General features: G+C 39.5%; 93 protein-coding genes, 4 tRNA genes and 3 pseudogenes (2 of these 100 running past the window's edge). 47 read left to right on the top strand and 53 right to left on the bottom strand.

The annotated features are described in order from the left end of the window. Together BQ5338_RS16090 and gltX are read right to left on the bottom strand one after the other, a co-directional pair. Positions 1-993, bottom strand: partial view of a 3-deoxy-D-manno-octulosonic acid transferase gene (locus tag BQ5338_RS16090; RefSeq protein WP_071147769.1) — the 5' portion only. It extends 228 nt beyond the left edge of the window; the window shows 993 of its 1,221 coding nt (coding positions 1-993); its start codon is at positions 991-993; its stop codon lies beyond the left edge, outside the window. A gap of 7 nt (positions 994-1,000) precedes the next feature. After that, a complete protein-coding gene (gene gltX / locus BQ5338_RS16085; RefSeq protein ID WP_071147768.1) occupies positions 1,001-2,518 on the bottom strand; it encodes a glutamate--tRNA ligase in 1,518 nt (505 codons plus the stop codon). 94 nt (positions 2,519-2,612) lie between these two features. Here gltX and BQ5338_RS16080 point away from each other — a divergent pair, with 94 nt between their 5' ends. Next, complete coding sequence (locus tag BQ5338_RS16080; RefSeq protein WP_071147767.1) at positions 2,613-4,673, top strand: HD family phosphohydrolase; 2,061 nt, start codon at positions 2,613-2,615, stop codon at positions 4,671-4,673. On the opposite strand, the gene BQ5338_RS16075 is transcribed toward BQ5338_RS16080, so the two are convergent. The 9 genes from BQ5338_RS16075 to BQ5338_RS16035 form a co-directional block, all read right to left on the bottom strand. Next, the gene (locus BQ5338_RS16075) at positions 4,648-5,121 is read right to left on the bottom strand and encodes a low molecular weight protein-tyrosine-phosphatase (protein WP_071147766.1); all 474 of its coding nucleotides are present in this window, start codon (positions 5,119-5,121) and stop codon (positions 4,648-4,650) included. The two genes, BQ5338_RS16080 and BQ5338_RS16075, sit on opposite strands and share 26 nt — an antisense overlap. Positions 5,122-5,125: 4 nt before the next feature. Further along, positions 5,126-7,585 carry a replication restart helicase PriA gene (priA, locus tag BQ5338_RS16070; protein WP_071147765.1) on the bottom strand — a complete coding sequence of 820 codons (2,460 nt, stop codon included), beginning with the start codon at positions 7,583-7,585 and terminating at the stop codon, positions 5,126-5,128. Between the two features lie 74 nt (positions 7,586-7,659). Then, positions 7,660-8,301, bottom strand: coding sequence for a porin family protein (locus tag BQ5338_RS16065; RefSeq protein WP_071147764.1), 642 nt, complete (start codon positions 8,299-8,301; stop codon positions 7,660-7,662). A 178-nt stretch (positions 8,302-8,479) separates the two neighbouring features. Continuing rightward, on the bottom strand, positions 8,480-8,872 hold the full coding sequence (locus tag BQ5338_RS16060; protein WP_071147763.1) for a helix-turn-helix domain-containing protein: 393 nt from the start codon (positions 8,870-8,872) through the stop codon (positions 8,480-8,482). A gap of 13 nt (positions 8,873-8,885) precedes the next feature. Beyond that, positions 8,886-9,713: a LytR/AlgR family response regulator transcription factor gene (locus BQ5338_RS16055; RefSeq protein WP_078063524.1), complete on the bottom strand. Its 828-nt coding sequence runs from the start codon at positions 9,711-9,713 to the stop codon at positions 8,886-8,888. A gap of 3 nt (positions 9,714-9,716) precedes the next feature. Continuing rightward, the gene (locus BQ5338_RS16050; protein WP_159431336.1) at positions 9,717-10,505 is read right to left on the bottom strand and encodes a LiaF domain-containing protein; all 789 of its coding nucleotides are present in this window, start codon (positions 10,503-10,505) and stop codon (positions 9,717-9,719) included. 349 nt (positions 10,506-10,854) lie between these two features. Continuing rightward, positions 10,855-11,076: a DUF2795 domain-containing protein gene (locus tag BQ5338_RS16045; protein WP_071147760.1), complete on the bottom strand. Its 222-nt coding sequence runs from the start codon at positions 11,074-11,076 to the stop codon at positions 10,855-10,857. 83 nt (positions 11,077-11,159) lie between these two features. Further along, positions 11,160-11,714, bottom strand: a complete 555-nt coding sequence (locus BQ5338_RS16040; RefSeq protein WP_071147759.1) for a cob(I)yrinic acid a,c-diamide adenosyltransferase — start codon at positions 11,712-11,714, stop codon at positions 11,160-11,162. A gap of 43 nt (positions 11,715-11,757) precedes the next feature. Beyond that, positions 11,758-12,387 (bottom strand): hypothetical protein, encoded by a 630-nt coding sequence (locus tag BQ5338_RS16035; RefSeq protein ID WP_071147758.1) that lies wholly within the window; start codon positions 12,385-12,387, stop codon positions 11,758-11,760. A 210-nt stretch (positions 12,388-12,597) separates the two neighbouring features. Here BQ5338_RS16035 and BQ5338_RS16030 point away from each other — a divergent pair, with 210 nt between their 5' ends. Further along, entirely contained in the window at positions 12,598-12,930 is a 333-nt protein-coding gene (locus BQ5338_RS16030) for an ArsR/SmtB family transcription factor (RefSeq protein WP_071147757.1), read from the top strand. Positions 12,931-13,070: 140 nt separating this feature from the next. Here BQ5338_RS16030 and BQ5338_RS16920 read toward each other — a convergent pair whose 3' ends face one another. Next, positions 13,071-13,235 carry a hypothetical protein gene (locus BQ5338_RS16920; protein ID WP_159431335.1) on the bottom strand — a complete coding sequence of 55 codons (165 nt, stop codon included), beginning with the start codon at positions 13,233-13,235 and terminating at the stop codon, positions 13,071-13,073. Positions 13,236-13,588: 353 nt separating this feature from the next. Then, positions 13,589-13,672: transfer RNA gene (locus tag BQ5338_RS16020), tRNA-Leu, on the bottom strand. A gap of 148 nt (positions 13,673-13,820) precedes the next feature. Between BQ5338_RS16020 and BQ5338_RS16015 the strand changes: the two genes are divergently transcribed. Then, positions 13,821-14,903 carry a mannose-1-phosphate guanylyltransferase gene (locus BQ5338_RS16015; RefSeq protein ID WP_071147755.1) on the top strand — a complete coding sequence of 361 codons (1,083 nt, stop codon included), beginning with the start codon at positions 13,821-13,823 and terminating at the stop codon, positions 14,901-14,903. 85 nt (positions 14,904-14,988) lie between these two features. Here BQ5338_RS16015 and BQ5338_RS16010 read toward each other — a convergent pair whose 3' ends face one another. The 3 genes from BQ5338_RS16010 to BQ5338_RS16000 all read right to left on the bottom strand — a co-directional run bounded on the left by BQ5338_RS16010 (position 14,989) and on the right by BQ5338_RS16000 (position 17,273). Further along, complete coding sequence (locus BQ5338_RS16010) at positions 14,989-15,393, bottom strand: HIT family protein (protein WP_071147950.1); 405 nt, start codon at positions 15,391-15,393, stop codon at positions 14,989-14,991. An 81-nt stretch (positions 15,394-15,474) separates the two neighbouring features. Further along, positions 15,475-15,939 carry a transcription elongation factor GreA gene (gene greA / locus BQ5338_RS16005; protein ID WP_071147754.1) on the bottom strand — a complete coding sequence of 155 codons (465 nt, stop codon included), beginning with the start codon at positions 15,937-15,939 and terminating at the stop codon, positions 15,475-15,477. Positions 15,940-16,121: 182 nt separating this feature from the next. After that, the gene (locus BQ5338_RS16000) at positions 16,122-17,273 is read right to left on the bottom strand and encodes a thioredoxin-like domain-containing protein (protein WP_071147753.1); all 1,152 of its coding nucleotides are present in this window, start codon (positions 17,271-17,273) and stop codon (positions 16,122-16,124) included. Between the two features lie 194 nt (positions 17,274-17,467). Between BQ5338_RS16000 and pnp the strand changes: the two genes are divergently transcribed. After that, positions 17,468-19,594, top strand: a complete 2,127-nt coding sequence (pnp, locus tag BQ5338_RS15995) for a polyribonucleotide nucleotidyltransferase (RefSeq protein ID WP_071147752.1) — start codon at positions 17,468-17,470, stop codon at positions 19,592-19,594. A gap of 299 nt (positions 19,595-19,893) precedes the next feature. On the opposite strand, the gene buk is transcribed toward pnp, so the two are convergent. Together buk and BQ5338_RS15985 are read right to left on the bottom strand one after the other, a co-directional pair. Beyond that, entirely contained in the window at positions 19,894-20,955 is a 1,062-nt protein-coding gene (buk, locus tag BQ5338_RS15990; protein ID WP_071147751.1) for a butyrate kinase, read from the bottom strand. A gap of 1 nt (position 20,956) precedes the next feature. After that, positions 20,957-21,871 (bottom strand): phosphate acyltransferase, encoded by a 915-nt coding sequence (locus BQ5338_RS15985; protein ID WP_071147750.1) that lies wholly within the window; start codon positions 21,869-21,871, stop codon positions 20,957-20,959. A 181-nt stretch (positions 21,872-22,052) separates the two neighbouring features. Here BQ5338_RS15985 and BQ5338_RS15980 point away from each other — a divergent pair, with 181 nt between their 5' ends. The 3 genes from BQ5338_RS15980 (at position 22,053) to BQ5338_RS15970 (ending at position 24,451) form a co-directional block, all read left to right on the top strand. Next, complete coding sequence (locus tag BQ5338_RS15980; RefSeq protein WP_071147749.1) at positions 22,053-22,958, top strand: S66 peptidase family protein; 906 nt, start codon at positions 22,053-22,055, stop codon at positions 22,956-22,958. A gap of 68 nt (positions 22,959-23,026) precedes the next feature. Further along, on the top strand, positions 23,027-24,019 hold the full coding sequence (locus BQ5338_RS15975) for a M20 family metallopeptidase (RefSeq protein WP_071147748.1): 993 nt from the start codon (positions 23,027-23,029) through the stop codon (positions 24,017-24,019). Positions 24,020-24,025: 6 nt separating this feature from the next. After that, positions 24,026-24,451 carry a SufE family protein gene (locus BQ5338_RS15970; RefSeq protein ID WP_071147747.1) on the top strand — a complete coding sequence of 142 codons (426 nt, stop codon included), beginning with the start codon at positions 24,026-24,028 and terminating at the stop codon, positions 24,449-24,451. A gap of 63 nt (positions 24,452-24,514) precedes the next feature. On the opposite strand, the gene BQ5338_RS15965 is transcribed toward BQ5338_RS15970, so the two are convergent. The 7 genes from BQ5338_RS15965 to BQ5338_RS15935 all read right to left on the bottom strand — a co-directional run bounded on the left by BQ5338_RS15965 (position 24,515) and on the right by BQ5338_RS15935 (position 31,505). Further along, positions 24,515-24,742, bottom strand: coding sequence for a helix-turn-helix domain-containing protein (locus tag BQ5338_RS15965; protein WP_071147746.1), 228 nt, complete (start codon positions 24,740-24,742; stop codon positions 24,515-24,517). Between the two features lie 15 nt (positions 24,743-24,757). Continuing rightward, positions 24,758-25,390 (bottom strand): DUF2975 domain-containing protein, encoded by a 633-nt coding sequence (locus tag BQ5338_RS15960; protein ID WP_078063522.1) that lies wholly within the window; start codon positions 25,388-25,390, stop codon positions 24,758-24,760. A 13-nt stretch (positions 25,391-25,403) separates the two neighbouring features. Next, entirely contained in the window at positions 25,404-26,051 is a 648-nt protein-coding gene (locus BQ5338_RS15955; RefSeq protein WP_071147744.1) for a DUF2975 domain-containing protein, read from the bottom strand. A 3-nt stretch (positions 26,052-26,054) separates the two neighbouring features. Beyond that, entirely contained in the window at positions 26,055-26,864 is an 810-nt protein-coding gene (locus BQ5338_RS15950; RefSeq protein WP_071147743.1) for a CPBP family intramembrane glutamic endopeptidase, read from the bottom strand. 400 nt (positions 26,865-27,264) lie between these two features. Next, complete coding sequence (locus BQ5338_RS15945; protein ID WP_071147742.1) at positions 27,265-28,188, bottom strand: bifunctional riboflavin kinase/FAD synthetase; 924 nt, start codon at positions 28,186-28,188, stop codon at positions 27,265-27,267. Between the two features lie 14 nt (positions 28,189-28,202). Beyond that, positions 28,203-28,817 (bottom strand): HAD family hydrolase, encoded by a 615-nt coding sequence (locus BQ5338_RS15940; RefSeq protein WP_071147741.1) that lies wholly within the window; start codon positions 28,815-28,817, stop codon positions 28,203-28,205. A 6-nt stretch (positions 28,818-28,823) separates the two neighbouring features. After that, positions 28,824-31,505 (bottom strand): calcium-translocating P-type ATPase, PMCA-type, encoded by a 2,682-nt coding sequence (locus BQ5338_RS15935; RefSeq protein WP_071147740.1) that lies wholly within the window; start codon positions 31,503-31,505, stop codon positions 28,824-28,826. Between the two features lie 163 nt (positions 31,506-31,668). On the opposite strand from BQ5338_RS15935, the gene rd reads away from it, so the two are divergent. From rd to BQ5338_RS15915, 4 genes are all read left to right on the top strand, one after another. Beyond that, positions 31,669-31,830, top strand: a complete 162-nt coding sequence (gene rd, locus BQ5338_RS15930) for a rubredoxin (RefSeq protein ID WP_071147739.1) — start codon at positions 31,669-31,671, stop codon at positions 31,828-31,830. A 146-nt stretch (positions 31,831-31,976) separates the two neighbouring features. Beyond that, a complete protein-coding gene (locus BQ5338_RS15925) occupies positions 31,977-33,641 on the top strand; it encodes a nucleoside kinase (RefSeq protein WP_071147738.1) in 1,665 nt (554 codons plus the stop codon). 69 nt (positions 33,642-33,710) lie between these two features. Beyond that, a complete protein-coding gene (locus BQ5338_RS15920) occupies positions 33,711-34,625 on the top strand; it encodes a serine O-acetyltransferase (RefSeq protein WP_071147737.1) in 915 nt (304 codons plus the stop codon). A gap of 323 nt (positions 34,626-34,948) precedes the next feature. Next, the gene (locus BQ5338_RS15915; RefSeq protein ID WP_071147736.1) at positions 34,949-35,302 is read left to right on the top strand and encodes a hypothetical protein; all 354 of its coding nucleotides are present in this window, start codon (positions 34,949-34,951) and stop codon (positions 35,300-35,302) included. A gap of 256 nt (positions 35,303-35,558) precedes the next feature. Here the strand turns inward: BQ5338_RS15915 and BQ5338_RS15910 are convergent, their stop codons facing one another. Both BQ5338_RS15910 and BQ5338_RS15905 read right to left on the bottom strand, forming a co-directional pair. Continuing rightward, positions 35,559-36,452, bottom strand: a complete 894-nt coding sequence (locus BQ5338_RS15910; protein WP_071147735.1) for a DMT family transporter — start codon at positions 36,450-36,452, stop codon at positions 35,559-35,561. Positions 36,453-36,464: 12 nt separating this feature from the next. Continuing rightward, positions 36,465-37,838 (bottom strand): aminopeptidase P family protein, encoded by a 1,374-nt coding sequence (locus BQ5338_RS15905; RefSeq protein ID WP_071147734.1) that lies wholly within the window; start codon positions 37,836-37,838, stop codon positions 36,465-36,467. Between the two features lie 129 nt (positions 37,839-37,967). Here BQ5338_RS15905 and rpoN point away from each other — a divergent pair, with 129 nt between their 5' ends. Genes rpoN through BQ5338_RS15880 form a run of 5 tightly spaced genes read left to right on the top strand, consistent with a single transcriptional unit; the run spans position 37,968 to position 42,941 of the window. Further along, the gene (rpoN, locus tag BQ5338_RS15900; RefSeq protein WP_071147733.1) at positions 37,968-39,431 is read left to right on the top strand and encodes an RNA polymerase factor sigma-54; all 1,464 of its coding nucleotides are present in this window, start codon (positions 37,968-37,970) and stop codon (positions 39,429-39,431) included. A gap of 44 nt (positions 39,432-39,475) precedes the next feature. After that, complete coding sequence (locus BQ5338_RS15895) at positions 39,476-40,141, top strand: phosphatase PAP2 family protein (protein ID WP_071147732.1); 666 nt, start codon at positions 39,476-39,478, stop codon at positions 40,139-40,141. Positions 40,142-40,166: 25 nt separating this feature from the next. Beyond that, a complete protein-coding gene (gcvH, locus tag BQ5338_RS15890) occupies positions 40,167-40,547 on the top strand; it encodes a glycine cleavage system protein GcvH (protein ID WP_071147731.1) in 381 nt (126 codons plus the stop codon). A gap of 9 nt (positions 40,548-40,556) precedes the next feature. Further along, positions 40,557-41,063, top strand: a complete 507-nt coding sequence (gene purE / locus BQ5338_RS15885; RefSeq protein ID WP_071147730.1) for a 5-(carboxyamino)imidazole ribonucleotide mutase — start codon at positions 40,557-40,559, stop codon at positions 41,061-41,063. Continuing rightward, positions 41,064-42,941, top strand: a complete 1,878-nt coding sequence (locus BQ5338_RS15880) for a 4-hydroxy-3-methylbut-2-en-1-yl diphosphate synthase (protein ID WP_071147729.1) — start codon at positions 41,064-41,066, stop codon at positions 42,939-42,941. A gap of 278 nt (positions 42,942-43,219) precedes the next feature. Here BQ5338_RS15880 and BQ5338_RS15875 read toward each other — a convergent pair whose 3' ends face one another. Genes BQ5338_RS15875 through BQ5338_RS15865 form a run of 3 tightly spaced genes read right to left on the bottom strand, consistent with a single transcriptional unit; the run spans position 43,220 to position 46,755 of the window. Further along, the gene (locus BQ5338_RS15875) at positions 43,220-43,990 is read right to left on the bottom strand and encodes a carboxylesterase family protein (RefSeq protein WP_071147728.1); all 771 of its coding nucleotides are present in this window, start codon (positions 43,988-43,990) and stop codon (positions 43,220-43,222) included. 50 nt (positions 43,991-44,040) lie between these two features. Further along, positions 44,041-45,717, bottom strand: coding sequence for a S41 family peptidase (locus BQ5338_RS15870; protein WP_071147727.1), 1,677 nt, complete (start codon positions 45,715-45,717; stop codon positions 44,041-44,043). Between the two features lie 57 nt (positions 45,718-45,774). Then, positions 45,775-46,755 carry an adenosine kinase gene (locus BQ5338_RS15865; RefSeq protein ID WP_071147949.1) on the bottom strand — a complete coding sequence of 327 codons (981 nt, stop codon included), beginning with the start codon at positions 46,753-46,755 and terminating at the stop codon, positions 45,775-45,777. Positions 46,756-46,830: 75 nt separating this feature from the next. Here BQ5338_RS15865 and BQ5338_RS15860 point away from each other — a divergent pair. Both BQ5338_RS15860 and BQ5338_RS15855 read left to right on the top strand, forming a co-directional pair. Next, a tRNA-Asn gene (locus tag BQ5338_RS15860) sits at positions 46,831-46,904 on the top strand. A gap of 23 nt (positions 46,905-46,927) precedes the next feature. After that, positions 46,928-47,001, top strand: a tRNA-Asn gene (locus BQ5338_RS15855). Positions 47,002-47,051: 50 nt separating this feature from the next. Here BQ5338_RS15855 and BQ5338_RS17090 read toward each other — a convergent pair. The 3 genes and pseudogenes from BQ5338_RS17090 to BQ5338_RS15845 form a co-directional block, all read right to left on the bottom strand. Continuing rightward, positions 47,052-47,168, bottom strand: a pseudogene (locus tag BQ5338_RS17090) (ComF family protein); the annotation flags it as partial. A 95-nt stretch (positions 47,169-47,263) separates the two neighbouring features. Further along, a complete protein-coding gene (locus BQ5338_RS15850) occupies positions 47,264-48,466 on the bottom strand; it encodes an IS4 family transposase (protein WP_071145038.1) in 1,203 nt (400 codons plus the stop codon). A gap of 71 nt (positions 48,467-48,537) precedes the next feature. After that, a complete protein-coding gene (locus BQ5338_RS15845) occupies positions 48,538-49,158 on the bottom strand; it encodes a ComF family protein (RefSeq protein ID WP_139265277.1) in 621 nt (206 codons plus the stop codon). A gap of 119 nt (positions 49,159-49,277) precedes the next feature. Here BQ5338_RS15845 and BQ5338_RS15840 point away from each other — a divergent pair, with 119 nt between their 5' ends. The 4 genes from BQ5338_RS15840 (at position 49,278) to topA (ending at position 57,296) form a co-directional block, all read left to right on the top strand. After that, positions 49,278-49,805 carry an NUDIX hydrolase gene (locus BQ5338_RS15840; RefSeq protein WP_071147948.1) on the top strand — a complete coding sequence of 176 codons (528 nt, stop codon included), beginning with the start codon at positions 49,278-49,280 and terminating at the stop codon, positions 49,803-49,805. Between the two features lie 133 nt (positions 49,806-49,938). After that, positions 49,939-52,944, top strand: a complete 3,006-nt coding sequence (locus BQ5338_RS15835) for a tetratricopeptide repeat protein (RefSeq protein WP_071147726.1) — start codon at positions 49,939-49,941, stop codon at positions 52,942-52,944. A 10-nt stretch (positions 52,945-52,954) separates the two neighbouring features. Continuing rightward, a complete protein-coding gene (locus BQ5338_RS15830) occupies positions 52,955-54,646 on the top strand; it encodes a TonB-dependent receptor (RefSeq protein WP_071147725.1) in 1,692 nt (563 codons plus the stop codon). A 133-nt stretch (positions 54,647-54,779) separates the two neighbouring features. Then, positions 54,780-57,296 carry a type I DNA topoisomerase gene (gene topA / locus BQ5338_RS15825; RefSeq protein WP_078063520.1) on the top strand — a complete coding sequence of 839 codons (2,517 nt, stop codon included), beginning with the start codon at positions 54,780-54,782 and terminating at the stop codon, positions 57,294-57,296. Between the two features lie 75 nt (positions 57,297-57,371). Here topA and argS read toward each other — a convergent pair whose 3' ends face one another. Together argS and BQ5338_RS15815 are read right to left on the bottom strand one after the other, a co-directional pair. After that, positions 57,372-59,165, bottom strand: a complete 1,794-nt coding sequence (gene argS / locus BQ5338_RS15820) for an arginine--tRNA ligase (protein ID WP_071147724.1) — start codon at positions 59,163-59,165, stop codon at positions 57,372-57,374. Between the two features lie 83 nt (positions 59,166-59,248). Further along, on the bottom strand, positions 59,249-59,521 hold the full coding sequence (locus BQ5338_RS15815; protein WP_071147723.1) for an HU family DNA-binding protein: 273 nt from the start codon (positions 59,519-59,521) through the stop codon (positions 59,249-59,251). A gap of 221 nt (positions 59,522-59,742) precedes the next feature. Between BQ5338_RS15815 and BQ5338_RS15810 the strand changes: the two genes are divergently transcribed. The 5 genes from BQ5338_RS15810 (at position 59,743) to secDF (ending at position 68,366) form a co-directional block, all read left to right on the top strand. Next, on the top strand, positions 59,743-60,411 hold the full coding sequence (locus tag BQ5338_RS15810) for a rhomboid family intramembrane serine protease (protein ID WP_139265298.1): 669 nt from the start codon (positions 59,743-59,745) through the stop codon (positions 60,409-60,411). Further along, a complete protein-coding gene (locus BQ5338_RS15805; RefSeq protein ID WP_071147721.1) occupies positions 60,392-61,288 on the top strand; it encodes a rhomboid family protein in 897 nt (298 codons plus the stop codon). Before BQ5338_RS15810 ends, BQ5338_RS15805 begins: the two co-directional genes overlap by 20 nt. Positions 61,289-61,291: 3 nt before the next feature. Beyond that, complete coding sequence (locus BQ5338_RS15800; RefSeq protein WP_071147720.1) at positions 61,292-62,383, top strand: endonuclease/exonuclease/phosphatase family protein; 1,092 nt, start codon at positions 61,292-61,294, stop codon at positions 62,381-62,383. Positions 62,384-62,403: 20 nt separating this feature from the next. Beyond that, on the top strand, positions 62,404-64,494 hold the full coding sequence (locus BQ5338_RS15795; protein ID WP_071147719.1) for a M3 family metallopeptidase: 2,091 nt from the start codon (positions 62,404-62,406) through the stop codon (positions 64,492-64,494). A gap of 854 nt (positions 64,495-65,348) precedes the next feature. Next, positions 65,349-68,366 carry a protein translocase subunit SecDF gene (gene secDF / locus BQ5338_RS15790; protein ID WP_071147718.1) on the top strand — a complete coding sequence of 1,006 codons (3,018 nt, stop codon included), beginning with the start codon at positions 65,349-65,351 and terminating at the stop codon, positions 68,364-68,366. Positions 68,367-68,527: 161 nt separating this feature from the next. On the opposite strand, the gene BQ5338_RS15785 is transcribed toward secDF, so the two are convergent. Further along, positions 68,528-68,599, bottom strand: a tRNA-Arg gene (locus tag BQ5338_RS15785). A gap of 333 nt (positions 68,600-68,932) precedes the next feature. Between BQ5338_RS15785 and BQ5338_RS15780 the strand changes: the two genes are divergently transcribed. After that, positions 68,933-70,786 (top strand): 2-oxoacid:acceptor oxidoreductase subunit alpha, encoded by a 1,854-nt coding sequence (locus BQ5338_RS15780; protein WP_071147947.1) that lies wholly within the window; start codon positions 68,933-68,935, stop codon positions 70,784-70,786. Position 70,787: 1 nt separating this feature from the next. Beyond that, positions 70,788-71,801, top strand: coding sequence for a 2-oxoacid:ferredoxin oxidoreductase subunit beta (locus BQ5338_RS15775; RefSeq protein WP_071147717.1), 1,014 nt, complete (start codon positions 70,788-70,790; stop codon positions 71,799-71,801). Positions 71,802-71,907: 106 nt separating this feature from the next. Here the strand turns inward: BQ5338_RS15775 and upp are convergent, their stop codons facing one another. Then, positions 71,908-72,561: a uracil phosphoribosyltransferase gene (upp, locus tag BQ5338_RS15770; protein ID WP_071147716.1), complete on the bottom strand. Its 654-nt coding sequence runs from the start codon at positions 72,559-72,561 to the stop codon at positions 71,908-71,910. A gap of 284 nt (positions 72,562-72,845) precedes the next feature. On the opposite strand from upp, the gene pckA reads away from it, so the two are divergent. Then, a complete protein-coding gene (gene pckA / locus BQ5338_RS15765; RefSeq protein WP_071147715.1) occupies positions 72,846-74,453 on the top strand; it encodes a phosphoenolpyruvate carboxykinase (ATP) in 1,608 nt (535 codons plus the stop codon). A gap of 192 nt (positions 74,454-74,645) precedes the next feature. On the opposite strand, the gene typA is transcribed toward pckA, so the two are convergent. Further along, positions 74,646-76,442, bottom strand: coding sequence for a translational GTPase TypA (gene typA, locus BQ5338_RS15760; protein WP_071147714.1), 1,797 nt, complete (start codon positions 76,440-76,442; stop codon positions 74,646-74,648). Between the two features lie 121 nt (positions 76,443-76,563). Here typA and rpsO point away from each other — a divergent pair, with 121 nt between their 5' ends. The 9 genes from rpsO to BQ5338_RS16915 all read left to right on the top strand — a co-directional run bounded on the left by rpsO (position 76,564) and on the right by BQ5338_RS16915 (position 85,256). Then, positions 76,564-76,833, top strand: a complete 270-nt coding sequence (gene rpsO / locus BQ5338_RS15755) for a 30S ribosomal protein S15 (protein WP_071147713.1) — start codon at positions 76,564-76,566, stop codon at positions 76,831-76,833. Between the two features lie 726 nt (positions 76,834-77,559). Next, on the top strand, positions 77,560-77,793 hold the full coding sequence (locus tag BQ5338_RS15750; protein WP_071147712.1) for a thioredoxin family protein: 234 nt from the start codon (positions 77,560-77,562) through the stop codon (positions 77,791-77,793). A gap of 11 nt (positions 77,794-77,804) precedes the next feature. Continuing rightward, positions 77,805-78,236, top strand: coding sequence for a nitrophenyl compound nitroreductase subunit ArsF family protein (locus BQ5338_RS15745; RefSeq protein WP_071147711.1), 432 nt, complete (start codon positions 77,805-77,807; stop codon positions 78,234-78,236). Positions 78,237-78,242: 6 nt separating this feature from the next. Beyond that, positions 78,243-78,953, top strand: a complete 711-nt coding sequence (locus BQ5338_RS15740; RefSeq protein ID WP_071147710.1) for an aromatic aminobenezylarsenical efflux permease ArsG family transporter — start codon at positions 78,243-78,245, stop codon at positions 78,951-78,953. Between the two features lie 3 nt (positions 78,954-78,956). Continuing rightward, positions 78,957-79,925, top strand: coding sequence for a permease (locus tag BQ5338_RS15735; RefSeq protein ID WP_071147709.1), 969 nt, complete (start codon positions 78,957-78,959; stop codon positions 79,923-79,925). A 141-nt stretch (positions 79,926-80,066) separates the two neighbouring features. Further along, positions 80,067-80,642 carry a helix-turn-helix domain-containing protein gene (locus BQ5338_RS15730; RefSeq protein WP_071147946.1) on the top strand — a complete coding sequence of 192 codons (576 nt, stop codon included), beginning with the start codon at positions 80,067-80,069 and terminating at the stop codon, positions 80,640-80,642. Between the two features lie 130 nt (positions 80,643-80,772). Beyond that, entirely contained in the window at positions 80,773-82,191 is a 1,419-nt protein-coding gene (gene ahcY, locus BQ5338_RS15725) for an adenosylhomocysteinase (RefSeq protein WP_071147708.1), read from the top strand. A 103-nt stretch (positions 82,192-82,294) separates the two neighbouring features. After that, complete coding sequence (locus BQ5338_RS15720; RefSeq protein WP_071147707.1) at positions 82,295-84,790, top strand: YfhO family protein; 2,496 nt, start codon at positions 82,295-82,297, stop codon at positions 84,788-84,790. Between the two features lie 289 nt (positions 84,791-85,079). Continuing rightward, a complete protein-coding gene (locus BQ5338_RS16915; RefSeq protein ID WP_159431334.1) occupies positions 85,080-85,256 on the top strand; it encodes a hypothetical protein in 177 nt (58 codons plus the stop codon). Positions 85,257-85,379: 123 nt separating this feature from the next. On the opposite strand, the pseudogene BQ5338_RS15715 reads toward BQ5338_RS16915, so the two are convergent. The 7 genes and pseudogenes from BQ5338_RS15715 to aroQ form a co-directional block, all read right to left on the bottom strand. Beyond that, positions 85,380-85,577: pseudogene (locus BQ5338_RS15715) on the bottom strand (DUF4372 domain-containing protein); the annotation flags it as partial. A 906-nt stretch (positions 85,578-86,483) separates the two neighbouring features. Further along, a complete protein-coding gene (locus tag BQ5338_RS15710; RefSeq protein WP_071147705.1) occupies positions 86,484-87,035 on the bottom strand; it encodes a DUF4890 domain-containing protein in 552 nt (183 codons plus the stop codon). Between the two features lie 151 nt (positions 87,036-87,186). Further along, positions 87,187-88,419 carry an FtsX-like permease family protein gene (locus BQ5338_RS15705; protein ID WP_071147704.1) on the bottom strand — a complete coding sequence of 411 codons (1,233 nt, stop codon included), beginning with the start codon at positions 88,417-88,419 and terminating at the stop codon, positions 87,187-87,189. Next, complete coding sequence (gene rbfA, locus BQ5338_RS15700) at positions 88,416-88,748, bottom strand: 30S ribosome-binding factor RbfA (RefSeq protein WP_071147703.1); 333 nt, start codon at positions 88,746-88,748, stop codon at positions 88,416-88,418. The genes BQ5338_RS15705 and rbfA overlap by 4 nt, the downstream gene beginning before the upstream one ends. Positions 88,749-88,783: 35 nt before the next feature. Then, positions 88,784-89,428: an O-methyltransferase gene (locus BQ5338_RS15695; protein WP_071147702.1), complete on the bottom strand. Its 645-nt coding sequence runs from the start codon at positions 89,426-89,428 to the stop codon at positions 88,784-88,786. Further along, positions 89,428-90,882 carry a pyruvate kinase gene (pyk, locus tag BQ5338_RS15690; protein ID WP_071147701.1) on the bottom strand — a complete coding sequence of 485 codons (1,455 nt, stop codon included), beginning with the start codon at positions 90,880-90,882 and terminating at the stop codon, positions 89,428-89,430. The genes BQ5338_RS15695 and pyk overlap by 1 nt, the downstream gene beginning before the upstream one ends. 31 nt (positions 90,883-90,913) lie before the next feature. Continuing rightward, positions 90,914-91,333, bottom strand: coding sequence for a type II 3-dehydroquinate dehydratase (gene aroQ / locus BQ5338_RS15685; RefSeq protein WP_071147700.1), 420 nt, complete (start codon positions 91,331-91,333; stop codon positions 90,914-90,916). Positions 91,334-91,410: 77 nt separating this feature from the next. Here aroQ and xerD point away from each other — a divergent pair, with 77 nt between their 5' ends. The 4 genes from xerD (at position 91,411) to BQ5338_RS15665 (ending at position 96,970) form a co-directional block, all read left to right on the top strand. Then, a complete protein-coding gene (gene xerD, locus BQ5338_RS15680) occupies positions 91,411-92,364 on the top strand; it encodes a site-specific tyrosine recombinase XerD (RefSeq protein ID WP_071147699.1) in 954 nt (317 codons plus the stop codon). A 201-nt stretch (positions 92,365-92,565) separates the two neighbouring features. Continuing rightward, complete coding sequence (locus BQ5338_RS15675) at positions 92,566-94,263, top strand: tetratricopeptide repeat protein (protein WP_071147698.1); 1,698 nt, start codon at positions 92,566-92,568, stop codon at positions 94,261-94,263. Positions 94,264-94,365: 102 nt separating this feature from the next. Next, positions 94,366-95,385, top strand: coding sequence for a TlpA disulfide reductase family protein (locus BQ5338_RS15670; RefSeq protein ID WP_071147697.1), 1,020 nt, complete (start codon positions 94,366-94,368; stop codon positions 95,383-95,385). 46 nt (positions 95,386-95,431) lie between these two features. Continuing rightward, positions 95,432-96,970: a YifB family Mg chelatase-like AAA ATPase gene (locus BQ5338_RS15665; protein WP_071147696.1), complete on the top strand. Its 1,539-nt coding sequence runs from the start codon at positions 95,432-95,434 to the stop codon at positions 96,968-96,970. Positions 96,971-97,307: 337 nt separating this feature from the next. Here the strand turns inward: BQ5338_RS15665 and BQ5338_RS15660 are convergent, their stop codons facing one another. Continuing rightward, complete coding sequence (locus BQ5338_RS15660) at positions 97,308-98,168, bottom strand: helix-turn-helix domain-containing protein (protein WP_071147695.1); 861 nt, start codon at positions 98,166-98,168, stop codon at positions 97,308-97,310. A 275-nt stretch (positions 98,169-98,443) separates the two neighbouring features. On the opposite strand from BQ5338_RS15660, the gene BQ5338_RS15655 reads away from it, so the two are divergent. The 4 genes from BQ5338_RS15655 (at position 98,444) to BQ5338_RS15640 (ending at position 101,150) form a co-directional block, all read left to right on the top strand. Further along, the gene (locus BQ5338_RS15655) at positions 98,444-100,081 is read left to right on the top strand and encodes an alpha-L-fucosidase (protein ID WP_071147694.1); all 1,638 of its coding nucleotides are present in this window, start codon (positions 98,444-98,446) and stop codon (positions 100,079-100,081) included. A 21-nt stretch (positions 100,082-100,102) separates the two neighbouring features. Continuing rightward, positions 100,103-100,489 (top strand): L-rhamnose mutarotase, encoded by a 387-nt coding sequence (locus BQ5338_RS15650; RefSeq protein ID WP_071147693.1) that lies wholly within the window; start codon positions 100,103-100,105, stop codon positions 100,487-100,489. 137 nt (positions 100,490-100,626) lie between these two features. Next, a complete protein-coding gene (locus BQ5338_RS15645; protein WP_071147692.1) occupies positions 100,627-100,887 on the top strand; it encodes a type II toxin-antitoxin system Phd/YefM family antitoxin in 261 nt (86 codons plus the stop codon). Further along, positions 100,878-101,150 (top strand): Txe/YoeB family addiction module toxin, encoded by a 273-nt coding sequence (locus tag BQ5338_RS15640; protein WP_071147691.1) that lies wholly within the window; start codon positions 100,878-100,880, stop codon positions 101,148-101,150. Before BQ5338_RS15645 ends, BQ5338_RS15640 begins: the two co-directional genes overlap by 10 nt. A 96-nt stretch (positions 101,151-101,246) precedes the next feature. Here the strand turns inward: BQ5338_RS15640 and BQ5338_RS15635 are convergent, their stop codons facing one another. The 7 genes and pseudogenes from BQ5338_RS15635 to BQ5338_RS15610 all read right to left on the bottom strand — a co-directional run. Then, the gene (locus tag BQ5338_RS15635; RefSeq protein WP_071147690.1) at positions 101,247-103,319 is read right to left on the bottom strand and encodes an acetate--CoA ligase family protein; all 2,073 of its coding nucleotides are present in this window, start codon (positions 103,317-103,319) and stop codon (positions 101,247-101,249) included. A gap of 20 nt (positions 103,320-103,339) precedes the next feature. After that, positions 103,340-107,599: a hybrid sensor histidine kinase/response regulator gene (locus tag BQ5338_RS15630; RefSeq protein WP_071147689.1), complete on the bottom strand. Its 4,260-nt coding sequence runs from the start codon at positions 107,597-107,599 to the stop codon at positions 103,340-103,342. Positions 107,600-107,701: 102 nt separating this feature from the next. Beyond that, the gene (gene rhaM, locus BQ5338_RS15625) at positions 107,702-108,016 is read right to left on the bottom strand and encodes an L-rhamnose mutarotase (RefSeq protein WP_071147688.1); all 315 of its coding nucleotides are present in this window, start codon (positions 108,014-108,016) and stop codon (positions 107,702-107,704) included. A gap of 24 nt (positions 108,017-108,040) precedes the next feature. Further along, positions 108,041-109,666 (bottom strand): GDSL-type esterase/lipase family protein, encoded by a 1,626-nt coding sequence (locus BQ5338_RS17085; protein ID WP_262483093.1) that lies wholly within the window; start codon positions 109,664-109,666, stop codon positions 108,041-108,043. Between the two features lie 66 nt (positions 109,667-109,732). Beyond that, positions 109,733-111,127: pseudogene (locus tag BQ5338_RS17080) on the bottom strand (glycoside hydrolase family 88/105 protein); the annotation flags it as partial. Positions 111,128-111,163: 36 nt separating this feature from the next. Continuing rightward, positions 111,164-113,020, bottom strand: coding sequence for a rhamnogalacturonan lyase (locus tag BQ5338_RS15615; RefSeq protein ID WP_235816457.1), 1,857 nt, complete (start codon positions 113,018-113,020; stop codon positions 111,164-111,166). Positions 113,021-113,031: 11 nt separating this feature from the next. Continuing rightward, positions 113,032-115,343 carry the 3' portion of a glycosyl hydrolase 115 family protein gene (locus BQ5338_RS15610; RefSeq protein ID WP_078063519.1) on the bottom strand. Its footprint extends 511 nt past the window's final position, so only the last 2,312 of its 2,823 coding nucleotides appear in the window; the start codon falls outside the window, past its right edge; it ends in the stop codon at positions 113,032-113,034.

The following is a 115,343-nucleotide window of genomic DNA, read 5'->3' as shown; positions in this document are numbered from 1 at the left end:
ATATACAGCAGCTTCCAACGTATTATGAATTCCAACGCCAAATCCCCCTCCAATATAAGCGACTTCTCCATATCGATAAATGGAAGATAAAAGTCCAAAACAGTCAATGATTAAACAATCCGCTTTTTCCACATTCTTTTCATCTGCACGCGTATAGCGCACATACGGCCGTCTAAGTTTACTTATGATTTCCACTAAATGGTTCTCATCAATCACATGCGGTGCAATAATCAACTTCAGTTCCGGATGGTTATTGAAATACTCTAAAAACAAGTCTTCATCGGGTCCCCATGAGCTACCAGCTACAAGCGTAAATGACTCTCCCTTAAATTTAGAAATCAAAGGTAATTCTTTGGCTTCTTCACGAATTTGCAGTACGCGATCAAAGCGGGTATCCCCTACCACTGTCACCTTGTTGATACCTATACGTGACAAAAAACGTTTTGAAGTCTCATTTTGCACAAAAAGATGATCAAAATCAGTCAAAACATGGCGATACGTTCCGCCATACCATTTAAAGAACACTTGATCTTTACGAAAAATAGAAGATACACTATAAACCGGAATCCGGCGTTTATTTAACTCATCAAGATAATTCTTCCAAAATTCATACTTAATAAAGAACGCCATGCTGGGATTAACAATATCCAGGAATTTCTTCACATTACGAGGTTTATCGAAAGGCAAGTAACAAACAACATCTGCACCACGATAGTTTTTACGAACCTCATAACCTGATGGAGAAAAAAAAGTGAGTAGAATCTTATACTCCGGATATTTCATCCTTATCTTCTCTATCAAAGGACGCCCTTGCTCAAATTCACCTAACGAAGCAGCATGAAACCAGATATATTGAGCATCTTTCTCCATTTGCTGCCTCAGTAGTTCATACACCACCCAATGCCCCTTCATCATCTTCCGGGGCTTACGGCTAAAAGGAGCCATTATATGAACCAAAAGGTCATAAATGCCTATTGCGAGATCATAAAGCATAGTGTCCTTATTTCAATATTTCTACTGCACGCTTTATACGCAACAATGTTTCTTCTTTACCTAGAACCCATGAGATATCAAACATGTGTGGCCCTTTACCTTCACCCACCAATGCCAATCGAAAAGCATTCATGATATTACCCGTATGATATTCCTTCTCAGCAATCCAGTCCATCACAATCTTTTCTTGCCCTTCAATGCTAAAATCATCAATACCAGCTAAGACATCAGCCAATTCAATCATGCACTTCGCAGAATCTTCTTTCCAGCGTTTCTTAACCGTTTTTTCGTCATATTCTGTAGGAGCAACAAAGAAAAAGTGACACACATCCCACAGCTCCTGAATAAAGCTAACCCGCTCTTTCATCATGCCAACTACTGTCACTACTTTTTCAATAGAGGCCTCAACATGATGTTCTCCTAATATAGGTAGAAATAATTGCGCAATCTCTTCATTGTCCTTCTGCTGAATATACTGATGATTAAACCAAACAGCTTTTTTATAATCAAATTTAGCTCCGGACTTGTTACAACGATTCAAATCAAATAACTCTATCAACTCTTGCATTGACATGAGTTCCTTGTCATCTCCCGGATTCCATCCAAGCAATGCCAGAAAATTGATTACTGCTTCAGGAAGGTAACCGGCTTCACGATATCCTGAAGAAATTTCGGCAGTCTTCGGATCCTTCCATTGAAGTGGAAATACAGGGAAGCCCAAACGATCTCCATCGCGTTTACTCAGTTTACCATTTCCTTCAGGTTTAAGTAACAATGGGAGATGAGCAAAAGCAGGCATCGTATCTGCCCAACCGAAAGCACGATACAACAAGACATGCAGCGGAGCAGAAGGTAGCCATTCTTCACCACGAATAACATGCGAGACTTCCATTAGATGATCGTCCACAATATTTGCTAAATGATAAGTTGGCAATTCATCTGCAGATTTATATAGCACCTTATCGTCTAAGATAGAAGAATTAATCACCACTTCTCCACGAATAAGGTCATGCACACATATATCTTCATTAGGCTCTATTTTGAAGCGTACGACATACTGCTTACCTTCAGCAATCAAATTCGTTACTTCTTCCTCGGATAGAGTAAGCGAATTAGTCATCCTCATACGGGTAGAAGCATCATATTGAAAGTTAGATATTTCAGCACGCTTAGCCTCTAATTCATCCGGTGTATCAAAAGCAATATAAGCCTTTCCTGCTTCCAGTAAAAGATGTACATACTTTTTGTATATTTCACGTCGCTCAGATTGGCGGTATGGTCCATAGTTACCCCCAAAACTAACTCCTTCATCAAATTTAATTCCAAGCCAACTAAAAGATTCCAAAATGTACTCTTCCGCACCAGGAACAAACCTATTAGAATCTGTATCTTCTATACGAAAAATGAAATCACCCCCAAGTTTGCGGGCAAAAAGGTAATTATATAAAGCAGTACGCACACCCCCAATATGCAATGCTCCGGTAGGGCTTGGAGCAAATCGGACTCTTACTTTTCTTTGTGACATAAATAATTTTGTATAAGTAAATCACAGCAAAATTAAGCCTTTTTTTTCGATACTACTGTTTTTTTTTGTACTTTTCGCAAAAAAATCAACGAACATGAAATATTTAAAGACCAAGAAGCACTTCCCGTATAAAGATCTGCTATATAAAGCACTCATATTTATGGGCACAGTGGCTCTTATTGTCTACTTTCTACCCCGCGAAGGGACATTCAATTATCAATTTGACATCAATAAGCCATGGAAATATGGCCAGTTAATGGCTACATTCGACTTCCCTATATATAAAGACGACGCTGTTGTAAAACATGAACAGGATAGCATACTCGCATTCTTTCAACCTTATTATCAATTAGATAAAGGGATAGAGAAAAAAGCAATAAAGAAGTTAAAGGAGAACTTTAAACTACACTTAAACAAAGTAGTTCCATCTGTAAACTACATCCACCACATAGAGAAAACAATAGACGAACTGTATAAAGTGGGAATTGTATCTACTGAAGATATAAAGAAGATACAAAAAGACAATACTTCTTCCATCATGGTCGTAGATAGCAAGCTAGCTAACCAGCGCCCCACCAAAGGACTATTTACGGTTAAAAGCGCTTACGAATATCTGCTGTCAGCCGACACGTTACATCACAAGAAAGAGGTGCTACGCCGGTGTGCCCTCAATGAATATATATCACCTAATCTATCGTTTGATGAGCAACGAACAAAGACAGCCAAGAAAGATATCTTAGATGATTATTCATGGGCAAACGGAGTTGTGCAGAGTGGACAAAAAATCATTGACCGTGGTGAAATCGTAGATAAAAAAATGTATAACATCCTTACTTCTCTTCGGAAAGAATCTATCAAAAGAAGTGAATCAATAGGGCAAAAGCAGGTCATTCTTGGAGGACAAATTCTATTCATCGGGATACTAATGCTATGCTTCATGCTTTATCTAGAACTATTTAGAAAAGATTACTATGAACGTAAGGGTAGCCTTCCATTACTCTTCTCTCTTATCATTTTCTATTGCGTCGTTACGGCACTTATGATAAGGAATAACATTTTCAGTGTGTATGTTATTCCTTATGCCATGCTTCCTGTTATCACTCGAATATTCCTTGATTCACGAACAGCCTTTCTTGCTCATGTCATAACCATATTAGCTTGCTCCATCACATTGCGCTATCCTCATGAGTTTATTCTGCTGCAACTCACGGCAGGATTGATCGCGATTTATAGTCTACGTGAATTATCACAACGTTCTCAACTGTTCCGCACAGCATTTCTAGTGATCCTGACATATGTTGCTCTCTATTTCTCTTTTGAACTGATTACAGAAAGTGATCTATCAAAGCTGAATACAAGCATGTACACATACTTCGTTATCAACGGAATCTTGCTACTATTTACCTATCCATTACTCTTTCTATTTGAAAAAGTATTCAGCTTTACTTCCAACGTAACGCTGGTCGAACTTTCAAATATAAACAATCATTTATTACGCAAATTATCTGAGACAGTACCCGGCACTTTTCAGCACTCTCTGCAAGTAGCCAATCTGGCAGCAGAGGCAGCGATACGTGTTGATGCAAAAAGTCAGTTAGTTCGTACCGGTGCTTTGTATCATGATATTGGAAAGATGGAGAATCCGGCATTCTTTACCGAGAATCAATCTAGCGGCATTAATCCTCATGAAAAGTTAAGTTACGAGCAAAGTGCACAAATTGTGATTAGCCACGTCACGGATGGCTTGCGATTGGCTGAAAAAAATAATCTGCCCAAAGCCATAAGAGATTTTATCACGACCCACCACGGGAGAGGAAAAACCAAATTCTTTTATATATCATGGAAAAACGAACACCCCAATGAGGAACCGGACGAGGAATTATTCACTTACCCCGGGCCAAACCCCTTCTCGAAAGAGACTGCTATTTTGATGATGGCAGATGGTGTAGAAGCAGCTTCACGAAGCTTGCCCGAATACACAGAAGAAAGTATTAGCAACCTTGTTGAGAAAATAATTGATTCACAAGTAGACGAAGGATATTTCAAAGAATGCCCTATCACCTTCAAGGATATTTCAACCATCAAAGACGTATTCAAAGAGAAGCTAAGAACAATCTATCACACCAGAATCAGCTATCCTGAGTTAAAGAAGTAAACAGTCCCGAACAGGCATCTTCTAAAATATCGAGCACATATTCAAAGCCTTCACTCCCGCTGTAATAGGGATCGGGAACATGGTCTGTTTGAAACTTGATGCAATAGTCTGTCATTCGGTGAACCTTAGTCCATTCTTCAGGGGATGGAGCGCGGTCATGCAAATCATCCATGTTCCGATCGTCCATTCCGATGATCAGATCGAAGTCATAGAAATCCTCCGTACGAACCTGCCTGGAGCGATGCACTAAACTGTATCCTCTCCGAGCAGCATGCGCTCTCATACGAGAATCAGGCAATTCTCCGGCATGATAGCTTAGTATCCCGGCAGAATCGATTTCAAACTCAGCTTCAAAATTCTTCTCTTTTAAGAGTCTGAGCATGACTCCTTCGGCAGCCGGCGAACGGCATATATTTCCCAAACAAACAAAAAGTATTTTCTTCTTCATATAATTACATAGGGTCTACATCATAATAAATAATCAACGATTTGAAACGCTCATCTTGCAGTATTTCGCTCTGCGCACGAAGCAAACACTCACGAACACGTTCCATGGAAATATTAGGTTCTATTTTTAATACGATTTTTTTAATAAACAACGTTTGAATGCGTGCTACAGGAGGCTTATCAGGTCCTAAAACTCTGGAGCCAAACATCACTCTTAATTTCTCGCCCATTGCATTTGCCATTAACTCTAAGGAATCGGAATTCCGATGCTTCATATACACATAAATCAACCGATAATAAGGAGGGTATTGAAACAATTGACGTTCGGCCAACTGTCCTTCTACCATCTGTTCATAATCGTTAGCTATCACCTGCTCTATGATAGAATGATCAATGCTCTTTGTTTGAAGTATTACCTTACCCCGTTTATGTTTCCGCCCAGCACGTCCAGACACCTGTGCCATTAGCTGAAAAGCTCTTTCGTAAGAGCGAAAATCAGGGTAATTTAGCATCGTGTCTGCATTTAATATTCCAACCACACTCACATGATCAAAATCCAATCCCTTGGATACCATCTGAGTACCTATCAAAATATCCGTCTTTCCTTCCTCAAAGTCTGCAATAATCTTCTCGTAAGCAGTTCTCGTGCGAGTAGTATCCATATCCATACGAGCCACCGATGCTTCAGGAAAAAGTGTTTTTATATCGTCTTCGATCTTTTCTGTTCCAAAACCACGATGCATCAGCTCAACCCCTTCGCAAGCCGGACAAGAGCGGGGCAACTGATACGTGTAGCCACAGTAATGACAAGTAAGTTGATTCAGGCCTTTATGGTACGTCAAACTTACATCACAATTCTTGCATTTCGGCACCCATCCGCAGGTGCGACACTCTACCATTGGGGCAAACCCACGTCGATTCTGAAAAAGAATCACTTGCTCTTTTTTAACCAAAGCCTCAGTGATAGAAGTTAGCAGAAGAGGAGAGAAAGGTCCCGACATTCGTTTCTTACGATGAAGTTCTTTTATATCCACCGGAATTATTTCAGGTAGTTGAATCTCTTTATACCGTTCTTTGAGTTCTACCAAACCATATTTACCTACCGTTGCGTTATGGTAAGTTTCAATAGAAGGGGTAGCCGTCCCCAGCAAAGTTTTAGCTCCATACATGGCAGCAAGAACAATTGCTGCATTGCGAGCATTATACCGAGGAGCAGGATCTTGTTGCTTATAAGTATTTTCGTGTTCCTCATCGACAATAACCAATCCCAAATTCTTAAATGGTAAAAAGATAGAAGATCGAACACCAAGTATGATATCATAATCGTTCTCACCGAGTTGCTTCTGCCAAATTTCCACTCTCTCCGCATCAGGAAACTTCGAATGATAAATGCCCAAACGCGAGCCAAACACACGTCTAAGTCGCTCAGTAATTTGAGTAGTCAAAGCTATTTCAGGCAATAAATAGAGTACCTGCTTTCCTTGACGAATGGCTTCTGCAATGAGATGAATATAAACTTCCGTTTTGCCACTGGAAGTGACTCCATGCAACAAACAAACATTCTTTTGCTGAAAGCAAGCTAAGATATCTTCATGCGCCCGGTCCTGAAATTCATTCAACGGATTTAGTTCTACTACCCCACGCTGTTTTTTATCCAAACGACCGATTTCATACTCATACACGTCAAATATATGTTTCTCTACCAGCCCATTAAAAACAGATACTGAAACTATCGCCTGCTGTAAGAGTTCTTTCTTAGAGACCTCTTCCAAAGTATTTTCCCCCATAAAACCAGAGAGTTCTACGTATTTCATCAGCAAAGCCAGTTGCTTAGGAGCACGAGAGAGTTCATCAAATAACTCTCTCAATCTTTCCTCCTTAGCAGCCTCAGCCGTGAGATGAACACGCGTCTCAGTCTTGGGCTTATAATTGCGACGTAACTCCTCTTTCACAAACAGAGCTCCTTTATCAAGCAACGATTTCACGACTCCTAATACATTTTTTAAACCGCTATCTTTTTCTAGTTTGGTTACACTTTGCTCCTTTTCTTTTACGAGTAAGTCAACAATGCATTGTTCCTTATCCGTCAACCTCTCCACTGTTTCAAACTCCGGATTATACTCCACCACTGTTTCACTTTCCAACTTCAGTCCCGAAGGTAAGGCAGCCTTATATACATCTCCCTGCGTACACAAATAATAATCGGCCAACCACTCCCAAAACTTAAACTGCTTAGGAAAAAGTATGGGAGAGACATCAAGCACTGCCGAAACCTCTTTCACTTCATATTCCGTAGGAGCACAATAATGCACATTGCAGACAATAGCGGTATAATACTTCTTTCGCCCGAAAGGAACCACCACTCTGCAACCGGCTTTTACTTCGTCCGAACCTTCATCGGGAAGAGAATAAGTAAAATTACGGGGGAGTGGCAAAGGTAAGATGACATCTACATATTTTTTCATCGTGAGGACAAAGATACAAAAAAAGGCTCTCCACAAAATGGAGAACCTCTATATTAGAATATAAAAATCAATCTTTAAAAAAGATAAGCGACAGAAACCTGCCAAACTTTAGATTTAAAAGAACCACCATCTAAGCTGCCCAAAGCGCCGCCATCAACACTCGCCTTAGCAGAATCCGTCAAGCCCATGTTATAGTTCACGCCTAGTTGCAGATGATTAATCAGTTTAACGCCAACACCTAAGTTAAGAGCCACTTCCGATTTTTCATAATCAATGGCTGCTTCTCCGGTACTAAGAGTTAGTTTATCATCAGACTTCATATTAAAAAAGAAGCTAGGACCGGCAGCAAAATACAGACTAGCTAAGCTACCCAAACCAACAGAATACTTCAAGTTGATTGGAATTTCAATACCTTGCTGCTCAAAAGTTTTACTTTTAGAAACAGTGCCATCTTCATAAGAAAATTTTGTTCCCTTTTGTGAATACATCAATGCTCCGTCTATCCCTATACCTATAATTGGAATCGTGACATCCACCATCGGCCCTATAAAAAAACCAGTATAACTATCAGCATTCCCTTTATCCTTCCAAGCATCAGAAAGTGAGGCTGACGCCAAGTTCAAACCACCCTTCACTCCCAATTTAATTTGAGCTTGAGCAGGTACAACCATAGCTAAACATACGGTTATCATTAAACCACTAAATAATTTGTTCATAAGTCTTTGCGTATTAGTATTTCGAGACAAATATATGTATTTATATCTGAAAAACACAATCAGAGACCAACTTGTTCACTAAGAGCTTTCAAGAGTTCTTTCATCAAGTATCAATATGCTAGAAGAAATGAAGCAGCAACTTCAGTTGAAAAATGAATATGAAAATCCAAAATATTATTCAAACTTCAGCATCTGAGGCTATCATCATCTTTTTAATCAAATCTTTCCCTAATGGTTGAGGATAAGAGAACTCTTCAAAAGAAAATAAGCTATCGCCAAACTCCTTACGAAAAGATCGAATAAGCGTTTCCGGTTCAAGACGGAAGGCCTTTGCCACATCATATAATGATTGATAAGTAGAAAGCCTTCGCTTAGCCTCCATCAATACACGTAAACGGATATATTTAGAAAGATATATCCCTGTTACTTTATGAAACATTCTACTCAGACGTTGTGGTGAGTAATGTAGCACTTGAGATAGTTCCCGCACATCTACTCCCTCATCAATATGCCATTCAATGTGAATCAAAGATTCTACTATAATCTCTTGTTCTTTCATTCTTGCTTCCATTTTCAATATCCATTTACAGTTTCAACACTTCTTTTAAAGCCTTATATCCGGCCGTACTTGCTTTTATCTGATGCCCATTTTTAAGCGTGATCATTTGTTGTTGCTTCTTATACAGTTCGATGCGCAACACCTTTTCTATATTCACAATACATGACCGATGTATCCTCACAAATTGATTCTCAGGTAAATGAGCCACAAAGTATTTCATAGTTTGTTCCTTCAGATACTTCGATTCTTCGGTAAACAGAATAACATAATCTCCATCAGCCTGCAGATAGTAGATATCCTCTATAAATATTACCTGTATTTTTTGTCCCGATTTTACAGCTATACGCTCAAGCATCTCATTAGCAACATTGATCGGTCGTACTTCTTCCTCTTCATCGAGCAATGCATGCTCAGGCTCATCCAGTTCCTTCCGCGATAGTGAAAAGTCATGCCCCCCATAAGCAACAAGTATTAAAACTCCAATAAACAGGTGTAATGGAAAAAGGGTCAGCAATAGAACAAATTCCACTTGAGTAAACATCATATAAATAAGCAACAAATAGATTCCAGCCCATAAAGCTAGAACAAAAAGCCCCAATGTGATGTAATTCAATACCGTTCGGGGAATAATCACAAACCCTGTATTATTGTTCTGAGACAACATGCTCCAATTCCATAGCCATCCTGTAGCAGCAATTAGTCCCGAAAACAAGGAACAATTCAATAATAAAACCGCTGTAGGTAGAGCTAGCAATGGTGTCATTGCTCCCCAGCAACAAAGAGTTAAAGCTATCCACAAAACAACGTAAGTAATTTCTTTTTTTATTGTATAATATGAGTAAATCGCATTCATTCGTTAGTTTCTTAATTCTCCACTCCCAAGGACTCCGGCTCCTTCGATAATTAAGCGCTTCGTTGTGTCAAACTGCTGCTCACTATCTATACGTCCATCCTTGAATGTGTACATAACTGATTCAATCTTAATATCCACCGTCCAATGGACAGGCACGTAAATGGTAACACTACCTAATACTGTATTCAAATTCAACACCGTATTTCCATCTGCCAGATTTGTTTTTCGCAAATCGAGTATTGTCTCCCCAAACACAGTGTTTATTTCTCCTCCCTTAAAAAGTGGATCGAGAACAATGTATTTGCCGCTAGAAAACACACTCTGTTTGTTGAAGTATCCTTCGGTATACTCCTCTGTTGTTCCTCCACCTATGTCATTCATTGTTTTCCTACTTGAACAACATCTGCGATTAACCCGAGAGCAGCGCAAAGAATGGGGTAGTAACATATAAACTAAAGAAATAACTCCGGCAGTAATCAACAGAATCGGCCAATAAGTATGTTCGAACCCATCGACTCGTAGAGGAAAGAAGTCCGGATATATAATGAGGATACGTGGCAATAAAAAGAAAGCCCCGACAGTAGATAAAATAGCCCCCGACCAGAAGCGGCACTTAAACAGAGAAGTAACTCCAATAAAGAGTACAAGCATTGGCCAAGAAAAAAGGAAGGCCTTATACGGTTGTGGGATAAAACCCAGATTGAGGCCAAGAAAAACGAAGCCTACAATTATAAGTAATACTGCAAATTGAGCAGTATGTTTCTGATGATGGTCTCTTTTATAAGTTTTCATATTCATTTTTTTAGTTTTCTGCAAATATAAGAGAATCAACACGTTACATGCAATAACTAATCGATAAACATCACAGTAAACCCGATGAACGCATGTCTGTGCCCGATGAAACATACATTCATCCTGCTTATAGCATGTCATCTACTTCTAGTTTACCTAAATCGAGCATACAAAACATCCCCATGTTATATCACACAACATCCGGATGTTTTATAATAGAACATGGGGATGTAATATAGCACAACATGGGGATGTTTTTACTTATGTAAGAGTATAAAAAGAAGCTTGGCTACTCACCATAAAGGTCAATAGCCAAGCTCTTTTAATATTCTTTCGTCTATGTGTTTGTTTAATACTCTTCCTCGTTGAAGAAAAAATCTTCTTTACTAGGATAATCAGGCCAGATATCTTCTATACTCTCATAGATTTCACCTTCATCTTCCATCTCTTGAAGATTTTCGATTACTTCAAGAGGAGCACCCGAGCGCATAGCAAAATCGATAAGTTCATCCTTGGTAGCAGGCCAGGGAGCATCTTCCAATTTAGATGCTAATTCCAATGTCCAATACATAGTTTTAAAATATTTAAAATGTGAATATTAATGCCTATCCTCTATTTTTTCGGCAAAAGTATAATAAAATAGCTCACTTGCAACTATTTATTCCAAAATATTTCTTCTTTTGATTCAAGAAAATTAATTTTACGCGATAAGACAAATAAATAATCGGAAAGCCTATTTATATAAGCCAATAGATTGGCATCTATTTCATAATCTTCTGTAAGACTCAAGATGCGCCTCTCTGCCCGTCTGCACACAGTACGACAGACATGAGCGATAGCTGCTCCCCTTGATCCTCCGGGAATAACAAACCAACGCAAAGTTGGCAACATTTCGTCCGCAGCATCAATCTCTGCTTCCATCAGAGCAACATCGTCAGGAACAATGATACTAACATCGTGCAATTTGACTTTATCTTGATCTGTAGCCAAATGGGATCCTACCGCAAACAATTTATCTTGCACTGCCGAAACGAACAAGCAATCTCGTTCTTCTGTAAGATAAGTTACTAACAAGCCAAGATTTGCATTCAATTCATCAACTGTTCCGTAAGCCTCAAGGCGAGCATGAGCTTTTGACACACGTGTTCCCCCTATCAGGCCGGTTGTTCCTTTATCGCCGGTTTTTGTATATACAAGACTCTTCTTCATCTTTTTACGTTATTAGTGATTTATCATTAACATTAGTATAAGTCTAAAAGTTGATTAGATAATGTTGTTTTATCTTCTTTTTATCAAAAAAGAGAATCCCAAGATCGTAAAGATCGAAACTTATCCCCGTACGCTCATCAGCCTGGATATTTTCCCAGATAGATTGCATCTCCGCAGAGTACCTTATTCCTTGCACGACAAACACTGACTGAGGGTGAGCACGATCTACACAAATATGGAAGGCCTCTTCCACAAAGGATGGGTTGTTATAATTATGTAAATAAAGAAAATCCATTGGGAGATCTTTCTCTAAAGATAGCTCCGAAAGATCTGAGAAAGCACTATAATTTGCATTAGCTTTAGGGGCACGCAGATAAAGAGCAGAAGATGAAAGGGTACCGACATCAATAATCGTATTCGGCAGTGAAAAATTCACAAGTCTAAACAATAGCCTCTTCAATTTAATTGATTCGTGCACCCAGTCTCTCCTCATATTATGAGACATTTCCTTCTCCTCCAGAAGCAAATCTTTGTATGCAGCATAAGGCTTCTTTTCATAGATAACTGAGGTTATAAAGTTAAATGCAAAGGGGGAATGTACGCCATAGCCACAACGATAACGAAAGCGTTGCAACCAAATAAACGGGCGTTTTAATTTAAAAATCACATTCATGGTTTAAACAGACTATTTTGCAGCCACAAAGATAGCTTTTTTTATATCGCAGAAAACGGTATGCGGCTATTTTGTACTTTTATTACACATTAACAACCCCTAATGGATCTTGGTCCTTTAAGATATTTAAAGCTGAAAGTGAGTTAAAAGAGCCTTGATATATTGTATAACGAACTAACGTTCGTACATTTGCGAATTAATAAAACAAGTATGGAAGAGACTAAAAAAAAATATTCCCCAAAACAAGAACAAATTGCACGTTTTGCCAAGGCATTAGGGCATCCTACCAGAGTTGCCATATTGCACTTTTTGGCTTCACAAGATTGCTGCTACTTTGGTGATATTCACGATGAATTGCCTATAGCAAAAGCGACTGTGTCACAACATCTGAAAGAATTGAAAGAAGCAGGATTAATTCAAGGCGAAATAGAGTCTCCTAAAGTGAAATATTGCATCAACGCCGAGAATTGGCTATTGGCACAAAATCTCTTTGCCGAGCTCTTCAAAGATTGCACCAAAAAAAAAGAAAAGTGTTGCAAATAGCTGCTATCAACAAAGACATAAAATAGACAATCTCCTTACTTTATAATAAAAGACAAACTATTAATAAAGGCCTAATTTACAAGTAGAAATTAGAGCATTTATTATAGTCTGCCACATTCTGTATCAAACAGAGTACTACACTACTCTCTATCTCTGTTTGTCGTAGTATCCTTTTCAGTACCCTGAACAATTACTGAAACGTATTCAGTTGGATGTCCGTCACTGAAAAGCACACGCCCTTTGAATGAGCCATTCTGAGCATGCAAAAAGAATGCTCCACTCAAAAAACGTTTGATTGACCTCATTATTCTTTTTTTTAACTGTTTTAATTTGCTGCAAAATTACTCTAACAATGAGGACGGTACAATCAGTTGTTTTAGGTAAAGAGCCGTATTAAACCACCTTTATATAATGAGGAAAGATAATGAGATACAATATATAAACAGAAAAACGATACAAGTATCAGAGCGCATCACGATTGATGCAATCACCAGCCAATTAAAGATAAGCTGTAAAAGGGTAAATAAATATCTCCCTGATCTAGTGTTTAAGAATGGGCATTATGTCATCGCAATCAAAATAAGTTATTTTAAAAGATTATCCTCTAATATAAAAAAGCCCCTCAAAATCAAGTGATTAAGAGAGGCTTTTTAGGATGTACCCAGACCCGGGGTCGAACCGGGATGGAAGTGAATCCACTGGTGTTTGAGACCAGCGCGTCTACCGATTCCGCCATCTGGGCTTAATTGCGGTGCAAAGATACTTCTTTTTTTGAATTCTGCAAGGGAATAAGCAGAAAAACAAGAGATAAATAATAAAACACATGCGGGACTTTCTGAATTCACGAAATTAGCGCTACATTAGCGGAAACTTTTAATAAAGTCAATATCATGACAAATAAGGATAATTATTGTGTAATAATGGGCGGTGGAATTGGTAGCCGATTCTGGCCTTTTAGCCGCAAAACGCTCCCAAAGCAGTTTCTCGATTTTTTTGGAACAGGCCGCTCACTATTACAGCAAACATTCGACAGATTTAATAAGATTATTCCGGCTGAAAACATTTTTATTGTAACTAACGCCATGTATGCTGACTTAGTAAAAGAGCAACTACCTGGATTAAAATCGGAACAAATATTACTTGAACCTACAAGAAGAAATACTGCTCCTTGCATAACATGGGCAGCTTATCATATACGAGCATTAAACCCTGATGCCAATATTGTTGTTGCTCCTTCCGACCATCTAATACTCAAAGAAGGCGACTTTCTAGATACGATAGAGAAAGGATTATACTTTGTGTCTCAATCGAATAAGCTCCTGACTCTTGGCATTAAACCGAACAGACCGGAAACAGGATATGGATATATACAGATAGCTGAGAAAGAGGCCGAAAACTTTTATAAAGTCAAAACATTTACTGAAAAACCAGAACTAGAATTAGCGAAGGTTTTTGTAGAAAGCGGAGAATTTTATTGGAATTCAGGTCTGTTCATTTGGAATGTAAATACGATAATAACAGCAGTAGAAGAGCTTATTCCTGAATTAGCCGAAATTTTAGCTGAAGGAGAAAGCGCATACGGAACATCTAAAGAGAGTGCTTTTATTGACAGCCATTTTCCTGCTTGCCCGAATGTATCCATCGATTTCGGAATTATGGAAAAAGCGAACAATGTATATGTCTCTCTAGGTGACTTTGGTTGGTCGGACTTGGGGACATGGGGATCGTTATACGATCTATCACCAAAAGATCTGGATAAGAATGTAGTACTGAAATGCCAGTCAATCATCTATGACGGCAGAGACAACATCATAGCCCTCCCTGAAGGAAAACTTGCTGTGATAGAAGGGCTAGAAGGTTATCTTATCGCAGAATCAGACAACGTGCTGCTTATTTGCAAAAAAGATGAAGAACACGCTATTAGGAAATACGTAAATGATGCGCAAATAAAACTTGGAGACGACTATATTTAACGATCAATCCTCCAAAAAGAAAAAGGGTACCTCTTAGAAGTACCCTTTTTCTTTTTGGAGGATGAGATGAATATATGTTTGGTCTCTATTCTTCGGCAATCCAAGCTGTATGTATCGACTCAGCAATAGCCGAAAATTCTTCTTCTGAGAGCTTTAACTTAGGATTAGAGATTACCATATCCGATTCTTTGTTAATAGGGATCAAATGAATATGAGCATGTGGAACTTCAAGACCCATTACTGCCATCCCCACCCGCTTACAAGGTATAGCAACTTCAATCGCCTTGGCCACCTGTTTTGCGAAAATAGACATTGCAGCAAGGTCTTCATCTGTTAAATCAAAAATATAATCAATCTCTTGCTTAGGGATTACAAGCGTATGGCCTTTTACTAAAGGATTAATATCGAGAAAAGCAAAGAACTTATCGTTTTCTGCCACCTTGTAACAGGGAATTTCACCTGCAATAATTCGACTAAAAATAGTTGCCATAAACATTTCTATAAAACCGATACTCTAGATATATATAAAAAAAGGCTGAAAACCATACGATTTTCAACCTTAGACTTTCTTTTAAAAAGAGATGTTCATAATTTCAAGGTGCACTGTGCCTTGCGGAACTTGAATTTCAGTAACATCACCAACTTTCTTTCCAAGTAGGCCCTGAGCAATAGGGGTACTTACAGACAGCTTACCTTCTTTTAGGTTTGCTTCACTTTCCGACACGATAGTATAAACCATCTTCGTGCCGTTTTTCAGGTTCTTCAATTCGACTTTACTAAGTATTTGCACCGAATCGGTCGTCAATTTAGACTCGTCAATGATTTTAGCATTAGAAATAATCATTTTCAATTTATTGATCTTCATTTCCAACATACCTTGAGCTTCTTTAGCCGCATCGTATTCTGCATTTTCAGACAAGTCACCTTTGTCTCTAGCTTCTGCTATCTGCCTTGACATCTCAGGACGATTAACAGTCTCCAACACTCTAAGTTCTTCAACTAGCCTTTTGTAACCTTCTTCAGACATATAAGCCATAACATTTCCTCCTTACTTAATTATTATAACGGTCATATAAAACAAAAAAGAATTCCAACATGGATATGCTGGAACCCTCTCTCAATTCTTTCTTTGGCAAATGTAATACTTTAAACAATACGTGTCAAGTAAAAACAGATGCTATGAAACATATTTAACAGTATCTTCTCACTTATAACAACTTAGAGCAATGCTTTAATTGCGGCATCTAAATCTTTCAGATTTTCGCCACGCGCACTTAAATCATTGTTTTTGTTCACAAGAAAGTAAGCAGGCACTTGCTTCACATTATAAATACTAGCGATAGTAGAATAAACTCCATTTGCATCACGAACACAAATCCAAGGTAGATTATCTACTGAAGATTTCCAAAAATGCTCGTCAGCATCTAGAGAAACTTGATAAATCTCGAAACCTTGAGAAGCATATTTATTATATAAATCACGTAACGTGAAATTATGTGCAGACGATACAGCACTCTGATAGATGGTGAAATCCAACAGCACAACTTTACCTTTCAAATCACTCAACTTGCGCAAGTTCCCTTTTAAATCTCTCAATACAACATCTATCACGCCTGTTTCCAAAATTTTAGATTTAGGAAGCTCTAATGTTTTTTGTTGAGGGGTACGAGTGTTTTTCATCCCTTTTATAACAATATTGTAGAGATTTTCAGAGCGGTTAGCATGTGGGTATAAGTTATTAAGACTAGTAGCTACTGCAGCAAAGCATTTAACATCCTCTTTACTATTCAACGGATCAAATATCAAGTAATTATTCAACTTCTGGAACAAAGCAAAATAAGCCGCTGTAGTATTTGGAGCAGAGAATATATAATTGATTTTCACATCATCTTTGTATCTTTTCAGAACCATTGACAAACTATCTTCAAAAACATCATTGGCAATTGCATTCGATTGCAATCCTTTAACTAAAACATCAACATCTGATTGCAATTTAATTTGTTTTAGAGTAAGTTCCTTTATCTTCGTACAATTATTAGAACCTTCAACTGAATAAGCAGTAGTAAAGTCTACATAAGGAGCTTTTACCGAAATGGTTTCGGTTGAGTCAACAGAAAAGTTTATGACCTTTTCATCCAACCTCAAACGATAAAATTCAGGGGATTCCGGACGAAGCTCTTTAAAACTAAAAGTTCCATCTTTTTTTAACTTAACAGAATCAAGAGGTACAATTCCTTCAAGTCCGGAAGCTTCCAGATAAAGCATTTTCCCATCAGCACCGGAGATTTCTCCTTTCACATTAAATTTAGGATCAGTATTGCAAGAACTAAGCAACAGTACTGCAAGAGCAACTAAAGATACTTTCTTCATATTTTATGCTTGTTATTTTAGTCTGCAAATATACTCCTTTTCAAGATTAGTCAAAGCATTTTGCACGGTTCTTCACTCTATAATAAAAAAAAACAAACTAAAAGTAACTTTTTATCTCATTTCCAGTATATTAGAACGATAAATGTATATATTTGCACGAATTTTGAAAGAAAGATATAGATAAAACATTTTTTATGATTAACCCAATTGTTAAAACGATCGAGTTGGGAGATGGCAGAACCATCACACTCGAAACGGGAAAATTGGCAAAACAGGCTGACGGTTCCGTCATGCTGCGTATGGGAAATACCATGCTGCTTGCTACTGTTTGTGCCGCTAAAGATGCCGTTCCCGGAACAGATTTTATGCCTTTACAGGTAGAGTATAAAGAAAAATACGCTGCATTCGGCCGCTTCCCAGGCGGTTTCACCAAAAGAGAGGGAAGAGCCTCTGATAATGAAATTCTTACTTGTCGCCTTGTTGACCGCGCTCTTCGTCCTTTATTCCCAGACAATTATCACGCTGAGGTATACGTAAATATCATCCTCTTTTCAGCTGATGGTGTTGATATGCCAGACGCTCTAGCTGGGCTTGCAGCATCTGCTGCATTAGCCGTTTCAGATATCCCATTCAATGGGCCAATTTCAGAGGTTCGTGTTGCACGTATTGCTGGTCAATATGTAATCAATCCGTCTTTCGAACAACTGGCAAAAGCAGACATGGACATTATGGTAGCTGCTACCTACGAAAATATCATGATGGTAGAAGGCGAGATGAGTGAAGTCTCTGAAGCTGAATTACTGGAAGCCATGAAAATTGCCCATGAAGCGATCAAAATTCATTGCAAAGCTCAAATGGAGCTAACTGAAGAAGTTGGTAAAGCCGTAAAACGCGAATATTGCCATGAAGTGAATGACGAAGAACTTCGTGAATCCGTTCATAATGCTTGTTATGCTAAGGCGTATGCAATTGCAGAATCAGGCAACAAAAATAAGCATGAACGCGAAGACGCGTTTAAAGCAATTCGCAACGAGTTCAAAGCAACTCTTAGTGAAGAAGAATTAGCTGCAAAAGGTGCACTCATTGATAAATACTACCACGATGTGGAAAAAGAGGCTATGCGCCGCTGTATTTTAGATGAAGGCAAACGCCTCGATGGACGCAAGACAACAGAAATTCGCCCTATTTGGAGTGAAATCGGTTATCTACCTGGACCTCACGGATCTGCTATCTTCACACGTGGAGAAACACAATCTCTTACATCTGTTACACTCGGTACCAAAATGGACGAGAAAACAATCGACGATGTATTGTTTCATGGAAAAGAGCGTTTTTTACTACACTATAACTTCCCTCCCTTCTCTACAGGTGAAGCGAAGGCACAACGTGGCGTTGGTAGACGTGAAATCGGACATGGAAACCTTGCTCACAGAGCACTTAAGAAAATGATTCCGGACAACTACCCATATGTAGTACGTGTAGTATCCGAAATTCTTGAATCAAATGGTTCTTCTTCTATGGCTACTGTTTGCGCTGGTACACTGGCTTTGATGGATGCTGGAGTTAAGATTAAGAAACCTGTATCAGGTATTGCTATGGGACTAATCAAGAACGCAGGAGAAGAAAAATACGCTGTACTTTCTGATATTCTCGGCGATGAAGATCACTTGGGAGACATGGACTTCAAAGTAACAGGAACGAAAGATGGTATTACCGCTACTCAGATGGATATCAAAGTAGACGGTTTATCATTTGAAATCTTGGAACGTGCTCTTAATCAAGCCAAAGAAGGACGTATGCATATCCTCGGAAAGATATTGGAAACAATAGAAGAGCCACATGCTGAGCTGAAAGATCATGCACCTCGTATAGAAACGCTGACTATTCCGAAAGAATTCATTGGAGCAATAATCGGCCCTGGTGGAAAGATTATTCAAGGAATGCAGGAAGAGACTGGCGCTACAATTACTATTGAAGAGGTTGACGGCATAGGCAGAATCGAGATAGCAGGTACAAACAAACAAGCTATTGAAAATGCAATACGCATCATCAAAGGCATTGTATCAGTCCCTGAAGTAGGTGAAGTATATAAAGGTAAAATTCGTTCCATCATGCCATACGGAGCATTTGTAGAATTCCTTCCTGGAAGAGACGGTTTGCTCCATATCTCAGAAATGGATTGGAAACGCCTTGAAACGGTAGAAGAACTCGGCATCAAAGAAGGTGATGAGATTGAAGTGAAATTGATTGAAATTGATCCTAAAACAGGTAAATTTAAACTATCAAGAAAGGTTTTACTTCCTCGCCCAGAGAAAAAATAAGTAACAACTCTTATATATAAAAAAGCTTGGCTACCCCTTTGGCAGCCAAGCTTTTTTATTTTCTGGAAAATAAATAAAAAGAGAATCGGAAAGTACCCCCATACTTTCCGATTCGAAACAGTCAAAAATCGACCTTAATCAATTTATTAACTTAACACAGCAGCAAAGATATGAGAAAATTTCTTTTGAATGAATTTTCTCATCTAAAACTTATTCTTTTAACATCAAAAGAAGAACATTTTAGTCCTGAAAAAGAGAAACGATGCCTTTGTTAAGCGTACTGAGGGCAAACAAAATACTTACTGGTATTCTTTAATAGGAAATTCACCAGTCAAAGCTCCTAATGCACTAGTTGCGAGAGCTTCCATCTCATCCTCACCCGGATAAACGACGATCGGAGCTAAAAACGAGGTACGTTCTTTTATTCGAGAAATCACATAATCAGAATGAGCCATACCACCAGTCAGCAAAATAGCATCTATTTTACCATAAAGAGCCACACTAGCAGCACCAATACTTTTTGCTATATTATAGATCATTGCATCCATCACCAGTTGGGCCCTAGTGTCACCATTTTCTATTGATTTAATAACCAAAGGCACATCCGTAGTACCTAAATGAGCGGCCAATCCCGCCCGACCGGAGATTCGTTTTTTTAGTTCTTCACTCGTAAACTTTCCGGTATAACAAAGATCTATTAACTGACCAGCCGGAAGTGTTCCGGCTCGTTCAGGCGAAAAAGGTCCATCACCATCCAGCGCATTATTAACATCTACAGCCTTGCCCGAACGATGGACAGCTACGGAAATACCTCCTCCTAAATGGCAGATAATCAGGTTAAGATTCTCGTAGACAGCGCCATTTTCTTTCGCGTAACGTCTTGCGACAGCTTTATGATTTAATGCATGAAAAATAGAAACACGAGGGAGTAGTGGTGACCCAGTAATACGAGCAATATCATCCAACTCATCCACAACACCGGGGTCGGCAATAAAAGCACGGCAACCGGGTATCTGAGCGGCCAAATCAGAAGCAATCAGCCCACCAAGATTACAGGCATGAGAGCGCATAGCATAAAGTGTATCATGCTTCATCTTTTCGTTCACTTCGTACACTCCTCCTTGAAGCGGTTTCATCAAACCACCACGACCAATAACAGCATTAAACTGAAAAGAAATATGATTCGTTTTCAATGCCTGCATCACCAGTGATTTCCGAAAGTCAAACTGATCTATAATACGAGAAAAAGCACTAAGCTCTTCTACACTATGACGAATATTAGAAACTAATATAGAAATGCCGTCTTCATAAACAGCTATCTTTGTAGAAGTAGAGCCTGGATTAATTGCTAATATTTTCATCTTATTTTTTATTACAAATGAGACAGGCCATGGCAAGACTGTTATATTTAGACAAGCCGGAATCACTTCGCGAAGGTAATACAACCGGACAAACAGGCCCTTGAAGCACACCAGCCATCTCAGCTTTAGCAAACAAACTAACTGATTTATAGAATGTGTTACCAGACTCTATATTAGGGAAAATAAGTACGTCAGCCTGCCCTTCAATAGGAGAGTAGATTCCTTTAATATCACCACTTTCTCGCTCACAAGAAGTTAACACATCCAGCGGACCATCTATTATAACATCTCCAAACTCTCCAGCATCTGCCAGCTCTACAATGTTAACATAATCAAGTGAATGAGGAAATTTCGCACTCACTTTCTCTGTACAATGTATCAATGCAATACGCGGTTTGTTGATGCCAAAATTATGACAAATATGTATAGCGTACCAAATCATTTCAATCCGCTGTTGCAAAGTAGGTCTGGGAATTACTGCTGCATCCGAAAAAAAGAGCAACTTATGATAAGATGGGATCTGCATAACAGCCAAATGCGTCAAGACTTTTCCTGCAGGTAGTAAACCTTTATCTTTGTCCAAGATTGCACGCAGCAGATTATCAGTATTAACAATCCCTTTCATGAGAATGTCTGCCTGATTTTCACGGACAGCTTTAACAGCTTCTACAGACGCCTCATCAGGGTTCTCAACATGCATTACTTTTATATATTCTGGATATTTCTCCAATGCAGGATATTTCTTTAATACTGTTGAATCTCCAATAAGTAGAAACTCCGCAAACCCCTCCTCTATTGCACGCACTATAGCATATTCAGTATTTGGATCGTTGGCACAAACCACGGCAACTCGTTTTCTTTCGTTAAGCGTTCTCAGGTGAGCCGTTAACTGATTAAAGTTCAGAATTGGTTTCATAAAGTTCGATTTTTAGCAAATATCAGAAAAATCATTGGATAATAGATCATTCTCAAATAAAAACAGGGACTAAAAACATTGCATTCTAACATATTATAATTGTTTCACTACAGATCAGCAATTCAAACGATAAAATAATATTTTTTTGTGTACTTTTGCATCAATCATAAAACTATGTATCATGAGTAGCCTCATCTTACCTCCATATCTACAAGAAGGCGATAAAGTGGCCATTGTATCTCCTTCAAGCAAAATAGACAAAAATCTTTTAATCGGTGCACAAAAGAGACTCGATTCTTGGGGTTTGAAATCGGTTTTAGGCAAACATTCCGAAAGCTCCTTTGGACTATATGCCGGAACCATAAAGCAACGACTTGAAGACTTCCAATCGGCAATGGACGACAACGACATAAAAGCAATTCTATGCAGCAGAGGAGGATATGGAGCCATACACTTCATCGACAAAATAGACTTTAGCCTCTTTCGTAAGCAGCCTAAATGGCTCATGGGCTTTAGTGACATAACTGCACTGCACAACCTTTTTCAAGCGAATGGTTTTGCTTCACTCCACTCTCCTATGGCACACCACCTCAGTGTTGAAGCTGAAGATGACCCTTGTACACTCCACTTAAAGAACATCTTATGGGGGAAATTACCACAATATACTTGCGAACCACATAAATTAAACCAGGCAGGAAAAGTGCGAGGCATATTACGAGGAGGTAACTTATCTGTCCTCTATGGATTGCGAGGAACCTCTTTTGATATCCCTGCCGAAGGTACTATCCTATTCATTGAAGACGTGAGCGAACGGCCGCACGCCATAGAACGAATAATGTATAATCTAAAATTAGGTGGCGTTCTTGAAAAATTGTCAGGCCTCATCATCGGACAATTTACCGAGTACAAGGAAGACAATTCTTTGGGCAAAAATTTGTATGAGGCTCTGGCCGATATGCTAAAGGAGTACAAATATCCTATATGCTTTAACTTCCCGGTAGGCCATGTAACAAAAAACCTACCATTAATTAATGGAGCGGAAGTCGAATTTACAGTTAACAAAAAATCAGTAGAACTTAAATTCTAAATGTCTAAGAAAGAGGCTAGTTAAAAATAAAACCGTAATTTTGAAACCAAAATAAGAAAATAAAGCCTATGAAGAGTTATTATATGTTTTCTCTAATGAGTTTAGTCGTTTTCACGACAATATCTTGTGGAAGCAACAAGAAATCGTCTGAAAAAACAGAAAGTATTGAACAGCAAGTAAAAGCTCCTGAGTTTGACGCCGATAGCGCATACCAATATGTCAAAGCTCAAGTTGACTTTGGTCCACGGGTACCAAATACTTCCGAACATGTGGCCTGTGGAAACTATCTGGCAAAAAAGTTAGCTGACTTTGGAGCCACCGTTACCAATCAATACGCTGACTTAATTGGCTATGACGGTAAAATTTTAAAAGCCCGCAACATCATAGGCTCATATAATCCTGAGAATAAGAAACGAATACTCCTTTTTGCTCATTGGGATACTCGTCCTTGGGCTGACAACGATCCTGACGAAAAGAATTACCACACTCCTATTCTTGGAGCAAATGATGGAGCCAGCGGCGTTGGAGCATTATTAGAGATCGCGCGTCTCATCAATCAGAAACAACCCGAATTGGGGGTTGATATTATCTTTTTCGATGCAGAAGACTATGGCGCTCCTGAATTTTATGAAGGAAAACATAAAGAAGAATATTGGTGTTTAGGTACACAGTATTGGGCCAAGAATCCACATGTACAGGGTTATAATGCCCGCTTTGGAATTCTATTTGACATGGTTGGAGGGAAGAATGCGACTTTCTACAAAGAAAGCTATTCTAACAAATATGCCAAAAATGTGGTACAAAAAGTTTGGGAAAAAGCAAACAGTTTAGGCTATGGCAACTATTTTATCGATGAAGATGGCGGAGGAGTAACCGACGATCATTTATTTGTGAACACTATTGCACGCATTCCAAGTATTGATATCGTACCTACCGACCAGAAAGATGGAGGTTTTGGATATTTTTGGCATACGGTAAATGACACAATGGATGTCATAGACAAAGCAACCTTAAAAGCTGTTGGACAAACTGTATTAGAAGTAATTTACAACGAAAAATAAAAAAGAATGTCTATTAACGAATTACAAGATGAAATCATTGCAGAATTCAATGATTTCAGTGACTGGATGGATCGCTATCAATTGCTCATTGATTTAGGCAATGAACAAGCTCCCATGAACGAAAAATATAAAACAGAGCAAAATCTCATAGAAGGTTGTCAAAGCCGTGTATGGCTACAAGCAGAAGAAGTAGAAGGTAAGCTCATTTTCAAAGCAGAAAGTGATGCTCTTATAGTAAAAGGAATTATTGCTTTACTAATAAAGATTGTCTCGGGCCATACTCCTGATGAAATATTAAACACAGACCTTTACTTTATTGACAAAATAGGACTACGAGAGCATTTGTCACCTACTCGCAGTAATGGATTATTATCTATGGTAAAACAAATGAGAATGTACGCATTAGCATTTAAAGCAAAAGGAGGAAAGTAACCACTTTCCTCCTTTTGCTTTGTTTCCACTAAGTTGAACAAAACCTACTAATTTCTTTATCACTTACTGCTCACTCTTTTGCTCTTCATCATCCTTAAACTCCAAGATATCTCCAGGCTGACAATCTAAAATCTTACATATTGCCTCAAGAGTAGAAAAGCGAACTGCTTTCGCCTTTCCTGTTTTCAAGATAGAAAGGTTAGCTGGCGTAATATCAACCTTTTCGGCCAATTCTCCCAAAGAAATTTTTCTTCGAGCCATCATAATATCTAAGTTCACTATTATAGACATACTTTTCCTTCTTTCTTAAATCGTTAAATCCTGTTCCTCTTTCAATCGCAAGCCTATAGCAAAAATTTCGCCCATCAGTAATGCCCCCAAACCTAGAATTAGCAAATTGAAATCCCACACATTTATTGTATTGACAGTATACCCGGAAATCTTCACATTAGCTACATTATCCAAATAATGCAGAGAGCGACCAATAGCAGAAGCAGCAAAAGATATCAACATCAAAGTCCCTATCCAGCGAAGTTTTATGACATTACTCCAATCGAAAATAATCGACCGATTTACTGCTCTAATAAACTTGATAAACATCACTAGTTGAACGATAACCACTATAAAATAAACTAAAGCTAAAAAATAGTATACGACTCCTGCAATTATACTAAAAGTCTTATTACTATCATGAAGGATAACCTCCCTATATTGTGCAGGTATCCATCTACCATCAGACGTATTGAGTACAGAATCGTTAAACGCTGTAGCATCTGCTGGGCTTAAACGAATAAAACGGGCTACATCTTTTACATTTTCGCGACTTCCTTCTTGGAACCCAATAAGAAAGTCAGGTATTCCTTGCACAAATGAAGTGGCCAACGACATACCCATCGCGATGAATATCAACGTACAAATTATATTTATTTTCAATTTCATCTCTATCCTTATTTCAAATCGTTAAATCCTGTTCCTCTTTCAAGCGCAAGCCTATAGCAAAAATCTCACCCACAATGAGCGAAACAATACCTAGTACCAACGTCAGAATAGACAAGAGCTCTGATAGATGTAATGAATAACCTGGTATTGAAAGCAATGAAAAAAGTTCAAAACTATTGATGCAGATAGAAATGGCCGAACACAAAAAACTAAAAATCAAGGTTCCACCCAACCAACGAAGACGGCGCACATTTTTCCAATTAAATATATCTGATTTATTGATAGAAATAACCAACTTCACAAAAATAAAAATAGAAAGTACAATAGAAAGCACCTCAAAGAGTGAAGAAAGTGCCACACCTAACATATTCCATACTGTTGGCTTAGACTCCACGCTAACAAGCAACTGACTGTACAGTACAGGAACATAAGAATGAGTCTTCTCATTATAAACAGAATCAGAGAAGTTCGAGAAATCTTTAGGCATCAAAGCAATCATTTTCATGTTTACAGCCGGATTCTCCATCTTTTTCTCACGAGTATTCATCGCTATCTTTATACCTGCAGAAAACCCCCTACCGAATTCATATAACGATTCAAACACAGAATAACTTAACACCAAAAGAACCAACAAACAAAGTATATTCAATCTTCGCTTCATAATCTATATGCCTTTCATTATTTCATCAGTATTCTCCTCTTGCTTCCAATTATAAGCAACAGATGTTTTTCTCATCAATAGACAAGTGATAACAAGCAACACAGCTGCAGCAGCAACCGCAGCATAATAGCTATTACCTCCTGCTATATCTCGCATATACTCTGCATTTGGATATTCAAAATTAAGATAAACCGACAAAGTATTATTAACAATATGCATCAAGATACATGGAATCAAACTAGCTGTTTTATAATAAACCCAAGCCAACAGAAGACCCATGAGACTTGCTCCCACTATCTGAACAGGATTCAAGTGAAATACGCCAAAGATAAGCGCAGAGAAGATGATCGCTTGTGCGGGAGTATATTTTTTTAGGAGTACTTTAGTAACTCCGCCTCTGAAAAGCAACTCCTCCAGAATAGGCCCTAATACTGCAACGCAAGCAATACCAAACCAGCCAGATTGTAAAAGATTGAATGAATCTTCCAACCAATTAGGCAACCAAGGCATTGCGGACATCAAAAAATCAATTACAATAATACTCGAGACAGCAATAATAATAGAATAAAGGAGGTAACTCACAGATATAGGCGACCATGTCACCCTTTCCTTACTTATATAGCCTGCCTTATATAAATAAAAACCCATTAATAGAAAGCCCACGAACATGGAGAGAGCAAGAGTTAAACTACTCGTTTTCTCTATATCTCCTTCTTTTATTAAATTGATAATAAAAGAAGGAATCATCACCAGCAGTGCTCCCGCTATCTGGCAAACAAAATAGATCAACACAAGTTTTATAGCCGTTTTCATCTTCTTTTATTAATGTTGCAAAGATACGGTTTTATTCTGAACGTTTTTTTGAAGGGTGTGTGCATAAGCAGCTGTTCCACAAATAAACATGACTACCATTGAGATGGAAACAACTAGCGTTGTAATGCTTAAAAATGATTTTTTCATAAGACCAACAATCTTTATACTTATCAATTCAATAATAATTTATCGTTTTTCGATATGCAAATAAATATATTATTTCTGATATCAACAAATTATTTATCGAAAAACAGTAAATAAAGAACGTTTTTCAATATAAACAAGGTGTAAATGGTCATAATCACTTCAAATATTCGCTTCGGAGCCAATGAAGCGAATATATGCAACACTATATAAACAAAATACAAACAATGAAGAAAAGAAAAAATAGGATATAGAATTATCCCAATATCGCTTCAACCATCACGGCATCTTTATTAAGCTGGCTCACCAACTCATCTAATCCTGAAAATTTCATCTCCGAGCGGATCCGTTGCACAAAGGATAAACGAATCGTAGAATCATAAATATCCGAATTAAAATGAAGGATGTGTACTTCAATACTACGACTTAATCCATTGTCTAGAGTAGGTCGATAGCCAATATTCAGCATCCCATTATAACCCTGTCCTTCAATATCCACCCTAACAGCATATACTCCATCAGCGGGCACTAACTTCTCAGGGTCTTCAATACGAAGATTGGCTGTTGGAAACCCAATCTTACGGCCAACTTTATATCCTCCCACAACAACACCTCCTATAGCATATTCATAGCCTAAACAGCGTGCAGCCACATCAACCTCTCCCTTCTGCAAATAGGAACGAATCACCGAAGAGCTTACATGGACTTGATCTAGCAAACAGGCCTCAGCAAGAACAACTTCCATGCCTATACTCTTCCCATACAAAGTATAGTCTTCAAAGCCTTCGCTTCTATTGTGACCGAAACGGTGATCATAGCCTATGACAAGGACTTGTACATTATAGCGCTCTTTAAGAACATTCTTCATAAATTCACGTGCAGTCAGCTTTGCTATTTCATCCGTAAAATCGAGCATAATACACTCATCCACTTTAGTACCTTCTAAAAGGGTAATCTTTTCATTACTAGTAGTTAGTAATTCCGGACGATAATCAGAATTCATCACTTTTCGAGGATGCTCAGGAAAAGTAATCAATGCAGAATGTAAACCTTTAGACAAAGCAACTTCTCTGACCTGATTAATTAAGAATCTGTGCCCCATGTGCACGCCATCAAAGAAACCAATTGTTGCCACACATGGCTCTGGTAAAGTTCCGGGTATATTACGAATAATCTGCATTGCTAAAATAATTATTAAAAAAGGTGACTCCAATCTTCGTGAGCTTCAGGAGTATAAGTAGTAATACCTAGCGATTCTGCAGTGAGGCAATTAGCCGATGCATCATCGATAAAAAGAGTTTCTTGGGGAACTATACCAGTATCTTCAAGCAATATTTTGAATATATCCACCTCTGGTTTAGCTTCATGCAACTCAAACGAAATAAACATTTTCTTAAAATAATCCTCCACTCTAAAGCCTTTATAAGAAAAAGTATTTTCGCAAGCCCATTTCCAATGTATCTCGTTGGTATTACTCAGTAAATACACCACATAATGTTCACGCAATTGGAGCAAAAGATCCAGCTTATATGTGGGGATACCAATCAGAAAAGTATTCCAGGCAGCATCAATCTGTTCATCAGTAATCAATTTGCCGGTTTGTTTTCTAATAGCGTCACGGAAATCAGAAGCAGTAATCAACCCCTTCTCAAACTCCATGAAGAAGTCTTGTTGTCGATAAGGATCAATAAATTCATCAACATTATGAAAACCTAATTTCTTGAAACTATCAATGCATCGTTGGCGATCAAGGTCTATCAATACACCGCCAAAATCAATTATGAGATTTTTAATTCCTTCTCTTTTCATTTTTTCTTATTTAATTAGTCGACGAACTAAACGGATGACCTCTCCCACCCATAACACAAGAGAAGAGGAAGCAATAATAGCAATCCATGTACCCCAATTAAGAGGTTCGGTACGAAAGACCTCTCCACCAAATTGTACGATACAAAATTGCCCGCCAAGGATAGCCAATGCAACCAATTCCATACCATACGATCTACTTAATCCTTTAAAAGCAGAATCGATTGTCCCGAAAACACGGGTATTAAACAAATTCCAGAACTGTAACATCACAAAGAAAGTGAAGAAGATAGTCAACCGATGCACCGTCATCACACCGTTGGCATCCGTAAAATAATAAATCATACCCATAAGCACGAGCAGAAAAACCGAGCCAACGCTAAGAATATTATATCGCATTGCTTTAGTGATAATAAAATCATCGCTGCGTCGAGGTTTCTCATCCATTACACCTTCGCTCGGCGGAATAGAAGCGAGTGCAAGAGCTGCAAATGTATCCATGATTAGATTCACCCATAACATTTGCGTAACTGTCAGCGGTAATTCCGTGCCAACAAATGATCCCAACAGAACAATAAGCAGAGCTACAAAGTTAATGGTAAGTTGAAAGACTATAAAACGTTGAATATTTTTATAAAGCGAGCGCCCCCACATCACAGCAGTTCCTATACTATTGAAGGAATCATCAAGTAACGTAATGTCGCTTGCTTCTTTAGCCACAGAAGTTCCTGTCCCCATCGAAAGCCCTACTTGAGCATGGTTTAGAGCAGGTGCGTCATTGGTTCCATCTCCCGTAACAGCCACAACGGACCCTTTTTGCTGCAAAAGTTGAACAAGGCGTTGCTTGTCGGTAGGACGTGCGCGCGACATGATTTTCAATTCCATCACACGGTCTAATGCTTCTGCGTCACTCAATCCAGCAAAGGCAACCCCTGTTATGCGATTACGCTCTGTATCTTCAGCAGTCCAAAGACCTATTTGACGTGCAATCTCAGTCGCTGTTCCCGGAGTGTCACCCGTTACTATTTTAATGTCGATACCGGCCGACTGACATTTAACTATCGCAGCAGGCACATCTGGACGTATTGGATCAGAAATGGCCACAACACCCACAAAATTAAGATCATTGGCTGCCACCAGAGAAACACAATCCCCTACTTCATTATCGCCTACGATCTTATAAGCAAAGCCCAACGTACGCATAGCCATATTTTGGTAATTCAATAGCTGAGATTCTATAGTAGAGCGGTATTCACCCACACTCACGTTTCCACTATCAAGCACCACCTCTTTACATTTAGCGAGTACTATCTCTGGTGCACCTTTTATATAAATGATTTTTTTACCTATAAGTGAAGATTGAGCCAGTGTTGCCATAAACTTCCGCTCAGTAGAGAAAGTTAGTTGATCTACAATATTCCCTTTCTCCCTAATCTCAAGATAGTTTTGTTGAAGGCCATTCAGCCAAAGCAACAATGCTACTTCCGTGGGGTTTCCCACTCCTTTTGGTTTTTGTCCAGTTTCTAGTTCTTCCAAGAAAGCAGTCGAGTTCACACTAATGCCCTCAATAACCAATTTGCTTATAAGATTATCAGCTAGCTCACTTCCATTCTTCAATCCATAAAAGTTAGGTTCGTGTACTTGCATCAGATTTTGCGTCAAAGTACCCGTCTTGTCTGTGCAGATAACCGTAATAGCTCCCATCGTTTCGCATGCATGCATTTTACGCACAAGATTATTCGTTGCTAGCATGCGACGCATATTTAGTGCCAGACTCAGCGTCACACTCATAGGCAAACCCTCAGGCACTGCCACCACAATCAGGGTAACCGCCATCATGAAATATTTCAATACAATCTGCGCTATGATCATATACTGCTGCCAAGTGCTCACTTCGTTTTCACTCAAGTAATGAAATAAGTCTTTTGAAACAAAAACGACAAAAGTGATAATAGCTACAGAAAAGCCAACCTTACCTATCAGGTTAGCCAACTTAGTAAGCTGAATGTTTAGAGGAGTTGGCTCTCCACTTTGCTCTGTACTCTGGCGAGCAACCTGACCAATTTCTGTTGCATCACCCACACAAAGCACTTTCATTGTACCATGACCGTCTACCACCGTAGTGCCTCTCATCACCCTATTCGAAGCATAAGTCGCTTCATCATCAAAATCAGACTCAACAGTTGTTTTATTTATCACTGGTTCTCCAGTAAGGTTTGACTCATTGATTTGCAAAGAGATAGCTTCAATCAATTCGCCATCTGCCGGAATTTCTTCACCAGTTTCTAATATGACTATATCACCAACAACAACATTCTTACGAGGGATCTCACGTACCTTTCCACTACGTATTACTTTAACGAGCGTCTCCTCATTAACTGTATTCAGCAGATCAAATTTCTTATTGGCATCGTATTCGAAGAAAAAGCCAATACCCGTAGCTAGAAGAATAGCGCATATAATGCCAATGGTCTCAGCATATTCATTTTCAATAATCGAAATGAGTAAAGAGAATACTGCAGCAATAAGCAACACACGAACTACAGGGTCTTCAAATTTTTCCAGATAAAGTTTCCATAAAGAAGCACGCTTCGGTGGCGTCAGAAGATTACTACCATACTTTTCCCTGTTTATTTTCACTTCATCCTCACTCAGACCGGAATGATAATAAGCGTCATTTATTGAAGTCATATAAGTATATGCGTTTATTTAAGCTACAAAAATACAACATATAATTTAAAAAAAGATCGATTGAGCTTTTTATCAGCCATCGAGCCATAAACCTAAATAAAGACGAAACAAAACAAAAGCCAATGTTGTTTTTAAAAGAATAACTCTAATAATTAAAATATCTATGAAGTATATTTGTACAGCATGCGACTACATTTATGATCCCGTAGCAGGAGATCCTGAGAGCGGAATCGATCCGGGCACAGCATTCGAAGATATCCCTGAGGATTGGATTTGTCCTCTTTGCGGAGTAGGAAAAGAAGACTTTGAACCTTTAGATGAATAAGCAAGCCATAAACAAGAGTGCGGACTTAAAAAAGCCTAAAAAAGATACTGCGTTTTTAATTGGTTTAGTAATTGTTTGCCTCCTACGCAATAATGTAATATATTTAGTCCATTATATATAACTTCTTTTTAAAACACTAATACAGAATGGTACAGATATATTGCAAGAATAACGACACTTATAAAGGATTCCCTATCGGAAGCTCGCTTCTAGATATTTATAATGGCTTAGAACTCAACTTTCCTTATCCTGTTGTCAGTGCCAAAGTAAATAATCGCTCCGAGGGATTAACTTTTAAAGTTTATAATAATAAGGATATAGAATTCCTCGACATCAGAGATTCTTCAGGAATGCGCACGTATGCGCGTTCACTTTGTTTCATCCTTTTCAAAGCAGTTACGGATATATTTCCCACCGCAAAATTATTTGTTGAACATCCTGTATCGAAAGGCTATTTCTGCAACCTATCAATCGGACGCACCGTTACGCTCGAGGATGTATCGCAAATAAAAGTACGCATGCATGAAATTGTTGAAGCAAACATCCCTTTTCACCGTACAGAGTGTCACACCGCCGAAGCCGTACGTATTTTTAATGAACGTGGAATGGATGACAAAGTAAAACTGCTCGAATCATCCGGTTCTCTATATACCTATTATTACACCTTAGAAGATACCATTGACTATTATTACGGCAATTTGGTTCCACGCACAGGATACGTTAAACAGTTCGACTTAGTGAAGTATTATGATGGTCTGCTGCTTCGTATCCCAACAAGAAGCAATCCCAATGTTCTGGAGGAGGTCATTAAACAAGAGAAAATGCTCGACGTATTTAAAGAGTACATTCAATGGAGCAATATTATGGGGCTGAGCAATGCCGGAGATTTTAATATTGCCTGCGCGCAAGGTTATGCTACAGATCTTATCAATGTGGCCGAAGCTCTTCAAGAAAAGAAAATTTCACAAATAGCTGACACAATATATCATCGGGGAGAAAATGGTAATAGGGTAAAATTAGTCCTCATATCCGGTCCCTCATCATCCGGAAAAACAACTTTCAGTAAAAGGCTTTCCATACAATTGATGACTAACGGGCTAAGACCTTATCCTCTTTCGCTAGACAATTATTTTGTTGACCGGGAACAAACACCACTTGATGAAAACGGAAAGTATGATTACGAATCGCTCTATGCACTAGATCTCAAGCTATTCAATCAGCAATTAGAAGCCCTTCTCCGTGGAGAAGAAGTGGATCTTCCCCGGTTCAATTTCGCACTAGGCAAAAAAGAGTACAGTGGGGATAAACTAAAGATAGATAATCACACGATCTTAATACTGGAAGGCATTCACGCCCTCAACCCCGAATTAACCAACCACATCAATGAATCCAATAAGTTTAAAATATATGTATCAGCACTAACCACTATCTCGCTGGACGATCATAACTGGATTCCTACGACTGACAACCGGATGCTTCGTCGCATTATACGCGATTTTAACTATAGAGGTTATTCGGCACAAGAAACCATTTCGCGTTGGCCAAGCGTTCGTGCAGGAGAAGACAAATGGATATTCCCTTACCAAGAGAATGCAGACGTCATGTTCAATTCAGCATTACTTTTTGAATTTGCCGTCCTGCGCCGCCATGCCGAACCCATTTTGACTGATGTACCACGCAACAGTCCCGAATATTGTGAAGCTTATCGGTTACTCAAATTCATTAAGTATTTTACGCCTGTTCAGGATAAAGAAATTCCTCCCACCTCATTGCTCAGAGAGTTCCTTGGCGGTAGCAGCTTTAAGTACTAAATAGATATCTAAGACAAAAAATAAGATAATACTGATTATGCAATTTATAATACCCTAATATCTCCGCTTATGACAAATCTGGATGCATTAAAAGCAATTCAAGAAAATGTGGACATTTTATCTAATCAATTAGTAGATGACTATAAATATATTCCCCAATATGAACACCTTCTACCTTCGAGCAAAAAGGCCGAAGAGATTATGTCTCTCATAAGAAGCGTCATTTTCCCGGGATACTCTGGCGACAGAACCATAAGGAAGCACAGTCTACCTTTTCATATAGGAGTATATCTTGAAAGAATATACTCTTTACTAAAAGAACAAATACACTGTGGGTTGTCTTTTGATCCGGAAATAAGCGCCAATATTAGCAATAAAGATCAAGAAGCGTCAAATCTTGCTGTAACTTTTATCAATGCAATTCCTAATTTAAAACGGCTTTTATCAAAGGATGTAAAAGCAATAATTGACGGCAATCCTGCAACCCAAAGTTATGGGGAGGTTATCTTCTGCTACCCCGCAATCACCGCTCTACTACATCATCGTGTTGCACATGAGCTATTAAAACAAGGGGTTCCAATTCTACCTAGAATCATTTCGGAGCTAGCCCATTCAGCAACAGGCATTGATATACACCCCGCAGCGCAAATCGGTGAATACTTTAGCATTGATCATGGAACAGGAGTAGTAATAGGAAAAACTACGATTATAGGTAATCATGTCCGCCTGTATCAAGGTGTCACATTAGGGTCAAAAAGCCTTATACTCGAAAATTTAAGCTATCAGGCTGACGCCCCCCGGCATCCAATACTTGAGGATAACGTAACGATCTACTCTAGTTCCTCAATACTCGGAAGAGTAACAATAGGCCATGATAGTGTAATAGGAGGAAATGTGTGGATTACCCAAGATGTTGCTCCATATTCGAGAATTATTCAACAAAAAGCCATTGAGGGTTCATTTATTGACGGATTAGGAATCTAAAAAACATCCACTCTACAATCTTGCTGTACAAAAAAGCTAAATGCATAACTTCTAGAGGTAGACTAAGTCATATTGACAACAGATACAATCATAAAAATACATTTTAATATCTCAAAAGCCATAAAAGCTCCATTTTTAAGCCATAATAATTGATGTACATCAAATAATGATACTTTTAGCAAAAGTTTCTTCAAATAGATTATTATGTTATATAACATATTTCTATCTTTGCAGAAGTAAAAAGAAAAGCTAAACGCTTAGATAAGTTTTCAAAGGTATAAGTTTTAAAGTTTTTAGGTATAACAAATTAAAATGTAGGTATTATGAAGAAATTAGGATTAACATTAATGGCAGCGCTCTGCCTAGCTGCTAGTACATTTGCAGCAGGAAATCAACCTACGACTGCAAAATGGGAAGGTAACATCAACGTAACTAAGTTGAGCCAATATTTGAAACTGACTTCTGCTCAGACAGAAGAAGTTGCTAACATCTCTGATTATTTCACAGAAAAAATGGAAAAGGCCTCTAATTCAACCAAGAAACAAGACGAACTGCTTAAGACTGCAGTTTACGGTAACTTGAAGTTGATGAAGAATACACTTTCACCAGAGCAATACAGCAAATACGCAACGTTACTAAACGTTACGTTATACAACAAAGGTATTGAGCTGAAATAAGAGATTCAAAAGACATTAAAAAGAAGGGTATTACAACTTAGTTTGTAGTACCCTTTTTTTATGTTCTATGACACCTAAAGTAAATATTTCAGATCCATCCTCACAGGCCTTCTAAGAGGGGTTTGGTGAATTAACTAGATCAGCGTGGTGAATTAACTACTTCACCACGCTGATCTAGTTAATTCACCACGCTGAAGTTATATCATACCCAACGCAAAGCTAATTTGTGTGATATTATAACTAATAACTAAAGCGATTAGCAAGAAACAGTAGTCTGTTTCTGACGGGCATTGAAAACAATCCCCGATACAATCAACAGTAAACCGATGTAAGTAGAGAAAACAATTTGCTCTCCCAGCACTGCATGAATGAGAAAGAGAGAAAGGAACGGGGAGAGATAACACATCTGATTGATCAATGCAGGATTACTTGTTTTTCGTATGGCATAGCCAAAACAAGCAAAAGGAATACCTATCTCAAAAGCACCTACATACATGCCTGATAATAGTCCGAGAGGAGAATGAATACTAGTGCCTACCACAAAAGCTCCAATAACGAGGTAGAAAGTGCCAAAAAGAAAACCTGCAAATAAAGCAACCGTCCCATCCACGTCATTGTATCTATTGGTCACAATCCAATAAGAAGCCCACAGAAAAGCGGTTAGCACAGCAAGAAGTATACCTGTTACTGAAATAGACTCTCCGCCCAGGCTACCGGAACCAAATGAGATAAGTGCAACGCCAGCAAGAGAAAGAAACATGCCAATATACTTCTTCTTAGGTATAGGTTGCCCTGCAAACAAAGAAAGTAGCACCAACAACACGATGGGCCAAGTATAATTGATGGGTTGGGCTATCTGAGCAGGGAGTAAATCATACGCCTTAAACAAAACCAAGTAATACAACACAGGATTTAGCAAACCCATCCATACAAATCGCCTCCATTGCTTCACACTCAAGGCACGCACCAAATTCCACTTTTTCTGCAGAAAGAGGGTAAAAGTAAAGATCAATAGAGCAGTACAGGAAGCTACGAGCAATAGTTCAAAAGAGGTAAGATGTGAAAGCGCTATCTTAAAAGCAGAAGCAACCGTCGACCAGCTTAGCACAGCTACACCGGCACAGACGATTGCCTTATTTTCTTGTTTCATGCTCGAGTCTAATTATCTCAAGGCTTCTACCTCGTCCGTAGTCAGAGGAATCTTCTTACCCAAGCGGCGAGCACCAGTCTCGGTAATTAAATAATCTTCCTCGTTACGAATGCCTCCAAAGTTCTTGTAAGCCTCAACAGCATCGTAGTTAATGAAGTCGACAAATCTCTTCTCCTCTTTCCATAAATCAATAAGTTCGGGAATAAAGTAAATGCCCGGCTCAATGGTATGCACAAAACCTGCCTCAAGCGGACGGGCAAGACGAAGTGATTTACGACCAAACAGCGTGCTCTTTGGCTTACCGTCATAGCCGACCCAAACTTCTCCGAGATTCTCCATGTCGTGTACATCGAGTCCCATCATATGCCCTAATCCATGTGGATAGAATAAAGCATGAGCCCCTTCACGCACTGCATCATCAGCATCGCCCTTCATCAAACCAAGTTGCTTCATTCCCTCCACCATGACACGAGCCGAAAGATCATATACATCAACAAAAGGAATCCCCGGTTTGAGAGCTTTCACCGATTCGAGATGCATGGCTACCTGAAGATCATAGATTTCTTTCTGACGCAAAGTAAAAGTTTTATCAGCAGGAATGGTAGATGACATATCACCGGCATATCCCATAGGGACTTCTGCACCGGCATCGATAAGAAATAAATCACCTGGCTTCACTGTATTGCCATGATAGTGATTGTGCAACGTCTGCCCATTGATGGTAGCAATCGTCGGAAACGACAAATCGGCACCTGCCGCAGCTGCAACAGCTTCCAAAGCCGCAGCTACTTCATACTCCTTCATGCCGGGACGAAGCACCTTCATGGCAGTAATATGCATATCGGCAGTAATGTCACAAGCCTTTTCTATTTCAACAATCTCCTCTTGAGATTTATAACTACGCTGTTTAATGATGGCACGAATGAAATCAAGCGAAACTTTTTCATGCCCAACAGAAATGCCCAACAATTCGAGTAATTTTAAGTTATGTTCAGCTCGGTAAGGAGGGAGATAATGAATCGTCTGACCCTTTTGCGCAGCCTTATGCAAATAACTCACAATCGTATCGGAAGGCATCGTATGTGTCACCCCCACAAGTTCGCTTTTCTCCTTCAGCGTAGGCTGAGTACCCATCCACACAATATGGTCAATAGTCAATTCATCGCCAAAGATGACGTCTTTATCTTCATCAATATCAATAATAGCAGAAAGACCGGAAAAAGCAAGACCAAAATAATAAAGGAAGGTGGAGTCCTGACGATAACGAAATGCGTTATCAGCATAATTCAAGCCATGTTCATCATTACCCAAAAATAACAATATCCCAGAGCCTACAGTCTTTTTCAGCAGTGCTCTTCGCTGCATATAGGTTTCTTTTGAAAACATAATGTTCTGTTTTTAAGTTAGTCCAACAAAGATAACCCTTTTTATTGATAATTGATATTTGTCTATTTACGAATATCAATTAAAATAATTACTTTTGTAGCGAGATAACGTTAGATTAAAGAAAGCAATATGGCACAAAATTCCCGTCAGACGCAATCGCAAGTACAGCAACAAACTCAGACTCTTTCACCTCAACAGATTCTGGTTGTGAAATTACTGGAACTTCCTGCAGTGGAGTTGGAAGATCGTGTGCGCGCCGAGTTGCTTGAAAATCCCGCTTTGGAAGAAGGCAAAGAAGAAACTGCTGCCGATGATCTGGCTGCTACAGATGCTCAGGAAGGCGAAAACGACGCCAATGAATATGATTCATTAAGCGACTATCTGAGCGAAGATGATATTCCTGATTATAAATTACAAGAGAACAACCGTTCAAAAGGTGAAAAAGCGGAAGAAATTCCTTTTTCGGATGCGACCTCTTTTTACGAAATATTAAAAGAACAACTTGGCGAGCGAAACCTCACCGAGCACGAACATGAACTGGCCGAATACATCATCGGATCGCTTGATGACGATGGGCTACTTCGGAAATCCTTGGAAAGCATCAATGATGAGCTAGCCATCTATGCCGGAGTAAATACTTGTGAGGAGGAACTTGAAGAGGTCTTGAAAATTATTCAGGATTTTGATCCTGCAGGATTAGGTGCACGTAACTTGCAAGAGTGCCTGACCATACAAATCTTACGAAAAGAATCCTCGCCACTGCAGCAAACAGAACTTGAAATTATCGAGAAATGTTACGAAGAATTTACCCGCAAACATTGGGATAAAATTATCCAGAAGCTCGGATTGAAAGAAGAAGAGTTTGAAGAAGCCATCGCTGAGATAACCAAATTGAACCCTCGCCCGGGTAGTTCTCTTGGTGAAGTGATCGGACGAAATATGCAGCAGATCATTCCGGACTTCACGGTTGAAACTTATGATGACGGAACCATCATCCTTAGCATGAACAATCGAAATATGCCCGAGTTACGGATGAGTAGGGATTTCACGGAGATGGTTGAGGAGCACACTAAAAACAGAGCCAATCAGACAAAGGAGTCGAAGGAGGCTATGATGTTCCTCAAACAAAAAATGGATTCGGCACAAGGATTCATTGATGCCGTAAAGCAACGCCAAAACACACTACAAACGACCATGCAAGCAATCATCGATTTGCAACGTCCATTTTTTATTGAAGGCGATGAATCGCTGCTTCGCCCCATGATATTAAAAGACGTGGCCCAGCGCACAAGACTTGACATCTCTACTATATCAAGGGTAAGTAACAGCAAATATGTGCAAACCAATTACGGTGTATATTCCCTCAAATTCTTCTTTAGTGATGGATATACCACTGAAGATGGCGAAGAGATGTCTGTTCGCGAAATCCGAAAGATATTAAAAGAGTGTATTGACAATGAAAACAAGAAGAAACCGCTGACAGATGATGAACTGGCTGACATTCTAAAAGAGAAAGGATATCCAATCGCTCGAAGGACGGTAGCCAAATATCGTCAACAGCTAAACATACCTGTAGCAAGATTAAGAAGATAATACAAACTTAAAAACAACTCGAAGAACTTAATAATAAAAAACATATGGAAGAGCATATTATTGCAGATAGAACATTGATCAGGACTGCCCAAATTATATCCGGCATCTTCACTCCGTTCTCCATTCCTTTTGTGGCATTTCTTATCTTGTTCTTATTTTCGTATCTACGCATCATGCCGCTCACTTACAAGTTGATTGTACTTGGAGTTGTTTATTGCTTCACTATATTGATGCCCACATTAACGATCTTCTTATTTCGGAAAATCAACGGCTTTGAAGCAAAAGATCTCACTGACCGCAAAAAACGTTATGTACCCTATATACTAACAATCCTCTCTTACGTTTTCTGCTTATTAATGATGCGTAAGCTGAACATACCTTGGTACATGTCGGGAATTATTTTGGCAAGTCTACTGGCCATGGGCATTAGCACGATAGTCAATCTAAAATGGAAGCTTAGTGAGCACATGATCGGTATGGGGGGCATTGTAGCAGGATTAATTTCTTTCAGTGAATTATTCAGTTACAATCCTGTATGGTGGCTATGCCTATTTCTACTCATAGCGGGCATACTGGGGACTGCCCGAATTATTTTGCAACACCACACGCTAAGCGAAGTACTAACCGGATTTGGTGTGGGCTTCATCTCTGCGTTATTGGTGCTACACCCCGTAACAAATGTCTTATTTAGAATTTTCTTATTTAAGTAGTATAAACCTTTAAATTTTACTAATTATGAAGTTTCCTGAAGAATTAAAGTATACAAAAGAACATGAATGGATTCGCCTGGATGGCGACGTAGCTTATATAGGCATTACCGATTATGCACAAGAACAACTGGGCGACATTGTTTTTGTCGACGTTCCTAGCATAGGAGAGAAACTTGAAGCCGGAGAAGTGTTTGGTACCATCGAGGTTGTAAAGACTATTTCTGACCTATTTCTGCCTGTAGCAGGAGAAGTTCTGGAACAAAACGAAACGCTGGAAGAAAAACCTGAGTTGGTTAATCAAGATCCATATGGTGCAGGTTGGATTATAAAAATAAAACCAGCCGCCGATGCCGATTTTGATTCCCTACTAGACGATAAAGAATACAAAAAAACAGTTAACGAATAAACCAATAGCATGATGCCAATTGTTAGTATAATCATGGGTAGCACATCTGATCTCCCCGTTATGGAGAAAGCAGCTCAATTACTTAATGATTTGCATGTGCCATTTGAGATGAACGCGCTCTCAGCTCACCGCACTCCGGAAGCTGTAGAGGCATTCTCCAAAAATGCACATTCAAGAGGGATTAAAGTAATTATCGCTGCCGCCGGCATGGCTGCTCATTTGCCTGGAGTTATTGCAGCATCCACACCGTTACCGGTAATCGGTGTCCCAATAAAATCTACACTCGATGGCATGGATGCGCTACTGGCCATCGTACAAATGCCTCCGGGAATTCCCGTAGCGACTGTAGGAATAAACGGCGCACTCAATGCTGCAATTCTTGCTATCCAGATATTATCTCTGGAAGATAAAGAATTAGAAACCAAATTCATTGCTTATAAAGAAGGACTTAAAAAGAAGATTGTTAAGGCCAACGAAGAGCTGAAAGAGGTGAAGTATGAGTTTAAAACAAATTAAATGGATCTATTCAACTATTCCCGAAGGGAAACGTCTGAGGTTAACATTGGTGATATAGCTTTGGGGGGAAAGAACCCAATCCGCATCCAGTCAATGACCAATACATCCACTCAAGATACAGAAGCTTGCGTGGAACAAGTAAAAAGAATTATAAATGCCGGAGGTGACTATGTCCGCCTGACTACGCAAGGAGTGAAAGAGGCTGAAAACCTTAAAAACATTAATATAGCCTTGAGAGCTCAGGGATATATGAATCCTCTCGTAGCCGATATACATTTCATTCCCAAAGTAGCCGATGTAGCGGCACTATATGCCGAAAAAGTGCGTATCAATCCAGGTAACTATCTGGATGCACCACGTACTTTCAAGCAAGTGAACTACACCGATGAGGAATATGCACAGGAGTTAGAGAAGATTCGTGAACGCCTTGTCACTTTTCTAAATATATGTAAGGAGAACAATACAGCTATTCGTATTGGAGTGAATCATGGCTCTTTATCTGACCGCATCATGACTCGCTACGGAGACACACCCGAGGGAATGGTAGAATCGTGTATGGAGTTTCTTCGCATTTGTGTTGCCGAGAATTTCACCAACGTAGCTATCTCCATAAAGGCTTCAAATACGGTAGTGATGGTGAGAACGGTGAGGTTACTCGTAGAAATCATGAAGAAAGAAGGGATGGAATTCCCTCTTCATCTGGGAGTGACCGAAGCTGGAGATGGAGAAGATGGACGCATAAAATCAGCACTAGGTATCGGTGCTTTACTGGCAGATGGATACGGAGATACCGTACGAGTTTCGCTAAGTGAGGAACCTGAAGCTGAAATACCTGTAGCCAAGAAATTGGTTGACTACGTCGCTCAACGTGCAAAACATCCTTATATACCAGGTTTAGAAGCCAAGGAATTCAATTATCTCTCCCCTATACGTAGGCAAACGGTTGAGGTTAAGAACATTGGTGGAGAGAACGTTCCGGTAGTTATATCCGATCGCATGGATAATACATTCGAAACGAACCCTCAATTTATCCCCGATTATATCTATGCCGCAAGAGAATTACCTGCTCAACTCGAAGAAGGGCCTGACTATATACTCGATGCAGATGTATGGGAAACCGAGAAAGTTTCATTTGAGAAAGCCGGAAAAAACTGTTGGCCAGCTTTCAATCACACACAACTATTGGCTATTGGTAATTGCCCAGCGGAACTTAAGTTTCTGTTTATGCCCTACATGGCATTGACCGATGAAGTTATTGCTTGCTTGAAGGTCCACCCTGAGATTGTTTTGCTCTCACAGAGTAACCATCCTAATAGAGTTGGTGAACACAGAGCATCCGTTCACCAACTTATGGTAGAAGGGGTTCAAAATCCGGTGGTGATTTTTCAGCACTATTCCGAAAACGAAGCCGAAGATTTGCAAGTGAAAGCAGCTGCAGATATGGGGGCTTTAATTTTAGATGGCCTCTGCGACGGTATCTTTTTACATAACCAAGGCGACCTTAGCCATGCAACGATAGATGCAACAGCCTTTGGTATTTTGCAAGCAGGGCGCGTACGTACAAGTAAAACAGAATATATATCTTGCCCGGGATGCGGACGTACACTTTTCAGCCTACAGAGCACCATTGCTCGTGTAAAAGCAGCCACGTCACATCTAAAAGGACTAAAAATTGGCATCATGGGGTGCATCGTTAATGGTCCGGGAGAGATGGCTGATGCCGATTACGGTTACGTAGGTGCAGGCAGAGGCAAAATCAGCTTGTATAAACGTAAAGAGTGCATAGAAAAAAATATTCCTGAAGCAGAAGCTGTAGATAAACTCATTGCCTTGATTAAAGCAAACGGAGACTACTATTCGGAAGAAGAGAGTTTATGAGAAAGAAAATGATGATTCACCGGATCACATACTTTTAGTTGGAAGTAGGCCAGCAACCGATATTATAGCACTCTAGAAGAAGCGAACCAGTGTAATCATGTAATTAATTGATGAGCCTAAAGAAAAGGAATCCTTGGCTCAGAAACATTCCTTCTAATAAAGAGCAAAAGCCAACTAACTCAAAATAATGAATTAGTTGGCTTTCTTTGCATCTTTCAGATTTACCTGAAAAAGATCAGAATTGATTCCGGCAATGGGTAAATCAATTAGAAACCTCTCTATTTTTTCTTTTGCTGAAAAAGCCAATCCATAAACCCCGGATAATTGAATGCAGGATTCCAACTACCATGGTTGCATCCCGGGAATTCAATATAGTCAACGGTTACTCCAGCAGCTTTCAATGCTTTATAAGCCTCGCGAGAGCCTTCTACAGGTACTACATCGTCGCTATCACCATGGAATAGACGAAAACTAGTCTTCTTCACCTTTTTAAGCCGATCCGGATTTATTGTGCCGCAGATAGGAATAGCAGCAGCAAACAGATCGGGGAAACGACAAACAAAATCATAAGTACCCATGCCGCCCATCGAAAGGCCAATAATATAAATTCGACTTTTATCAACCTGTGGCATAGCAAGATACATATCCAGCAATTCTTTCACATCACGAAATATCGGCGTTTGCTCCGGCGAGCTAGGCATCTCCGAAGGTTGAAAGGACGTAGGGCGAGAAGGGTACCCCCAATAGCCTGATACAGGACATTGAGGACAGAGCACGAAAGTTGGATATTTCTCTCTGTTTACCGGATTCTGAAACATCCGACTACCATGTGTGAGTTGCTTCTCATTATCATCACCGCGTTCGCCGGCACCATGTAGAAATAAAACCAATGGATATTTCTTCTCGCCATTTACTACTTCAGGGCGAAGTAATCTATAATTCAACGAATCGCCCGTTGATGATATAAACATCTTTTTCTCATATTCTCCTTGTGCTGATGCATAAGCACTCAACAAAAGAATACCCAAAAATAAAATAGACCTTTTCATGGCATACTAAGTTTGTTACAAAAGCTCGTCCAACTATATCAGAGGAGTGGTTATTTTTTAGCGGGAGTTAAGATCCCTTTGTATTTCTGAGAATTACTTAAGACTTGAATCGCTTGCTGCAAATCATCATCATCCTTCAACTGCTGTATGATGCTTCCTCGCTGAAAATAATAACGCTTAAGAACTTCAATAGAAATCATGTTTTTGATATCCTTTGAGAAATAATCCAAGTCACGATCAAGATTATGGGTTAGCTTCTTCTCTAATGCCTTAAATTCATCAGAAGCACCATCCATATAGCCTTCAAAAGAAGCAGCCTCTTTAAGAGTCTTAAGAATTTTCTCACTCTGCTGATCATACTTAAAATCTGAAGATTTCACCAAAGTTTTAAAATCAGTATAATCAGCATCCGTTAGGGCGAACTTCTCAGGAGAAGCAACCGTAATATGTTTCAAACAATAGTTTGTTGCATAATTAAAGATAAGATTATCATTAATCAAATAAAACAAAATATTAGGTAATTTCGGTTGTTCTACTTTTATATCAGGAGTCACGCCCCCGCCATCACGAACTTCTCGTCCACCAGCAGTATGAAACACAGTAGTTAAGCTGTCAGGTATGCGACCAACACTACCGTCTTCATTTCTATTTTTATAGTCAATAGCTTGTACGCATCGTCCACTAGGTATATAATACTTTGAAGTCGTAACTTTCAGTGTCCCCCCATAAGGCAACGAACGAGGAACTTGCACCAAGCCTTTACCGAAAGTTCTGTTACCAATGATCACTGCACGATCAAGATCTTGCAAAGAACCGGCAAGTATTTCAGAAGAAGAAGCTGTTCCGCTATTCACCATTACAACGATAGGTATCTCCGTATCTAAAGGTTCGCGTAATGTTTTATAGGTACTGCTAGCCTGTTTTGTCTTTCCCTTCGTTGTCACAATCGTTTTGCCGCGAGGAAGAAAGAAGTTCGCTATCTCAACAGCTTCATCAAGCAGACCTCCACCATTACCACGCAAATCAATGATAAGCGAGGTAATGCCCCTATTCTTCTTCAAGTCTAAGAATGCCTCTTTAAATTCTTTAGAAGGATTACCCGAGAAACTGTTCAAGTTGATATAGCCAATCTTATTCCCTACTACTCCGTAATATGGCACAGTAGGTAGTTGAATTGATTTACGAACAATGGTAAAATCCAAAAGCTTCTTTGCACCGGGACGCTCTACTTTAAGAACAAAACTGGTACCTACTTGTCCCCTAAGCATAGCGCTAACTTCATCGTTGTTTTTTCCAACCAAGTCTTTGCCATCTATCTCCATCAAAACATCACCCACTTTAAGGCCTACCAGAGCAGCAGGCATTCCTTCATATGGTTCAGCAATGACCGAGCGTTTACGCTTTAGGTCGTAGGTTATCATTGAACCAATTCCTCCATACGAGCCGTTAATCATCTGTTCTAGCTCACTCTTATCTTCTTCAGGAAAGTAGTTAGTATAAGGATCAAGAGACATCAACATACCGTCAATACCTTCACGAAGAGTTTTGTTTGGGTCAATCGTATCGACATAGAACATATCAAGTTCCTTCACTATGGCATTGAATATTTCTATATTCTTGGCTAATTGAAAGTTGCGGCTATCACTACTCTTGAAACTAAAGAAAGCCACTACTGTTAAAACAGCTATAGCTACAATGCCATTTCGCTTATTAAGGAATCTTCTCATAATAATTATAATGTGTTGATTTAGAAAGAACTAATTAACGAATAAACAGTTCAATGCCTACAATATTTCGCTAATATTTAACTTTATTTCATCCCATTGTTTCTTCGGGATAGTTGTACCTATTACCTGGATAACATTTCCAGAGAGAATAGAACCTATTTTAGCACATTTCTCAAGCGAGTAACCACATGTCAGCCCATACAGAAAACCTGCAGCAAAATAATCGCCCGCACCCGTTGTATCAAGGACCTTATCAACAGGCAATGCTCCGACTTTAATTTCCTCAGTTCCTTTACGAATATACGATCCATTAGCACCTACTTTCACAATAGCGATGCTGCACATTTTAGCCATTAGATCCAAAGCTTCTTTTGGATCTTTGCCCGTAAAAGCTTTTGCTTCCTCTTCGTTAGCAAACAAAATATCAACGTAACGATTAACCAATAAAGAGAAGAAGTCTAGATCGTTCTCAACAATATTATAGCTAGCCATATCCAAACAAACTTGCAGGCCTGCTTCTTTAGCTAATTCAATGGCACGAAGAATCATCGTATGATCTTGTACTAGATATCCTTCAATAAGAAAATAAGTGTATCCCTTGAACATATCCAATGAAAGATCTTCTGCGGTTAATGTAGAAGCTGCACCAAGATAGGTACCAAAAGTACGTTCGCCATCGGGAGAGATGAAAGTAGAAGCAACTCCAGAAGGAAGATCACAAATTAGTAACTTCTCTTCAATCCCATTTTTTTGCAAATTATCTCTATAGAAATTGCCATACTTATCATCGCCTACTTTACCAATAAATCCCGTTCCTGCCCCCAAGCAAGCCAAGCCCAGAATAGCATTACCGGCTGAACCGCCGGTAGCTAAATGTGTATCCATTTGGCTAAAACGTTCATTAATAATCTGAAGCTTTATTTCATCGATAAGCTGCATGCTACCCTTGGGTAATTCCATTTCAGCAAGAATAGTATCATCATTGAGGGTTGCAAGTACGTCTACAAGGGCGTTGCCCAATCCTATTATTTTGTCCATTTCAAACTTTTTTTTGCAAAGATATTGCATATTTCAAAATATCCTATTACTTTTGCATCGCAATTGAGAAAACATTCTTCGATAGCTCAGTCGGTTAGAGCATCTGACTGTTAATCAGAGGGTCGTAGGTTCAAGTCCTACTCGAAGAGCTAAAAGCTCTCAATTGCAACATTCTTCGATAGCTCAGTTGGTTAGAGCATCTGACTGTTAATCAGAGGGTCGTAGGTTCAAGTCCTACTCGAAGAGCTGAAAGGTTTGTCATTACGGCAAACCTTTTTTGTTTTTACTCTATTTCTTTATTGCGCTATAGCTAAAGTTAACACACTAACCCGTATTCCGATTATTCCCCCAAATGGAAAAGCACAAGCCACAGTCGTTGCTCCGGTAGTTAAAACATCATCAATAATAAGAATTATTGCTGTCCGGTAAAAATTGAAAAGCATAAAATATCTGTCCGAATTGCCTATAAAAAGGCAGTTCGGCTTTTTCCTTCAAAAAGCAAGCCCTCTTAATCAAAGAGTGTTGGTTCTGGAGGTGATAAACTGGACTGGTTAATGATTCTCAACCATGCTTTTTCCGGATTTTCGCAGAACATATAGAGGTCAATGTAGTACATGAGTGTCTGCCTTATGATTGTTACAAGATTTGAGAAGCTCCATTTCCGTTTAATTCGTTTTCTTATGACAGATAATAGTAAGTTTGCAATAAGTGTTACCCATATCTGTGTTTTGATTGCGTTTACGCTCTCTCCAAAGAAGTATCTGAGTGGAAAATTCTGCTTCAACTGCTTGAACAGGCTCTCTATCTGCCAGCGCCGTAAATAAATGGCAATAATTTCTTCCGGTTCCAACTCAAAGTTATTGGTCAGAAGAACGCTTGAGTACTTCTTCTTTTCCTCCCAATACTCTATCCGACGTGAAACATGTGTTATATCGTCCTTTTTAAGCTCTATCATATGATCGCTTAGTACAACCAGCCCATCTTTATTCACAAGAAAATGGCCGTTAAGAGGGGTGTAGCGTAGGCTTTTCTTCATTTTGGTTACATAAAAGACTCCGTTGTCTGTTAATTCTTGAAAGACCTTATAGTCTATATATGCCCTATCCATGGCTATGAATGCCCCATTTGTCAGTTTTAGTTTAGTAAGCATAACATGATCGTGAGTTGCTGCCGATGTGAAATGAATGTTATAAGGTACTCCTTCCTCGGCTTTGAGCACAGTGTGAACCTTTATGCCTCCTTTCTTCTTTCCATGCTTGGGATTGCGGCCTACACCTTTCAAAACGTTTGAAAACAGTGTTATTGTAGTAGAATCCATGATGTGCAGCAAGCGCTCCCAAGCCTTGTCCGTTCGGCTGTCCGCTAAATCATTTTTGTATTTCCGGTATAGGGAGAAATATATCTGCTCAAAGAACTCATTACTGCGCCTATTGTTGGCTTCTGCCAAAGTGCTGCGTTTTACCATGTAATCTATGCCTAGGTGATTGATCTTATTTGCCTCAGAGAGCATTCCTATTACGATTTCACGTAGAGAATCATAGCGCATCAGCACGGCGTAGAGCATTATTACAAAGTGAGAGTAGCCGTCTAGCTTCTTCACATAGCGCTCATGCAAACCTTTTCGGCTTATTCTTGCAATTTCTTGGCTATCGATCAATTTTAATAGCTGCGCATAAAGCGGCTGTCCGGTAAAATATGTATTTTTGCCCATAGATTTTCCTTTTAGGTGTGGTAACTGCAAAGGAAAGAAAAAGGGCTGGATTCCAAGAGAGGAAAACAGCCCTAATTTTTTGGTCCACTAATTTTTACCGGACAGCAATAAATAAGAATATGCTTTCCTGTAAAAAGCTCAGAATTAAGTAGTTCAAAAATACCATCAACATTTTCCCAACGCTCAAAAGTAGATTTTCGTGTCTGTGTCTCTGTATTCTTTTTTCTAATGACAGAAGTAGTATCAACCCGAACACCCGTTATAGCAGAGACTCCTCGGGCAATCCACTCACTTTGATTATACCCCCTCTTAGCCAACTTATCCGGATGCAATGGCACAGGAATGACAACATCTATTCCCTCAAAAAAACCACAATCTAACAACTCTCTGGCCATAAAACGCCCCATAGATTCTCCCAATTCTTTATTCCCTCTATATTTCAGGCTATACAAAATATTTCTGAAATCACTTCCTTTAGAATAAAAGAAAAAAGAAGTAGCGCGCTCAATTGGTATTCTTCCCCAGAATAAACGTTCGGCCGGGTTTCCACGTATACGATGATAGTTAGTACGTGGCATATCCATATTGCATTTTATGCACAACATCTCCTCACCATCGAAAAGTGGATTTTCGCAAACGACACAGCATTGAGGAAAGAAAAGAGCAAAGAAGGACTTAATCCAGCTTATCATAGTTTTATTTATTGGAATTCTGACACGAATATAGACAGATTAATTAGACGAGCAAAAGGAGTTTCAACAAAAACAATCGAGTTTTTTTATTAACTTTGCCCATACAAAAACATAATATGATGAAACATCCTCTTTCTCAATTTCAATACTGCCCTAAATGCGGTTCATCTCAATTTCTAGTAAATAATGAAAAATCAAAGAAATGCATGGACTGTGGATTTGTGTATTACTTCAATCCTTCTTCTGCCACCGTTGCTTTCATACTGAATGAGAAAAAAGAATTACTCGTCTGTGAGCGAGCTAAAGATCCGGCTAAAGGTTCACTTGATCTCCCGGGTGGTTTTGTCGACATACACGAAACAACAGAAGAAGCTATTATTCGAGAAGTTCTTGAAGAAACCGGATTGGCTGTTCAGAAAGCGACCTACCTGTTTTCTATTCCTAATATATACATCTACTCGGGATTCCCCGTGCACACCCTCGATGCTTTCCTGTTATGCAAAGTTGAAGACACCAGCCATCTCAAAGCAATGGATGATGTTGCAGCCTCTTTCTTCGTTCCTTTAAATGAAATAAAACCGGAGAAATTTGGTCTGGAGTCTATTCGAAAAGGATTGATAACCTTTTTAGAGGAACAGGAGTTTTAATTTGGCGATAGAGCCGTAATCTTTCATCTTTCAAGGCTTTTATTAGCTTTAGAATCTAGTTAAAGACTGTCAAACTATACTTTATCTGCCGTTTTATCGTTAAAAACGAGTATTTTTGTAAAAATGTATAATTATGAAAAAGAAGATCTTACAGATTATATGCGTATTTATTTGTTCCGTTCCAAGCTATGTTTCGGCTCAAACCAGTGGAGAAATATCATCGCCTTCTCGTTTATATTATGAAGGGAAAGAGCTTTTTATAAAAGAGGATTATGCTGCTGCCACTCTTTCTCTTCAACATTTTATAAAGCAACAACCAACTTCTCCGTTTAATCAAGAAGCGGAGTATATGATGGTTTGTTCATCCTACGAACTGCAAGACCACAATAGTACAGCTTTATTAAGGGGGTATCTGGAGAAGTATCCTGATTCACCTCATGTAAACCGTATCTATGCACTTATCGCTTCAACCTATTTCTTTGAAGAAAAATATGATGAAGCGTTGGCGCTATTTAACTCCTCACGCCTCGATCTGTTGGCTAACGATGAGAGAGATGAAATGACTTATCGCTTGGCTAGTAGTTATCTAAAGACAGGCAATATCAAAGAAGCAGCTATTTGGTTCGAGACTTTAAAAAATACGAATAATAAATACTCGGAAGATTGCACTTACTACATCGCATATATCCGATACACTCAACAACGATACGACGAAGCACTAAGTGGTTTTCTTAAGCTACAAAATAGTTCTAAATATAAAAAGCTCTCTTCATATTACACTGCAGAGATCTACCTTATAAAAAAACAATATGCCGAAGCTGGAAATATAGCACAAAACTATCTTACCAACTTCCCTCAAAGCCAATACACTGCTGAAATGCACCGCATATTAGGCGAAGTCTATTATTATTCTGGTGAATATCACAAAGCAACCAATGCTTTCGAAGGCTATTTGAATACCGAAACTACTCCGCGAAGAGATGCGCTATACATGTTAGGCTTATCATATTACCACACTAATGTGTTTTCAAAAGCAGCTTCCACTCTGGGAGAAGTTGTGATGAAAGATGATGCACTAACGCAGAATGCATATTTGCACATGGGCCTGGCTGACCTTCAGTTAGCCGAAAAGAACAAAGCGCGTATGGCTTTTGAACAAGCAGCTGCATCTAATGCAGACATGAAGGTGAAAGAGCAAGCAGCATACAACTATGCCTTGTGCATACACGAGACCTCTTTCTCGGCCTTTGGCGAGTCAGTGACTGTTTTCGAAAACTTCCTGAATGAATTTCCAAACTCTAAGTATATTGAAAAAATAAGCAGCTATTTGGTCGAAGTATATATGAATACTCGCAGTTATGATGCTGCTCTTAAATCAATTGAACGCATCGCTAATCCGGGAACACGAATTATGGAAGCTAAACAGAATATCTTGTTCCAATTAGGAACGCAGATGTTTGCAAATGCATCGTTTGAGCAAGCTCTCGGATATTTCAACCAGTCGATAGCCATTGGACAGTACAATCGTCAAACTAAAGCAGATGCTTACTACTGGCGCGGAGAAACATTTTATCGCTTAAACAACAGAGAAGAAGCCGCACGGAACTTCACTAGTTATTTATCCTTGACCCAGCAGCCCTCCAGCGAAATGTATGTGCTCGCACATTACAACTTAGGATATACCGCTTTCCAGCAGAAGAACTATTCGCTAGCCGAAAGTTGGTTTCTTAAATACATAAAGATGGAAAAAGATAAAAGCAATCCAACTTTAGCAGATGCCTATAACCGGATCGGTGATTGCAACTTTCATTCGCGCAAATTCAATGAAGCAAAACAATACTATTCACAGGCTGAAAGCATGGGAAGTGCAACGGGCGATTATTCATACTACCAACTAGCCTTAGTATCCGGATTGCAAAAAGATTATGCGGGAAAAACAACTTTATTGGATAAACTTTCCGAAAAATACCCCAATTCACCTTATGCAATAAATGCTCTGTATGAAAAAGGTCGTTCGTACGTGCAGATGGAGAATAACAAACAAGCCATAAGCACCTTCAAAGAAGTTGTAGATAAGTATCCCGAGAGTCCGGTAAGCAGAAAAGCTGCAGCTGAGATCGGCCTGTTATATTACCAGAACGAAGACTATAATCAAGCTATTGAAGCTTACAAATATGTAATTACTCAGTATCAAGGCAGCGAAGAAGCTCGTCTCGCACTTCGTGACTTAAAATCAATTTACATAGACACAAACCGCATCGATGAGTTCTCATCGCTAATATCTTCTCTTCCCGGAAACATCCACCTTGACATTAGCGAACAAGATTCGCTAACGTATACAGCTGCAGAGAAGGTTTATATGAAGGGCAAAATTGAGCAAGCCAAAGAAAGCCTTAATAAATATCTCCAGGCATTTCCAGATGGAGCATTTAAACAAAGTGCACACTATTATCTTTGCCTAATTGCCAGAGAACAGAAAAACGACGATATGATACTACTGCATTCAGGCAAACTATTAGAATACCCTGACAATCGTTTCTCTGAAGGAACAATTATCATGAGAGCAGAAGTACTATTTAAGCTACAAAAGTTTGACGAGGCACTCACGCTATACAAGCGACTAAGAGGGCAAGCATCAAGTGCCGAAAATCGTATATTAGCCCAGACAGGTATCTTACGTTCTGCTTATCTGACGAAGAACAACGCAGAGACAATACGTGCTGCTGCTGATCTCCTTTCGGAAACAAAACTCAGTCCTGAGCTAACCAATGAAGCCACCTATTATAGAGCCAAGGCTTATCTAAATGAACGAGCAGAGAAAAATGCCATGGCAGATCTTAAAGCTTTAGCTAAAGATACTCGTAATATTTACGGAGCTGAAGCAAAATATCTTGTTGCTCAGAACTTGTATGAAGCAAAAGAATATAATGCCGCAGAAAAAGAGGCATTGAACTATATTGAACAGAGCACTCCTCACGCCTATTGGCTGGCTCGTACCTTTATTCTTCTATCAGATGTATACGTCGCTATGAATAAGAAGTTGGATGCGCGGCAATACCTGCTTAGTCTACAACAGAACTACCATGCGAACGATGATATTAAAAGTATGATTGAAACTCGGTTGCAAAAACTTAATTAAGTAATTACTCATGAAAAGATCAAAAAACAGAATACAAACAAAGTTAAGTAGCTTTGTATTATTGGGTATCACACTATTTATTCCTAAGCTAGCTGAAGCCCAGACCCCGAAAGATACCACAATGAACCGCACTGTTGTTGTGGAACAACAATACAACCCTGAAATTATCGATGTTTCTAAAATAAATGTGTTGCCAAAGGTTGACCAACCAACCATCAGCAAAAAAAAGGTAGAGTATGATAATGCACTCTCACCAGCAAATTCATTTCCCTTTACTGCCATGAAGTTTTATTCCGAGAAAGAGGAACAAGAGATGGCAAAAAAAGGATATGCTCGATTAGGATATGGGAATTATGGAAATCTGGATGCCAGAATTAATTATCTTTTCAACCTTTCGAAAAAAGATAAGCTCACTGTGTTCGGAGCGATGGACGGGATGAATGGCGAACTCACAAAGCCTAAGATCGACCTCATCGGACAAGAAGCAAATAAATGGGATGCCCGTTTCTACAGAAGTCAGGCAGGAGTTGACTATCTGCACCAATTCAGCAAACTCGACATGAATATATCCGGCCAATGGCAGCAAGAGGACTTCAACTATGGCCGCAATCTCATGGAATTTGGGAATAGCGACAAACAGAGATATAATTCGGTTGATGTACACTTTGGTGTAAAATCAATGGATGAAGCCCTGCCCTTCCAGTTCAGCGCTGAAACGAATCTGCTGGCATTCAACAAAAGACATTCTATCTCTGGAGCTTCTACCAATGAAAGTATTATTCGGACAAAGGCAAGTGTTACAGGAGCCATCAATGAGCAACAAAAGGTTACTGTTTCTGCCCAAATGGACAATATGTCCTATTCTTCGCAGTTTAAAGACTATACCTCCCTCCAATTGAATTCATATTACGAACTAAAAGATGATAATTGGTACTTGAAAGCAGGAGCACATTTTGATTTGGCATTTAACTATGGAAAAAGTGTACGCATGGCACCCGATTTCGTTGCCAATTACATTTTTTCGGATTCATACATCCTCTATGCCGAAGCCAAAGGTGGCAAAATCATTAATGACTTCAGAAACATGGAGCAACTACATCCTTATAGCAATCCCGAAACACGTATGTCTGACTCCTATGAATTATTAAATACAACTGCAGGTTTTAAAGCCAGCCCATTAATTGGGCTTTGGTTTAACCTTTACGGAGGATATAAAATTGTGTCCGACGATTTATCACCACTATATAGTACTGGCGGCAGCATCTCTTACTCTCAGGGAAAAACAAAAAGCTTGTTTTCCGGATTAAAGATTAGCTATCAATACAAAGATTTATATCAAATTTCCGCATCTAGCAATGCTTACTCTTGGCAGAAAACAAACAAAAACCTACTGATTCAAAAGCCCGTTTTTGATTTTGAGTTAGATGCCAATGCTCAAATTGTTCCAAAATTAAGATTAAATTTGGGATACAAGTCTGTTCGATTGGCATCCGCTGAAGTGATAGATTATGTTTCTGCTCAAACATCGCGTTATAGAATGCCTTCCATCAACAACTTGAAACTGGGACTCACCTATAATATTTTTCAAGAAGTATTTATATACGCACGAGCAGAAAATTTGTTGAACAAGGAATATCAATACTATTATTCTTATCCTAGTGAGAATTTCAATTTTGTTGGAGGATTAAGCTTCCGATTCTAAGTGCTTAAGATGAAAAAGACCTTTTTTTTGCTAAAAAGGATAGATTCTCTATATATTATAAGGTGGGAATAGATGTTTTTTCTACTTTTGCGGGCAAATATCAAGACGTAAGTCCATTCTTAAAGAAAAAAACATGCAAAAAAACCTTGTCATTGTCGAATCACCGGCAAAAGCAAAAACGATTGAGAAGTTTCTTGGAGAAGATTTTAAAGTTCTCTCAAGCTACGGCCATATACGAGATTTGAAGAAAAAAGAATTCAGTATCAATGTCGAGAATGACTTTGAGCCCAAATATGAAATTCCAACTGAGAAGAAGAAACTAGTTGAAGAGTTAAAGAAAGAATCGAAGAATGCAGAAATGATATGGCTCGCTTCCGATGAGGACCGTGAAGGAGAGGCTATCTCATGGCACCTGTATGAAGTACTTGGCCTGAACCCGGAGAATGCCAAACGAATCGTTTTTCATGAAATTACAAAAACAGCAATACTAAAAGCTATTCAAGAGCCTCGTAGCATTAACATTGACTTGGTTAACGCACAACAAGCACGCCGCATCCTTGACCGTATAGTAGGTTTTGAACTTTCACCAATATTGTGGAGAAAAATCAAACCATCATTATCTGCAGGCCGCGTACAATCCGTCACAGTACGTTTAGTAGTGGAACGCGAACGCGAAATTCAAACATTTAAAACAGAAGCTTCCTATCGTATTACAGCCACATTCCTTGTACCAGACGCAGATGGAAAACAAGTTGAAATGAAAGCAGAGCTAACGCATCGTTTGAAAACGAAAGAAGAGGCCTATAAATTCTTGGAGAAATGTAAAACGGCTACGTTTACCATCGAAGAGATAAGCACACGTCCACTTAAAAAAACTCCGGCAGCTCCCTTTACAACATCAACCTTGCAACAAGAAGCCGCACGTAAACTAGGGTTCACTGTAGCACAGACAATGATGGTAGCCCAGAAACTCTATGAATCGGGACTTATCACCTACATGCGTACCGACTCTGTCAATTTATCCGACTTTGCTACCACAGCCAGTAAAGAGGCCATTACACATATTATGGGTAGCGAATACGTTAAAGCGCGCCACTTCGCAACAAAGACCAAAGGAGCGCAAGAAGCGCATGAAGCCATCCGCCCAACATATATGGAGAACCAATCCGTTGATGGATCAGCACAAGAGAAAAAATTATATAGCCTCATCTGGAAGCGCACCATTGCTTCACAGATGGCTGATGCTGAATTAAAAAAGACCACTGTAACTATTGGCACAAATAATTCCGCCGATAAATTTATGGCAACCGGAGAAGTAATCAAATTCGACGGTTTCCTCCGAGTTTACAAAGAATCATACGATGATGATAACGAACAGGAAGACGAAAGTCATCTGCTTCCACCGTTGAATAAAGGGCAGAAACTTGAGCAAGAAGAAATATTGGCTACAGAACGCTTCACACAAAGGCCTGCGCGCTACACGGAAGCCAGCTTGGTACGCAAGCTCGAGGAACTGGGCATTGGGCGTCCTTCAACTTATGCCCCTACAATCTCAACGATTCAAAAGAGAGGCTACGTAGAGAAAAGCGACAAAGAAGGTACGGAACGCCGTTTTAACATATTATCGCTCAACGACGGAACAATAGAGGATACCATTCACACAGAAATAACAGGAAACGAAAAATCCAAGCTGTTCCCAACAGATATGGGTATCGTGGTTAATGACTTTCTTACAGAATATTTCCCTGATATTTTAGACTATAATTTCACTGCCAACGTGGAAAAGGAGTTTGATGAAGTGGCTGAAGGAGAAAAGAAATGGACTGAGATTATGAAAAACTTCTATAAAGGCTTTCATTCATCAGTTGAATTGACTCTAGCGACTAAGACAGAGCATAAAGTAGGTGAACGTATTTTAGGTGAAGAACCTGGTACCGGAAAACAAGTTTCCGTAAAAATCGGAAGGTATGGGCCCGTAGTACAAATAGGCGCCACGGAAGAAGAGGAAAAGCCACGCTTCTCTCAACTTAAAAAAGGAATGTCGATAGAGACTATTACACTTGATGAGGCTTTAGAATTATTCAAACTACCCAGAACACTAGGCGACTTTGAAGAAAAAACGGTCATTGCAAGTGTAGGGCGATTTGGCCCATATATTCGTCATGACTCAAAATTCATTTCACTACCCAAAGGATTAGATCCAATGGAAGTCCTCTTAGAAGAGGCTATTGAACTCATAAAAGCAAAGAGAATTGCAGAAGCTCAAAAAATAATAAAGAAATTTGAAGAGGAAAGCGAGCTAGAGGTTCTAAACGGAAGATATGGCCCTTATATTGCTTATAAAAAGTCCAACTATAAGATACCTAAGGATGTTGTTCCTCAAGACCTTGATCTTGAGACCTGCTTGAGTATCATTAATCAACAGATAGAGAAAGGTGAAAGCCCTTCTGAAAAGAAGAAAAAGTCTGCAACGAAATCAAAAGCTAAGTCTGCACCTGAATCCACAACGAATGAACCTAAAGAAAAGGCTGCAGCAGCAAAGAAAAAAACAGCAACGGCCGCTAAGACAAAGAAAAAAGTAGCAGCAAAAGATAAAGCAACTTCTGCTAAAAAGTCCACTGCTAAAACAAAAGCAGCAGTTAAAGAATAACAGACAGACCTATAAATAAGAAAAGGCCGTAAACAAATATGCTTACGGCCTTTTCTTATTTAATCAAAAAGCGTTTTACATCCTATCAGGCACCTCAATGCCAAGCAAGCCCATACTTAATTTAATCACTTTAGCTATATTAGCCGACAGCATAATACGGAAGATCTTCACACTTTCGTTTTCTTCCCTCAAAATACTGTAATCATGATAAAATTGATTATATTCTTTCACCAGATCATATACATAATTAGCTATAATTGAAGGACTATAATCATCTCCTGCCTGCTTCACTATGGCAGCAAAATCAGCAAGCATCTGAACCAGGCCTTCTTCTTTCTCACTCAATGTGATATTTTCAGAAAACACATCAGGAATAACAATCCCTGTTTCAATAGCTTTACGAAGTATTGATTGAATGCGAGCATAAGTATATTGAATAAAGGGACCCGTATTACCATTAAAATCAATCGATTCTTTAGGGTTAAAGGTCATATTCTTACGAGCATCAACCTTTAATATGAAATACTTCAATGCCCCTAGCCCAACAATACGTGTAATATTATTAGCCTCTTCTTCTGTACATCCTTCTAATTTACCCAGTTCAGCAGAGGTTTCCTTTGCCGTATTCACCATCTCCTCTATCAGTTCATCAGCATCTACAACCGTTCCTTCACGAGATTTCATCTTTCCTTCAGGCAACTCTACCATACCGTAAGAGAAATGGACTAAGCCTTTACCCCACTCAAAGCCCAACTTATCAAGTAAAATAGACAGTACCTGAAAATGGTAATTCTGCTCATTTCCAACGACATAAATCATTTTATTAATGGGGAAATCAGCAAAACGAAGTTTAGCAGTACCAATATCCTGAGTCATATACACAGAAGTACCATCGGCACGAAGTAGGAGTTTATGATCAAGCCCTTCAGAAGTTAAATCAGCCCAAACAGAACCGTCGTCTTTTCTATAAAAAGCACCTTTATCCAAGCCTTCAAGAACTTTCTCTTTTCCTTCCAAGTACGTATTCGACTCATAATATATTTTATCAAAAGTGACACCCATTCTACGATAAGTTTCTTCGAATCCGGAATAAACCCAATCGTTCATCATAGACCATAAAGCACGAACCTCTGAATCACCCGATTCCCATTTCAGAAGCATTTCACGAGCCTCATTCATCAATGGAGAAGCAGCCTCCGCCTCTTCTTTAGTCATCCCTTCCTGCATCAATCCGGCTACTTCTGCTTTATAGTGCTTATCAAACGAGACATAATAATCGCCCACCAAATGATCTCCCTTTTTCCCTGAAGATTCGGGTGTCTCACCATTACCATATTTAGCCCAAGCCAACATTGACTTGCAAATATGTATTCCGCGATCATTTACAATATTAGTTTTAACAACTTTATTACCGTTGGCTTTCACTATATTAGCTAAAGCATTACCCAGAAGGTTATTGCGCACATGCCCCAAGTGAAGTGGCTTATTGGTGTTAGGAGATGAATATTCAATCATGACCAAAGGAGAGTTCTCATCAGCACGCAGAAACCCATATTCCTTGTCAGCATGAATTGAATTAAGCAACTCAATCCATTCACTCGATTCAACCGTCAGATTCAAGAACCCTTTAATGACATTGAAAGACTCCACGGCTGGTTCATTGGCCTTTAAGTACTCGCCTATTTCATTGGCTGTTTGTTCGGGTCCTTTCTTAGAGATTCTTAAAAAAGGGAATACCACTAAGGTGAGGTGACCTTCAAACTCCTTCTTCGTTTTCTGCAATTGTACCTGTGCAACAGGAACATCTTGCTCATAAAGAGCTTTTAAACCGTTAATAACGGACGACACAAGTTTATTTTCTATATTCATATCCAAGTTATTTCTGCCCACAAAGATAAACAAAAAAAGGAGACGTAAATACGCCCCCTTTTCATTTCTTTCGACAACAACGCTTATTTGATAGCGTCTGACAATTCTGCGCCAGCTTTAAATTTAGCCACTTTCTTTGCAGGAATGGCAATTGATGCTTTTGTTGACGGATTAATACCTGTTCTTGCACTTCTTTCGCTAACAGAAAATGTTCCAAAACCAATTAAAGAAACTTTGTCACCAGACTTCAAAGCCTTAGAAACAGTTGTAACGAAAGCATCGAGAGCTTTCTTGGAATCTGCTTTGCTCAAGCCAGATTCAGCAGCAATAGCGCTAATAAGTTCAGCCTTATTCATAATACGTGATGATTAATTAATATATATTACACAAAAGATAATCGTAAACACCTCACAAATATAGAGTAACAAATTAAATTATCAAATAAAAACATGAAAAAAACACGCAGTTCCTATAAAAAGAACAAATACAACGGGCCTTTTCTGTTTTAGAACAGAAATTATTCGTATTTTTGTGCCCATTCGCTATGTTTTAGCTATAAAAAGACTTATAAAATATGATGCCTACAATAACAAAAAACTTAATAATAATCAATGTACTGTTTTTTCTTGGAGGGTTTGTAGCCAACAGCTACGGCATTGATTTAGCCGATTATTTGGGACTACACTTCTTCATGGCCGAGAAATTCAACGCAGCTCAACTCTTCACATACATGTTTATGCATGGAGGCTTCACACACCTCTTCTTTAACATGTTTGCTGTTTGGATGTTCGGACGTATTTTGGAACAAGTATGGGGCCCAAAACGTTTTTTACTTTACTATATTGTGTGCGGAGTCGGGGCAGGTATCATTCAGGAAGTTGTGCAACTCATTCAGTATGAAGTGCAATTGTCCGCTTATGACAGTGTCAACATAGGTAGCGCAATTATTCCAATGAGTGAATACTTGAATATGATGACAACCGTAGGTGCTTCAGGAGCAGTTTATGCTATCTTGCTCGCTTTCGGAATGACATTTCCAAACCAGCAACTTTTCATCTTCCCTTTACCCATTCCGATCAAAGCGAAATACTTTGTAATGGGATATGCACTGATAGAATTATACTCAGGTTTCGCCAATAATCCCAACGACAATGTCGCACACTTTGCACACTTAGGAGGAATGATATTTGGCTTTATCCTAATCATGTATTGGAAAAAAAAGAACAATGGCACACATTATTTCTGACATCAAAAAAGCATTCAGCAAAGGGAATATATACATTCAGCTTATTTACATAAATAGCGCAGTATTCCTTATTACAACACTGCTCTCCGTTTTTCTGCAGTTGTTTAATAGGAGTGTTGACGGTTTTTGGGAGTTCCTTGCATTACCCGCTTCTGTTTCTCGCTTAGCAAGCCAGCCATGGTCTATAATCACGTATATGTTTATGCATGCAGGTTTCTTGCATATACTATTCAACATGCTTTGGCTATACTGGTTTGGATCATTATTTCTCTATTTCTTCTCTGCGAAGCATCTACGGGGTCTCTACGTTTTGGGAGGCATTAGTGGCGGGCTCTTTTATATTCTCTCCTATAATATCTTTCCTTATTTTGCTCCATCCGTAGCAGCTTCTACAATGGTCGGCGCATCAGCTTCAGTATTGGCCATTGTTGTAGCAACAGCCTATCGCGAACCGAATTATCGAATCCAGCTACTCTTGTTTGGTGCTATACGTTTAAAATACATCGCATTAGTTGTTGTAGTCAGTGATTTATTATTTGTCACCTCTCAAAATGCTGGTGGACATATTGCCCATTTAGGTGGAGCAATAGCCGGTTTGTGCTTTGCAGCTGGATTAAAGCGTGGCATTGATGCTACCTCATGGATTAATAAATTATTAGATCTAATTCTAAGTCTGTTTAGCAAAAAAACTTGGCAACGTAAACCAAAAATGAAAGTGCATTATAACAGCCACGATCCAAGAGATTACGATTATAATGCAAAAAAGAAAGCGCAATCAGATGAGGTAGATCGAATTTTAGATAAACTCAAAAAATCCGGATATGAGAGTCTTAGCACTGAAGAAAAGAAAAGCCTATTTGATGCGAGTAAAAGATAAAGGATGAAACATATTGGCAAATTAGTAACCTACCTGATCCTAACAGTTAATGCAGTTTTCGTAGTGTTATTGCTATTAACCGCTTACAGCCCGCATATTCGTCCGGATGTACATCCTATACAATCATGCATCGGCCTTCTATTTCCGGTGTTTCTCCTTATCAACATCTGCTTTCTCCTCTTTTGGGCTGTTGTTCGATACAAATTCACCTTAGTTACTCTAATCGGATTTCTTTTTTGTTACCCACAGATAAGGACCTATATCCCTATCAACTTTCATACAGAAACGATTCCTGATAAAAGCTTTAAGGTTCTATCCTATAATGTTATGGCCTTCGGTAATCTCAACCTCGAAAATGGGGAAAACCCCATACTCGAATATATCAAAGACAGCAAGGCGGATATTGTGTGTATGCAAGAGTATGCATCTACAACAGACAAGAGATACGTTACCCAAAAGAAAATTGATAAAACCTTAGAAGCCTATCCCTACAAAAATATTCAAAGCGTAGGAGCAAAAGGGAGTGCGAATAGAATTGCCTGTTATTCAAAGTTTCCAATCCTTTCTTCTAAAGTAATAAAATACGAAAGTGCGTACAACGGATCGGCCGCATACGAGCTAAAGATTAACAATGACACAGTAACCCTAATAAACAATCACCTGGAATCCAATAAGCTAACAAAGCAAGACAAAGTAATATACGAAGATATGCTAAAAGCACCGGAAGCTGAAAAGGTGAAGAACGGCGCTCGCCAGTTGATTTCCAAATTAGCTGAGGCATCCGCCATTCGGGCACCGCAGGCTCGAGAAATCGAAAAAGAAATAAACTCTTCAAAACACAAATATATTATAGTATGTGGAGACTTTAACGACACTCCTATATCATATACTCACAGAATCATAGCCCGAGAGATGGACGACACCTTCACCGAATCAGGAATAGGATTAGGCATATCTTACAATCAAAATAAATTCTTTTTCCGGATAGATAACATCTTGACCAGCAAAAATATGAAAGCATATAACTGCACTGTAGACCCGACTATAAAAGATTCGGATCACTATCCTATCTGGTGCTATATATCTAAACGATAATCATCAAAAAAGCGTAGACTATGACAATTAAAAAAACAGTATTCATTTTAGCAACATGTTTTATGACCTACTCTGGTATCATTAAGGCAGACGGGAATCCTTTCTTCACGGAGTTCAAAACCGAGTTTGGAGTGCCTCCCTTCGATAAAATAAAGTTAGAACATTACGAACCAGCCTTTCACAAAGGCATAGAGGAACAAAACGAGAACATCCGTAAAATTGTTGAAAATAAAAAAACACCGACTTTTGAAAACACAATAGTAGCACTAGATAATAGTGATCCTATTTTATCTCGAGTTAGCGCAATATTCTTTAATATGGCGGATGCAGAAACGACGGATGAGTTAACACAACTCTCTATGAAAATAGCACCTGTCCTCTCTGAACACAGTGACAACATCTACTTAAATAAAGAATTGTTTAAGAAGATAGACTTGATCTATAAGCAAAAGAAAGCACTAAAGCTAACCACAGAACAGGAACGTTTATTAGATGAAACTTATAAAAGTTTTGTCCGCTCAGGAGCCAATCTAAATGCAGAAAAACAAACCCAACTAAGATATGTCAATAAAGAACTATCGACACTTGGAATCACTTTTAGCAATAATGTTTTAAATGAAAACAATGCCTTTAAGCTTTTTGTAGACAAAAAAGAAGACCTTGTCGGTTTGCCTGAATGGTTCTGCCAAAGTGCCGCCGAAGAGGCAAAAGCTGATGGAAAAGAAGGACAATGGCTTTTCACCCTTCACAATGCAAGCCGTCTCCCTTTCCTTCAATACGCAGAGAACAGAGCCTTGCGTGAGAAGATATACAATGCGTATATCAACAGGGGAAACAACAATGATAAAAATGATAATAAGAAAATCATCACACAGATAGTAACTCTTCGACTGGAGAAGGCAAAGCTTCTCGGATTTGATTGCTATTCAAACTTTGTGCTTGATAATACAATGGCTAAAAATTCAGCCACAGTAATGTCTTTTCTTAGTAATCTTTGGAGCTATTCACTTCCCAAAGCAAAGTCCGAAGCTGCTGAGCTACAGACTTTGATGGATAAAGATGGAAAGAACCAGAAACTAGCAGCATGGGACTGGTGGTTTTACACCGAGAAACTGCGCAAGGAGAAGTACAACCTTGACGAAGAAGAAATAAAACCTTACTTTAAACTCGAGAACGTTCGTGAAGGTGCTTTTGCCGTTGCCAACAAGCTCTATGGAGTTACTTTGACCCCATTGAAGAACATACCCGTTTACAATCCGGATGTAGAAGTGTTTGAAGTTAAAGATGCAGATGGGTCACACTTGGGTGTCTTCTACGTAGACTATTTTCCACGTGCAGGTAAAAGCGGAGGTGCATGGATGAGCAATTACCGTGAGCAACAAGGTAATACACGCCCATTAGTTTGCAATGTTGGTAGTTTTACCAAACCGATCGGAGACACCCCTTCGCTTCTCACGCTCGACGAAGTTGAGACGCTGTTTCATGAATTCGGACACGCTCTTCACGGGTTATTAACTAAATGTAATTACGCAGGAATTTCAGGAACCAATGTAGCCAGAGATTTTGTAGAACTGCCGTCACAAGTAATGGAGCATTGGGCTACAGAGCCAGAGGTACTCAAAATGTATGCTAAACACTATCAGACAGGAGAAAGCATGCCCGACAGCATCATTAATAAACTGCTGCGACAAAAAACTTTTAACCAAGGGTTTATGACTACAGAACTTCTTGCTGCGGCTATTCTCGATATGAATCTTCACAACCTTACCGATACAAAAGATTTGGATGTATTAGCCTATGAAAAAGAAGCGATGGATAAATTGAATTTAATTCCTGAAATCGCTCCTCGATATCGCACGACTTATTTCAATCACATCATTGGTGGCTATGCAGCCGGGTATTACAGTTACTTATGGGCAAATGTATTAGACTCCGATGCTTTCCAAGCATTTAAGGAACATGGAATATTCGACCAACACACTGCGTCTCTATTCCGTAGTAATATACTCGAAAAAGGAAACAGTGAAGATCCAATGGTCTTATACAAAAAATTCCGTGGAGCTGAGCCTAAGTTAGATGCTATGCTTAAAGATAGAGGAATGAAAGAGTAAAGTCAAATCGGCTTACAACAAAAATAGAGCACGAAGCAAATTTATATTCTGCAAATACTTGACTTCGCCAAGTAAATGTATTACTTTTGTGAGTGTAACCATAAAGTAGTTTCAAATAAAACTACAGTAAAGGGGGGAAGTTGTTTCTTCTCCCCTTTTTTTATTTCTTCGCAGTATTCTTTATCCAAAAACACCGTTCAGTTGAGCAATTTGCACGGTTCTCTTCCTCCAAGAGCCGGTTTCTTTTCATCAATTTACTTATTTCTCACCGCCATAACTCCTAGAAAAAAAAAGAAATTCCCCTTGTTGCTATCGTCCAAACTCCCTTATGTTTTGAAAACGCCCTTACTCAGTTAATTAAACGTAATTCGTCTCTTGACAAAAACGAGCTCACGAAAGGATCCTTATCAAGGTTTCAGAAGCCTTATCTTAGAAGCCGCCTAAAATAGTCTATTCAAGATGCTGAAATTAAAAGGGAGGTTTAGAATGTTTTATTTGTAATGAATAATAGCAAGCATTTAGAACAGAAGATCTTGATTCATTAAGCGCAAATCGATATAAGAATTCAATATCTAAGGAATACGTAAAGATAGATCAACAATTAGGAGAGATAATATAGAATAATTTTGGAGAGTTCTCTTTTGTGAAATAACAAACAGGAGAAATAAACGAACGAAAGAGTCATAACAAATTAGAAAAAGTGGATGCTAAATACAGCTAAGTAGAGTATAAAATAGAACTTAACCTCCAAATATTTAAGCGCAATTATACCTTAATGTGAAAAAAAAGCTATATTTGCAACCTTGTATGCAACAGAAATTAATATAAAAGTAAACATATAAATTAAAAGTAAAATGCAAAACAAAGGATTTGTTAAATTTTTTGCGGTATTACTCACGCTAGTATGTGTGTTTTATCTCTCTTTTTCCTTCGTTACTCGCTACTACACTAACAAGGCGAAAGAGTATGCGAAAGGTGATGCAAAGATGGAACAAAACTACCTGGATTCTCTTTCAAACGAGAAAGTATGGTTGGGTAATTACACGCTGAAACAATGCCGTGAGATGGAAATAAGTTTAGGACTCGACTTAAAAGGAGGAATGAACGTTATTCTGGAAGTTTCAGTATCCGATGTGGTTAAAGCATTGGCCGATAACAAACCAGACGAAGCTTTCAACAAAGCTTTAGCTGCTGCCAACAAACTGCAAGCAACCAGCCAAGACGATTTCATCACGTCGTTCATAAAGGAATATCATAAACTTGCCCCAGGAGCTAAACTTTCTGAATTATTTGCCACACAGCAATTAAAAGACAAAATAACTCAGACATCATCAGATTCTGAAGTTGAGAAAGTACTAAGAGACGAAGTTAAAATAGCAGTAGACAACTCCTACAATGTGCTTCGTACCCGTATCGACCGTTTTGGAGTAGTACAACCTAACATCCAAAGTTTGGAAGACAAAATGGGACGTATCATGGTTGAACTTCCCGGTATTAAAGAACCAGAGCGTGTAAGAAAATTGCTTCAAGGTTCTGCTAATTTGGAGTTTTGGGAAACATATGATGCAAAAGAAATCATTCCTTATTTACAATCTGCCGATTCAAAACTGCGTAGCATTTTGAACGATGAAAAACTTCCTACAGACTCAACTAATATTGATTCTGCTGCAACAACATTAAAAACTGTTACAGCTGCTGCAACTACTAAGATAAGAAGTGCCGCAGATAGTCTTGCTGCTGCTTTAAAAGGGGAAACATCCAAAACTGCAGAAGCTGCTAACATTGAACAAATGAAGAAAGAGCATCCCCTTGCCGCTATTCTTCAATTCAATACGAGTGGTCAAGGACCGGTTGTGGGTTATGCCAACTATAAAGATACAGCAGAAGTCAACAAATACATCGCAATGAAAGAACTTTCAGCAGAATTTCCGAAAGAACTTCGTCTGAAATGGGGTGTATCTGCCGCCGATTTTGATCCTAAAGCACAAACATTCGAACTCTATGCCATCAAATCAACTGAACGCAACGGCAAAGCTCCACTCGAAGGAGATGTTGTAAACGGTGCAAAAGATGAGTTTGATCAATGGAATAAACCTGCCGTTAGTATGGAAATGAATCAAGATGGCTCCAGAAGATGGGCTATAATGACTAAACAAAACATCGGCAAATCTATCGCTATTGTTTTGGATGGATATGTATATTCAGCTCCAAATGTAAACGCGGAAATAACAGGTGGTCGTTCGCAAATCACAGGCCATTTTACTCCGGAACAATCAAAGGACTTAGCGAATGTTCTAAAATCAGGAAAGATGCCTGCACCTGCACACATTGTGCAAGAAGATATTATTGGCCCTAGTTTGGGACAAGAATCTATCAATGCGGGCGTTTTCTCTTTCATCGTAGCATTGATTTTATTAATGGTCTTCATGTGCGCAATTTATGGAGTTATACCCGGTATGATTGCCAATGGCGCTTTGATTCTCAACCTCTTCTTTACGTTGGGAATATTATCATCGTTCCAAGCAGCTCTAACGATGTCGGGTATTGCCGGTATGGTACTATCACTGGGGATGGCTGTTGATGCGAATGTGCTTATCTACGAACGAACAAAAGAAGAGCTAAGAAACGGTAAGGGAGTGAAAAAAGCATTAGCCGATGGTTATTCAAATGCATTCTCAGCAATCTTCGACTCCAACTTAACGTCTATCATCACTGGTGTAATCCTCTTCAATTTTGGAACAGGACCTATCCGTGGTTTTGCTACCACGTTGATCATCGGTATTATGATTTCTTTCTTTACTGCTGTTTTCATGACACGTATCGTTTACGAACATTTCATGGACAGAGAAAAACTGTTGAACCTGACCTTTACCTCTAAACTTTCAAAGAACTTATTCATTAGTTCTAAGTTCAACTTTATGGGTACAAACAAGAAAGCTCTTATCATTGTAAGTGCAATCCTCTTGATATGCTTCACTTCCTTCGCCATCCGAGGATTAAGTCAAAGTATTGACTTTACTGGTGGACGTAACTTCAAGGTTCAATTTGAAAAGCCCGTGGAGCCAGAACAAGTACATGACCTTATTGCTAATAAATTTGGTGATGCGACCGTAAGTGTTATTGCGATTGGAACTGATAAGAAAACCGTTCGTATCAGCACCAATTACCGCATAGGAGATGATTCAAACTCTGTTGATTCAGAGATAGAAGCTTACCTATATGAAGCAGTAAAACCAATGTTAACAAATAACATAACATTAGCAACATTCGTTGACCGCGACAATCATGACGGCGGCAGTATTGTTAGTTCACAGAAAGTTGGACCAAGTATAGCAGATGACATTAAAACTGGCGCTATTTGGTCAGTACTTCTATCATTGGTTGCGATTGGCTTGTATATTTTGCTTCGCTTCCGCAACATAGCCTATAGTATAGGATCTGTCGTTGCTTTAGCAAGTGATACCATTATGATTGTTGGAGCCTACTCTTTACTATGGGGAATCGTTCCATTTTCACTAGAGATTGATCAGACTTTCATTGGTGCCATCCTAACTGCTATTGGTTATTCAATCAATGACAAGGTGGTAATCTTTGACCGTGTGCGCGAGTTCTTCGGTTTATACCCTAAACGTGATCACAAGCAACTCTTCAATGACTCTTTGAGCACAACTTTAGGCCGTACTATCAATACATCTTTGACTACATTAATCGTATTGGTTTGTATCTTCATCTTAGGTGGTGATTCTATCCGTAGTTTTGCCTTTGCTATGATTCTAGGAGTTGTGATTGGTACGCTGTCTTCATTGTTCATTGCTTCTCCTATTGCTTATGCATTGATGAGCAAGCAAGGACACAAAGAAGAAGAAGTTTAATAACAGACTTATTCCGACATAAATTAAAAAAGCTCTTCCTTATTACTAGGGAAGAGCTTTTTTATTACCATCAAAACATAACAATATCTCCGTAAAAACAATGCCCACCCAGATTCATCCGGGAAGGCATCACAAATTGTATTTACTAATAAACTTAAGAGTAGCCTCGAGGGGAATCGAACCCCTATCTAAAGTTTAGGAAACTTCTATTCTATCCGTTGAACTACAAGGCCATTGTATTTCGGCTGCAAAGATAAGCCATTTTACCGATTTGACAAGACAGATATACAGAATGTTTTGAAGAATAAACCAACAAGTTCTATCAATATGCTCCTTTTCCGGCCTCCTTTGCTAGTAAAATTTGAAAGTGTTGCCTACTATAATTAATAAGAATGATAGAATATTGAGCTGATTTAACACGAAGTATCAGAATAGCTTAAAAAGATTTTGCTAAGTCATATAACTTTCCGAACTTTGTCCGACTTTAAAAAGTCGTTTTTTTGATAAGCTCTATATCCATGTAAAGACAAAAGAAAATAACCCTAAAATAAATAATGAATAAAATTATGGCAGACGAAATGAAGGTTAAAGACTTGGAGAGAGTAGTGGTTCGCTTCTCCGGCGACTCCGGCGATGGAATGCAATTGGCCGGCAACATCTTCTCTAACCTATCAGCCGTATTAGGTAATGACATTTCTACATTTCCTGATTATCCGGCAGAAATTCGTGCCCCGCAAGGAACACTGAGCGGAGTATCCGGTTTTCAAGTACATATTGGTGCAAAGAAAGTTTTCACTTCCGGTGATAAGTGCGATGTCCTGGTTGCCATGAATCCGGCCGCATTGAAAACAAATATACAATTTACGACCCCGCAATCGGTCATTATCATTGACTCAGATTCATTTACCAAAAAAGATCTCGACAAAGCTCAATATACGACGAACGATCCTTTCAAGGAACTCAACATTCACAACCAAGTGATAGATGCTCCAATTTCTTCTATGTGTAAGGATAGTCTTAAAGAGAGCGGACTTGATAATAAAGCTGCATTACGCAGCAAGAACATGTTTGCTCTAGGATTGGTATGCTGGCTGTTTAACCGACCATTGGAACATGCCATGCACATGCTCCAAAATAAATTTTCAAAGAAGCCATCTATTGCAGAAGCAAATATTAAAGTGTTGACCGATGGATATAACTATGGTCATAACACTCACGCAACAGTTTCTACCTATCGTGTAGAATCCAAAGAGAAAAGAGAAAAAGGCTTTTATACGGATGTGAATGGAAATCTGGCAACATCCTACGGACTGGTTGCCGCAGCCGAAAAAGCCGGGCTTCCTCTCTTTCTAGGCTCCTACCCCATTACTCCCGCCACAGACATCTTGCACAATTTGTCAAAATTGAAAGAGCTTGGAGTGATAACAGTGCAATGTGAAGACGAGATATCAGGTTGTTGTAGCGCCATCGGAGCTTCTTTTGCCGGTTGCCTTGCCGCAACGTCTACTTCCGGACCAGGTATTTGCTTGAAAAGTGAAGCAATCAACTTAGCTGTTATTGCCGAACTGCCGTTAGTCATTATCAATGTACAACGTGGCGGACCTTCTACCGGACTACCTACAAAGAGCGAGCAAACCGATTTACTACAAGCCGTATATGGACGTAACGGTGAAAGTCCTCTGGTTGTTATTGCCGCCACATCACCTACCAACTGTTTTGACTCTGCCTTCATGGCAGCCAAAATAGCATTGGAGCACATGACTCCGGTTATCCTTCTTACCGATGGATACATAGCCAACGGTTCTGCTGCCTGGAAAATCCCTTCGATGAAAGATTATCCTGCCATTAAGCCGCCTTATGTTACTCCCGAAATCCAAGAAGGATGGAAACCTTATCAACGAGATCTCGAATCACTCGTTCGCTACTGGGCTATCCCCGGCAAAGAAGGTTTCCAACACAGATTAGGAGGACTCGAGAAAGATTACGATACAAGTGCGATCTCTACTGACGCTGCAAACCATCAAAAGATGACAATCACTCGTCAGGAGAAAATAAACTATATAGCCAATTGCATTCCCGAACAAGAAGTTTTAGGTGACGAAGATGCCGAACTCTTGATTGTGGGTTGGGGAGGCACTTACGGACACCTATATTCTGCGTTGGAGATTATGCAAGGTCAAGGACTAAAAGTTGCTTTGGCACATTTTCAGTATATCAGTCCTCTGCCAAAAAATGCAGCTGAGATTTTGAAAAAATATAAAAAAGTAGTGGTTGCCGAGCAAAACATGGGCCAATTTGCCACTATTCTTCGTTCCAAAGTTCCCGGATTAAATGTTTATCAATTTAATAGGGTAAAAGGACAACCATTCAACGTATTAAGACTTGTAGAAGAATTCACTAAAATTTTGGAGGAAAAGTAAGATGAGTGAACTAGAATTTGCATCGAAAGATTTCAAGAGCGACCAATATGTGCGCTGGTGCCCCGGATGTGGTGACCATGCTTTACTGAACTCGCTCCATAAAGCAATGGCCGAACTGGGTATTGCCCCTCACAACATTGCAGTGATTTCGGGTATCGGCTGTTCTTCCCGCCTACCTTACTATATGAACACTTATGGATTTCATACCATACATGGACGCGCCGCAGCCATTGCTACCGGCGTAAAGGTAGCCAACCCTGAACTCAGTGTATGGCAAATATCGGGTGATGGAGATGCTTTGGCCATTGGAGGAAACCACTTCATACATGTAGTGCGTCGTAATGTGAATATCAATATCGTGTTGCTTAATAATCAAATATATGGGCTAACTAAAGGACAATACTCACCTACCTCTCCCCGTGGATTTGTCTCTAAATCATCTCCCTACGGGACAGTGGAAGACCCATTCCACCCAGTTGAACTAACATTTGGCGCACGCGGACACTTCTTCGGACGTTGCGTAGATGTTGACGGAGCTGCATCCATAGAGGTTCTTGTCGCCTCAGCTAAGCACAAAGGTACTTCAGTGGTAGAAGTTTTGCAAAACTGCGTTATCTTCAACGATGGTTCTCAATCGACAGTAGCCACTAAAGCCGACCGTGCAAAGAATGCAATCTATCTGAAACAAGGTCAGCCAATGATTTTTGGTGAAAACGATGAATACGGATTGATGCAAGAAGGCTTCGGGATAAAAATCGTGAAGTTAGGTGAGAATGGCATTACTGAGAAAGATCTCCTTGTACATGATGCCCACTGCGAAGACAGTACACTACAGATGAAGTTAGCATTAATGGAAGGTCCCGATTTTCCAATTGCTCTCGGAGTCATTCGCGACGTAGAGAGTCCTAGTTATGACGAATGTGTACATGCACAGATTGAAGAAGTTCGTGCTAAGAAGAAAGATCATTCACTGGAAGACCTATTAATGCAAGGTGAGATTTGGGAAGTTAAATAAACTTTTCCGACTCTAACTACCGCAAACATAAGATCTCCTTGTTTAAGCTAATCCTAATGAGTTAGCGTTAAACAAGGAGATTTTCTTTTATCTAAAAAACAACATCTTATTCTTTTTCCCCATAAGCCAAGTCGCCCGCATCGCCTAAACCAGGCACGATGTAAGAATGATCATTGATTTCCGGATCAATTGCCGCACACCATATAGTAGTGATATCCTGAGGAAATACGCTGGCAATATGATCTACAGCGCGTTGGCTGGCGATTACTGAAACAACATGTATTTCGGCTGGATGCCCCTTGGTAAGCATCGCCTGATAACTCAGTTCCATTGATCCGCCGGTAGCAAGCATCGGATCGGTTATAATCAACGTCTTACCATCAATACGAGGAGAAGCAATATATTCTATATGTATATCGAACTTAAGCGTATCTTTATATTTGCGATAAGCAGACACAAATGCATTTTCAGCGTCATCAAAATAGCTCAGGAAACCTTGATGGAAAGGAAGTCCCGCGCGTAATATTGTACTAAGAACCAACTTGTTATCAGAAGTATTCACAGAAGCAATGCCCAACGGTGTTTGAATATCTTTAGCAGAATAAGCAAATGATTTACTTAATTCATAAGCCATTATCTCACCTATTCTCTCTATATTGCGACGAAAACGCAAACGATCATTCTGCACCTCCACATTTCTTATTTCTGCCACATATTGGTTCAATATTGAATTTGTTTCGCTGAAATTAATTATCTTCATATCTGTTTCACTTTATTTATTCAGTATTTATACGCTGCAAAGTAAAGTATATATTTCCAATTTGCAACATTCAAATTACAGATTTTGTTATCTTAATATAAAACGAATTCAATTAAAGAAAAATTTCTTTAATATAATGTTTGTTTTCAAATAAAGTGTTACTTTTGTAGTCGGCTTACAAGGAAGAGACGATAAACCAAATTCCTCTTTTCGGACAACTAAAAAGTAAAGAACTAATAAAATCGAGATAAATACAATACCAAATTTAACTAATTCAAAAGAAAATGGCAAATTTAGATTTAAGCAAGTACGGTATTAACAGTGCGGTAGAAGTTCTGCACAACCCGTCTTACGAAACATTGTTCGCTGAAGAGACAAAGGAAGGTCTTCAAGGCTTTGAAAAAGGACAAGTTACTGAGCTAGGCGCAGTAAATGTTATGACGGGCGTTTACACAGGTCGTTCTCCTAAAGATAAGTTCTTCGTTAAAGACGAAACCAGTGAGAACACAGTTTGGTGGACCTCTGAAGAATACAAAAACGACAATAAACCTGTTACTCCAGCAACTTGGAAGACTTTAAAAGAAATTGCTGTGAAACAACTTTCAAGCAAAAAGTTGTTTGTAATGGATACATTCTGCGGTGCAAACGAAAACTCTCGCATCAAAGTACGTTTTATCATGGAAGTGGCTTGGCAAGCTCATTTCGTAAAGAACATGTTCATCCGTCCTACTGAAGAAGAGTTGGCTAACTATGGTGAACCTGATTTCGTTTCATTCAATGCTTCTAAAGCTAAAGTTGAGAACTACAAAGAACTTGGTTTGAACTCTGAAACAGCTGCAGTATTCAATTTAACCAGCAAAGAACAAGTTATTATCAATACTTGGTACGGTGGTGAGATGAAAAAAGGTTTGTTCTCTTACATGAACTATCGTTTGCCACTAGCAGGTATGGCTTCTATGCACTGCTCTGCCAACACTGATCTAAACAACGAAAATACTGCTATCTTCTTTGGTTTATCAGGAACAGGTAAAACGACTTTGTCTACTGACCCAAAACGTCTCTTGATTGGTGATGACGAACATGGATGGGATGAAGAAGGTGTGTTCAATTTTGAAGGTGGTTGCTATGCAAAGGTTATCAACCTGAGCGCTGAAGCTGAACCAGATATCTATGCTGCTATCAGACGTGACGCTCTTCTCGAGAACGTAACTGTTGACGCTAGCGGTAAGATTGATTTCAACGATAAGAGCGTAACTGAAAACACTCGTGTTTCTTACCCTATCGACCACATCACTAACATCGTGAAACCGATTTCTAAAGCTCCAGCTGCAAAGAAAGTTATCTTCCTTTCTGCTGATGCATTTGGTGTATTGCCTCCGGTATCTATCTTAAACGCTGAACAAACTAAATATTACTTCCTTTCTGGTTTCACAGCTAAATTGGCTGGAACAGAACGTGGTATCACAGAACCAACTCCTACATTCTCAGCTTGCTTTGGTGCTGCATTCTTATCATTGCACCCAACTAAATATGCTGAAGAATTAGTGAAGAAGATGGATAAATCAGGTGCTAAAGCATATTTGGTTAATACTGGTTGGAATGGTAGCGGCAAACGTATCTCTATCAAAGATACTCGTGGTATCATTGACGCCATCCTTGACGGTTCTATCGATAAAGCTCCTAGCAAGTCTATGCCTTATTTCAGCTTTGTTGTTCCTACAGAACTTCCGGGTGTTGACACTAAGATCCTTGACCCACGTGATACTTATGCTGATGCAGCTCAATGGGACGAAAAAGCAAAAGATCTTTCTGCTCGTTTCATCAAGAACTTCAGCAAGTTCACTGGTAATGAAGCCGGAAAAGCATTGGTTGCTGCCGGCCCTAAACTCTAATCTAGATATAAACGTTAGATTATATAAAAAAGGCGATTCCTTAAAGGAGTCGCCTTTTCTGTTTTCACAGACCTATCAAACCAACACTTTTTCGTGAGAAGAAAGCAGATAGTTAAACCAACAAAAAAGTTCGATAAGATTTCCCTTACCGAACTTTTTTATAGTAAAATACTCTTTTAAGCGAGTATGATATTACCTATTTGAGCGCTTACGTTCATTCTCATCAAGAATAACCTTACGCATACGCATCGCCTTAGGAGTAACCTCTACGTATTCATCCTCTTTAATATATTCCAGAGCCTCTTCCAAAGAGAACTGAACAGGAGGAATAATGCGTGCTTTATCATCTGTACCAGATGCACGTGTATTAGTTAACTTCTTCGACTTAGTTACATTAACCACCAAGTCGCTTTCTTTTGCATGTTCACCAACTACCTGGCCTGCATACACATCTTCTTGAGGGAAGATAAAGAAACGTCCGCGATCCTGCAACTTATCAAGAGCATAAGCAAAAGCATTACCAGCTTCCATCGCAACAATAGAACCATTAGAACGTCTTTCAATCTCACCCTTATATGGTTGATATTCTTTAAAACGGTGTGCCATGATGGCCTCACCGGCAGAAGCAGTAAGTACATTGGTACGAAGTCCGATGATACCACGCGAAGGCATATTAAATTCGAGATTAATACGTTCGCCTGTATTCTCCATAAGCACCATTTCGCCTTTACGACGAGTAACCATATCAATAATCCTACTAGAATATTCTTCAGGAACATTGATCGTCAACTCTTCTACCGGCTCATTTTTCTTACCGTCAATAGTTTTATAAAGAACTTGTGGTTGACCAACTTGCAACTCATATCCTTCACGACGCATCGTCTCAATAAGTACAGACAAGTGAAGTACACCACGTCCATATACAAGCCATTTACCATCTTCCTCACTCTTATGCACACGCAAAGCCAAGTTCTTATCCAGCTCTTTCATCAAACGATCGTTGATATGACGAGAAGTAACATACTTACCATCTCTACCATAGAAAGGAGAATCATTGATACTGAACAACATACTCATTGTTGGTTCATCAATAGCGATTGGTGGCAATGCCTCCGGTTTTTCAAAATCGCAGATTGTATCACCAATATCAAAGCCTTCAATACCAACGAGTGCACAAATATCACCTGAAGAAACTTCACTTATCTTAGCTCTTCCCAAACCTTCAAACACATGAACCTCTTTTATTTTAGACTTCACGAAGCGACCATCTCTTTTTGCTAAAGAAACGTTCATTCCTTCTTTCAGTAGTCCGCGGTGCACACGGCCCACAGCAATACGTCCGGTATATGAAGAATAATCAAGTGAAGTAATTAGCATTTGTGGTGTTCCCTCTAAATGTTCAGGAGCAGGAATATTCTCTATGATGCAATCAAGCAAAGGAATAATATTATCAGTAGGCTCTTTCCAATCAACACTCATCCAACCATTCTTAGCTGAACCATATATAGTAGGAAAGTCAAGTTGTTCTTCAGTAGCATCCAAGCTAAACATAAGATCAAACACCATCTCGTGCACCTCATCAGGGCGACAGTTTGGTTTATCTACCTTATTAATAACAACAATAGGTTTCAAGCCTATCTGCACAGCCTTTTGCAACACGAAACGAGTTTGAGGCATCGGCCCTTCAAAAGCATCGACAAGCAAGATGCAGCCATCGGCCATGTTTAACACACGTTCCACCTCTCCGCCAAAGTCGCTGTGGCCCGGAGTATCGATAATATTAATTTTAGTCCCGCCATAATTGATGGAAACATTCTTAGAAAGAATTGTTATCCCTCTTTCACGTTCCAAATCATTGTTATCCAGAATCAATTCACCACTCGTTTGGTTGTCGCGGAACAAATGTCCGGCCAAAAGCATCTTGTCAACAAGTGTTGTTTTCCCATGATCGACATGGGCAATAATTGCAATGTTTCTAATATTTTGCATATAATACCTATTATTTGGCTGCAAAGGTACGAAAATTGGATTATAAATCATTGCGAAGCCAAAAATAATATCTATCTTTGCCGCTCAAAGAATTTTTATATATCTAATCAAACTAAGAATTATGTATTTAGATCCAGCTAAAAAAGCAGAAATCTTTGAAAAGTACGGAAAGTCTAACTCTGATACTGGCTCAACTGAGGCCCAGATAGCTTTGTTTTCATACCGTATTTCTCACCTGACTGAGCACATGAAGCTCAACAGAAAAGATTATAGTACAGAAAGAGCCTTGACTATGTTGGTAGCAAAGCGTCGCAGATTGCTTAACTACCTGACGGACAAAGATATCACAAGATATCGTACCATCATCAAAACTCTTGGTCTTAGAAAGTAAGCAATTACCTCTAGACAAAAAGCAAAAAAAGCCATCCTTAATTTTAAGGGTGGCTTTTTTGTTTTAAAATCATACTTCTGCTGCCCATTCACGTTAAATCCCTTCTTTTTTGTGTCCTCTAAGTAAGTTCTACTACACTCTATTTCATCTTTACTCTTTTGAAGATAGCTTTTATCATCCCACAGCATGGGGATGTTATCATACATAACATCCCCATGCTTTTGAAGTGAACTAGGCATTAAACTTTGGCCAATCAACTAACATCAGAGACTAAATTTACCTACTACTAAGAAGCTTATAGGGTAGATGGCCCGTAAATATACCCGGTTGAAAAGACAAGGCTTGCGATAAGTGTTCCTGCGTCTTCTTATCAACCATAAAGTAGTGAACATATAAGAACTCATGATACAAATAGAGAACCGATACTGATACAGTGGGCTCTGGAACGAATAAACTATAAGTAATTTCTTCCTAAAAATCCCTTAAGGAATATTTCATCTTAAAAAAAAGAGCCATTCTATTTGCTCTTTTAAATATTGTTTGTAGTTTTGCGAACAACAAATAGTATTTGAGTGATATTTATATAAACGCTCTATTACAAAAGCAAGCATTTCACAACTCTTGAAAGAAGGATGCGAAGCTGGATGGATTTAAGGAGAAGCTAGTATCTTGATTTTAGATGATACTAACAATAGAATTCAATTTTATAAATAAAAAAAGAATAACATGGAGATTAAAGTTTTAGGAACCGGATGTTCTAGCTGCAAAGCCTTGTATACAACAGTGGAAGCTGCTGTCAGTGAATTAGGTATTCAAGCTAACATGGTGAAAGAAGAGGATTTAATGAAAATCATGGAATATAATGTGATGCGATTACCCGCACTCGTAATTGATGAAAAAGTTGTTTCGAGTGGAAAGAAGCTATCTGTATCTGAAGTAAAAGAGCTATTGACTAAATAAACCCATTGAAAATGAAACAACTATTATTTGCTATCATCGCAGTAATGATAAGTGCTACTGCTTTTGGAAAAGACCCAAAAACATCAGAGAAGGCAAACAACGGTTCCAAAGATCGGGTAGAAATTCTATACTTTCACGGAAAACAGCGGTGCCCAACTTGCATGAGTATTGAAAAAAACACGCAAGAAGTCATGAAGGCATATTATAGTGACAAGATAAAGAAGGGTGAGGTTGTTTTTACAGTCATAGATATTTCAAACAAAGCAAATGAAAAAATAGCCGATCGCTACGAAGTTACATGGTCCTCTTTATTTGTCAACAAATGGAAAGGTGGAAAAGAAAGCAAAAACAACATGACAGAGTTTGCTTTCGCCTACTCACGAAATTCGCCTGACACTTTCAAAAATGGATTGAAAAAGAAAATCAATGAACTGCTAAAATAACCTGCTATGGAGCTTCTACAAACAATATTAGACAATAGCGACATCCCAATACTGACAGCATTTATCCTTGGATTACTGACTGCACTAAGTCCTTGCCCGCTAGCGACTAACATTACAGCAGTAGGATACATCAGCAAGGATATAGAGAACAAACACAAAATATTCTGGAATGGTATACTCTATACGTTAGGTCGAGCTCTCTCGTATACTGTATTAGGCATTATTCTTATATCCATCATCAAAGAAGGTTCGAGCATGTTTGCCATACAGAAGTCAATTAGTAAATATGGCGAATTATTGATATCACCGGCATTGATACTTATTGGGGTGTTTATGCTATTTGGTAATAAGCTAAACCTTCCTAAATTCGGCTTCTCAGGAAGCGGAAGCAAGCTAAAGGAAAAAGGGAATTGGGGTGCATTGCTATTGGGCATTTTGTTCGCATTGGCATTCTGTCCCACCAGTGGGATCTTCTATTTTGGCATGCTCATCCCGATGTCAGCCACTGCCAGCGGAGGATATTTACTTCCACTTGTTTTTGCCCTTGCAACAGGCTTGCCCGTCATCATCGTAGCTTGGGTATTGGCGTACAGCATGGCCGGACTTGGCAAATTTTATAATCGAATGAAAATATTCGAAAAAGTATTCCGAATTGTTGTAGCTGTTTTATTCATATTGGTTGGCATTTATTACGGAATGACTTATTATATATTATAAATTATGATACAAACATTTGCCGATTGGCTGGTATATACCATCTTTGGATTAGACGCAACAAGCCACGTAGGTATGGCCATTAATTTCTTCTTCTACGACACAATAAAGATTCTTATTTTATTGTTCTTGATCAGCACACTTATGGGGATAGTAAATGCTTATTTCCCCATAGATCGCTTGAGGAACTACTTAACCACGCACAAGATGTATGGATTACAGTATTTCTTTGCGTCACTTTTCGGGGCCATCACTCCTTTTTGTTCCTGTTCTTCCATACCTCTGTTTATCGGTTTTGTCAAAGGAGGAATTCCTCTAGGAGTAACATTAGCATTCCTCATCACTTCGCCATTGGTCAACGAGGTGGCAGTAGCAATGTTTCTAGGAACATTTGGAGTAAAAATAACTCTTGTTTATGTGATTAGTGGAATACTATTAGGCATGATTGGAGGCTTCGTGTTAGGCAAATTCAAACTGGAAAGATATTTGAGTGACTGGATCAAACAAATTCAAGCCAACGCTAATGCGGAATCCTCCCATTGGGAAGGAGAAAAAACTCCGTTTATCAAGAGAATGCCAACAATTATCAAAGAAGCCTGGGGCATAGTAAGAGGCGTCTTACTGTATATCATTATTGGTATTGCGATCGGAGCTTTCATGCATGGATATGTTCCGGAAGGATTCTTCGAACAATATATGTCAAAAGGTAATTGGTATGCAGTTCCTTTGTCTGTAATATTGGCCGTACCGATGTATGCCAATGCAGCAGGTATTGTTCCGGTAATCGAGGTTTTTGTGGCCAAAGGAATTCCAATTGGTACTGCATTGGCCTTTATGATGGGGGTAGTAGGACTCTCATTGCCTGAAGCGACCTTACTTAAGAAAGTGATGACTTGGAAGTTGATTGCAATCTTTTTTGGAACAATCTCACTCTTTATAATCATTTCAGGATACTTATTCAACTATCTGCTTTGATAAGGGTTGCACATATAGAATGATCGCTTAGTCAAAGATATTTTCATTTTAATTGGCTAAAATTGTTCTGCGCCAATTATTTTACTATTTTTGCCACTAGTCAAACTAAAAAAAACCTTTGGCATGGAAAATGCGATCAACATGGATACAACCAAATTTGTAGGAGAAAAAATAAAAATACTCCGCGAAGAAGAATCTATCTCGGTAGAACAGTTGGCTCAGCGCTCAAGTCTGACCATTGAACAAATAGAGCGTATAGAAAACAACATTGATATTCCCTCACTCGCTCCACTCATCAAAATAGCCCGCGTACTAGGCGTACGGCTAGGGACTCTTCTCGACGACCAAGACGAAGCCGGACCTGTTGTCTGCCGTAGTCAGGAAGCTAAAGAAACAATCAGCTTCTCAAACAATGCTATACAGTCGCGTAGACACATGGAGTACCGTGCACTATCAAAGTCCAAGGCTGATCGACACATGGAACCCTTCATGATAGATGTAGCTCCGACGAAGGATAGCGATTTCATCCTATCTTCTCACGAAGGAGAGGAGTTTATCATGGTAATGGAAGGAATCATGGAGATCAGCTACGGAAATACAACTTATATGCTCGAAGAAGGAGATAGTATTTACTACGATTCGATTGTTCCGCACCACGTACATGCTTTCGAAGGACAAGCGGCCAAAATTTTAGCTGTAATATACACACCTGTATAAATTATTTATACTTTCTCAAAAGAAAGACAGGGTCACCTGAAGTTATTATTTATAAAAAAGGAGCACAGCTTTTGTAGCGCTATTCAGAATATTCTATCTTTGTAGCAGTTATTATTAAACAAAGTATAATATGTCTTCAGAATTATTCTCTACCCTGCCCTACAAAGTGGCAGATATTACTCTTGCCGACTTTGGTCGCAAGGAAATCGATCTGGCAGAACAAGAAATGCCTGGCCTTATGGCTCTTCGCGAAAAGTATGGAGAATCTAAACCATTGAAAGGAGCTCGCATCATGGGTTCTCTGCACATGACCATTCAGACAGCTGTGCTGATTGAGACACTTGTCAACCTTGGTGCCGAAGTGCGTTGGTGCTCTTGTAACATTTACTCTACTCAAGATCATGCCGCAGCGGCTATTGCTGCATCGGGCGTTCCGGTGTTTGCATGGAAAGGCGAAACACTAACTGATTATTGGTGGTGCACACTTCAAGCACTGAACTTTGCAGAAGGAAAAGGTCCTAATGTAATTGTTGACGATGGTGGAGATGCTACCATGATGATACATGTAGGCTACGAAGCTGAAAACGATGCTGCCGTACTTGACAAAGAAGTACATGCGGAAGATGAAATAGAACTAAACGCCATCTTGAAGAAAGTGTTGGCGCAAGATAAAGACCGTTGGCATCGTGTTGCCGCCGAGATGCGTGGCGTTTCCGAAGAGACCACAACTGGCGTACACCGTTTATATCAGATGAAGGAAGAAGGAAAACTGTTGTTCCCTGCTTTCAATGTAAACGATTCTGTTACAAAATCGAAATTCGATAATCTCTATGGTTGTCGCGAATCATTGGCTGATGGCATCAAACGTGCCACAGATGTGATGATCGCCGGTAAAGTAGTGGTTGTTTGTGGTTATGGCGATGTTGGTAAGGGTTGTTCTCATTCTATGCGCTCATACGGTGCTCGCGTGTTGGTTACTGAAGTAGATCCGATCTGTGCTTTGCAAGCTGCCATGGAGGGATTCGAAGTCCTGACTATGGAAGAGGCCTGCTCGCAAGGGAACATCTTTGTAACGACAACCGGTAACATTGATATCATTCGCATCGACCACATGACGAAGATGAAAGATCAAGCTATTGTCTGCAATATCGGTCACTTCGACAATGAAATTCAGGTTGAAGCTTTGAAACATTATCAAGGCATTAAGCGCGTAAACATCAAAGCGCAAGTAGATCGTTATTTCTTCCCCGACGGACACAGCATCATTTTGTTGGCAGATGGCCGCTTGGTGAACCTTGGATGTGCTACAGGACATCCTTCATTCGTTATGAGTAACTCATTCACCAACCAAACTTTGGCGCAAATTGAGTTGTTCAACAAGAAATACGAAATTGAAGTTTATCGCCTGCCTAAGCATCTGGATGAAGAAGTAGCCCGCTTACACTTAGAGAAAATTGGTGTGAAGTTGACGAAACTAACGGCAGAACAAGCTGCTTACATTGGGGTTTCGGCCGACGGACCTTACAAAGCAGACCACTACAGGTATTAATTCCTGCATACCATTGATAATCGGACATAGCGGCCAAAACGGCAGTAAAGTCCGATTATCAATCGGCTATCAAAAAGAGATTCATTCATACATCTGATCGAAAATGAAAAAGTTCCTTCCCGACCTCATCGTCATTCTTTCTTTTATCGCCATCTCGTTTGTCTACTTCTTCCCAGCTATAACGGAAGATCGTATTCTGTTTCAACACGATACGGCTGCTGGTGCCGGTGCCGGACAAGAGGCAAAAGAGTATAACGACCAAACTGGTGAGCGTACGCGCTGGACTAATTCTATTTTTGGCGGAATGCCCACCTATCAGATTTCTCCCAGCTATGATTCAACCGAGACCCTTAGAGTAGCGGAGAAAGCATATCACCTGTTTCTGCCCAATTATGTCTGGCTGACATTTGTTATGATGCTCGGGTTTTATATTCTCTTAAGAGCACTAGGCATATCCCCTTGGCTCGCGGGATTGGGAGGTATCATCTGGGCTTTTTCATCTTATTTCTTTATTCTCATCTCTGCGGGACATATCTGGAAGTTTATTACGCTGGCCTATATTCCACCCACAATAGCCGGCATCGTGCTTGCCTATCGAAAACAATATTTGCTCGGAGGAGTCATAACGGCTCTATTTTTGGCTCTACAAATTTTGTCGAACCATGTACAGATGAGCTATTATTTCTTATTCCTCATACTCCTCATTGTAGGAGCATTCTTCGAAGAATCTTGGCGTAAAAAAGAACTGCCGCACTTTTTCAAAGCGACTGGTATATTGGTTATTGCCGGGATCATCGGGATATCAGCCAACTTATCCAATTTGTATCATACCTATGAGTATAGCAAAGAAACGATGCGTGGCAAAAGTGAACTGAAAGCAGAAGGAGATGCTGCTAAACAAACAAGTAGCGGACTTGATCGTGACTACATCACCCAGTGGAGCTACGGCATAGGCGAAACATTCTCTCTATTGGTTCCGAACATCAAAGGAGGTGCATCCGTGCCTCTGTCACAGAATGAAAAAGTGATGGAGAAGGCCAATCCGATGTATAGCGGAATTTATTCACAACTCACCCAATATTTCGGTGATCAACCCGGAACATCCGGCCCTGTTTATGTCGGTGCTTTTGTGCTCATGCTCTTCATACTCGGCCTCTTTATAGTTGATGGCCCTATGAAATGGGCACTTGCAGGAGCAACCCTCCTATCCATTTTGCTTGCATGGGGAAGAAACTTTATGGGATTTACCGACTTCTTCATCGATTACATACCGATGTACAATAAGTTTCGTGCTGTCTCCTCGGCTCTTGTCATTGCAGAATTTACCATTCCTTTACTGGCAATACTGACTCTGAAAGAGATCTTCGACAGACCACAGATATTGAAAGAAAAGATCAAATATTTATACTTAAGTTTTGGCCTCACCGGTGGATTTGCACTATTATTCGCCTTGGCTCCTCGCTTATTCTTTTCCACATTTGTTCCTACACAGGAATTAAAAGCGTTACAACAAGCAATCCCCGGGGATCAACTATCCCCACTACTTAGTAATCTTGAAGAGATGCGCGTTTACCTAATCACTTCCGATGCATGGCGCAGCTTCTTTATTATCGCTATTGGTACTGCCTTGCTTCTGGCTTACAGTGCTCGCAAACTCAAAGCGACTTGGACGATCGCTGCCATAGCAGTACTTTGTTTGGGAGATATGTGGATGGTCAACAAACGATATTTAAACGATGAACAATTCGTCTCCGCAGATCAACAAACCGAAGCTTTCAGCAAAACAACGGCAGACGAACTTATTTTACAAGATAGCACGCTCGATTATCGAGTATTGAACTTTGCAACCAATACCTTCAATGAGAACAATACCGCATACTGGCACAAAAGTGTAGGAGGATATCATGCTGCTAAGCTCCGCCGTTACCAAGAGATGATCGATCATCATATTACGAAAGAAATGCAGGCAGCTTATAACGAAATAGCAACTGCACAAGGAAAAATGGACAGCGTGAATGGAAATTCTTTCCGGGTACTCAATATGCTGAACACGAAGTATTTCATCTTTCCTTCCGGAAAAGGTAAAGTCGCTCCCATTGAAAATCCTTATGCGTATGGAAATGCTTGGTTTGTAGGCAATGTCCGTTATGTAAATACGGCCAACGAAGAAATCGAAGCGATCGATTCTGTTCTTCTAACAGAAACAGCTATAGTGGATGCAAGCTTCAAGGATAAGCTGAAAGGAATAACTAACAGTTATAAGGATTCTCTTTCAGCTGTTCGACTCACAAATTATAAACCCAACCACTTGGTTTACGAGACCTCTTCATCCAAAGACGGAATCGTTGTTTTCTCCGAAATCTATTATCCGGGATGGACAGCGACTATTGATGGCAAACCAGCAGAGATAGCACGTGCTAACTACATCCTCAGGGCAATGAACATTCCGGCTGGAAAACATACCATCGAAATGGCTTTTGATCCGAAAAGTATTCATGTAACAGAGTCTATAGCTTATGCCGGCTTGGCATTACTACTCGTTGGAATCATACTCTTACTTTTGAAGTATAGAAAGAATTTTGACTTAGGGAAGAAGTAAACGCTAAGAGAGTTCAAACAGGCCTCTAGACTCAAGCCGGGACAGATTTCGACGCGTAATGTATTTTCAACATTTAAACTTAAAGAATTAAAGCAATTAGCCGTATAAAACAAACGGAAGCCTAATTTTCGTCCATCGAGATATAGGAGACTTTATCCACTGTATATCAACGCATTAGATCTAATTGAAGATTTTCGAACAAGCTCAAAAGGATCAAAAGGTTCAAAAGGTTCAAGGTTCACCTATGGGTTTTAGTACCCCCTCCTCCCTCTAAGATGAAAAGGATGAAATGTTGGAAAAAAGCAACGAATTAAGGAGAGTGATGAAGGTTGCACATACTCCTCGTAAACGAGATGTACTCCTAATGGAAATTGTACCAATCTGCCTACCGTTCTATCTCACACTCGTTTCCAATACGATGGGAGAATATTTATTACTGGTGTCCTGTAAAGCAGTAAAAGCATAACATGATCGTGAGTTGCTGCCTATGTGAAATGAATGTTATAAAATAGATCTGCTCAAAGGACTCATTACTTCGTCTATTATTGGCTTCTGCCAAAGAGCTGTGTCTTATCCTATAGTCTATACCCTAGTGATTGATCTCATTTACCTCGGAGAGCATTCCCATTACGATTTCACGCAGAGAATCATAACGCATCAGCACGGCGTAGAGCATTATTACAAAGTGAGAGTAACCGTCTTGCTTCTTCACATAGCGATTATGCACTCCTTTTCGGCTTATTCTTGCAATTTCTTGGCTGTCGATCAATTTTAATAGTTGTTCATAAAGCGGCTGTCCGGCAAAATATGTGTTTTTGCCCTAAAATCTGACTATCCATCATGAAACCTAAATGGCGAAGGCAGTTCTCTTCATCACACAAAAAGTCCTAAATGTTTTCTGAAAACACTTAGGTTCTTTATTTAAAACGTCGAGGTCTCTTTTTAAGAATACTTCACCTCTATCTATTCAAATCATTCTGCCAGAAACCGCCTATTAGGAGAAAATAGACAAACCATTTTACTTATAGTAAAATCACCTCCTCAGGGTTCACTTTTAATCTTCACTTAGCAGATAAAGCGTTAACAGATGTAAATATCAAAAATCGTAATCTATTGATTATTAATAATTTAGATTTATCAAGCACGGGTGAGGGGGAGGGGGTATAGGTCCATAGGTGAACCCTGAACCTCTTGACCCCTACTTTTCCTCTAAAAACAGTAGAAAAAGGGTCTTAGATGTAATAATAAATAAGTTTCAGCTTATCGAGAAACAGCACAGAGAGATTAGACGATCGTCTGCACCGAAATAACGCAGTGTAAGAATATCCTTTATTTTATCTAGAATAAGCATAGATAAAGAACCGTGATTTAGGAAAGAAATAACCGCTAAAAGTTTTTCACAAACAGGAGCTTAACTGAATTAAAAAAGTCTTCCTTAGAATTATTAAGGAAGACTCTTTACTAACTACATTTATTAAATCAGAATAAAAAAGTTGTAGCGCTTGTCAACTATCTGCCACCTCATTTTTTAAAAGCCTTCATTAGTTACCCACTTGAACTAATATCAGCACCTTGAAATGACTACCAGTAAACTATTTAGAGACAAAAAAGACATAATAATTTTGATCGAGATTGAAGCTCTAAAGCTATTATAAGAAGCGTATCATGAAATAAGCAATTATTAATCAGTCTCTTATGAGTCCTGGCCAGGTCCTTCACCCTTATGCATTCTATGCATTTCAGGCTTCATACCTTCTTTCATTTTCTCCTGCATCTTACTCCACTTCGCATACTGCTCAGCAGTTAGGATCTTTTTAATCTTCTTCTCCTTTTTCACTTCAGCCTTATGCAAGGTTTCCGCAGCATCCTCAGTCATTTCAGAACCGCCTCCTTGCCTCATCCCCATTTCAGGACGTTCTCCACTAGGCATCGGAGGACGTTCGTCATCTGATCCATCAAAAGAAGGTCTATCTCCCATTGGAGGGCGCTCATTGCTCGAAGCAGATGATGATTGTTGCGCCTTAAATCGGTCTTTCTGCTCCTTCAGGTTTAATTTATAAATCTTCGCATACTGCTTTTCATTCAATTGCAGTTCTTTACTCATCTCGTCAGTCATCTTCTTAGCAATTTTTGCTGGTGAAGGCACCTCACGAGGTAGTTTTGTGTCCACTTGTTGCTGAGCCATCCCTGTCCAAACTAGACAAGAAAATAAGGCTACTAATCCTGTTTTAAATAATTTATTCATAACGCTTATAATTAATATATCCCCAAAATAAGCATAACAGAAAAGAGAAAAAAAGCAGAATCGACAGAGAACTAACTTTCATCTATAAATATCCAATAAGCCTCCTCTGTAACAAAAAGAAGGAAGGGACTTGCTCTCATCTATAAATATTTTATTTTTTCAGTAACCGTTTGCTCAGGTAACGAACAGGATACCACACAGAAAGAAAGCCTACAGCAATCACAGTGATGAAAATAAGAATAACATCACTAAAATGTACACTAACAGGATAAGCATCAACTACAAAACTACCATTTGCTCCCCCGAGAGAAATGATGCCAAAACGCTGTTGTACAAAACAGAGAAGAAGTCCTAAAGCAATTCCCATAAAAGCACCAGCGACCGAAATCAGTCGCCCTTCAAAGAGGAATATACGAGAAATAAGACGATCATCCGCACCAAGATAGCGCAGGGTAAGAACATCCTCTTTCTTATCAAGAATAAGCATAGACAAAGAGCCGATAACATTGAAACAGGCTATCATTAAAATGAAAGTAAGAAAAAGGTAAGAGATCAATTTTTCGATCTCCATAATACGAAAAACATCAGCCTGTTGTTGATAGCGATCTTGCACAACAAACGGTTTTCCAAGGATCTTTTCCATCTTTTCTTTAACAGATGACACACTATACCCCGGCTTCAATTTCAGTTCAACAGCAGATACCTCAGACTGATAGTCAAACAAACGACGTGCAAATGCAAGAGAAGTTAAGATATATCGGCTATCGTATTTTTGCTGGTTCACCACAAAGACCACCCCCGGCGAATAAAGATATTCCATATTAAAAGAAGAGGCCGGATTAGCCATATTAATCTTCATGTGTCGTTTGGGAGAATACACCTGCAATGGATCAACAAACTGTATTCCAGTACCTAAAGAAGAAACAAGTTCAATGCCCATAACACCATATTCAACAATAGAATCATGAAGCATAAAATCACCTGTACCATATAGAATACTGTCTATTGTAGTCAATTTCTCAAAATTGTCTTGCACTCCTTTAATAACAGCCATTACCTGACGGTCCTTGTATTGCACCATGGCATTTTCCTCAAGGGTCTCTGTAAAAACAGCAACCTCAGGCATTGCCCGAAGTTGCTGAATACGTTTATCTTGAGAATCAAAAACTTTTCCTTCGCTTACTGTTATTTTTAATTCAGGATCAAAAGCCGTAAAGAAGCTGGCCACCATATCTTGAAAACCGTTAAACACGGAAAGAGTGCACACTAAGGCCAATGTAGCCAGTGACACTCCACAGACAGAGATGCCAGAGATAATATTAATAGCGTTATGCTTCTTCTTTGAGAAAAGGTAACGTTTGGCTATATAAAAAGGAAAGTTCACTTTAATAATGAATCTATTTTCTCTATATAATCAAGTGAATCGTCAACAAAGAATTTTAGTTCTGGGATGATACGCAACTGATGACGCACACGTGTGCCAAGTTCATAACGAATAGACTTCATATTCTCATTGACATTCTTCACTAATTCATCACTTTTCTCAGAAGGGAAAACGCTAAGATAGACACGTGCAACGCTCATATCCGGACTAATACGCACGATACTTACCGATACTAAAATGCCGGGCATTGCTTTTGTTTGCAACAAAAATATCTCACTTAATTCTTTTTGTAAAAGGCGTGATATTTTATTCTGTCTGGTTGTTTCCATCTTATCATTTATTTTTTAATCGTTCATTTTGACCCTCAAGCCTTCTTTCGTATGATTGTCAAGCCATCACGTAAAGGAAGGATCACTTTCTCCACTCGCATATCTTTCCCCACATAATCATTAAAAGCCTTGATGCCTATAGTCTGGTAATCATTTGAATTAGGCTCTTCTAGTACATGCCCATCCCACAATGTATTATCGGCAATAATATATCCGCCAGGCAACAAATGAGATAAAGACATCTCGTAATACTCTATATACTTTCGCTTATCGCCATCTAAGAAAGCTAAATCAAAAGTTATTCCCAATTCAGGAACGAGTTCAAGAGCATCTCCTATATAAAATTTTATTTTATCCGCATAAGCTGAATTCTCAAACCATGGGCGGGTAAAATCTTCCTGTTCATCATTAATTTCAAACGTATGTAGAAATCCATTTTCTCCAAGGCCCTCAGCCAGGCAAAGTCCCGAATAGCCACTAAAAGTACCTATTTCAAGAATCTGACGAGGGCGGATCATTTCAACAAACATTTTCAGCATACGCCCCTGCAAATGTCCTGAGGCCATACGAGGGCGCAATAATTTTACGTGCGTATCCCGATAGAGTGCCTTTAAATAATCACTTTCCGGATCTATATGCTCTAATATATACGTTTCTAACGATGCATCCGGAGTCAACATTATCTTTCTACAAATGAAGGTATTAAATAATCTTTCGCTTTTGACAAGACGGTCTTAACCTTATTAATTTCCAAGAAAGAAGTACCACCCCCTTCGCCAAAACTGCCACTAAGGTAAGCTACCATATCACTTTCAGCAAGGCGTCCTTCTTTCAGCAACAATTCAAGAGCCGAGAAGAAATAAGCTTGTGCATTCACCTTCTCTTCCAAATAGATAGGTAGAACGCCATACGACAACGCTAGCAAGCGCATCGTTTTTTCTTTATAGCACATCGCCAAAACAGGATATTTGCCACGAAATGCAGCCAAATTTAGAGCAGTGCGTCCTGTGTAGCTATCCGTAATAATAGCACGAATGTTCATTTTTGAAGTTGCCTTAACAGCCTGCTTAGCAAGAAAAGACGTCACATCAACATTATCAGAATCCAATGGAATACGAATATTATTCTCCTCCAGTTTATCTTTCTCAGCTTGTTCAGCTATTTTAGCCATTGTTTGTACAGCTTCCACAGGATATTTCCCGTAAGCAGTTTCCCCACTTAACATCAGAGCATCCGTACGATAATAAATAGCATTAGCAATATCAGTTACTTCGGCACGTGTGGGACGAGGATTGTTTATCATCGTGTGCAGCATTTGAGTCGCTACAATCACCGGTTTCTTAGCTAAAACACATTTGCGAATTAAGGTGCGTTGGATACCCGGGATTTTTTCCTGAGGAACCTCTATTCCTAAATCTCCACGAGCTACCATCACCCCGTAAGCAACTTCAAGAATTTCATCGATATTATCAACACCTTCTTGGTTTTCTATTTTAGCGATAATTTTAATTTCACTATGGTGCTCATCAAGAATCTGTTGAATATCAAGTACATCTTGTCTATTACGAACAAAAGAATGAGCTATAAAATCGAGATCTTTCTCTATTGCAAAAAGAATATTATTTCTGTCTTTCTCAGTCAAAGAAGGCAAGTTAATACGTACTCCAGGTACATTTACACTCTTACGGCTTCCCAACGTTGCATCATTCTGAACCTCACAAAACAAACACTCGTCAGTTTGTTCCACAATAGAAAGAGCCAAATCTCCATCATCAATAAGAACACTTCCTCCTACATGAACATCTTTAACAAAACCGGTATAAGAAACAGCTATACAATCGCGAGTCGTTTCACGAGACGGATCACCAACAATCTTCACTTTATCACCTATACTATAAGCTATTGGCTCGGCACAAGCAGTTGTTCTCACTTCCGGCCCCTTCGTATCCATCAAGATGGCAATCTTATTCGATACCTTTCTAACATTATTTATAATGCTTTCAATGCCAGCCTTATCAGCATGGGCAGTGTTCAATCGAACAACATTCATCCCTGCATCGTATAACTGCGCAAGAAAATCAACATCACAACGACGATCTGAAATAGATGCAACTATCTTAGTATGCTTTTTCATAAATTCCTTTCAAAAAATGTAATACTTAAATTTATTTCTCTGTTAAAGTCTCAAGGGCCAATCGATAAGAGTTTAGTCCAAAACCGCAAATAACACCTTTACATGCACAAGCTATCATCGAAACATGACGAAAAGCCTCTCTTGCATGTACATTCGAAATATGTACCTCGACAACTGGTGCTGTGACAGAACGGATAGCATCTTGCAAAGCGATGGATGTATGTGTATAAGCTCCGGCATTCAAGATGATGCCATCTACATCAAATCCAACTTCCTGTATCTTATTTATCAGTTCACCCTCTATGTTAGAATGATAATAAGTTATCTCTACATCTTCGTATTTCGCTCGAAGTTCAATCAAATAGTTCTCAAAAGTAACACTTCCATAAATAGTAGGTTCACGTTTGCCTAATAGATTGATATTGGGGCCGTTAATAATTTGTATCCTCATAATACAACCTTACTTAATGTTTTTAATACCTTTGTTGCCAAGAACAATATTTTAAAATGCAAAGGTAGAAAAAAGAAATGATATTAGATGAAGAAAAACGCAAGAACGAGAAAGCTATAATCAAAAAATATCAGCAATATCTGAAATTAGAGAAGTCTCTGTCTAAAAATACGCTAGAAGCATATAACACTGATCTTGAAAAGCTTATGAGCTTTCTATCTTCGGAACGCATTGGCATTCTACAAACCACCACTAACGACCTCGAACAGTTCATCGCTGGTTTGCATGACATAGGTATCCACGCTCGCTCACAAGCACGTATCATTTCGGGCATTAAATCTTTCTTTCGATTTTTAATATTAGAAGACTACATCGACATAGATCCTTCCGAATTAATTGAAGGTCCGCAAATTGGTTTGAAGCTACCAGAGGTGTTATCAATAGAAGAAATTGACGCCATTATCGCCTCTATCGACCTCAGCAAAAACGAAGGACAGAGAAACCGAGCAATTCTAGAAACCCTTTACAGCTGCGGACTGCGAGTCTCTGAATTAACCTCATTAAAAATATCTAACATCTATCTAGAAGATGAATTCATCAAAGTAGAAGGAAAAGGTAGCAAGCAGCGATTAGTACCGATTTCTCAAAAAGCCATTAAAGAAATTAAGTTATATTTCCTTGACAGAAACAAACAAAATATTAAAAAAGGATATGAAGACTTTGTCTTCTTAAGCAGAAGAGGGACCGGATTATCAAGAATTATGATTTTTCACATTATAAAAGAACTTGCTCAAATAGCAGGTATAACAAAAATTATCAGCCCGCACACTTTTAGACATTCATTTGCGACCCACCTACTCGAGGGAGGTGCCAATTTAAGGGCTATACAGAGTATGCTAGGACACGAATCAATCGCTACTACAGAAATATATACTCACATTGATCGAGAGATGTTAAGAAGCGAGATAATAGAGCACCATCCACGTAATATAAAGTATAGAAAAGAAAAGCAGCAACATCCTAAACTATAGGCCGTCGTTCTTTGTTCACAATACAGGTAAAGAACAAAATGAGTGCTTTTTACACTTTGATTATATTAAATTATAATAAAAACGAGGCTACGATTGTCGAAATACGTAAGATTTAATATCTTTGCGTATCTTTCTAGCATGTGCCGTGAAAGCCGATGAATAGACAAAATTTCAATTAGAAACATTTAATTTATATCTAGAATGATTAAGAAGTTGTATTTGCCGTTACTTATGGCTATGATTGTTGCACTCTCATCGTGTAGCAAAAAGATGGGTGAATTGTCATCTGACTATTTCACTACGACCCCCCAGGTTCTGGAAGCAGTAGCTGGTAAAGTTCCCGTAACAATTAACGGAAAATTTCCTGAAAAGTACTTCAATAAGAAGGCTGTAGTAGAAGTAACTCCTGTTTTGAAATGGGAAGGCGGTCAGGTTAAAGGACAGCCTGCAGTATTCCAAGGAGAAAAAGTAGAAGGAAATGACCAAGCTATTTCTTATAAAGCAGGCGGAAGCTATACGATGAAAACATCGTTTGACTATGTTCCTGAAATGGCTAAATCTGAACTATACCTTGAGTTTAATGCAAAGATTGGCAATAAGACGATTGCTATCCCTCCAGTTAAAGTGGCTGATGGTGTCATTTCAACTTCAGAACTTCTTGGTAACACTCTTGGTAGCGCCAACCTTGCTAATGGTGACGACGCTTTCCAACGTATTATCAAAGATGCTCATCAAGCAAACATCATGTTCCTTATCCAACAAGCTAACCTACGCTCTAGCGAATTAAAATCTTTAGGCATTAAAGATTTCAATCAGCAAGTTGCAGACGTAAATGCTGCTGAGAACAAAAAGATCAGCAACATCGAAATTTCAGCTTATGCATCTCCTGATGGTGGCATGGATTTGAACACAGGTTTAGCAGAAAAGCGTGAAGCTAACACTACTAAGTATCTGAACAAAGAACTTAAAAAAGCAAAAGTTGACGCTACAGTTGACGCAAAATACACAGCTGAAGATTGGGACGGATTCCAAGAACTAGTTTCTAAGTCAAACATCCAAGACAAAGAATTAATCCTTCGTGTTCTTTCAATGTACCAAGATCCTGAACAAAGAGAAAGAGAAATCAAAAACATCTCTTCTGTTTACAAAAACTTGGCAGAAGACATTCTTCCTCAATTGAGACGTTCACGTTTAACTTTGAACTACGAAATCATTGGCAAGTCTGATGAAGAAATTGCTAAATTAGCTGCAACTGACGCTAGTCAATTGAACCTTGAAGAACTTCTTTACGCTTCAACCCTAACAAAGGACAACGCTAAGAAAGAAGAAATCTTCACTAAAGCAACGAAACAATTCCCTAACGATTACCGTGCTTACAATAACCTTGGTAATATCGCTTATCAAGCTGGCGACATTACAAAAGCAGAATCATTCTTTAAAAAAGCTGCTAGCATAAAAGATGCTCCTGAAGTAAATATGAATCTTGCTCTTGTTTCTTTGGCCAAAGGCGAAAAAACTACTGCAGAATCTTACTTAGGTAAAGCTGCCGGTACTAAGGAGTTAAGCGAAACAATGGGTAACCTATACGTTGCGCAAGGCCAATACGAAAGAGCAGTAAACTCTTTTGGAGATGCAAAAACAAACAGTGCTGCTTTGGCTCAAATCTTAGCTAAAGACTATAACAAAGCAAAAAGCACTCTTGCTGGTGTTGAAAATCCTGATGCTTACACAGATTACTTAATGGCTATACTAGGTGCAAGAACAAACAATGCATCTATGCTAACAAGCAGTCTTAAGAGTGCAATCAAGAAGGATTCTTCATTAGCTAAGAAAGCTTCTACCGATCTTGAGTTTGCTAAATATTTCACTAACGCTGATTTCTTGAGCGTTATTAAATAAGAAGCCAACTACTAAATTCAATAAAAAAGAGTTGCTTGCCACACAAATGGCAGGCAACTCTTTTTTATTATCCACAAAAGCATTACATTCGCAAAAAAAAGAATGAATAGGATTTGTCTTTTATTTATTGCATCTTTTTGTTTATTCGGATGTCATTCGCATTCAAGTAAAGTCAGTATAAGCGGCGAAATTAAAGGCTTGGGAAACGACACAATCTATCTTTATGGTACAAATGAATTATCCGACCTAATGGATACGATTTATGCAAAAGATGATAAGTTCTCTCACACCCTCTCCATTGATACCGTTACCTCTGCCATGCTATTCATCAACACTCAGACAGCATGTCCTCTCTTTTTAGCAAAAGGAAATAAGATTGAAGTAAAAGGAGATATACAGCATCTAAACCTCCTTGAAGTCAATGGGAACAGCTTTAATAAAGAAATCACGGACTTCCAACGATCAATAAATGGTGAAGGGAAAAAACTATCTGAAAAAATACTGGAAACCAAAGCCGAAGAATTTATTCGCCAACATCATACCTCTTTAGTTAGTCTTTATTTACTCAAGAAATATTTCGTCCAGAAGGCAACCCCTAATTTCAAAAAGATAAAGCAACTTATTGCTCTGATGAACGGACAACTACAAGATGATCCGTACATAGATCAATTGAGTAAATTTATAGTCCGGTACGAGAATACGAATATCGGCAAACCCGCACCATTCTTCAGCGTCAATGATATAAACGGCAAAAGAGTTTCTTTGTCTGATATTAAAGGCAAATATATTCTACTAAACTTTTGGGCTTCGTGGAATGATTCAGGCAAAAAGGAGAACCGTGAGCTACGCAAGATTCACAAAGTTTATGGAAAGAAAGCGAACTTCACCATGCTCGGCATCTCATTAGACCTTGATAAGCAAAGCTGGAAAAAAACCGTGAAAAATGACACACTAAACTGGCAACAACTTTGTGATTTCTCCGGATGGGAATCGCCCGTAATCAAACAATACTCCATAGAAAGCTTACCAAACTATTACCTTATTGCCCCTGACGGCAAGATTGTAGCAAGGGAACAAAAATGTGAAGCAATAAAACTGAAACTACAAGAGATCGTCAAATAACACGTTCCCTCTGTTATACATAAAAGTCCAACAAAACTACTAGCTAATGCTTGTTAAATTATTCGGTGCGGCCGTTCAAGGCATAGAAGCCACCGTCATTACTATCGAGGTCAACTGCTCTCGAGGCTGCATGTTCTATCTTGTCGGCCTACCCGATTCAGCCGTTAAAGAGAGCCATCAACGCATCATTTCCGCCCTACAGGTAACCGGATACAAAATGCCCACAAGCAATATTGTGATCAATATGGCTCCGGCCGATATCCGCAAAGAAGGTTCTGCCTACGATTTACCACTAGCCATCGGCATGCTTGCCGCAAGTGAAACCATTGCCTGCGATAAACTTTCTCAGTATGTAATAATGGGGGAACTTAGCCTTGATGGGAGTATTCAGCCCATCAAAGGAGCTTTGCCTATTGCCATAAAAGCAAGGGAAGAAAAGCTGGAAGGTATCATCGTTCCTCTACAAAATGCCCGCGAGGCAGCAGTGGTAAATAACCTGAAAGTATTTGGTGTCAGCAATATTAAAGAAGTCATTGAATTCTTTAATGGCGAACTGAACTTAGAACCCATAACCGTCGACACGCGAGAAGAGTTTTACGCACAGCAAACCATCTTTGACTCTGACTTCTGCGATGTAAAAGGTCAGGAAAATGTAAAACGAGCGCTCGAAGTAGCAGCAGCGGGAGGGCACAATATTATTATGATAGGAGCTCCCGGAAGCGGTAAATCAATGATGAGCAAACGATTGCCATCCATTCTACCGCCTCTTTCGCTCAATGAGAGTCTGGAAACCACCAAAATTCACTCTGTGGCCGGTAAACTTAGCCGTAACTCCTCACTGATCTCCAAACGTCCTTTTCGCGATCCACATCACACCATCTCTCAAGTAGCCATGGTGGGCGGAGGCAGCTTTCCTCAACCCGGAGAAATTAGTCTGGCTCACAACGGCGTACTCTTTCTAGATGAACTACCGGAATTCAACCGAAGCGTGCTCGAAGTACTGCGTCAACCACTTGAAGATAGAAAGATTACCATTTCCCGGTCTCGATGTAGCATTGAATACCCTGCCAGCTTCATGCTCGTAGCTTCTATGAATCCGTGCCCTTGCGGATACTATAACCATCCCACAAAAGCATGTGTTTGCAGTCCGGGACAGGTTCAGAAATATCTCAATAAAATCTCCGGACCGCTACTCGACCGCATTGATATACAGATAGAAATTATACCTGTGCCCTTTGATAAAATGTCTGATGCCCGCCAAGGAGAAGCCAGCAGTGCCATACGAGAAAGGGTTATTAAAGCAAGAAAGATACAAGAAGAGCGTTTTAGTTCCTATTCCGGCATTCACAGCAATGCACAAATGACAAGCAGACTCCTAGCTACGTATGCCCAACTCGATGAGAAAGGGCTCAATCTCTTGAAGCAAGCCATGAACCGTCTAAACCTATCGGCTCGGGCATACGACAGAATTCTAAAAGTATCACGCACCATTGCCGATTTAGAAGGAAGCGAAAATATCTTGCCTTCGCATCTTGCCGAAGCTATTGGTTATCGCAACCTCGATCGGGAAAACTGGGCTGGATAAGCCCACTAAATCATCTTCCTCTTTTCAATAACAGAAAAAATATTGAGATAAATAAGAGCAGCTACTTTATTCATTGAATAAGGCAACAACTCCCATTGCCTAAAGCACTAAATCACATACATTAAGAGATTTGCACGAAAATAATAGTTAGTCACGCAATTGAAGTACCATGATCACACAGTTGCGTGACCATGGTCACACGTATGCAGGACAATAGTCACACAGCTGTGTGACCAAGAAACCTATAAACAACAATCACTTAGTCTATCAATAAACAGCCCTTAATAGAGCTATTCTGACGACTTAGCCAACACAACAAAGCTTTATTTAATGGAGATCAAACGTATGGAGGCTTTTTATATTCACTAGGGGTTACTCCTGTTACACTTTTGAACAGCTTATTGAAATAAGAAATATTATTAAAAGCCAGATTATAAGCTATTTCTTTTATAGGTAAATCATCGATAATAAGCATCACCTGAGCCCTTTCTATCTTTTTTTGATTTATATATTGTATTGGAGTGCATTTCATTTCTTTTTTAAAAAGCTTTATAAAGTGATCATCAGTAAGAAAACAGAGACCAGATAATTGCCCAATAGTGATCGTCTTATTTATATTCTTCCGAATATAAATAAGAACTCTTAAGAGCCTATTATCAGTGATTTCAAGTCTCATCTCAGCCGTCTTTAAGAATCTGGAGAAGAGCTGTTGCAAAATGCCTTTCGTTTCTATTATTAGATAGTAAGGTAACTGTTGATTCTCTGATATATTTCTCAATAACGTTTGCGAATTATCATAAAGAGAAGGATCATAGAGTTTTAGTGCACGATTCGGATTAATTTTTAATAAACGTTTAATCAACAACACATCTGTATCAGTAACCTCTACTTCAACGGGAAAGTTGAGTTGTTCAACAAGACTGGGAGTTTCAGTCTGTTCTTCGTAAATATGGATATAATACAGTGAAAAGTATCCGTCACAGACGTAGCTATGGAGAGTAAAAGATGGAATTAAGTACAGATGATTAGGCACTAAATTATAAATTCCGCCAGGTAAAATGATTTTAGCTGCACCATCTTCTACCCAATAGAGTCTTGTAAATGGGCTACTTACCTTGCTCCAGTTCCAATCGGCATTATGAATAGCATGCCCAATATTTAGCAAAGTGAAATTTAAGTATTCTTTCTCTTTAACCATTGGTGTTTTTCGTTATCTATTGAAGCGAAGATAAACTAATAATTCTAAGAACAGCACTAATCACGATAAAAACCTTGAAATAGCATTATTCTTTATCGAAATAAGAACAGTTCTATTGAGCCATACAATACTCATTAATAATGAGTTAACAATCATCGATAATTTTTATAAAGACACGAATAACGATATTGTGTTATAATCTATCGAGATAGTGTAATAGTGATAAACTCATAACGGCTAACTTTGTAGATAGGAAAGCACCAAAAACATTACTTATGAGAAAGATATTATTTGTAGCCTTATTTATGACTTCATTCGGGCAAATCAGCATTGCCCAAGAAAGAGAACAGTCAACCACTTCTGCCGCAGAGCCTATGCAAACGGGGCAGTTTGAAGCAACATGGAAATCCTTAGAACAATATCAAGTGCCCGAGTGGTACCGTAATGCAAAATTTGGGATATGGGCTCATTGGGGACCACAATGCCAACCCGAGCAAGGAGATTGGTTTGCCCGTTCAATGTATATAGAAGGCAGTTCCAACTATAACTGGTTCGTCAAGAACTACGGACACCCTTCAAAATTTGGGTTTAAAGACATTATTCATGATTGGAAAGCCGAGAAATGGGATCCCGAGAAATTAGTCAAGCTCTACAAACGGGCAGGCGCACAGTATTTTTTTGCCATGGGTAATCATCATGATAATTTCGATCTATGGGACAGTAAATATCATCAATGGAACTCAACCAAAATAGGTCCTAAAAAAGACATCCTCGAAGGCTGGGCTAAAGCAGCCAAACATAACAAATTACCATTCGGAGTCAGTATCCATGCCTCTCATGCCTGGACGTGGTATGAAACATCTCAAGGAGCAGACAAACAAGGACCGTACGCCGGAATTCCTTATGATGGAAAACTCACAAAAGAAGATGGAGCAGGGAAATGGTGGGAAGGATTAGATCCTCAGGAACTATATGCACAAAATCATCCTTTAAGTAAAGGGAGCGAAAATACAGGTACGATCCATTCTCAATGGAACTGGGGAAATGGTGTATCAGTTCCTAGCAAAGAGTATTGCGATAATTTCTACAACAGGACTGTTGATATGATCAATAAATACAAGCCCGATTTACTCTATTTTGATGATACAGCTCTTCCATTATGGCCTATTAGTGACGCCGGGCTTCGCATTGCTGCACATTTCTACAATAGAAACATAAAAAGAAAGGGGAAGCTAGATGCCGTCATTTTTGGAAAGATTCTAACAGAAGAGCAAAAGGAATGTTTGGTTTGGGATGTTGAACGAGGTGCTCCCGACAAAACACAAGAAAAACCTTGGCAGACATGTACCTGTATCGGAGATTGGCATTATAATCGTTCCGTATACGACAATAATAGATACAAATCAGCCAAAACAGTTATACAAATGCTTGCAGATATAGTCAGTAAAAACGGTAATCTCTTGCTGAATATTCCTGTACGTGGAGATGGAAGTATTGATGAAAAGGAAGTAGCTGTTTTAGAAGGAATAGGGAGATGGATGGATGTAAATAAAGAATGCATATTTGATACAAGACCCTGGACAATATTTGGAGAAGGCCCCGATGCCGAAAAATTAAATCCAATGCAAGCTCAAGGTTTTAATGAGGGAAAAAGCAAATATACTTCGAAAGATATTCGCTTCACTCAGAAAGGAAAAACATTATATGCCATCGTTATGGGATGGCCTGAAGATGGTAAAATTGTGATTAAGTCATTGGCTACAGACTCCCCTAATTATGAAAAAGAAATAAAGAAAGTAGAGTTATTAGGAAGCGGAAAAGTCTTATTCACTCGTGATAATAGCGGATTAAACATTATCCTCCCAAAGCAAAAGCCAAACGATATAGCATTGGTTCTGAAAATTAACAACTAGGATAAACATGCTTCAATAACTATGAATACAAAAGAAACAGGATATCGGGCTCAGGAATACCATGAGCCCACAAAACGATATTGCCAGACTCTTGATCTAAAAGATTCTCCCGAACTAATTGATGAATATATCAAGAGACACAGCAGGGCCCAACATTGGTCCGAGATAAGAGAAGGTATCAGACAAGTGGGAATTCTTGAAATGGAAATATATCTATTAGGAGCTCACTTGTTTATGGTCGTTGAAACACCACTCGATTTTGAATGGGAATCGGCCATGAAGAAGCTGGCAACTCTACCCCGTCAGGCAGAATGGGAAGAGTATATGTCTGTTTTCCAAGTATCCGATCCCAAGGCGACCTCATCTGAAAAGTGGAAACTCATGGATAGAATATTTCATTTATACTAAATCAATGCAATCCACAAAAGAGTATTAAACTTAAAGCATTGCATCCTCCAGCCTTTTTCGTATTATAAAAAATAACCTCCAAACATTATCAAGTACAACATAAAGTACCTATATTTGTACTAATAAAAAAGAAGGTTATGAGAACAACAAATTATTCAGAACTAAGAAATAACCTCAAGAGCTATCTTGATGGGGTTATAAACGATAGTGAACCGCTAATTGTACACCGTTCGGGGAATGAAAGCGTAGTCGTTATCTCTTTGGAAGAATACAATTCCATTAAAGAAACCGAATACATTATGAAATCCCCTGCCATGATGGATATTATACGAAAAGGGGATGAAGAAATAAAAAATGGCGGCGGAACATCTGTAGACATTGACGACTTATGGAAATAAAACTTCTTGAGCAGGCTAAGATAGACCTCGAATATTGGAAGAAGATAGGGAATAAGCCCATCATGAATAAGATAACGATTTTACTCAAAGATATCTCGGAACACCCATATACAGGAATTGGGAAACCAGAGCCTCTGAAATATGAGCTTGCAGGAAAATGGTCAAGGCGTATTAATTCTGAGCATCGAATCATTTACTCTGTCAGTGAAGATACAATTGAAATCTATGTATTCTCAATGAGATTCCACTATTCTAGAAAATGATAAAGATAAGTTTCTTCCTTTAGGTTACACGCCCCCGCAAACAGTTCATTTCGTTAGCGCCTCGATAGATCACTTATAATCTAAAAGCACTACGGCCTAACCTAAATTTCCCTTTTCAATCCTTATACGGGCATCTACAGCCACTACATTCTTTTCCGTAGCAAGAAGTGGATTAATATCCATCTCTTTTATCTCCGTAGCGAAGCGTAGTAAAGTAGATAGCCGAACAATTATTTCGGCAAACTTATCTTCATTCACCCCTTTCTGTCCACGGGTTCCCTGAATAATCTTATAGGCACGTAGAGAATGAATCATAGAATAAGCCTCTTCGTAAGAAAGTGGAGCCAGGCCGGAAGATACATCTTTCAACACCTCCACAAAGATGCCACCCAACCCGCAAAGCACTACATGACCGAACTTCTCTTCGTATTTAGCTCCAATAAACAGTTCTGTTCCTTTCAACATTGGTTGCACCATCACAGCTTTGGCATCCGGAATGTTCATCATCCGATCAAATTCCAAAGCCAAATGCTCTTCGCTCTTCACATTTAATGCTACTCCTCCTACATCCGACTTATGAACCGGGCCAACCACCTTTACCACAACCGGAAATCCACAGCGACGAGCAAAACCGAGTACCTCTTGCTTCTGATTAGACACAAATTCGTCGACAATAGAGATGCCGGCCGCACGCAGCAGAGCCTGAACATAATGCGGTTCAATATATCCATCCGAAGGTATAGAATCAATGATCCGACGGATAGCGGGTACATTTACACCATACAATTCAGCCTTATTGGCGGCAGGTTTTGGCACATTCATAATGCGCGACAAGGCTGTACCGAGCGTTACCTCATCAGCAAAGTTCACGTGCCCTTTTTGCAAGAACTCTTCTACCTCTTTCCCCGCCGTATGAATAGAAGGCAGCACCGGGAAAACAGGTTTCTTGCAGTGCAACATCTTTTGATGCAACATATCATACATCTCAAACATCGTCACCAATCCCGGCGTTCCAAAGATAGCCATGATCGCATCTATATTCTCAAATTTATTTTCGCAATAGTCTATTGCTATTTCAAGATGCTGCGGTGTTCCTGTAGCCAACACATCTATAGGGTTAGCAACAGACGCACCCGGAAGAAGCTTACTTTTGAGTTCATCCACCATCGGCCCCTCAAGCTTTGGCACATTCAAGCCCCCCTTTGAGAGAGCATCCGTCAGCATCACACCAGGGCCTCCGGCATGCGTCACAATCGCAAAATTCTTTCCTTTAAGTTCAGGAAGAGTAAACACACAACCTACAGTAGTGAGTTCTTCACGAGAGTAACAACGCACAATACCCGCTTTGCGAAACAAAGCCTCCACAGCAGAATCAGGACTTGCAATAGCTCCCGTATGTGAAGAAGCGGCGCGACTGCCACTCTCCGAACTTCCTGCTTTTATAGCTGCAATACGACACCCCTTCCCTATCAACGAAGAAGCATGAAGCAACAACCTGTCCGGATCTTTAATACTTTCGATATAAATGAGCTTGATGCGAGAATCCTTTTCTGCATCAAATGTTTCGTCTAAATATTGTAGTACATCCTCCACTCCAATCTGCTTGGCATTACCCACCGACCAGACAGAATTAAACTGAAGTCCCTTCACCATTGCCGATTCCATGATAAATACCGCCGTAGCACCCGAACTTGAGATCAGGTCGACTCCTTTGGGATTCAAATTGGGTATCGGTTGCGTAAAAACACTGTGATGCCAAGTGTTAAGCACACCAATGCAGTTCGGCCCGATAAGCGAAGCACCATATTTATTTACAATTTCCAAAATACGATCTTCCAACAGAGCACCTTCATGGGTTTCCTCTCCAAATCCCGCTGAAAGAATAATAAACGCACGTGTTTGTTTCTGTGCAGCCAGTATCTCGACTGCATCCGGACACAGAGCGGCCGAAATAGCCAGGATAGCCAAATCAGTATCAGGTATATCTGCCACAGAAGCAAAAGAACGTATTCCCTGCACCTCCGTTTCTTTGGGGTTCACAGCCCTCAGTTCCCCTTTATACCCTCCCTGAATAAGGTTCCTTAAAATTGCCCCACCAGGTTTGTGTGTATTGTTTGACGCCCCCACCACTATAATACTTTGGGGTTGCATTAACTGACTTGTTATCATCTTATAATCGTTTAATCAGTTTATTTTCCTTTTTGATAGATAGAAGGAGCTACTCCAAACTGCGTTTTAAAGCACTTGCTAAAGTAGAACGGGTCATCAATACCTACTTTATAGGACACTTCCGACACTGTTAGTTTGCCCGACAGCAAAAGTTCGGCTGCCTTCTTCATACGGATAATACGAATATATTCATTGGGAGAATATCCGGTCACCCCTTTCACCTTTTTGTAGAAAACCGTACGCCCGATTCCCATCATCGAAGCAAACTCATCCACAGAAAAATTTGCATTACTAATGTTCTGCTCCAACAACTTGTGCAGCTCATCTACAAACTCTTTATCTCGCTCCGAAGCACATATCGCCGAACGCATAATACCCGGTTCTTCGGAGAACTTCATCTTGAGCTTTTCTCGTTGCTCAAGCAGTTTAATGATACGCGCCAATAACAGCTTAATACTAAATGGTTTTGAAAGGTAAGCATCCGCTCCACTCTCTATACCCTCCAAGTGATTTTCGGGTAAACTCAGAGCAGTCAACAAGATTACCGGAATATGACTTGTATCAAAGTCCGATTTAAGCTTTCGAGTCACCTCAAACCCATTCATACCCGGCATTAATACATCACAAACAATCAAGCTCGGTTCCGTAGTTCGAGCCATCTCGAAGCCCGTTGTTCCATTATCAGCCACCACCACTTCGAAATAAGCACTAAGCTCCTCTCTCAAATACCGACGCACATCATTATCATCTTCAATCACCAAAATCTTTTGTTGATTAAGAGGTACCGTAGTAGCCGCAATCAACACATCCGATTCTTCCAAATGTTCCGTTGGAATAATGTCATTCTGTTCACGCAGAAGCACATTATTCGGAACCAGAAAGTCTTTATCTTCATATACTTTAGTGCTCAATGGCAAATTAAGTATAAACACAGATCCCCCTCCTTCATTCTCCTCATAAGCAATGTTCCCCTTATGCACCTGTATCAATTCATGCGCCAGATGCAAACCGATGCCAACACTATTTCCAGAAAAATTACTTTGCATAAAACGGTTAAATAGTTCATTCCGCTTTTCTTTTGGGATACCAACACCCGTATCGCTCACACGGATAATGAGTGCATCTTTCTCAGCCTCAACATTCACAATCAAGCATATCTTTCCACCCTGCGGAGTATATTTAAACGCATTCGACAAAACATTATAAACCATTTTATCCAACTTGCCTTTATCAATATACATCTTATACTTGCTCACAGAAGGAAGAAATTGGAAATCCATATTCTTTGATTCAGCCATATCACCGAAGCTCAGGAATATCTCATACAACATCGCAATGACATCCGTTTCTTCTAATGACAAAGCCAGTTTATTATTCTGCATCTTGCGGAATTCGAGCAATTGGTCAATCAACCTCAACATTCTATTGGTACTTTTTTCCATCGTTTGCAAAGGATGTAGTAATTCTTTTGAAGTAACATTCAACCGCTGAATGCGTTCCAGTGCTCCCTGAATAAGAGTCAGCGGAGTACGGAATTCATGCGATATATTGGTGAAGAACACCAGCTTATAATCCGTTAGTTGCTTCTCTATCTGTATCTTATTGTGCAAACGATTAAAATTGCGAGCTATCTTGAAAGCAAAATATCCTCCTCCTAAAATAAGCAGCGCATAGATTATGAAAGCCCATATAGAAAGATAAAATGGAGGACTAATCACGATTTTCAACGTCGTTATATTCTCATTCCACACACCCGAGCTATTGCATGCTTTAACCTGCAATTCATACTCTCCGTAAGGAATCATCTTGTAAGCAGCAAAGTTCAAAGAAGAGGCCACACTCCAATCCTTATCGTAGTTCTGCAAACGATACGAATACTTTGTTTGCCCCGCATCAGCATAGTTGAATGAGGAAAAGTCAATCACAAACGAATTTTGGTTGGCCTTCAGATGAATCTCACTCGCATAGGGCATAGAGAGCGCAAGCGAAGAATGAACGTCATCAGGCATTACATTCATTCCATTCACGTTAAGATTGGTAAACACCGCCGGGAAAGAAAAGGTGTATTTCCTCACAACATCGGGATCAAAAACCACAAAACCGTAGTTAGTTCCAAACAGAATATTGCCATTGTCACAAACACAACTGGAGTTTTCGGTATAAACATTTCCTTGAGGATATGCCGAAAAGAAGTAATTTTCAAACGATTTTTTCTCTAGTGTAAACTTTGATATACCATATTCGGTAGCCAGCCAAATGCATCCTTTCCTATCTTCAGCGATCGATTGCACTATATCATTTGAAAGTCCATCATGCGTACTATAATGCTCAAAGCTCAGTGCAGCATAATTATGTTGCGGTCTACAAATACTAAATCCTGCACCCGACGTCCCAATCCATATTCGTCCTTTACTATCAGAAAGCAAGCAGCGAACTTCATCGCTCTTCAACTTTCCGTTGGTGTAATTATATAAATAATATTGGCTAGGATGAGTAATGAGCATATTCGGATTAAATACATATACGCCATCACTTGTTCCTACCCACATCATTCCGTTTTGATCTTCATTGATGACCCGAATCTGTTTCTGACCATACCCATCATTCAAATAATGGTAAAATTGATAGCCATGATCGGTTTTGACAGCCAAGTCGAGTCCGCCACCAAAAGTGCCCACCCACATTCGGTCTTTCATATCTCTATAAATACAAAAGATGTTATCATTCGCAATAGAGCGCTCATCAGACGCCTGATGTTTATACCACACTCCATCAATGCAAAGGCCATCTCCACGACTTCCCATCCAGACCTTACCTTCTTTATCTTTTTTTACAGCATAGATATTAGAGTGAAAATCTTTCTTTGCAGATTTCAGTTTCAACTGCGAATCATAGATGTACAGTCCACCTTTTCGGGTACCCATCCAGATTTCTCCTTCGCCAAGCTTAGACACCATTCGAATGGTATTCGAACGATCAAGCAGAGATTCATCTTCAGGGAAAAAGCGATAAGAACCTTCATTGATCACCGATATCCGTGAGATACCCGAGAATTCAGAACTAACCCAAACTTCACCCGAGCGATCTTCTGTGATATTCAGCAGATAATCAGATCCGATATGACTCAATCCACTCATTCCTGCAGTGAAGTGACTCAACTCATCTTTTGCAATGTTATAAGCAAAAAGCCCGTTACCGTACGTCGAAATCCAAATGATATTCCTTGAATCGTGCACGATGTGGTAACGTTCAAAGTCGATGTACCCCATCTTTTCTGAAGGGATGAGGCGAAACTGCTTTTGCGCTGCAGTACGAGCATTTATGTACCATACTTTACCCGTATGATTATATATCCAAAAATTTTGTTTATTATCCGTTGAAACAGAGGCCGACTTCAAATCTTCTCCAAGCAAGGTAGGGCTAGGAAGCATCACTTTATTCTTAAAATCATAACTATACACTCCTTCGGACGTAAGTATAACCCAGTTATTTTTCAATAAGAAGCAACCAGTGACCGATATGCCAGGTCCAGGTAAGTTTGAGAAAGCAACTCTTCGCAGTTTGGATGTTGATCGATCAAAAATAAAAATTTGATTATTGTTTGTCAGGAAATAACTGTCCCCTTTGAAGTTTATAGCTTGGTAAAAATCTTCTTTCCGATCAATAATAGTAGATGTTCCACCACTCACCCGCACTAATCCTCCTTTTGTACCAATCCAGATAACACCAGCTTCCCCTTCGGAAACAAAAATCACATCATCACTTGGTATTTTTCCGTTAGCCTGTTTGTAAGTAACAGATGCAAATCCTCGATCTTTCGCATAAGAAATCTTTCTGCAGCCATTTCCTTCATACCATAACCAAACATCTCCATTTTGAAGTATTAGTTTTTTTGCATATTTCTGCTGAAATTCGCCACACCCTGTAAAGTCAACAAAACAGGCTTTCTTCAAGTCGTAACAGCTAAATTGCTCTGAGGAGAATGAGGTCCACAAAAAGCCATTTTTATCTTCCCCAATGTCAAAAACCCGACGATCTTGCAAAGAGAGAGATTTATCTGAAGAAGGATAAAAAGTAAGAAAAGAGTTACCATCATAGCGGCTAAGACCATTTAACGTTCCCAACCACATGAATCCTTTACTATCTTGCAAAAAATAACGAACTGAATTATTAGGCAGTCCATCCGCAATAGTTATCTGCTTGGAACGAATTTCAATAGAAGCAAAGCCCTTCAAAGCAAAAAGTAAGAATAAAAGAAGAGCGATCAGAAAATGTCTCATGTTCTTCAAATTAAGGATTACAATTACGAGGCAAAAGTAACAGAAAGAACTCTGACTTTTGCCTCGTAATACGTTTTTTTGAAAGAATAAGGTCTAAAAAGATCAATCCATCCTAAAAACTTCCTCCAACGGTATGGTTACGGGAGAGTGGTCGGGATTAGTCTCCATTATATCGGCCATGTAATCCCACCATTTTTGCACAATCGGATCATGCCCCATATCTTGCGAAGATTCATTGCCCTTCACTTTCTGACAAGCAAATAAGATATTTGTCTCTTTGTCCCAATAGATGGAATAATCACAAACTCCGCTATCGGACAACATTTTCTTTAACTCCGGCCAAATGGCACTGTGTCTTTTCTCATACTCTACCTCGCACCCCGGTTTCAGGTACATTTTAAAAGCTTCTCTTTTCATGGTGTGTTTCCCTTTCTTTGTTATTTATTTTAGATTAATGTACACAGGTTTGTCCCTGTCGCAATAAATCTCTCCGTTTTTGTATTTTAGCTCCGCTACCTGCAAGGTAGAACGACGCGTATCAGGAGTATCCATTTTAGCTGCAGCCCCTATGCGCCCCGGATGGGTGAAATAGAAGATATAAGCTCGATCATTGTTAACAATAACATCCGCATGCTGCCCTTGTGTTCCATCATCAGGGCCATTCCCTCCGCCTTGAAGTATATTCTTAGACTGCCGAACCCAGTTTTCCATATCGCTAGAAGAGTAAACGCCCAAGCCATCCCAGTTATCAACAATCATAAAGTATTTTCCTTTCCATTGGAAAATCTTCGGTCCTTCTCCGCGGCGATCTCCAATGGCTTTCCCATAATTTTGCCAGTTTACCAGATCTTTGCTTTCAGAATAATAGATAGACTTATTGTCACGTTCATTGTTGTAGTACATTCTCCACAGACCGTTGGGTGCCTTCACCAGACCGGCATCAATCACTTTATCAGAGGCAAGCTGCACTTTTGATTGAAATGCCCAATCTATCAGATTTGTACTGGTAAGATGAATAATTTCCCGTTCATGCCCCCAATCCGTAAATGTTCCGGGCACAATGGTCAGAAACATATGATATTTGCCACCGTCTTCTATCACATCGGGAGCCCAATAGGTGTAATCCTTACCCCCATAAGTTATCTTCGCATCACAACGATATTTCCAGGTAGCCCCACCGTCAAGCGATTCTGCTATTCCAATCGGAGTACCATGTACCCAATCGACTCCTTTGGTTTCTTTTGCATTTGCCCGTCGGTTAGTGTAAAACATGAACCAACGTTGTTCCTGCTTATTCCAGATAAGCGTTGGATCAGCAGCACCATCAAATATAGAATCACGAAATAGTGGTTTATCAGCAAATTTATATTCCTTGCCAATAGCCGATTTATCCACATATTGATTTAAATCACAACCAGTCAATTTCATGAGCCCTGCGATAACCGATTTACAGTTTAGGATGGCACCACCATACGTAGTATGCACTCCATCTTTATAATATCCATTAGTCTTATCCATTCCCATTGCCTCAAACTTCGTAGCAGAAATGTCATTCAAGTCGATAAAGGGAACGCCTTCCTTGTGTGCCACTTCGGATGCCCAAGCTGCATAGGTATCTGTAAAACGATTCATTCGCCCTTCTGTCCACCTGTTTCCGGGGGTTGGCGAGAGAATAATGACTTTCGCACCACGTGCCTTAGCCTGACGAACATACATACGCAAATAATGTCCAAAGGTAAACACCTCTTCAGGCCCACCTGTACTCTCCATTATCACTGTTTCAGATTCTTCGCCAGTCCCTTTTAAAGAAGCACGTGCTCTACCGGTGTTCAATGGTCCACCATCATTGTGTCCAAACTGAATAAAAAGATAATCTCCTTTCTTTATTCCGGGCAATACTTTATCCCACAACCCTTCCGTGAAGAATGTGCGACTGCTACGTCCTCCCAGAGCATGGTTTTCTACTGAAATCCGATTTCGATCAAAGAAATAATCAAAGAAATCTCCCCATCCCCACATATCGCCATCACCTTCGCCTTTACCGTTCTTTACAGTAGAATCTCCTATAAGAAAAACGACCGGAGCATTCTCATTCTTACGACTGCTACCTGATTCTATTTGATTCCATCTATTTTCAGTTACATTAAATAGAGGCTCATTTGTTGTTTGTTCAGTAGAGTAATATTGTACAGCACTATCATTCATCTTAGGATGTTGATGCTTCAACAAGTTAATCATCTCTGCACCCGCCCAAATCACAGGTCCATAACCATGGGCAGCATACACATTTACCGGACGATAATAATAGAAAGCCGGATCAAAAGCCATACCTGTGCCGACACAAGTACCTTCCACTTCGCCTTTCGCATTTATCTTGGAGGAGACAGCATGCCAACCCAGTTGTGCTACCGGGCCATAAGCCACAGGATCGATCCAACCTTTGTTAATAGCATGTGCAAAGCAATAGACATAAATCGCTGTTGCCGAAGTCTCCAGATATGAATCATTCCGATCAAGTAATTGATGCCAAAAACCTTCGCCACTCTGACAAGCCGCCAATCCTTTGATATGGGCACGTAATTGATTCAAGACTTCTTCGTATCCCGGATGATTTTCGGGCAATACATCCAACACCTCTGTCAGAGTCAAGATAGCCCAACCATTGGCCCTACCCCAATGAAAAGCCGGATGGTCGCTCATACCTTCCACCCAACCATGGCGATAAAGTCCTTTCTCCGGAACAAACATACGTTTAGAAAACTGTAATATTTGTTTTACTGCTTCATTATAGTATTTCACCTCACCCGTAAGTTTGCCCATTTGAACAATGGCTGGCACAGCCATAAACATATCATCGAGCCACACAGTGTTTTCCTGCGGACGATTGCGGGCAAAAGTCCCGTCACTCAAACGATATTCTTTATACATGATGTAGTTCATATAATTATCGATTATCGGACGTAAGTCTATCTGCTTATCTGCCAACTGAGCTTTGATCATCGCAGCACACATAGCGCCCGCATCATCCAAGGCATGTGGAGTGAGTAGCTGTTTCATCTGCGGATCAATCACTCCATAGTCATTCATCAGACGTTTAAAGTCTGGTGCAACTTCTGCTAAAAAGCGAAAACGATTCATGGTATAATCTGTATATGCCTTATCGCCCGTACTTTGACCGGCAGCAAGCATAGCGGCATAAGTCACCCCCCATTCATAACTAGCTAACCGAAACAATCCTTTATCCAAAACAGAGTTAGCATCCATCTGCTTGTAATCAGTTATCTGCTTCCCTGTGTTTTTATTAATCACCCGATCCGGAGTCGACTTATCAAGATATTGCAGCACCCTGTCCATATCCGTTTTAATTTCTTTCACCGAGAGCATACCATAAGGTACTTTATAATCAGGTTGCAACAAATGAAGAGGTGTATTCATATCGTTTGCCACCTCTTTCTTTTTTTGAGCTTGAGCAGGAATAGTTCCTATAAAAAAAAGAATTCCACTCACAATCAATAATTTTTTTATCATAGTCATTTCACTAAATTCATATATTAACAATGCTTTTTACTTGAATTGAAACCCACGGAACGTAGTATTCTTCAAATCAGGACCAAAATAAAAGCCCGGTTGTGTCGGTTGGTTATAAGCCACATTCTGTGTGGCAATACTTATACGGTAGATAGGATCTTCAAGAAACGTATGGAACCGATAAGCAGTAGGAATCGTAGAGATATAAAGCCGCAAAGACGCATTATCTTCCGAACGAAGTAATACTTCTTCTCGCCAATCTCCAATAATATCTCCCTGCAAGCAAGGGGTCGATTTCGTTCCGTTATTTGAAGTGCTTCCTTCAAAAACAGCAAGCGGACTGCACTTCCCTGTCTTCCAATCATACTTACTCACCACATTTCTATTTAAAAGTTCACGTAACAAATCACCATCCCACCAAACAGCCATGTTAACGGGTAAGGAGCGAATTTCAGGATTAATGACCTCCCCTTTCATATTACGCAAACCTCCGGAATCTGCTGACCACATTTCAACTCCGGGATTCGTTGGATCAATATCAGCAGCCATGGCACGACCTACGTCTGTAGAGCTTTTTACTTGCCACAACACCTCTCCCGTAGCAGCATCACGAAAAGAAGAACCATCGCGCTTGTTTTCATGACAATCCCATACTTGAAGTTTAGGACTTGAAGGGTCAAATTGAGTCATGTGCATTGCGTCCCCATGTCCCATACCCGTAGAATAAAGTCCCTTACCATCGTTGTCAATCGCACATGCTCCATACATAATTTCATCACACCCGTCGCCATCCACATCCCCTACACGAAGATTATGATTACCCTGTCCGGCATACCTGCTCCATTCCGGCTGATTACTATCAAACACCCACCGTTGCTTCAATTCTTTTCCATTCCAATCGAAGGCAGCCAAGACCGTACGAGTATAATATCCCCGACACATCACCACACTCGGATGCGCACCATCCAAATAGGCAACACAAGCCAGATAACGTTCACTTCTGTTCGCATGATCATCACCCCAGCCCATCAATTCGCCACGTTCGGGCACATAATTTGTAGTATAGAGAGCTTCACCTGTTGCCCCACTGAAGACAGTAAGATATTCATTTCCGCTAAGTATCCTTCCGCTTTCTGCCCGATAATCAGCATTCGCATCCCCTATCACTTTGCCCTTGCCGTCAATTGTACCATCAGATGTTTTCATCACTACTTCAGCTCGGTTATCTCCATCAAGATCGAACACCATAAATTGTGTATAGTGAGCTCCTGCACGAATGTTTCGTCCCATATCAATGCGCCATAAACGCGTACCATCTAAGCGATAACAATCAAACAGCACAGAACCGGTGTATCCGTTATGCGAATTATCATGCGCATTGGAAGGGTCCCATTTTAATATAATCTCATATTCACCATCCCCGTCTACATCACCAATACTAGCATCATTAGGCGAATAAGTAAACTCCTCTCCCGATGGAGTAACTCCACCAGCCGGTTTTTCCAGAGGAATATTCAGATAGCCGATTGGAGCATTAGCAGCGAGTGTGTAGCCTCCCTCCGGTTGGACGGCTTTTCCCTTTTGCGTCACAGCTTGAACGGTATAATGCGCTTTGGCTGTTCCACTGTAATTATCTCGATAGAAAGTGCCTTCTGTTATCGGATGTTTTGTCAGTAGTTTCCCATCTCTATACACCTGAAATGCTGTACTCATAGGGTCAGAGGAGAGATATCTCCACGAAACAAACACGGTAGAAGAGGATTCACGCAAAGCCACAACTCCACGTCCCAGTTTTTCTCTCTTTAACTTCGAAAAATCATAAGCAGGTTGGGCAAACACCATCCCACAGATCATAAAAGAGAGTATGGCTACCCATATACATTTCTTTTTCATCATTGAATATTTTAATTATTGTCATTAATTACATCTACCGGGATCTCATAAAATGCCCGCTGGGGTTTAAAATCCAACATCATCTGATCAAGGATAACGCCACTATCAAGTGCCTTTATACGAATGGTATGCTTCCCCGGTGCAGAAAAGTGGTGAGAAGTGACATTCAACGACAAGTTGCGTAACACATTCACCTTCCATGCCTCAGAGCGTCCTACTGTTTTATAAGATACTATCTGAGGTTGCTCATCATCGACAGCTATTTGATAACGTAGTGAGTCTCCATTCACCGGATGATTCGGTATTAAGCCTACTCTCATACAGCATTCTCCCCTACTCACTGTTTCCACACGATACGTCAAAGTTTCTCCTTTGGGAAGAGAGATACTCTTCTGGCTGTAGCCTAATCCGGGGGTACACAGTAAACCTTTTAATGAAGAAGCCTTATCATAGTCCGCTGCATTCCATGCTATCCAACCATCATATTCAGCTTTAATCAACCTCTTCTTAACCAATATCGAAATTCTGATTGGAAACCTTTGACCATCCACTATTAAGGTACATGAAGTCGATATATTTCCTTTTACTCTTGTCCAATCGATCCCTATCAAGAGGCGTTGTTCATGGGTCTTACCCATAGAGATCTCCTTCACAGAAAGCCATAAAGGTTTCACCTCTATTTGCCAGGAAGCTTTTTTAATGCCATAACTATACAAGGAAACAACCCGATTCCTGTTACACTCTTTCATGAAAGTAGGCAATGTAATCGTTGAAGAAGGCTTTGCAGGAAGAGAATCTCCTTCAAACCAGACCAAAGCCGGCTTTTCCTCACGCAGGGAAATTGAACCAGGCAACAAACTTTTAGCATAAACGGGTAAATTACGAGGATGCATATCCATTATTCCATCCCATTTCCCATCCGCTATCTCTTTATTGTAATGACGAGTTAGCTCTAGCAGTTCTTCATACGCTTCATTGCTCAATCGAGTATATTCATTTGCCTCCGGTAAACCAAAACGTGCTAAGAGTCTTGCCTTTTGCGCATAAAGTAATTTATGATTCATTGCTGCAGAAGCACATATCGGATATTCCATCAACTGAAAATAAGCATCACGACGCTGTGGAGAGATCTCTTTTGCTAAGGCATGAACTTTCTCCGATAAACGAGTATACTCATCTATCCGTCTCTGAACCTCGTCGCCAAACATAAAAGGGTTAAATTCGGTGTCACGCACCGGAGTTTTACCTCCTTTTATCGCTGCATGCTCTTCCACCCGGCTCCAACCCATGAATTCCGGCTTACGAATAGTGGCCAAGCGATAGTATTCTTGTTTTAGACGGCTCAAAGATTCTTTCAGTTCTTCACCAAACTCACGAGAAGTCCACGCTTGCAGATGTTCGTTCAGCTTTTGCGAATTGACAGCATCTATATTCCAAGCCATATCCATAAAAAACTCCGTTTCATATTCGGCAGGCTTTATATCGCCTACATTTAGTATCCATAATTTTCGGGAACCATGATCCCAGGCACGCTTCATCTCAGTATATATCTGTGCAGGTGAGGTGGAGCACAACCATAGATAATCGTGTGGACGCCCCCAATAAGATATGTGATAATAAACTCCAGCTCCACCTTTTCTTTTTTGTTCTTCCTCATTGCTAAGACGAGTGATATACCCATAGTTATCGTCACACCAAACAAGCGTTACATCATCAGGAACTTTAAGCTCGTTATTATAGACATCCAGTACCTCCTTATAAAGAATGATAGCTTGCGGAACAGACGTTACAGTTGGAGATACATAAGTTGCAAGCAATTTTCGTTGATCATTTAGGACTTCTGTAGTTAGTGCAGTTTGCTCATCCAGTGTTTTTGCTCCCTCCATCTTTCCATCATGCACACCACGCATGCCAACGGTATAGAAGTTCTGATAGGAACCTACCTCTTGCAACCGTTCTTTCCAATACGCTTGCACCCTTTCTTTATTCGTCAGGTAATTATAATCACCATATTTACTTTTATCCCACTCTCCGGCATTGTTTCTCATCAATTGTTCGCAATGAGAAGTCCCAATCACGATGCCATATTTATCCGCCATCTCTTTGTTGCCAGCTACTGTATAAAAGGGTTTGGTACATTCGTGCATAGCAGGCCAGATGATATTTGCCCTTAAGCGCAATAGAAGTTGAAATATCCGTTCGTACGTCTTTGCCCCTATCTCTCCCTTAACTGATGTTTGCTCTATTTTAGAATGACTCCAGGGCACCAAGCCCCAGTCTTCATCATTAATAAATATTCCGCGGTATTGCACAGACGGCTTTT

It is taken from the genome of Bacteroides ihuae (genome assembly GCF_900104585.1).
GTDB lineage: Bacteria > Bacteroidota > Bacteroidia > Bacteroidales > Bacteroidaceae > Bacteroides > Bacteroides ihuae.
Note: the sequence above shows the minus strand (reverse complement) of the source record. Positions and strands in the feature narration are given on the sequence as shown.

Excerpts from the sequence above, each read along its gene's own strand:
- gltX (WP_071147768.1), bottom strand. The coding sequence starts at position 2,518 with ATGTCACAAAGAAAAGTAAGAGTCCGATTTGCTCCAAGCCCTACCGGA.
- BQ5338_RS16080 (WP_071147767.1), top strand. The coding sequence starts at position 2,613 with ATGAAATATTTAAAGACCAAGAAGCACTTCCCGTATAAAGATCTGCTA.
- BQ5338_RS16075 (WP_071147766.1), bottom strand. The coding sequence starts at position 5,121 with ATGAAGAAGAAAATACTTTTTGTTTGTTTGGGAAATATATGCCGTTCG.
- priA (WP_071147765.1), bottom strand. The coding sequence starts at position 7,585 with ATGAAAAAATATGTAGATGTCATCTTACCTTTGCCACTCCCCCGTAAT.
- BQ5338_RS16065 (WP_071147764.1), bottom strand. The coding sequence starts at position 8,301 with ATGAACAAATTATTTAGTGGTTTAATGATAACCGTATGTTTAGCTATG.
- BQ5338_RS16060 (WP_071147763.1), bottom strand. The coding sequence starts at position 8,872 with ATGGAAGCAAGAATGAAAGAACAAGAGATTATAGTAGAATCTTTGATT.
- BQ5338_RS16055 (WP_078063524.1), bottom strand. The coding sequence starts at position 9,713 with ATGAATGCGATTTACTCATATTATACAATAAAAAAAGAAATTACTTAC.
- BQ5338_RS16050 (WP_159431336.1), bottom strand. The coding sequence starts at position 10,505 with ATGAAAACTTATAAAAGAGACCATCATCAGAAACATACTGCTCAATTT.
- BQ5338_RS16045 (WP_071147760.1), bottom strand. The coding sequence starts at position 11,076 with ATGTATTGGACATTGGAATTAGCATCTAAATTGGAAGATGCTCCCTGG.
- BQ5338_RS16040 (WP_071147759.1), bottom strand. The coding sequence starts at position 11,714 with ATGAAGAAGAGTCTTGTATATACAAAAACCGGCGATAAAGGAACAACC.
- BQ5338_RS16035 (WP_071147758.1), bottom strand. The coding sequence starts at position 12,387 with ATGAATGTGATTTTTAAATTAAAACGCCCGTTTATTTGGTTGCAACGC.
- BQ5338_RS16030 (WP_071147757.1), top strand. The coding sequence starts at position 12,598 with ATGGAAGAGACTAAAAAAAAATATTCCCCAAAACAAGAACAAATTGCA.
- BQ5338_RS16920 (WP_159431335.1), bottom strand. The coding sequence starts at position 13,235 with ATGAGGTCAATCAAACGTTTTTTGAGTGGAGCATTCTTTTTGCATGCT.
- BQ5338_RS16015 (WP_071147755.1), top strand. The coding sequence starts at position 13,821 with ATGACAAATAAGGATAATTATTGTGTAATAATGGGCGGTGGAATTGGT.
- BQ5338_RS16010 (WP_071147950.1), bottom strand. The coding sequence starts at position 15,393 with ATGGCAACTATTTTTAGTCGAATTATTGCAGGTGAAATTCCCTGTTAC.
- greA (WP_071147754.1), bottom strand. The coding sequence starts at position 15,939 with ATGGCTTATATGTCTGAAGAAGGTTACAAAAGGCTAGTTGAAGAACTT.
- BQ5338_RS16000 (WP_071147753.1), bottom strand. The coding sequence starts at position 17,273 with ATGAAGAAAGTATCTTTAGTTGCTCTTGCAGTACTGTTGCTTAGTTCT.
- pnp (WP_071147752.1), top strand. The coding sequence starts at position 17,468 with ATGATTAACCCAATTGTTAAAACGATCGAGTTGGGAGATGGCAGAACC.
- buk (WP_071147751.1), bottom strand. The coding sequence starts at position 20,955 with ATGAAAATATTAGCAATTAATCCAGGCTCTACTTCTACAAAGATAGCT.
- BQ5338_RS15985 (WP_071147750.1), bottom strand. The coding sequence starts at position 21,871 with ATGAAACCAATTCTGAACTTTAATCAGTTAACGGCTCACCTGAGAACG.
- BQ5338_RS15980 (WP_071147749.1), top strand. The coding sequence starts at position 22,053 with ATGAGTAGCCTCATCTTACCTCCATATCTACAAGAAGGCGATAAAGTG.
- BQ5338_RS15975 (WP_071147748.1), top strand. The coding sequence starts at position 23,027 with ATGAAGAGTTATTATATGTTTTCTCTAATGAGTTTAGTCGTTTTCACG.
- BQ5338_RS15970 (WP_071147747.1), top strand. The coding sequence starts at position 24,026 with ATGTCTATTAACGAATTACAAGATGAAATCATTGCAGAATTCAATGAT.
- BQ5338_RS15965 (WP_071147746.1), bottom strand. The coding sequence starts at position 24,742 with ATGTCTATAATAGTGAACTTAGATATTATGATGGCTCGAAGAAAAATT.
- BQ5338_RS15960 (WP_078063522.1), bottom strand. The coding sequence starts at position 25,390 with ATGAAATTGAAAATAAATATAATTTGTACGTTGATATTCATCGCGATG.
- BQ5338_RS15955 (WP_071147744.1), bottom strand. The coding sequence starts at position 26,051 with ATGAAGCGAAGATTGAATATACTTTGTTTGTTGGTTCTTTTGGTGTTA.
- BQ5338_RS15950 (WP_071147743.1), bottom strand. The coding sequence starts at position 26,864 with ATGAAAACGGCTATAAAACTTGTGTTGATCTATTTTGTTTGCCAGATA.
- BQ5338_RS15945 (WP_071147742.1), bottom strand. The coding sequence starts at position 28,188 with ATGCAGATTATTCGTAATATACCCGGAACTTTACCAGAGCCATGTGTG.
- BQ5338_RS15940 (WP_071147741.1), bottom strand. The coding sequence starts at position 28,817 with ATGAAAAGAGAAGGAATTAAAAATCTCATAATTGATTTTGGCGGTGTA.
- BQ5338_RS15935 (WP_071147740.1), bottom strand. The coding sequence starts at position 31,505 with ATGACTTCAATAAATGACGCTTATTATCATTCCGGTCTGAGTGAGGAT.
- rd (WP_071147739.1), top strand. The coding sequence starts at position 31,669 with ATGAAGTATATTTGTACAGCATGCGACTACATTTATGATCCCGTAGCA.
- BQ5338_RS15925 (WP_071147738.1), top strand. The coding sequence starts at position 31,977 with ATGGTACAGATATATTGCAAGAATAACGACACTTATAAAGGATTCCCT.
- BQ5338_RS15920 (WP_071147737.1), top strand. The coding sequence starts at position 33,711 with ATGACAAATCTGGATGCATTAAAAGCAATTCAAGAAAATGTGGACATT.
- BQ5338_RS15915 (WP_071147736.1), top strand. The coding sequence starts at position 34,949 with ATGAAGAAATTAGGATTAACATTAATGGCAGCGCTCTGCCTAGCTGCT.
- BQ5338_RS15910 (WP_071147735.1), bottom strand. The coding sequence starts at position 36,452 with ATGAAACAAGAAAATAAGGCAATCGTCTGTGCCGGTGTAGCTGTGCTA.
- BQ5338_RS15905 (WP_071147734.1), bottom strand. The coding sequence starts at position 37,838 with ATGTTTTCAAAAGAAACCTATATGCAGCGAAGAGCACTGCTGAAAAAG.
- rpoN (WP_071147733.1), top strand. The coding sequence starts at position 37,968 with ATGGCACAAAATTCCCGTCAGACGCAATCGCAAGTACAGCAACAAACT.
- BQ5338_RS15895 (WP_071147732.1), top strand. The coding sequence starts at position 39,476 with ATGGAAGAGCATATTATTGCAGATAGAACATTGATCAGGACTGCCCAA.
- gcvH (WP_071147731.1), top strand. The coding sequence starts at position 40,167 with ATGAAGTTTCCTGAAGAATTAAAGTATACAAAAGAACATGAATGGATT.
- purE (WP_071147730.1), top strand. The coding sequence starts at position 40,557 with ATGATGCCAATTGTTAGTATAATCATGGGTAGCACATCTGATCTCCCC.
- BQ5338_RS15880 (WP_071147729.1), top strand. The coding sequence starts at position 41,064 with ATGGATCTATTCAACTATTCCCGAAGGGAAACGTCTGAGGTTAACATT.
- BQ5338_RS15875 (WP_071147728.1), bottom strand. The coding sequence starts at position 43,990 with ATGAAAAGGTCTATTTTATTTTTGGGTATTCTTTTGTTGAGTGCTTAT.
- BQ5338_RS15870 (WP_071147727.1), bottom strand. The coding sequence starts at position 45,717 with ATGAGAAGATTCCTTAATAAGCGAAATGGCATTGTAGCTATAGCTGTT.
- BQ5338_RS15865 (WP_071147949.1), bottom strand. The coding sequence starts at position 46,755 with ATGGACAAAATAATAGGATTGGGCAACGCCCTTGTAGACGTACTTGCA.
- BQ5338_RS15850 (WP_071145038.1), bottom strand. The coding sequence starts at position 48,466 with ATGGGCAAAAATACATATTTTACCGGACAGCCGCTTTATGCGCAGCTA.
- BQ5338_RS15845 (WP_139265277.1), bottom strand. The coding sequence starts at position 49,158 with ATGATAAGCTGGATTAAGTCCTTCTTTGCTCTTTTCTTTCCTCAATGC.
- BQ5338_RS15840 (WP_071147948.1), top strand. The coding sequence starts at position 49,278 with ATGAAACATCCTCTTTCTCAATTTCAATACTGCCCTAAATGCGGTTCA.
- BQ5338_RS15835 (WP_071147726.1), top strand. The coding sequence starts at position 49,939 with ATGAAAAAGAAGATCTTACAGATTATATGCGTATTTATTTGTTCCGTT.
- BQ5338_RS15830 (WP_071147725.1), top strand. The coding sequence starts at position 52,955 with ATGAAAAGATCAAAAAACAGAATACAAACAAAGTTAAGTAGCTTTGTA.
- topA (WP_078063520.1), top strand. The coding sequence starts at position 54,780 with ATGCAAAAAAACCTTGTCATTGTCGAATCACCGGCAAAAGCAAAAACG.
- argS (WP_071147724.1), bottom strand. The coding sequence starts at position 59,165 with ATGAATATAGAAAATAAACTTGTGTCGTCCGTTATTAACGGTTTAAAA.
- BQ5338_RS15815 (WP_071147723.1), bottom strand. The coding sequence starts at position 59,521 with ATGAATAAGGCTGAACTTATTAGCGCTATTGCTGCTGAATCTGGCTTG.
- BQ5338_RS15810 (WP_139265298.1), top strand. The coding sequence starts at position 59,743 with ATGCCTACAATAACAAAAAACTTAATAATAATCAATGTACTGTTTTTT.
- BQ5338_RS15805 (WP_071147721.1), top strand. The coding sequence starts at position 60,392 with ATGGCACACATTATTTCTGACATCAAAAAAGCATTCAGCAAAGGGAAT.
- BQ5338_RS15800 (WP_071147720.1), top strand. The coding sequence starts at position 61,292 with ATGAAACATATTGGCAAATTAGTAACCTACCTGATCCTAACAGTTAAT.
- BQ5338_RS15795 (WP_071147719.1), top strand. The coding sequence starts at position 62,404 with ATGACAATTAAAAAAACAGTATTCATTTTAGCAACATGTTTTATGACC.
- secDF (WP_071147718.1), top strand. The coding sequence starts at position 65,349 with ATGCAAAACAAAGGATTTGTTAAATTTTTTGCGGTATTACTCACGCTA.
- BQ5338_RS15780 (WP_071147947.1), top strand. The coding sequence starts at position 68,933 with ATGGCAGACGAAATGAAGGTTAAAGACTTGGAGAGAGTAGTGGTTCGC.
- BQ5338_RS15775 (WP_071147717.1), top strand. The coding sequence starts at position 70,788 with ATGAGTGAACTAGAATTTGCATCGAAAGATTTCAAGAGCGACCAATAT.
- upp (WP_071147716.1), bottom strand. The coding sequence starts at position 72,561 with ATGAAGATAATTAATTTCAGCGAAACAAATTCAATATTGAACCAATAT.
- pckA (WP_071147715.1), top strand. The coding sequence starts at position 72,846 with ATGGCAAATTTAGATTTAAGCAAGTACGGTATTAACAGTGCGGTAGAA.
- typA (WP_071147714.1), bottom strand. The coding sequence starts at position 76,442 with ATGCAAAATATTAGAAACATTGCAATTATTGCCCATGTCGATCATGGG.
- rpsO (WP_071147713.1), top strand. The coding sequence starts at position 76,564 with ATGTATTTAGATCCAGCTAAAAAAGCAGAAATCTTTGAAAAGTACGGA.
- BQ5338_RS15750 (WP_071147712.1), top strand. The coding sequence starts at position 77,560 with ATGGAGATTAAAGTTTTAGGAACCGGATGTTCTAGCTGCAAAGCCTTG.
- BQ5338_RS15745 (WP_071147711.1), top strand. The coding sequence starts at position 77,805 with ATGAAACAACTATTATTTGCTATCATCGCAGTAATGATAAGTGCTACT.
- BQ5338_RS15740 (WP_071147710.1), top strand. The coding sequence starts at position 78,243 with ATGGAGCTTCTACAAACAATATTAGACAATAGCGACATCCCAATACTG.
- BQ5338_RS15735 (WP_071147709.1), top strand. The coding sequence starts at position 78,957 with ATGATACAAACATTTGCCGATTGGCTGGTATATACCATCTTTGGATTA.
- BQ5338_RS15730 (WP_071147946.1), top strand. The coding sequence starts at position 80,067 with ATGGATACAACCAAATTTGTAGGAGAAAAAATAAAAATACTCCGCGAA.
- ahcY (WP_071147708.1), top strand. The coding sequence starts at position 80,773 with ATGTCTTCAGAATTATTCTCTACCCTGCCCTACAAAGTGGCAGATATT.
- BQ5338_RS15720 (WP_071147707.1), top strand. The coding sequence starts at position 82,295 with ATGAAAAAGTTCCTTCCCGACCTCATCGTCATTCTTTCTTTTATCGCC.
- BQ5338_RS16915 (WP_159431334.1), top strand. The coding sequence starts at position 85,080 with ATGTTGGAAAAAAGCAACGAATTAAGGAGAGTGATGAAGGTTGCACAT.
- BQ5338_RS15710 (WP_071147705.1), bottom strand. The coding sequence starts at position 87,035 with ATGAATAAATTATTTAAAACAGGATTAGTAGCCTTATTTTCTTGTCTA.
- rbfA (WP_071147703.1), bottom strand. The coding sequence starts at position 88,748 with ATGGAAACAACCAGACAGAATAAAATATCACGCCTTTTACAAAAAGAA.
- BQ5338_RS15695 (WP_071147702.1), bottom strand. The coding sequence starts at position 89,428 with ATGTTGACTCCGGATGCATCGTTAGAAACGTATATATTAGAGCATATA.
- pyk (WP_071147701.1), bottom strand. The coding sequence starts at position 90,882 with ATGAAAAAGCATACTAAGATAGTTGCATCTATTTCAGATCGTCGTTGT.
- aroQ (WP_071147700.1), bottom strand. The coding sequence starts at position 91,333 with ATGAGGATACAAATTATTAACGGCCCCAATATCAATCTATTAGGCAAA.
- xerD (WP_071147699.1), top strand. The coding sequence starts at position 91,411 with ATGATATTAGATGAAGAAAAACGCAAGAACGAGAAAGCTATAATCAAA.
- BQ5338_RS15675 (WP_071147698.1), top strand. The coding sequence starts at position 92,566 with ATGATTAAGAAGTTGTATTTGCCGTTACTTATGGCTATGATTGTTGCA.
- BQ5338_RS15670 (WP_071147697.1), top strand. The coding sequence starts at position 94,366 with ATGAATAGGATTTGTCTTTTATTTATTGCATCTTTTTGTTTATTCGGA.
- BQ5338_RS15665 (WP_071147696.1), top strand. The coding sequence starts at position 95,432 with ATGCTTGTTAAATTATTCGGTGCGGCCGTTCAAGGCATAGAAGCCACC.
- BQ5338_RS15660 (WP_071147695.1), bottom strand. The coding sequence starts at position 98,168 with ATGGTTAAAGAGAAAGAATACTTAAATTTCACTTTGCTAAATATTGGG.
- BQ5338_RS15655 (WP_071147694.1), top strand. The coding sequence starts at position 98,444 with ATGAGAAAGATATTATTTGTAGCCTTATTTATGACTTCATTCGGGCAA.
- BQ5338_RS15650 (WP_071147693.1), top strand. The coding sequence starts at position 100,103 with ATGAATACAAAAGAAACAGGATATCGGGCTCAGGAATACCATGAGCCC.
- BQ5338_RS15645 (WP_071147692.1), top strand. The coding sequence starts at position 100,627 with ATGAGAACAACAAATTATTCAGAACTAAGAAATAACCTCAAGAGCTAT.
- BQ5338_RS15640 (WP_071147691.1), top strand. The coding sequence starts at position 100,878 with ATGGAAATAAAACTTCTTGAGCAGGCTAAGATAGACCTCGAATATTGG.
- BQ5338_RS15635 (WP_071147690.1), bottom strand. The coding sequence starts at position 103,319 with ATGATAACAAGTCAGTTAATGCAACCCCAAAGTATTATAGTGGTGGGG.
- BQ5338_RS15630 (WP_071147689.1), bottom strand. The coding sequence starts at position 107,599 with ATGAGACATTTTCTGATCGCTCTTCTTTTATTCTTACTTTTTGCTTTG.
- rhaM (WP_071147688.1), bottom strand. The coding sequence starts at position 108,016 with ATGAAAAGAGAAGCTTTTAAAATGTACCTGAAACCGGGGTGCGAGGTA.
- BQ5338_RS15615 (WP_235816457.1), bottom strand. The coding sequence starts at position 113,020 with ATGAAAAAGAAATGTATATGGGTAGCCATACTCTCTTTTATGATCTGT.